Source organism: Pseudonocardia sp. OZ21 (genome assembly GCF_059359135.1).
Genome location: NZ_JCADBN010000020.1, coordinates 1 through 115,343, shown reverse-complemented (window position 1 = coordinate 115,343; position 115,343 = coordinate 1). Strand labels below are relative to the sequence as shown.

Sequence of the window (115,343 nt, the reverse complement as noted above, 5' to 3'; positions counted from 1 at the left end):
ACACATGTGGTGGTGCGGAGTGGCCCGTCGACCTCGACATGTGTCCATGTCGCAGGCCCTTCGGATCTGGAGGGGTTCGGCCTGCCTGTGGAGCGTGCGGACGCGGCCGGCGCACGGGAACGGGCGACTCGCACACGCGGAACGGGCGACTCGCGCGCAAGAACGGGCGACTCGCGCGGCGGGAATGGGCGCGGCGGGAATGGGCGACTCGCGGGAGGTTGGTGGCCGCGGGGAGGGTCAGTCCTTGCGGCCCGTGAGGGCGAGGCCGGCTCCCACCACGATCATCATGGCGCCGCCGATGCCGCCCACGTACCGCAGGCGGGTGGGGGAGGTGGCGAGCCAGGTGCGGGCGGTGCCGGCCGCCATCCCCCACACGGTGTCGAACGTGGCGGCGATGACGGCGAACATGAGGCCGAGTACGAGCATCTGGGTGGTCGGGCTGCCTGCTCCGGTGTCGACGAACTGGGGCAGGACCGCGGCGAAGAAGATCAGCACCTTGGGATTGGTGACGCCGACCACGACGGCCTGCCAGAACAGCCGCCGGTCGACGGCGCCTGCGGGAGCCGCGAGGGCGGCGGAGAGGGACCCGCGGGAGCGGATCGTCTGGACGCCGAGGTAGACGAGGTAGGCCGCCCCCATCAGCTTGAGCACGGTGAACACCTCGGCGGACTCCGCGGCGACCGCCCCGAACCCGAGCGCCACCGCGACGACGACGACTGCCGCCCCGACCGTGTTGCCCGCGACGCTGGTGACGGCGGCGCGACGGCCGTGAGCGAGTGCCCGCCCGACGATGAACAGCACGCTCGGTCCGGGGATGATCACCAGCACGATCCCGGCCAGTGCGAAGGCGAGGAGGGTCTCGACGGAGGGCATGGCCGGCACGCTAGCCCGCCCGTGAGCGGCGAAGCACGGGACTTTCGCCGCCCCTACCAGCCGTAGAACACGCGCTCGACAACGGCGCGGGTGCGGCGGCCGGTGCGCCGGTAGTCGTCGAGGAAGACGCCGGGGTCGCCGTCGGGCGGGTAGCCCATGGCGACGGCCACGGCGGCGAGCTCCCGGCCCGACCGCGGCAACTGGTCGCCGGGTTTGCCCTTCACCAGCATGACGGCGTTGCGCGCCCGCGTCGCCATCGTCCAGCCCGCGATGAGCTCCGACGCGTCCTCGGCGCTGAGCAGTCCGGCCTCGCTCGCCTCCCGCACGCCCTCCAGGGTGGAGGTGGTGCGCAGTTCCGGGATGTCGCCCGCGTGCTGCAGTTGCAGAAGCTGCACGGTCCACTCGACGTCGGCGAGACCGCCGAGGCCGAGCTTGGTGTGGGTGGTGCGGTCCGCGCCGCGCGGCAGCCGTTCGGCGTCCACGCGCGCCTTGATCCGGCGGATCTCGGTGACGGTGGCCGCGTCGATGCCGTCGGCGGGATAGCGGATCGGGTCCACCATCTCGAGGAACCGCCTGCCGAGGTCCTCGTCGCCCGCGACGGCGCTGGCGCGCAGCAGGGCCTGCGCCTCCCAGGCGTGCGACCAGCGGGAGTAGTACTCGCGGTAGGACCCGAGCGTCCGGACGAGCGCCCCGGATCGGCCTTCCGGGCGCAGGTCGGCGTCGACGACGAGCGCCGGGTCGGGGCTCGGCGAGGCCAGGCGCCTGCGGACGGTCTCCGCAACGGTGGTGGCGTAGCGCACCGCGTCGTGGTCCGAGGCGCCGTCGACGGCCTCGCAGACGAACATCACGTCGGCGTCGCTGCTGTAGCCGAGCTCCATGCCACCGAGGCGGCCCATCCCGATCACGGCGATGCGTGCGGGCGCGGGACCGTCGCTGATCGCGCGCTCCACCGAGTCCAGGGTGGCCTGCAGCACGGCGGCCCACACCGAGCTGAGCGCCGCGCACACCTCCACGGCCGGGAGCACGCCGAGCAGGTCGGCGCACGCCACGCGCAGCAGTTCGTGCCTGCGCATCGAGCGCGCGGTGGCCGCGGCGCCGTCCGGGTCCTTCTGACGGGCGACGGTGGCGCGCAGGGACGCGGCCACCTCGGACGGGTCACGGGCCAGCTCGTCGGCCTGTCCGGCGGTCGGCGCGGCGAGCAGCCGCAGCACCTCCGGGGCGCGGACCAGCAGGTCCGGGACCAGCGCCGACGTGCCGAGCAACCGCATGAGCCGCTGGGCGACCTGCCCCTCGTCACGCAGCAGCCGCAGGTACCACGGCGTGGTGGCGAGCGCCTCGGACACGCGGCGGTAGGCGAGCAGCCCGCGGTCCGGGTCGGGGCTGCGGGCGAGCTCGTCGAGCAACACCGGGAGCAGCGTCTGCTGGATGGACGCGGCCCGGGACACGCCGGAGGTCAGTGCCCGCAGGTGCCCCAGCGCTCCCTCCGGGGACGCCCAGCCGAGCGCTCCGAGCCGGGCCGCCGCCGCCGACTCCGACAACCGCGCGGTGTCGGCGGACATCCGGGACACGGCGGACAGCAGCGGCCGGTAGAACAGCTTCTCGTGCAGCCTGCGGACCCGCCGCACGTTGCGCATCCACTCCGCCACGAGGACGCCGACGACGTCGCGCCGCCCGTCCGGACGCAGCCGAGCGGCGCGGGCCAGCCACCGCTGGGCATCGGTGTCGTCAGCGGCAGGCAGGAGGTGGGTGCGCCGCATCCGTTGCAGCTGCAGCCGGTGTTCCAGCAGGCGCAGGAACCGGTAGGACGCCGCCAGGTTGGCGCCGTCCTCCCGGCCGACGTACCCGCCGTCGGCGAGCGCGGCCAGAGCGTCCAGTGTGGAGGGTGAGCGGAGCGCTTCGTCGGTGCGGCCGTGCACGAGCTGGAGCAGCTGCACGGCGAACTCGACGTCGCGCAGGCCGCCGGGGCCGAGCTTGATCTCGCGTTCGGCGTGGTCGGGCCGGATGTGCTCCTCGACGCGGCGCCGCATGGCCTGCACGTCGGCGACGAAGTCGTCGCGGGCGACGGCGTTCCACACCATCGGAGCCACCGCCTCGGCGTAGGCGGCGCCCAGCTCGGGGTCGCCCGCCACGGGCCGGGCCTTGAGCAACGCCTGGAACTCCCAGGTCTTCGCCCACCGCTTGTAGTAGGACACGTGCCCGTCGAGCGTCCTCACCAGAGCGCCCTGGCGCCCCTCGGGGCGGAGGTTCGCGTCGACCTGGAAGCACGCCTCCCCGGCGATCCGCATGACGCGGCTCGCGAGGCGGGTGGTCGCCTGGTCGGCGGGCTCGCCGACGAACACCACGTCGACGTCGCTCACGTAGTTCAGCTCGTGACCGCCGGTCTTGCCCATCGCGATGATGGCCAGCCGGCCACCCTGCTCGCCCGACGCGGAGTCCCGCGCCTCCCCGACGGCGACGGCCAGCGCCGCCTGCAGCGCCGCCGCGGCGAGGTCGGCGAGCTGCGCGGCGACGTCCTCCACGGGGAGGACCGGCAGCTCGGGCTCCCCCACGGCGGCGAGGTCGGCGGCGGCCAGCACGACCAGCTCGTCGCGGTAGGCGGTGCGCAGGGCGCTGATCGCCTCGCTGCCCGAGAGGGTCGCGGCCGAGCCGCCCGGTGATCCGGCAGGCGGCCCGGCCGGGTCGGCCCCCACGGCGCTGAGCAGCGTGGCGCACGGGTCGTCGCCATCGGGAGCGTCGCTCGTCAGCCGGTGCCACCGGTCGGGATGGGTGACCAGGTGGTCGCCCAGCGCGGTGGAGCTGCCGAGCAGCGCGAGCAACCGCCCGCGCAGACCGGCGTCGGAGCGCATCGCCGCTTCGAACGCGTCCCGGTCGGACACGGACTGGACGAGCCGCTCGACGGTGCGCAGCGCCAGGTCGGGGTCGGGGCTGCGGGCCAGCGCCCACATGATCTCCGCCGCGCCGTCGGCCGGCTTGTCCCCGACCCACCAGCCGAGCTCCCCGAGCGTCGCCTCGGCCCACGGCTCGGTGAGCCCGAGGCGGGCGAGGGAGGTACCGGTACGCGTCACGGAGAACGATCCTGCCGCAGCGGGCACCGCCTGTGGGGACCAGAGTGCGGTCCGATCGCGGGCGGCGACGCAAACCCGCGCGTCACGCGGCGAAGCGCAGCTCCACGTTGTCGTGGAGCGGGCGGTACCCGATGCGGGGGTAGAGCCGGTTGGTGATCGGGTTGGCGAGGTCGGTGAACAGGAGCACCTGCTGCGCGCCCTGGTCCAGCGCCCACCGGGACGCGGCCGCCGTGACCGCCGCGGCGTAACCGTGCCTGCGGTGCTCCGGCGGGGTGTAGACCGGCCCGATCCTCGACATGCCGACCACCACCGGACGCGCCGTGGCCTGCGCGACGGGTACGCCGTCCACCTCCCACAGCAGCTCACCCGTGCCCAGCCGGAGCGAGCGGAGCACCGTCTCCCGGGGCGTCTCCGGCGACGTCCAGCCGCCCCGGTCGTCCTCGGCGAACCCCCGACGCCACCGGGCGAGCAGATCGAGGTCGCGCTCGTCCGCCCGTCGCGGGCCGCCCGGGACCCCGATCGGCGCCACGAGCTCGTCCAGGACGAACAGCCGGGTGCGCTGCTCGGCGTGCGCGCTGGCCCCGGTACGGGTGACATACGCGGCCGCGAACGCCTCGGCCTCGATGATGGGGCCGGCCGCCCCGAGGAGGTCCGGGCCGGCCGCCGCGAGCGCCTCCTCGACGGCCGCCGCGTGCACCGGCGGGACCGCGGAGACGAGAACGGAGTGGCCAGGGGTCTGCAACGCGGCTCCCGCGACCTCCCCTGACTCGTGCACGGTCAGCATGGCGGCCGCGCGCCCGCCGCCGCGGCACAGCCCGTCGAGCACGGTGAGCTCGACCGTGTGACGGACCGGGTCGGCCGCGAGCAACGGCCGCGCCAGCCGCGCGAACGTCTCGACGTCGTCGTGCAGAACGATCTCCATGCGCGCAGACCCTGCCGCGCCGCCGCCCCCCGTCGCGACCGGTTTGCCGCGCTCGCGGGTGCGGTCAGAGGACGGGCAGGTACGTGGCGAGCTCGTACGGGGTGACCTGGCGCCGGTAGCCGTCCCACTCCGCCCGCTTGTTGCGCAGGAAGAAGTCGAACACGTGCTCGCCGAGGATCTCCGCCACGAGTTCGGAGTGCTCCATGGCCCCGAGCGCCTCCGTGAGGTTCTGGGGCAGGGACTCGTAGCCCATCGCCCGGCGCTCGGTCTCGGTGAGCGACCAGACGTCGTCCTCGGTGGGCGAGGGCAGCTCGTAGCCCTTCTGCACGCCCGTGAGCCCGGCGCCGAGGATCACGGCGAAGGCGAGGTAGGGGTTGCAGGCGCTGTCGAGGGTGCGGATCTCCACCCGCCGCGTGGACGACTTGCCCGGCGAGTACATCGGCACGCGCACGAGTGCCGAGCGGTTCGCGTGTCCCCACGACACCGCGGTGGGCGCCTCACCACCGGTGATCAGGCGCTTGTAGGAGTTGACCCACTGGTTGGTGACCGCGCTCATCTCCCGGGCGTGGCGCAGCACACCCGCCACGAACGCCTTGCCCGTCTCGGAGAGCTCGAAGGGGTTGTTGGGGTCGTGGAAGGCGTTGCGGTCGCCCTCGAACAGCGAGAAGTGCGTGTGCATGGCCGAACCGGCGTGCGCGGAGAAGGGCTTCGGCATGAACGAGGCCTTCACGCCCTGCATGATCGCGACCTCCTTCACGACGTAGCGGAACGTCATGATGTTGTCGGCCATCGTCAGCGCGTCGGCGTAGCGGAGATCGATCTCCTGCTGGCCGGGGCCACCCTCGTGGTGGCTGAACTCCACGGAGATGCCCATCGACTCGAGCGTCTCGATCGCGTTGCGCCGGAAGTGCGGGGCGACGTCGTGGCTGGCCTGGTCGAAGTAGCCACCGTTGTCGGCAGGCGTGGGCGCCGAGCCGTCGTCGGGCAGGTCGCGCAGCAGGTAGAACTCGATCTCGGGGTGGACGTAGCACGTGAAGCCGGCCTCGCCCGCCTTGCTGAGTGCGCGCCGGAGCACGTGCCGCGGGTCGGCCCACGACGGGGAACCGTCGGGCATGGCGATGTCGCAGAACATCCGGGCCGAGTAGTGCTCGCCGGTCTGGCTCTCCCACGGCAGCACCTGGAAGGTGGACGGGTCCGGCCGGGCGACCATGTCCGACTCGTAGACCCGCGCGAAGCCCTCGATCGCGGACCCGTCGAAGCCGATGCCTTCCGCGAAGGCGCCCTCCAGCTCCGCCGGGGCGACGGCCACCGACTTGAGATAACCGAGCACGTCGGTGAACCAGAGGCGGACGAAGCGGATGTCGCGTTCCTCGAGTGTGCGGAGCACGAACTCCTGCTGGCGGTCCATGGGCGCCGAGCCTAGGAAGGCCGCGTTACAGGCATGTTTCCTCGCTGGTCAGTACCTGCGACATCGGGGCCGTCATCACCCTTCGGCACGGTACGACGGGCGCGTTCCCGCACGCCGGGCCGCCGCCGGGGGCTCTTCCTCCGCCACCCTGTCGGCGAGACGTTCCTCCAGCCGGAGGTGACGGAACTGGTAGACGGCCCCCACCTGGCGCAGCACCCCGCGGCGGTGGGCGTCGTCGAGGAACCGCATGAGCCGGAGCGGGGTGTGGCCGCGGAAGGCGAGCCAGAGGCGGTTGAGCACGGAGGCCCCCCACGCCTTGGCCAAGCACACCGTGAGCCCCACGGCGAGCCCGAAGAGGGCGCCGACCGCGATGGCGGTGGCCGGGTGCGTCGCGCGGGGGAAGACCAGACCGCCGATCACCGCACCGGCGAGCCCGTAGGCGACGCTTCCCGTGGTCCGCATCAGGATATGGCCGAGCAGTGCCGCCGCCAGCCCCCCGGCGAGCACCAGTGCGAGGTCGAAGCGACCGCCCAGTACGTCGATGAACCGGACCTCGCGCGTGAAGGCGTAGGCCATCCCGTAGAACAGGCCGAGCGACACGGTCAACGACAGCGAGAACCACAGGGCCGCGACCCGGTCGTTCCTCAGCACACTGGCCGGGCTGGACACCCGCCTCGCGTCGATCGGGGTGTCGAGCCAGACGTGGACGCCCACGGCGAGCCCGAAGACCACGGCGAGCAGCAGGACGAATCCGACCGACAGCGACCAGCCGAGTCCGAGGCTCACCGCGATCACCACGCCCACCGCGAACCTGCCCAGGAACTTCACCGCGGTGCCCCGGATCCGGAACTCGACGCGCTGCGGCCCCGGTCGGCGCCCGACGGCGTGTGCCAGACACCCTGCCCCGGCGAACGCGAGACCGTAGATCAGCCCGATCATCGGGCCACCGGCGAGCCACCCGGCCAGGGCGAACAGCACAGCGGCGGGAAGGCCCAGGTAGAGGCCGCTGACCGGCCGTGGGACCGCCTTGTCGAGCCGCCACCACGCCAGGTCCCCGGCCGGCAGGCGATGCGCGTGCCGGGCGAGGAAGGTGAGCCACCGCTCGGCCCGGCCCGGGTCGTAGCTCCGCATGGACGCCGACCGGTCGTCCTGTCCGGGCGGTGCCGGCGCCTGCCGGTAGACGGCGGGCAGGTAGGCGTCCAGGAGGTGCCGTTCGACCGCGCCCCGGTCGGGGAAGCGGGCGGTGTCGCAGAGGTCGGCAGGATCCGAGGCGGGATGGGCGTACGCGGTTCTGGCCAGGTCGACCATCAACGGCGTACGGAGCGCCTGCGCCAGCACCCCGGCCGGGTTGCGGCGCAGGTGGTCCACCACGGGCTGCCAGCGCGTCTCACCGAGCCGTCTCCGTGCGGTGAGGAAGGCGACGGCGTCGTCGACCCCGACCGGTTCGATCTCGACGACGGCCGCTCTGGCCAGCATCGATCCCGCCTGGTTCACCGCGAGCTCGTAGTCGGTGCTGCGACAGGTCACCACGAGCGGACGACCGCCCGCGACCGCCCGGTCGAGTGCGTCGATCGCCGCGGCGTGCAACGCCGGTGGCGTCTCGTCGAGGCCGTCGAGCACCGGGACGACCCGGCCGTCGAGAACCAGCCGCGTCGCGGCGTCCGGACCGTAGGCGGACCTGTTGGCCAGCGCCGGGTACTCCTCGACGAGCCTGCGGGCCAGCCACGCGTGCAGGTGCTCCTCGTGGGGGTTCCACGAGGCCAAGGGCAGCAGTACCGGTATCGGGTCACCGGGCCGGAGCTCGGCGAGCAGCCCCAGGGTGAGCAGGATCGCCAGCACGGACTTGCCGGCACCGGGCTCTCCCAGCACCACCAGCTGGCGGGTGGGGAGCTTGCGGAACTGCTCGACCACGTCACCGAGACCGCCGCTCAGACCCAGGCAGTCCGGCCGGTCGCCGTCCGGTGCGGTACCCAGCACGGCGGAGGCCACCGCGGCCACCTGCCGACCGGTGCTCGACCATCGCAGCGGAACCGGCTCGGGCCGGTTCAGCGACCGCATCTCGACCTCGACCGTCCACTGCCGGGAGATCGCCGATGCCAGCTCGCGGACCGCCTTGTCGAGCCGGTCGTCGCGCACGGTGGCGACGGGCGCCGGGGCGTCGGCCGCCGTGTCGCTCGCTGGACCGTCCTCGGCCTCGTCGTCCGGTGAGGCTGGCGCCGCCGGCCGGGGTGGTGGTGGCTCACCGGCGAGGATGCGTTCGTGGAGCCGGAGCACGTCGCGCCCGGGATCGATACCGAGCTCCTCGACGAGCCGGATGCGCAGCTCGTGGAAGACCTGGAGTGCGTCGGCCTGCCGTCCGCACCGGTTCAGCGCGAGCATCAGCTGCGCGTGCAGCTTCTCCCGCAGCGGGTGCTCGGCGACCAGCTCCATCAGCTCGGCGGCGACCTCGCGGTGCTCCCCGAGCTCGAGCTGCCAGTCGACGCACTGCTCGACGGCACCGAGCCGCTGCTCGTTCAGCAGGGTGACCCGGTTGGTGAGCACGGAGATGTGGAGGCCGTCGAGCACGGAGCCGCGCCACAGCCCCAACCCCGCCCGTGCCTCCCGCACCGCGTCCGCGAGCCTGCCCTCAGCGGCGAGGCGGCGCGCGTCGGACAGACCGCGGTGGAACCGCAACAGGTCCAGCTGGTCCTCGGCGACCGCGATCCGGTAGCCGGGCCCGTCGGTGACGATGGCCCGGCTCCCGCCGCCCAGGCGCTCCCGGAGCACCGACACGCAGTTCTGCACCTGCTTGACGGCGGTCGCCGGCGGCTCGTCGTCCCAGACCGCCTCGACCAGCTTCGCGACCGGCACCACCGAGTTGGGCGCCAGCAGCAACGTCGCGACCACTCGTTGATGCCGAGTGCTCGGCAGACTCACCCTGCCCCCGTCGCTCGTGACTTCGAGCGTTCCGAGCACGCGGAACTCCAACGCCATCGTTCTCCCCCGGCACGTCCTGCGCGAGATGCTACCGCCAGTAGCCACCTGAACACTGATCGCGGCGGACTCCTGCAGAAGGACAGCGTAGGGACGACGAGAGGACGAAGGCTGTGACGTTCTGTCTGCGCCGTTCGCACGAATGGGGTATCGGTGCGGCGGATCGGTGATTGCCAGTCGTGGGGGGTTGTCAATCACCGTTCCGCCCGCGGGTGGACCCGCTCCGGTCAGCTCGCGCGGCACACCGTGTCGGGCGGGGGCAGCGTGCCGTCGATCAGGTACTTCGTGACGGCGTCGTCGACGCAGGGCACACCCTGCAGGGCCACCGTGTGCTGCGTGCCCTCGTAGGTAAGCAGGCTCCCGTTCAACGCCTTCGCCAGGTCCACGCCCGCCTGGTAGGGAGTGGCCGGGTCGCCGGTCGTGGAGATGACGAGCGTCGGCGGCAGGCCCTGCACCTGCGGGACGTGCGGCTCGCTCGTCGGCGGGACGGGCCAGAACGCGCACGGGTCGAGCGCCGCGACCACGCCACGGCCGTCGTCACGGAACGGGGCGGCCTCGTTGGCACGCCGGATCAGGTCCGCCTGCTTATCACGGTCGGTGATCCGCTCCTCGTCGACGCAGCTGATGACGACGAACGCCTCGATGTCGTTGCCGTAGTGGCCGTCGGCGCCGCGACCGTTGTAGAGATCGGCCAGCCGCAACAGGATCGTGCCGTCACCGGACGCGAGCAGGGACAGGCCGCGGGACAGCGCCGGCCACAGCTGCGACAGGTAGAGCGCCTGGATCGTGCCCGTCACCGCGTCCGGGTAGGACAAGGTGCGGGTGCCGTTCTCGGCCCGCACGGGGGCGTCTATCAGCGGCCGGGTGAGCGCCTGGAAAGCCGCCGTGGCCTTGGCGGGGTCGGTGCCGAGCGGGCAGTCCGGTCGCTTCGCGCAGTCGGCCGCGTAGGCGTCGAAGGCCTGCTGGAAGCCCGCGTTCTGCTTCACGGTGCGGTCAGCGGTGGTCTGGGTCGGGTCCAGGGCACCGTCGAGCACCAGCGCCCGGACGTTCTGCGGGAACGCCTCGGCGTACGCCGAGCCGATGCGCGTGCCGTAGGAGTACCCGAGGTAGGACAGCTTCTGGTCACCGAGCGCCGCACGCAGGATGTCGACGTCCCGGACGACGTCCCGGGTCCCCACGTTCGCCAGCACCGGGTCGCCACCGGAACGCTGGGCGCACCGCTGCGCGTACTGCCGGTTCTCCGACTCGGTCTGCTCCACCCCCGCAGGCGACGGGTCGACGTCCAGGTCGGCGCGTTCGGCCTCCCACTCGGCGTCGTCCAGGCAGTCGATCGTCGGCGTGCTCGCCCCGACGCCCCGCGGGTCGAAACCGACCAGATCGAAGCGCTGGCTCAGCTGGCCCTGCCCGATCCGCTCCGACAGCGACGCGGCGGCGCTCGCCCCCGACGAACCGGGGCCACCGGGGTTGACCAGCAACGATCCGATCCGCTCCCCGGTCGCCCGCTGGCGCAGAATCGCGAGCTGCGCGGTCGGACCGTCCGGAGCGGCGTAGTCGAGCGGCACCTCGAGACGGGCGCAGTCGAACTTCGGGTCCGAGAAGGTCGGCCGGTCGGAGGCCGACGTCGCGAAGTCGGCGCACGGCCCCCACGAGAGCTGCTGCTCGTAGAAGCGGGACAGCTGCTGTGTCGGGTCGGGGCCGTTGGGACCGGCTGCACCGGTCGTCGACTGGGTGCACGCCACCAGAAGCAGACCGGCGGAGCACAGGGCGGCGACCAATGTGGTCGATCTCATGCGGGCTGGCACCGCGACAGCATGCCAGCGTGACGCCGTCCCGCATCTCCTACCGCCCGCGACCTCACCCGACCATGCACCACACCTGTGTGAACTCCATCCCAGACGGGCTGCTGCGACGCCGAGCGGTGTCAGGCTTCTCCCGTCAGCACCTGACGACCCGGGGACCCACAACGGGCCTCGAGGGAGGACGGACAACGATGTCTCAGCATTTCGCCTCTGAGCAACCCACCACCCCGTCGGCCGAGGTTCAGCCTCCGTACCGCTCGGGACCGACCGCAGCCGGACCGGGCAGGCCCAAGCGCACCCGGATCCACCACCTGCGCGAGCTCAAGGAGCGCGGCGAGCGCTGGCCGATGCTCACCGCCTACGACATGTACTCCGCCGAGATCTTCGACGAGGCCGGCATCCCGGTACTGCTCGTCGGCGACTCGGCCGCCAACAACGTCTACGGCTACGACAACACGCTGCCCGTGACGGTCGACGAACTGCTGCCGCTGGTCCGGGCCGTGGTGCGGGGCACGACGTCCGCACTCGTCGTGGCCGACCTGCCGTTCGGCAGCTACCAGATCAGCCCGGAGCAGGCCCTGACCACCTCCTTCCGCTTCATGAAGGAAGGCGGCGCGCACGCCGTCAAGCTCGAGGGCGGGGCGCGGTTCGCCCCGCAGGTCGAGGCGCTCGTCGGGGCCGGGATCCCGGTGATGGCCCACCTCGGGTTCACGCCGCAGAGCGAGCATGCGCTGGGCGGGTTCCGGATCCAGGGGCGCGGGGACGCCGGTGAGCGGCTGGTCGAGGACGCTCTGGCACTGCAGGCGGCCGGCGCGTTCTCCGTGGTGCTGGAGATGGTGCCAGCGGACGTCGCGAAGCGCGTCACGGCCGAACTGGTGATCCCGACGATCGGCATCGGCGCCGGCCCGGACACCGACGCCCAGGTCCTCGTGTGGTCGGACATGGCCGGGATGAACCGGGGACGCAAGCCCCGGTTCGTCAAGCAGTACGCCGACCTGGGCGGAGTCCTGTTGGACGCCGCCAGGCGGTTCGGTGACGACGTGCGCGGCGGGGAGTACCCCGACGCCGCCCACTCGTACAGCTGAGACCTCCCGCACGGGCGCGGGGCCCCGCGGCCGCGCCCGTGCGGTGAGCCACCCCCCACCCCCGCGAGTCGCCCGTTCCCACCCCGCGAGTCGCCCGTTCCCGTCCCGCGAGTCGCCCCGATCAAGTGCGCGAGTCGCCCGAATCCGGTGCGCGAGTCGCCCGGCTTGTTCCCGCGTCTCCGGGTCGGTGATCTCGGCCAATGCCGCTCCGCGCTCGTCCGGATGGCCGAATTTCCCCAGGGGTTTCGCCGGAGACTTGACAGGAACAGGCGCAGTTCCGGCAATGGCGCGTGCACGGACCCGGTCAGGCACTGTTCACTGACAGGAAGGGGACGGCTATGGCTGTCGACGAGGACAAGCTGAACGAGCTGCTGGGGACCTTCGTCACCGATGTCGGCGGGAGCTACCAGGCCCTCAGCGCCGTGATCGGCGACCGGCTGGGCCTGTACCGGTCGCTTCTCGCCGTGATGCCGGCGACTCCTGCCGAGGTCGCGTCCGAGGCCGGCGTCGGTGAGCGCTACATGCGCGAGTGGCTCCAGGGACAGGCCGCAGGCGGCTACGTCACCTACGACCCCGCCACCGAACGCTTCTCGCTCACCGAGGAGCAGGCGTTCGCGCTGGCATCGCCGGACGGGATGCAGATCGCAGCGGCGTTCCTCATCCCGGTCGCGGTCGCCAAGAACATCGAACGGATCACCGATGTGGTGCGTACGAACGGCGGCTTCGCGTGGCACGAGCACGACCCGGCGCTGTTCGAGGGGACCGAGAGATTCTTCCGGCCCGGCTACGTCGCGAACCTGGTGTCCTCGTGGATTCCCGCGCTCGACGGGGTCGGCGAGAAGCTTCGGGCCGGAGCGACGGTCGCCGACGTCGGGTGTGGGCGGGGTGCGTCGACGTTGCTGCTCGCCGAGTCGTACCCCAGATCGACGATCACCGGCTTCGACTACCACAGCCCGTCGATCGAGCAGGCGCGCAACCACATGGCCGACGCCGGCCTGGCAGGCCGGGCGACGTTCGACGTGGCCACTGCCGCCGACTTTCCCGGCACCGACTACGACCTCGTCGCCATCTTCGACGCGCTGCACGACATGCCTGATCCGCTCGGCGCGGCGACGCACATCCGCGAGTCTCTCAAGCCTGACGGGACCTTCCTGCTCGTCGAGCCGTTCGCCAACGACAGGGTCGAGGACAACCTCAACCCGGTCGGCCGCCTGTACTACGGGGCGTCCGCCGTCATCTGCGTCGCCCACTCGATGACGGAGGAACCGCGCACGGCACTCGGTGCGCAGGCGGGCGAGGCGAGGCTTACCGAGATCCTTCGTGATGCCGGATTCACACGGATCCGGCGCGCTGCCGAGACACCGTTCAACCTCATCCTCGAGGCGCGGCCGTAGGTCGCCTCGATTCATGCGCGAATCGCGGACCGGGCGACTCGCGCACGCAAACCGGGCGACTCGCGGGGATGGATCGGGCGACTCGCGGACGCAGATCGGGCGACTCGCGCACACGAACCGGGCGACTCGCGGGGCGGGGGGCTGGGGTGGGGGGCGGGTCAGGCGGGGTGGGAGGCGCGGCGGTGCAGGCCCGCCACCGGTTCCCCGGCCTCGTACCGGGCGAGCATGGCCGTGGCGGGGCTCTCCCGGCGCACCCAGCGCTCCCGCAGGCGCTCGAGGCGAGCGAGGTCGTCGGCGCGGCCGGTGAGGGCGGCTGCGGCGGCGTCGAGGAGGGCGCCGGTGCCGGCGTGCACCTCGTCGTCGCCGAGCCCGGCGACCGCGACGTGCTGGTGCAGCGCGGCGTCCGGGGTGGTGCGCCGTCCGGGCAGGGTCTCGTCCAGGACGAGGCCGGTGAGCAGGCTGAGCAGCTCCCCGTAGAGGGCCGGGTCGGGGCAGGCGTCGAACGCCTTGAACTCGATCCGCCCGACCTCGGCCGGGATCCGGGCCACCTGCGTGAGCGACGGGGCGGCGTCCACCTGCTCGTCGCCGTTCCCCAGGAACACCAGCACCGCCGGACGCAGGCCGGTACGGATGGCGGTGCGGGCCGACAGACCGCCCCACGGCGCCCCGTCGCGGAACGGCGAGGAGAACGACAGCGGCACCAGCCAGGGGCTGTAGTGGGTGAGCTTGCGCCCGATGTCGACGATGGCGGCGGGGTCGAGATCGGCGCAGGAAAGGTTCAGGTCGGGCCCGTAGGTCGACATGTGCAGGTGGGCGGTGCGTTCCTCCGGAGAGTCGAGGCGATGCCGCCGCTCCCACTCGTTGAGCGGGGGCTCGATGGCGTACTCGGAGCGCAGCGGGTTGAAGCCGATCACGGCGGTGCGCAGCGCCGACGCGGCGAGGGCGTCGTCGAGCGTGGCGACGTCCGCCCTGATGGCGTCGACGGCGGCGTCCACCGAGTCGTGGATGCGCGTGCGGATCTCGATGCCCTTGGGGTCGCAGCGCACCAGCCGGCCGTCGGTGTCGAACCGCTCGTAGCCCTCGACGTACCAGCGCTTGCGCTTGATCCCCTGGTCGCCGATGCGCAGATCCGGGTAGTCCTCCGGGTCCTCGCGGAGCGCGTCGATGACGACCTGCAGCTCCTCGAACGCGGTGTCGGTGTAGTCGGCGAAGCTGCCGTCGATGTGAAGCAACGCACACTCGTGCTCGATGCCGTAGCGGAAAGCCCTGGTCGTCGGGCCTGTGGTGGGCTGCACCGATCGTCCTCCCCCGGATCGTGTGGATCCACTTCTCGCGAAGATGAGGCTAGCCTTATCTGAACGACGACGACGGAGGTGGCGGTGAGCGGTGCGGACCCGCTGGCGGTGCTGCGTGATCGACGTTCGCGAGCCGCTCTGGCCGCGCCTGCCCCGCCGCGCAGCGAGCTACAGGAGATCCTCACCGCCGCGTGCGCGGCCCCGGACCACGCTCGCCTGCGCCCCTGGCGGTTCATCGTCATCGAGGAGACGGCGCGCGAGGCGCTCGGCGACGCGTTCGCCGCGGCCCAGGCCGAGCGCGAACCGGACGCCACTCCTGCCGATCTGCGCCGCACCCGGACGAAGGCGCTGCGAGCGCCGTTGATCGTCGTGGTGGTCGGGACGCCGCGCCCGCACCCGAAGGTCCCGGTCTGGGAGCAGCGCGCCGCTGCGGCGTGTGCCGCGTACGGCGTGGTGCTCGCCGCGCACGTCCGCGGGCACGGCGCGATGTGGCGCACCGGCTGGTACGGAGAGGCGCCGAAGGTGCGCGCCCACCTCGGGCTCGTCGACGGCGAGGAGGTCACGGGCTGGGTGTACCTGGGCACCCCGGTGGGGCCCGACCCGGCTCCTCGCCCGCTCGCCGACCCACCCATCACGTGGCTCGGGTGAGACGCCGTAGGTAGAGCGCCTCAGCTCACGGCGACGAACTCGATCCGGCCGGTGGAGGGTTCGGCGGCCACCAGCCGCACCCGCACCACGGCACCCGCCGTCAGCGCCCCTGTGCAGCGGGCCAGCACGGGCGGGTCGGGCAGGTAGATCTCGCCCGGCTCCCCCTCCGCGCCACCGGGTCGCAGTGCCACGGCGTCGAACTCCTCCCCCAGGCACCCGGCGAGCAGCGCGGCCTCGGCGCGGTCGAGACAGGCCCGGTCGACCTTCGCCGCGAACGCGTCGGACTCCGCCATCACCTCCGGCAGCAGGGGCAGCGCCTCCCGCACCCACGCCTGCGGCTCCACACCCGCGGTCACCGCGAGGCAGAGCTCCGTGCAGAAGCGGTCGGCCAGCCGCCGCAGCGGCGCCGTCACGTGCGCGTAGGGGGCTCCGATCCCAGCGTGACCGGCGTCCTCGGGCGGGGGCACACCGGCCTCCCGGTCGAACGCCGCGTACCCCGCACCGCGCAGCAGCGTCGTCGCGGCCCGGCGCACCGCCAGTGCGGCCGGGTCGTCGGCGGGCAGGCCGGCCAGCACCTCGGCGGCGCTCGCGCCCGGCGCCCACGCGAACCCCAGCTCCCGGGTCGCGCGCTGGAACGTCTCGAGAGCCTGCGGCTCCGGCGCGGGCAGGGTGCGCAGCAACCCGACCCCGGCGTCCAGCATGATCCTCCCGGCCGCCATTCCCGTGAGCAGCGAGATCTCCGCGTTCCACGCCTCGACGTCCAGCCGCCGCCGGGCCCGCAGCGTCCAGCCTCCTGCGCCGTCCGGCACGACCTCCTGCTCGGGCAGCTCCAGCTCGACGGCTCCGCGCCGCACAGCGTGGGCCCGTCGCAGCCGGCCGAGCTCGGGCAGTGCGGCCACCGCCGGGTGCACCCGCCCCGCGTCGACGTCGGCCTGCACACCGGCGTAGTCCAACCGGGCCCGCGACCGGACCACGGCGCGGCGGACATCGACATTCACCGGCTCGGCCGTGTCGTCGAGGTCGATCGTCCACAGCACTGCGGCACGCGGGCCGTCCGGGAGCAGGCTTGCCGCCGCCTCGGACAGCACCGGGGGATGCAGCGGCACCGACCCGTCGGGCAGGTAGATCGTCTGCCCCCTCCGGCGCGCCTCCTCGTCGAGGGCGCCGCCCGGGACCACCACCCGGCCGAGGTCGGCGATCGCGTAGTGCACGCGGAAGCCGTGGTCCCGCCGCGCGACGCCGAGGGCCTGGTCGAGATCCTTCGAGCCGGGCGGGTCGATCGTCACCAGTTCCAGGTCGGTGGCGTCCACCCGGCCCGGCCCGTCGACGGGTGGACGGTCCGCGGCCGCAGCCGCCTCCGCGAGCACCGCGGCCGGAAACCCGACCGGCAGCGCGAACTCCGCACGGACGGCGGCGAAGAGGGGCGCGGCGCGCAGCGGTCGGGTGGAGGACACGGGCACGCCCAGGAGCGTGCCACGGGACCTGCCCGGCCGCCGTCCGTCAGAGCCAGCGCGGCAGGGTGGGCGGCTTTCCACCGCTCGAGCAGTGCAGCAGACGGCCCCTGCTACGGCCGAGCAGCCACGCGATCAACTCCGTGGCCGAGCCGGAGACGGTGAGCGCGTCGGGCCGGTCGCGGGTGGTCCAGGTGCATCCGGGAGCCACCAGGTGCAGGCCGGGGCACTCCTCCTTATCCCCCATCGCCGCCACCACCTCGGTGATCAGCTCGGCGAGCATCGGCGCCGGGAGGTCGGCGAACGATGCCCCGACGTCGAGGTCGACGGCGTGGATCCACATCTCCCGCGCCCGCAGCCACGGGATGTCCGACGCCAGGAGCTGCCGGCCCTGCACGTCCTTCACGCGAGCCGACCAGGCCTCGCGCGGCATCTTCCGCACGACCTGGGCCAACCGGTCCGACGAGGCGAGGACGTCCTCACGGATCTCCGACGGCAGGCGACGCGCGCCTGTGGCGATGTCGGCGTCGCGCTGTTCCGCGCTCGCGTAGGCCGGTGTGGGGGCGCCGGTGCGCGCCCACGTCAGCAGGTTGATCAGCCCGTCGGCGTTGCGCGCGATGTGCGTGAGCACGTGCGCCCGGCTCCAGCCCGGCAGGGTCGACGGCGCCGCGAAGGCGTCGTCGCCCATCCTGGTCATCAGCCCGCGCAGGTGCGCTGCCCCGTCACCGGCCCATGCCAAGTTGTTGGTCAGCGCCCGGTTGCCCGTGTCCGCGCTCATCACGCGACTCATGACTTTTCGAGCCGGCACGTGTTCCGGAGCTCTCCGACCCCGGCCACGGTGGTGACGAGCTCCGCGCCGTCCGTGAGGTAGCGCGGCGGCTTCCGGGCATGACCCACGCCACCCGGGGTGCCGGTGGCGATCACGTCGCCTGGGTTGAGCGTGATGATCTCCGACAGGTAGACGACGAGGTCGACCGGGGAGAACACGAGCTCGTTCGTGGTGGAGCTCTGCAACGTCTCGCCGTCGAGCACCGTGCTGACCTCGAGGCCACCGTCGGGCACCTCGTCGGAGGTGACGAGCCACGGGCCCAGCGGGGTGGTCCGGTCGAACATCTTGCCCTGCAGGAACTGCGACGTGCGGTTCTGGTAGTCGCGCACGCTCACGTCGTTGAGCACGGTGTAGCCGGCGATCGCCGCCTCCGCCTGCTCCGCGGTGGCGTGCCGCACCGACCGGCCGATCACGATGGTGAGCTCGACCTCGTAGTCGATCTTCTCCGACATCCGCGGCAGCACGATGTCGTCGTACGCACCCACCAGCGACGGGGCGTACTTCGCGAACAGCGTGGGGTACTCGGGCATGTCGTGGCCCATCTCCCGCACGTGGTCGCGGTAGTTCAGCCCGACGCAGATGATCTTCTCGGGGGACGGCACCAACGGCGCGTAGTCCAGCCCGTCGAGGGGGTGCGTCGGTCCGGCAGCGGCCGCCGCGTGGTCGGCCCAGTCCGGCCGCTCCAGCAGCGCACGCACGTCGGCGTCACCCGTCTCGACAGCTGCATTCGCATCCACCCGGACCGCACGGTTCCCGGTGGCCGTCCGGATCGTCGCCAGCCTCATCGCGTCTCCTCACCAGTCGTCACGGGTGCGAGTCTCGCCGAGCGTCGGGCCGCCCACGCGATCGGGGGCGGCCTTCACGGGCGCAAGACTCCACGAACCGGAATATCACAGCTCAGAGGCTTGCGTAGAGGGCGCGCTCGAAGTCGGCATACACGCCCAGCGCCTCCTCGGGCACGAACGGCAGGAACTGGCTGTAGATCGCACCCGTGACACCGGCCGCGGGGTCGACCCAGAAGTGGGTGTTCATCAACCCGGCCCACGCGCCGCTCCCGGCCCGGCGCATACCGGGGACGTCCGCGGTGTTGAGCAGCAGCCCGTAGCCCCACTTGTAGCCGGGACCGGCGTTGAAACCGAAGGAGGAGGCGGGGTCGGCCGTCTCGATCGCCGCCGGGAAGTCGAGATCGCCGATCTGGTTCGTGAAGGCCGCGTCGAGCGTGGACGGCTGCAGGATCGTGGTGCCCTCGAACGTGCCGCCGCGCAGGAGCGCCTGCTGGAACGTCAGGTAGTCCCGCGGTGTGGAGTGCAGGCCGTGCCCACCCGCGTAGTACTCCGGTGAGCCGGGCAGGACCTCGCCGATGTCGGTCCACCTGCCGTCATCGTCCTTGACGTGCAACGCCACGAGGTTCGCCCGCTGCTCGTCCGTGGGCGCGAAGGACGTCTCGGCCATCCCGAGCGGGCCGGTGATGCCGTCCGTGACCGCGACGTCGAGCGGCACGCCTGCGGTCGCCTCGACGACCTTGCCGAGCCAGTCGGTGTTGATCCCGTACTCGAACTTCGTGCCCGGGTCGGCCACCGCAGGCGCCGTGAAGATCACGGTGGAGCCGGAGAGCACGGTGGGAGTGCCGGTCACGGACTGCCAGCGCGCGATGTCCGCGTTCCAGAACCAGTAGCTGAGCCCCGCCGTGTGGGTGATGAGCTGCTTCACGGTGGCGCGGCTCGCCGGCGGGCGCAGCCGGGGGGTGTCGCCGTCGAATCCCTCCAGGACCTGGACGTCGGCGAACTCGGGCCGGTAGCTGTCGACGGGAGCGTCGAGGTCGAGCGTGCCCTTCTCCACCTGCTGCAGCGCGGCCACGGTGGTGACGATCTTCGTCATCGACATGATCCGGAAGTGGGTGTCGGGCGACACGGGAGCGTCGCCCCCGGCCACCGTGGACCCGGCCGCGCCCTCGTAGACCACGCCGTTGCGGTCGGCCGCGACCGCCACCACGTGGGGCACCGCCCCGCTGTCGACCGCCTTGCGCAGCACCGCGTCGATCGTCGGGCTCACCGGCGACTCCTCCCCGTCGAAGATGTGTCCACCATCACTCTCGCGCGAACCTGGGCGACGGTCACGTAGCGACGGTGTCCAACCTGACCCGACGGGGAGGAGTTGCCGGGTTCCGTCAGATCTCGCCGCCCTCCACCGCAGCCGTCGAGGCCGAGCGGACCGGCAGCGTCGCGAAGACGGCAGGCGGCTCGCGCCACGGGTCGGTGGGACTTCCGGAACGAGCGTCCTGGACGGCCCGCCACACCCGCTCGGGCGTGCACGGGATGTCGACGTGCCGGACCCCGATCGAACGCAGCGCGTCGACCACCGCGTTCTGCACCGCGGGCGTCGCGCCCACCGTCGCGGACTCACCGATCCCCTTGGCACCCAGCGGGTTCATCGGCGTGGGCGTCTCGGTGTTGGCGGTCTCGAACGTGAACAGGTCGGCCGCACTCGGCATCCGGTAGTCGGCCAGCGTGCCGGTGAGCGGCTGGCCCTCCGAGTCGTACACGACCTCCTCGTAGAGCGCCTGGGCGATGCCCTGGGCCAGGCCGCCGTGCTGCTGACCGTTCACGATCAGCGGGTTGAGGATCCGGCCGCAGTCGTCCACCGCGACGTGACGGCGCGGTGTCACCCGGCCGGTCTCGGTGTCGACCTCGACGACCGACACGTGGGCGCCGAAGGGGAACGTCGCGCCCTCCTGCTTGAAGTCGAGCGCAGCCGCCAGTTCGCCACCATCGGCCACCGCGGCCCCGGCCACCTGGGCCCAGGTCAGCGTCACCGAGGGCACACCGGCCACGCCGAACTCGCCGTTCTCGGTGAGCTCCACGTCGTCGACGCTCGCCTCGAGCATGGCCGCCGCCCGCTTCCTGGCCTGCTCGAGGACGTCCTCCGCCGCCGCGCGGACGGCGTTGCCGCCCATCTGCAGCGACCGCGAGCCGCCCGTGCCGCCGCCACGCGGCACCACCGCGGTGTCGGACTGCACGAACGTGATCTTGTCCATCGGGATGCCGAGGCGGTCGCTGGCGAGCATGGCGAACGCGGTGGGGTGGCCCTGACCGTGACCGGACGTGCCCGCGGAGATCGTGGCGGACCCGTCGGCGTGCACGGTGACCGAGCCGAACTCGGTGCCGCCACCGCCCGCGGTGATCTCGACGTAGACGCACACCCCGATGCCGACCTGCACCGGGTCGCCCGACTCCCGGCGGGTGGCCTGCTCCTCGCGGACCTTCTCGTAGTCGACGAGACGCAGCGCCTCCCGCAGCGGGAGGTCGTAGTCACCGATGTCGTAGTGCATGCCGGTGACCGTCGTGTACGGGAAGTCCGCAGGCTGGATGAAGTTGCGGCGGCGGATCTCCACCGGGTCGAGGTCCAGCTCGACCGCTGCCATGTCCATCATCCGCTCGAGGTAGGCGGCGGCCTCCGGACGGCCCGCCCCCCGGAAGGCGCCGACCGGGGTGGTGTTGGTGAGGGCCACCGCGGCGTCGAAGCCGATCTCCGGGATGCGGTAGACGCCCTGGCTCAGCATGTAGGTCGGGCCCAGTGCCAGTGCACCGCCGAACCCCGCGTAGGCGCCACTGTCGGCCACCACCCGCGCCCGCATGCCGGTGATGACCCCGTCGCGGGTGAGGCCCAGCTCGTAGTAGCCCACCTGCGCCCGGCCGTGCGGCATCGAGACGAGGTTCTCCGAACGGGTCTCCACCCAGGTGACCGGTCGGTTCAGTGCCCGCGCGGTCCAGATGGACGTCGTGTGCTCGGCCAGCGGACCTGCCTTGCCGCCGAACCCGCCACCCACGTGCGGCGTGATCACGCGGACGTGGTCCGCGTCGATACCGAGAAGGCCGGCGATCACGTTGCGGAAGGCGTGCGGCATCTGGGTGGACACCCAGATCGTCAGCTCGTCCCCGGCGCGGTCCTCGCCGTACGGGCCGGGGAGCACGGCGATGGCGTTGCCCTCCATGGGCATCACCGCGAGCCGCTGGTTGACCATGCGGGCCCGGACGACCACCTCGGCGTCCGCGAGCGGATCGGTGTCGGAGCGGATGCCGGCCGCGAGGTTGGTGCCGAGCTCGGGGAACTGAAGCTCGGAGCCGGGCTCCAGTGCGGCCTCCGCATCGACCACGGCGGGCAGCGGGTCGTAGTCGATCTCCACGAGCTCGACCGCGTCGACGGCGGCGGCCTTCGTCTCGCCGACCACCACCGCGACGGGCTCACCGACGAAGCGGACGCGGTCGGTGGCCAGCGGCGGTCGCGGGACCTGGGGGTTGACGACCATCAGGCCGTGGTGTGCCGGGAGGTCGAGGTCGGCCGCGGTGAAGACCGCGACGACGCCGGGAGCGGCCTCCGCCTCGGACTTGTCGATGCCGACGATGCGGGCATGAGCCAGTGGGGAACGGACGAAGGCGAGGTGCAGCACGCCGTCGAGGGCGAGATTCCCGACATACGTACTGGCCCCGGTGATCAGTTCGAAGTCTTCCACTCGGCGGACGGAGGTGCCGAGAATCGATCCAGCCATGGTGCTGACACTACGGAACGTTGCTTCGCAACGCTCAGCAGTTGACGTGTCGCGGCGGGCGGGAGAAGGTCATGTCGAGACCTTGCGCGGTCGGCTCGTCCGCTCGCGCGTCCTCCGGGAGGTCGGACTGGTCGGGGGCCGGTCCGGCCTCCCGATCCATGTGTGCCTCCGGCGCTGTTAGGTTCCTCGGGTGCCCGAGTTCCGCCACGTCGACGTGCTCCCTCTCGGTCCTGACGACACCGAATACCGCCGGCTCGACCTGCCACCGGGACGGGTGGTCGAGGTTCCGTCACTACCGGGCCGGACCTTCCTCGAGATCGACCCGGCCACGATCACCGCGCTGATGCGCGAGGCCGTGCACGACATCCAGCACATGCTGCGCCCGTCGCACCTCGCCCAGCTGCGCTCGATCGTCGACGACCCCGAGGCGTCGCCGAACGACCGGTTCGTGGCCACCGACCTGCTGCGCAACGCCTGCGTCTCAGCGGGCGGTGTGCTCCCGATGTGCCAGGACACCGGCACCGCCATCATCGTCGGCAAGCGCACCGAGACGGTCCTGACCGGCGGGAACGACGAGGAGGCCGTGTCGCGCGGCGTCTTCGAGGCCTACGACGAGCTCAACCTGCGCTACTCGCAGATGGCGCCCACGTCGTTCTGGGACGAGAAGAACACCGGCACCAACCTGCCCGCCCAGGTCGAGCTCTACAGCACGCCGGGGCAGGCGCCCAAGTACGAGTTCCTGGTGATGGCCAAGGGCGGCGGCTCGGCCAACAAGACCTTCCTCTACCAGGAGACCAAGGCGCTTCTGAACCCGAAGAAGCTCGCCGCGTTCCTGGACGAGAAGCTGCGCTCGCTCGGTACCTCGGCCTGCCCGCCGTACCACCTGGCGGTCGTCGTCGGCGGGATGTCGGCCGAGTACACCCTCAAGGTCGCGAAGCTCGCCTCTGCCCGCTACCTCGACGCCCTCCCCGACGCGGGCTCGGCAGCGGGGCATGCGTTCCGCGACCGCGACCTGGAACAGCAGGTACTGGAGCTCACCCGCGAGTTCGGCATCGGCGCCCAGTTCGGCGGCAAGTACTTCTGCCACGACGTGCGGGTGGTGCGGCTGCCCCGCCACGGTGCCTCCCTTCCCGTCGGCATCGCGGTGTCGTGCTCGGCCGACCGGCAGGCCAGGGCGAAGATCACCCCCGAGGGCGTGTTCCTCGAGCAGCTCGAGCGCGACCCGGCACGGTTCCTGCCCGAAGCCTCGTCCGAGGACCTCTCCGAGGAGGTCGTGCGCGTCGACCTGAACCGCCCGATGAGCGAGATCCGGGCGCAGCTCTCCTCGCTGCCGGTGAAGACGCGCGTGTCGCTCACCGGGCCGCTCGTCGTCGCCCGCGACATCGCCCACGCCAAGATCGCCGAACGGCTCGACGCCGGCGAGCCCATCCCGCAGTACCTGCGCGACCACCCCGTCTACTACGCCGGGCCCGCGAAGACGCCCGAGGGCTACGCCTCCGGCTCGTTCGGGCCCACCACCGCGGGACGCATGGACTCCTACGTGGAGCAGTTCCAGGCGGCGGGCGGGTCGCTGGTGATGCTCGCGAAGGGCAACCGGTCCAAGCAGGTGACCACGTCCTGTGCCACCTACGGCGGGTTCTACCTCGGCTCCATCGGCGGCCCGGCGGCCCGGTTGGCGCAGGACTGCATCCGCAAGGTCGACGTGCTCGAGTACCCCGAGCTCGGCATGGAAGCCGTGTGGAAGATCGAGGTGGAGGACTTCCCGGCGTTCGTCGTGGTGGACGACAAGGGCAACGACTTCTTCGCCGACGTCAGCACGCCCACCCTGCAGGTGACGTTCCGGCGCTGACCTGACGGGCCGCCCCCGGCGGCCCGTCGAGCCTCAGCGCAGGCGCCGCGGGCCGCCGTCGTGCCGGGTGGGCGGCGGCCCGAGCCGCACCCTCGCCCCGGTGACGAACACGCCGTCGGGCGAGGCGAGCACCGGGTCGAGGCTCAGCGAGCGCACCTCGGGCAGGTCCTCGGCGATCTTGCCGACCCGCAGCACCAGGTCCTCCAGCGCGTCCAACCGCACCGGCTCGGTGCCGCGGTACCCGGCCAGCAGGGGCGCGGCCCGGGGGGCGCGGACGAGCGCCGCCGCATCCTGGTCGGACACGGGCACCACCCGGAAGGCCCGGTCCCCCAGCAGCTCGGTGGCCATTCCGGACAGCCCGAACGACAGCAGGGAACCGAACGACGGGTCGTCCACCACCTCCAGCACGCACGACACCCCCTTGGGCGCCATCCGCTGCACGTAGACCTCGTCCTGACCGGTGAGCCGCGCCAGGTCGGCGTGGGCCTGCCGGACCCCGGCGCTCGTGGTGACGTCCAGCCGCACCCCCACCTGGTCGGTGCGGTGGCGCCAGCGGTCGCCGGTGGCCTTCAGCGCGACCGGGAAGCCGATCTCCTCCGCCGCGGCGACGGCGGCATCGGCCCCGGAGACCCGCTGGAAGTCGTTGACCGTGATCCCGTAACAGCCGAGGAGCTCGAGTGCGTCCGCGTCGCTGAGATCGTGCCGCCGGGTGGCCCCGAACCGCGCGACCAGCTTCCGGGCCCGCTCCGTGTCGGTGCCGGGCGGGGTGACGAACTCACCGACCGGCCGCGAGCGCCAGCGGGCATAGCGGCTGACCCGGGCCAGGGCCGCCGTCGCCCGCTCCGGACTCGGGTAGCTGGGCACCGACCCCTTGCCCGGCGAGCCGTCCGCACACGGCACGGCCAGCTCGGCCGGCACCCCCTCCGCCGCGAGGAAGACGGCGACCACAGGCTTGTCGGCACCCGCGACCGCCTCCCGCAGCGCCCGCGCGTACGCAGCGCCCGGAACGGCGATCGGGGGCACGAACACGACCACGAGCGCATCGGCCGCGCCCGGGTCGGGCCCGGCCGGGTCGGTGCCGCTCGTGTCAGCATCGCTCGCGGGGGCCGCGCCCAGGTCGGCGCAGCTTGCGTCAGCGTCGGTCCGGGTGGCGCCGTCTCGGCCGAGGGCAGCAGCCACCGCCGCGGCGAACTCCGCGGGTGGGGCGGCCGTGCCGACGTCGACGGGCGGGCCTGCGAGCTCCATCCCCTCGTCCAGCAGGGCGTCGCTGACCAGCAGCCCCAGCGCGGTGGAGTTGCCCACGACCGCCACCCGCGGCCCGGCGGGCAGCGGCTGGTAGGCCAGCAGGAGCGCCGTGTCGAACAGCTGTGACAACGTCTCGACCCGGATGACGCCGGCCTGCTCGAACAGGGCCTTCACGCTCGCGTCGTCGATCGGCACCGCGCTGGCGGCCAGTTCCGCCGCCGGCGCCGAATGCCGGCCGCTCTTCACCGCGACGATCGGCTTGGTGCGGGCCAGCCGGCGCGCGAGCCGGGCGAACTTGCGGGGGTTGCCGAAGGTCTCCAGGTACAGCAGCACCACGTCGGTGGCCGGGTCGGTCTGCCAGTACTGCAGCATGTCGTTGCCCGAGAGGTCGGCGCGGTTGCCGGCCGACACGAACGTGGACAGCCCCAGTCCGCGCTCCTTGGCCGCCGCGAGGATCGCGATGCCCAGCGCGCCGGACTGGGAGAAGAAGCCCACCTGGCCCCGGCCCGGCAGGTCGGGGGCGAGAGTGGCGTTGAGCCGCACGTCGGCGTCGGTGTTGGCCACCCCGAGCGCGTTGGGGCCGATCACCCGCATCCCGTGGACGCGCGCCTCCGTGACGAGCCGCCGCTCGGCGACGAGGCCGCCCGCCCCGGCGTCGGCGAAGCCCGCGCTGATCAGCACCAGCGCCTTGACCCCCTTCGCCAGACAGGAGTCCATGACCTCGTCGATCCCCGCGGCCGGGACGGCGACGACCGCGAGGTCGACTTCGTCGGGGATGTCGGTGACCGAGCCGTAGGCCCGCACCCCGCGAACTGAACGGGCCTCCGGGTTGACCGGGTACACCGGCCCGGTGAAGTTGCCGCGCAGCAGGTTGGCCAGGACGGCGTGCCCGATCTTCGCCGGGTCGGTGGACGCACCGATCACCGCGACCGACGTCGGGTGCAGGACGTTGTGCACGCTGCGGGCCTCGGCCCGCTGCTCCCGGGCATCGCGGACCGCCAGCGACCGCTCGGTGGGGTCGATGTCGAACTCGAGGTGGAGCACACCCTCGGCGAACTCCCGGCTGACCTGGTAGCCGGCCTCCCGGAACACGCGCACCATCTGGTGGTTCTCCATGAGCACCTCAGCCTCGAACTGCCGCAGCCCGTTCTCACGGGCGGCCGCCGCCAGGTGCTCCAGCAGGATCGAGCCGAGTCCACGCCCCTGGTGGGAGTCGCGGACGACGAACGCGACCTCCGCCGAGTCGGGGCCCGCCGTGCCGGTGGTGCCACCCGGGCCGCCGTCACCCGGCAGGCCCTCGTAGCGGCCGACGGCGATGATCTCGTCGCCCAGCACGCCGATGAACGCCACGCGCGAGTGGTGGTCGACAGTGGTGAACCGGGCGAGGTCTCGTTCCGAGATCCGCGGGTACGGGCCGAAGAACCGCAGGTAACGGGTGCGTTCGGAGAGGCTCGCGTGGAACCGCAGCAGCGCGTCGGCGTCGCTGGGCAGGATCGGACGCAGGTGCACGATGCCGCCGTCGGAGGCGACGACGTCGGCTTCCCAGTGGCGGGGGTACCCCGGCCCCGCATCGGCGGGGTCGGCCGCCGCGGGGGACGGTCCACCGCTCGCCGGCGCGGGCGCGGGATCCACGTCAGTCACGGGGATCGTCGGGGTCGAGGCCGTGCAGCGGGAACACCGCACGCCTGGTCTCCAGCACGGCGGCGTCCACGCGGTCGGAGCCCTCGCCCCAGGGTTCGTGGCCGCCGTCGTGACCGTCGGTCATCGAGGTGGGCAGTTGCTGCCCGGTGAGCCCGGCCGCGTGGGCGACCCATCCGGCCGGGAGCGGCCGGTGCGGCTCGACGTCGCGGTCGAGCACCGTGGCGACCAGGTGCGTCCACGACCGCGGCACCACGCGGAACAGCCCGTACCCTCCGCCGCCGACGGCCAGCCACTTGCCGCCTGCGGTGTGCTCGGCCAGCTCGCGCAGGGCCCGGTAGATCGTGCGGTGGCCGTCGACGGACAGCCCGAGGTTGGCGAGCGGGTCCTCGGCATGGGTGTCGACCCCGCACTGCGTGACGAGGATCTGGGGACGGAACTCGCTGACCAGCGACGGCACCACCGCGTGGAACGCGCGCAGCCAGCCGCTGTCGGACGTGCCCGGCGGCAGCGGCAGGTTGACCGCGTAGCCGGCGCCGGCGCCGTCGCCGTACTCACCGGGCCACCCGGTGCCCGGCCACAACGTCATCGGGTGCTGGTGCATCGAGACGGTGAGGACCCGCGGGTCGCGGTAGAACGCGGCCTGCACCCCGTCACCGTGGTGGACGTCGACGTCGATGTAGGCGATCCGGTCGAACCCGTGGTCGAGCAGCCAGGAGATCGCGACCGCGCAGTCGTTGTAGACGCAGAACCCGGACGCCCGGTCGGGCATCGCGTGGTGCAGGCCGCCTGCGATGTTGACGGCGCGGTCGGCCCGGCCCTCGGCGATCTCCTTCGCTCCGAGCAGCGAGCCGCCGCAGACCAGTGCGCTGGCGTCGTGCATCCCGAAGAAGACCGGGTTGTCCTCCGTGCCGAGCCCGTGCCCCACTCCGAACGGGGCCTCGGGCGCCGACTTCACCGCCGTGAGGTACGACGGCACGTGCACCCGCTGCACCTCCTCGTCCGGCGCCTGCGTGGGAACCAGCGGCTCGACGCCCTCGAGCACGCCCAGCCCCGTGGCGAGGCGCATCGTCAGGTCGAGGCGAACCGGATCGAGCGGATGGCCATCGCCCAGGTCGTAGTGGAGGAACTCGGGCGTCCACACCACCGCAGCTCGGGGACTCATGGCCGCGACCGTAAAGGATCGCGGTGGCCGCCGCGTGTCAGGGCGCGGCACCGGTGGCCACCGGCCGCTCCGGGTCGGCGGACCAGTTGGACCAGGAGCCGGAGTAGAGCGCGATCGGCTGCTCCGGCGGCCGCAGCCGGGCGTGCTCGACCGCGAGCACCAACGCCGCGGCGGTGACCCCGGAGCCGCAGTAGGCGGCGACATCCGTGCCTGCCTCCGCGGCGACCCCCAGCGCCGCCAACCGCTGCGCCACCACCTCAGGGGCGAGCCACCGCCCGTCGGTGCCGACGAGGTCGGCGGCGGGTGCGTTGAGCGCACCGGGGATGTGCCCGGCTCGCGGGTCGACCGGCTCGGTCTCCCCCCGGTAGCGGGGCGCCGCGCGGGCGTCGAGCAGCACACCGTCGCGCGCCAGCGCAGCGGCACCGTCGGCGTCCAGCACCGGCATGCCGCCCGGGCGGACGGTGACGTCGCCCGGTTCGGGTCGCGACGGCTCCGCGGTGGTGGGCAGGCCCTCGGCCACCCATGCGGCGAAACCGCCGTCGAGCACGGCCACCCGGCCGGCGGGCCGGCCCGCCCAGCGCAGCAACCACCAGGCGCGCGCCGCCACCACCCCGTCGCCGTCGTCGTGGGCGACCACGCGCGAGCCGTCGTGCACGCCGGCCCGCCGCAGCGCGTCCTGCAGCCGCTGGGGTGTGGGCAACGGGTGGCGGCCCGCCGGACCGGGCGGATCGGCCAGCTCCGTGTCGAGGTCGAGGTACACCGCACCGGGGAGGTGGCCGCGGTCGTGATCGGGCCGCCCGGGTGGTCCACCGAGCCTCCAGCGCACGTCCAGAACCACGGGTCGCTCGGCGCCGCCCGACGTGTCCAGCAGTGTTGCAAGGTCGGACGGGGTGATCAACGGAGGCAGTGGGGCGGTCACCCGGCCAATTCTGCCGGGGATGGCGGACCTGCATGAGGCCTGACACAGATAGGATGGGGCCTTGACGAAAGGGCTGAGCGCGTGAACGAGCTCATCGACACGACCGAGATGTACCTCCGCACGATCTACGAACTCGAGGAGGAGGGCGTCGTACCGCTGCGCGCTCGGATCGCGGAACGCCTCGGTCAGAGCGGGCCGACGGTGAGCCAGACCGTGGCCCGGATGGAGCGCGACGGCCTCGTGGTGGTGGCCGGTGACCGGCACCTCGAGCTCACCGACTCCGGCCGGTCCCGAGCCGTGTCGGTGATGCGCAAGCACCGCCTCGCCGAGCGCCTGCTCTCCGACGTGATCGGGCTCGAGTGGGAGTTCGTGCACGCCGAGGCGTGCCGCTGGGAGCACGTGATGAGCGACGCCGTGGAGCGCAAGCTCGTGCAACTGCTCGACAACCCGACAATCTCCCCCTACGGCAACCCGATCCCCGGCCTCGACGAGCTCTCGCAGCTCCACGACGCGGTGCAGGGTGTGTCGGCTCCGCCCACGCTCGAGGTGGGGCTGCAGCGGCTCGACGAGTTCGCCCGGCGTGGTGGTGGCCGCGTGGAGGTGCGCCGGATCGCCGAGCACGTGCAGGTGGACGCCGACCTGATGGCGGAGCTCAAGGGCGCGGGCATCGTGCCGGGACGCGACGTGCAGGTGCGACCGATCACCCGATTCGGTGATCCCGTGCCCGTGGCGGCCGACGGCGCCGACTCCAGCGTGGCCCCGCTGATCGCCCACGCCGTGCTGGTGCGGGCGCGTTAGCCGCGTTGGTCCCCCTCGTCCGGTGGCCCGGGGCAGCATGAGACGGTGGGCGCCGCCGACGCGCTCCGCTCCGCAGCGAGTGGCGCCTGCGGGCGCCCCGTCGGCTCGTCGCCCCATGAGCCACCCCGCACCAGGAGGATCTTCGTGAAGCTGCTCGTCACCGGTGGAGCCGGCTACGTCGGCAGTGTCTGCGCCGCCCACCTGGTGGACGCGGGTCATGACGTGACGGTGCTCGACGACCTGTCCACCGGCCACCAGGACGCGGTGCCCGAGGGCGCCCGCTTCGTGCAGGCCGACCTGGCCGAGGCGGCGGCCGACATCCTGGCCGAGGGCTTCGACGGGGTGCTCCACTTCGCGGCGCGCTCCCTGGTGGGCGAGTCGGTGCAGCGGCCGGAGCTGTACTGGTCGGGCAACGTGGTGACCACCTTGCGGCTGCTCGAAGCCATCCGCCTGCACGGGACGCCCCGGCTGGTGTTCTCCTCCACCGCGGCCACCTACGGCGAGCCCGAGCAGGTGCCGATCCGGGAGGACTCCCCCACCCGGCCCACCAACCCCTACGGCGCCAGCAAGCTCGCGATCGACCACGCGATCAGGTCGTACTCGATCGCCCACGGCCTGGCTGCGGTGAGCCTGCGCTACTTCAACGTGGCCGGCGCGCACGGTCGTTTCGGCGAGCGGCACACGGTGGAGACGCACCTCATCCCGCTCGTGCTGCAGGTGGCCTCCGGCACCCGCGACGTGGTGCAGGTGTTCGGCGACGACTGGCCCACCCCCGACGGCACCTGCGTGCGCGACTACATCCACGTGGACGACCTCGCCGCAGCGCACCTGCTGGCGCTCGAGCACGCGAAGCCGGGCGAGCACGCGATCTACAACCTGGGCAGCGGCACCGGCTTCTCCGTGCGCGAGGTGATCGAGGCCTGCCGCACCGTCACGGGGCACGCGATCCCCACCACCGTGGCGCCCCGCCGCAGCGGCGACCCCGCCGTGCTGATCGCCTCCAGCGAGGCCGCCGTGGCCGACCTGGGCTGGCGCCCGCAGTACACCGACATCACCAGGATCGTGGGCGACGCCTGGCGCTTCACCCAGAGCAGGCAGCCCGTCTGACCCGCTGCACGTGATCATGCGCCGGGCCGGTTTCTACGGATGGTGCGGCGCGGGGTGGGCAACGGCACGGATGACACGCCGGCCCGCTCCCCACCTCGACGCACCCAGTCCCTGATCTCCTCGGGCCGCATCCCGAGCAGCACCGAGCGCAGGATCGCGGTGAGCCGGTGCCCCGGCCATGCCTGCTCCGCCCGGTCGAGAGCGATGTTGGCGAGCGCTCCGTCGCCCCGCACCATGGCCGACACCGCCAGCAGCGCGGCGGGCTCCGCGGCCTCGGGGTCCGGCGTCTCCCGCACCAGTGCCGTCCACAGCTGTTCTGCCGCCGCCGCGGCCGGACCGACGCACCGCAGCAGGGCGGCGTCGCGGACGTCCGGGACCGCGAGCAGCGCGGCGAGCGTGACGACCCTGGTGTCGTCGAGGACCAGCCGGTCCGCCGCCGCGTCGGCGATCGCGGCATCGACGAACGCGAGTTCGGCGCCAGGGCCCTCCCGGTCGGGCGCGGCGCGGCGCGACGCTCCCGGATCGGGCCGGTGGTGCAGCGCCTCGTCCGCTGCCCCGATCAGCAGCGCCTCCCGCCTGCGGATGTGCTCGGGGTGGGCCGGGGCGAGGAGCTGCTCCAGGTCGCTGCGGTCGGACCGCACGACCCGGCCGGCAGCCACCGCAGCTGCCGCGAACGGGGTGGCGGAGCCCTCCGGCACGAGGTCGGTGCATCCGCAGGGGTCGTAACAGGCCCAGCGGGCACCCGCCGCCGTGCTCGGTGTGCTGAGCACGGTGTGGACGTCGATGCCGTGGGCCTCCAGATCGTGGACCACGAGCCCGACCAGCCGCTCGTGCGGCCTCGCGGCCTCGGCGTTCTCGGCGACCACGATCACCGCGGCGCCGGTGGGGGTGTCGAGGAGCAGGCTCTGCACGACGTCGACCGCGACGGCGGCGACGTGCTCAGGCAGGGGGAGGTCGACGCGGAGCGTGAGGCCCAGCCTGCGGCCGGAATCGCCGCCGGTGGCCACGAGCACCAGCGACGCGCGGGGATGGAAGCCGAGCAGGACGGGGACGGCCGCCACCAGCTCCCCCGGCTCGCGAACCCGGAGGGTCGACGGTTCGCCCGGCAGGGGCGGCGGTACGGAGGAGGACCGGGGGATGTCGGGAGTTGCCATGTGCTGAGCGTCGGGCGGCGCCGGTGCGGTGCGCCATCGTTGCGCCGTTCGGCTGTGGACCACCCGTGGTCACCCGCTGGAGATCGCCGTCCGGAAGGGCGTTGGGGATGGCTGCGGTACGGAGGGGCCGAAGTGTCGTCGTCGACTGTTAACCTCCCCCGCTTGCCGGAGGATGCCTCCGCCCGCGACCCTTTCTCCGGGCACGGCGGCCGCCGGCGCTGATCCGGTGGCGCCCGCCGAGCGAGCGAGGGGGAGGACATCCCGTGTACGACTACGACCTGCTGGTGATCGGCTCCGGTCCCGGTGGCCAGAAGGCCGCGATCGCGGCCGCCAAGCTGGGCAAACGCGTGTGTGTGGCGGAGCGCCGCAACATGATGGGAGGCGTCTGCGTCAACACGGGCACGATCCCGTCGAAGACGCTGCGTGAGGCCGTGCTCTACCTGACGGGCTTCGCCCAGCGGGACATGTACGGCGCCAGCTACCGGGTCAAGTCGGAGATCACGATCGCCGACCTGCTGGCGCGCACGGCACACGTCGTGGGCCGCGAGGTGGAGGTGATCCGCAACCAGCTGCTGCGCAACCACATCGACATCATCGCCGGTACCGCCCGGTTCGAGGACGCGCACACGGTCGTCGTCGAGGGCGACGCACGTGGCGACCACAACACCGTCACCGCCGAGAACATCGTCATCGCCACCGGCACGAAGCCGGCGCGACCGAACGCGGTCGAGTTCGACGAGAACCATGTGATCGACTCCGACGCCGTGCTGACGCTGCAGCGGGTGCCCGGCTCGTTGGTCGTCGTCGGCGCCGGCGTGATCGGCATCGAGTACGCGTCGATGTTCGCCGCTCTCGGCACCCGGGTCACGGTGGTGGAGAAGCGCCCGCAGATGCTCGAGTTCTGCGATCCCGAGGTGGTCGAGTCGCTCAAGTTCCACCTGCGCGACCAGGCCGTGACGTTCCGGTTCGGCGAGGAGGTCGAGAAGGTCGAGATCACCCCGAAGGGCACCGTCACGAGCCTCGCCAGCGGCAAGCGGATCGCCGCGGACATGGTGATGTACTCGGCGGGTCGCCAGGGTGTCACCGACGAGCTCGACCTGGAGAAGGCGGGCCTCTCGGCCGACAAGCGGGGCCGGATCTCGGTGGACAAGCAGTACCGCACGGAGGTCCCCCACATCTTCGCGGTGGGCGACGTGATCGGTTTCCCCGCGCTGGCCGCCACGAGCATGGACCAGGGCCGGCTCGCGGCCTACCACGCCTTCGGCGAGCCGGTGCGTGAGCTGCAGGAGCTGCAGCCGATCGGCATCTACACCGTTCCCGAGATCTCCTACTGCGGGAAGACGGAGGCGGAGCTCACGCAGTCCTCGGTGCCGTACGAGGTGGGGATGTCGCGCTACCGCGAGCTTGCGCGCGGCGCGATCGTCGGCGACTCCTACGGGATGCTGAAGCTGCTGGTGTCCACCGACGACCACAAGCTGCTCGGCGTGCACGTGTTCGGCACGAACGCCACCGACCTCGTGCACATCGGACAGGCGATCATGGGGTGCGGTGGCACGGTCGACTACCTCGTCGACACGGTGCTCAACTACCCCACGTTGTCGGAGGCGTACAAGGTGGCGGCGCTGGACGTCACCAACAAGATGCGCGCGTTGGACAGCTTCGCGAACGGCGACTAGTAGCGGATGCCGTGCTGGTCGAGCCACGGGCGCGGGTTGATCTTCGTGCCGCCCGGGGTGATCACCTCGATGTGCAGGTGGGGGCCGGTGGACTGGCCGCGGTTGCCGACCTCGGCGATCTCCTGACCTGCCGACACCTTCTGGCCCACGCGCACCAGTGACCGGTTGATGTGCCCGTAGACGGTGATCGTGCCGTCAGCGTGCTTGACGCGCACCCAGAGACCGAACCCGCTCGCGGGACCCGAGTCGATCACGGTGCCGGCGAGCGGGACGCGGATCGGGGTGCCGATCGGGGCGGCGATGTCGAGGCCCTGGTGCGACGAGCCCCAACGGGCCCCGAACCCGGACGTGACCCGTCCGATGATCATCTCGACGGATGCCGCGGCCTTCTTGGCGGCCTCGGCCACGCGGGCGGCTTCGGCCACGCGGGCGGCTTCGGCCCTGGCCTGCTCGGCGGCGCGAGCAGCGGCATCGGCAGCGGCCTGCTGGAGGTCGGCGGCCTTGACGAGCGAGGCGGCGTCGGCGACAACGGGCTCGGGCGCGACCGGTCCGACCGCCGCGGCAACCGCGGCGACCACGGGAGGATCGGCGACGAGTGGCGCGGAGAGCGCGGCGGCCTGCACATCCGGAGTGGAGCTGAGGAGCTCGTTGACTCCGATGCGCAGCACGTTGGCGCCGTCGGCTGCCGCAGGCAGGGCCTCGGCGAGCGCGTGCTGACCTGCGGCGGCTACGGCGCCGCCGGCGACAACCGTTGCGACGAAGCGGATGGGAAGCGAGGGGGTGAGCTGAGGAAGCGAGATCGACCGGTGGGCGCCGCCACCGACCCCCGCTGCCGCCATGACGGCCGGCAGCGGGGGCCCGAGGTGCGCGCGCCGGCCCTGGGGGGAGCGGTGCCGTGCCACGACCTTTCCTTCCGAATCGGACGCTCCGGCCGGACATCCCGCTCGGGGGGTGCGGGCGGACCGCCGGGGGTGCGGTCCGTGTCCGGTCTGTGACCGGGGCGTTATCGATCCGGGGGAAACGTTAATAGCGGTTGACTCGACGTTGACCCCCGCACCGGCAGAACTGAGATCGCCGGACGGAACGGCGCGGCGAGCGGCCCGACCGGCATGTCGGGCGCAACACGCCGATGAGACCCCTCCCGTTCAGCGCAGAGTTGCCCCCGGTCCCCCGTCGACAGCCGTTGCGCCGTATCCGTGAGGCAATTGCGGCGCCGGCGGTACCAGCGAACGGAGTAGTTCGCGTTGCCGGTGGCCGCAGGATCCGCGCCGAACGGAGGCGTGGCGATGATCAGGAACGCCGGACGGGGTAGCCGTCAAGCCCTCGCCGACCCGATGTCCTCGCTGCGCCGTGATCTCCACATACACGCACAGAGCACCCCTCCGGGTACGGTTTCGACCATCCCAGCGCGCGAGGGGAGCGAATTGTTCCGCAGGTCGGACCGGAGGGACGAGCCCGCAGACGAGCGTGCGCTCGCCGCACGTCACGCCGCCACACAAGGCTTCCTCGCGCTGGACGACGAGCAGCGCGCCGTCGCCGACGCCGTGCGGGCTGCCGACGAGCTCGGCGGCGGCCGCGGGCTGACCCGGGCGTGGACGGAGGTCGCGGCCGTCGGGGATGCGGCCACCGAGGCCTACCTGGCCGCCACCGGCGACCAGCCGGGAGGTGCGCGGGCAGCGGACACCCGCGCGGCCGACGAGCGGGCACTCCGGGAGATCGAGCGGGCGCGGGAGATGATCCGCCGCTTCCGAGCGTCCCACTCCCCGGCGCTCGACGAGGCGGCCTTCGCGCTGAGCAGCCTCCCCCGCACGATCCAGCAGGCGCACACGGCGCTCCGCGAGGCACGCACCGCCGTGGAGCAGGCCGACGCGGCAGGCGTCCGGTCGCGCCGGGCGGCGGAGCGCCTCGCCGAGGCCGAGCGGGCCGCCGCCCGGCTGGACTCCCCCGGCGCGCGCCTGCGCGACCAGCGCCAGTCGGCTCAGCAGACGCTCGACCTGGCCCGATCGGCCGCCGAACTCGCCGTCGAGGCACCACGCACGGCCGACGTGGTGCGCACCGCTCTGACCAGCATCGGCACCCGCCGCTCGGCCGCCGAGACCAAGGCCGACCGGATCGAGCCGTCGATGTCGGCGTTGCGCCGCGAGTTCTCCGAGCCCTGCTCCCGGGATCTGACCGGGGCCGAAACCCTCGCCCGCGAGGCCATCGCCGACGCCGACCGGGCGATCGCCCAGGCCCGGCAGCTGGCCGGGGAAGGCGACTGGGACGAGGCATCGGACCGGATCACGTCAGCCCGCTCGGCTCTCGGTCGCGCCGAGGAACGGTACGACGTGGTCACCGACCGGTTGTCCCAGCTGCGCGAGGCCCGGACCGACCCCACCCGCCAGGCCGCCGACGCCAGGTTCGTACTGCGCGACGCGCAGCGCCTCGTGGTGGACCGCGGGCTGGTCGCCGAGTTCGGCGCGATCCTCGACGCCCAGTCGGTGCGGCTCGCGAACGCCGAGGAGCGGCTCACCGGGGTGCACCCCGACTACTGGCTCTACCTGACGGAGCTGCGCGGCGTCCGCGAGCGGGTGAAGGACGTGGTCGCCAGGGCCAGGAGCACGCCGCGCCGCTGACGCAGTGCGTCAGGCCTAGGTGGTCAGCACCATCTTTCCCGTGGTGCGCCCGAGCTCGCCCGCGCGATGGGCGTGCGACGCGCGTTCCAGGGGGAAGGTCTCGGCCACCAGCACCCGCAGCCGCCGGTCGTCGACCAGCCGCGCGAGCTCGTCGAGGCCCTCGCCGTCGGGCTCCACGAGCATGCCGGTGGCACGCAGCCCCCGGTCCGCCGCGGCGGCCACGGCTTCGGCGGCGGCGCCCGACGGCAGGCAGATCAGACGACCGTCCGGGTGCAGCACGTCGAGCGAGCGCACGGCGATCTCCCCGCCGAACATGTCGATCACGAGGTCGACGGGGTCGATCACCTTCTCGAACGCCTCGGCCCGGTAGTCCACCGCCTCGTCGATGCCGAGGTCGTTGAGCAGGGGGTGCTTGCCGATCGACGCCGTGCCGATCACGTAGGCGCCCCTGGCCTTCGCGATCTGGACGGCCAGGTGCCCCACCCCGCCTGCGGCGGCGTGCACGAGCACCCGCTGCCCGGCCTGCACGCCGGCGATGTCCACCAGGCTCTGCCAGGCGGTGAGCCCGGCCAGCGGCAGCGCGGCCGCCTCCACCTCCGACAGGCCGGCGGGCCGGTGCGCGAAGTGCCGCGACGGGGCGGTGACGAACTCGGCATAGGCGCCTGCCTGGCGCGGGAACCACGGCATCCCGAACACCGAGTCGCCCACCGAGAACCGGGTGACGCCGAGGCCGACCGCATCGACGGTGCCCGCGACGTCCCATCCGACGGTGAACGGGGGCGGCCCGATCACCGCCGCCATCCCCGAGCCTGCACGGGTCTTCCAGTCGACGGGATTCACCCCGGCGGCCGCCACGCGCACACGTATCTCGGTGGGCAACGGCTCGGGCACCTCCGCCTCACCGATCTCGAGTACCTCGGGACCGCCGGTCGAGAGTTGCGTGATGACGCGCATCGTTCCCACGTCCGATACCTACCATCACGAGAGCAGAAATACCGGTCCGGGTCGGCGGACGACACTCCGGCATCGGGCAAGTGCACCCGTTACGGTGCGACCGTGATGCCCCTTCCCGAGAGTGCGCGCGCCCTCATCGAATCCGGGAGGCTCGCCCACTGCGCGACGATCAACCCGGACGGGAGCCCTCAGCTCAGTGCCGTGTGGATCGGGCTCGACGGCGACGAGATCGTCATGGCGCATCTGCCGGAGCACCGGAAGGTCCGCAACCTCCGTCGCGATCCCCGCGTCGTGCTGTCCCTGGACGCGGAGGAGCGCAACGCGGTCGGGATGCAGCACAACCTGGTGGTGTACGGCACAGCCACCGTCACCGATGGCGGGGCGCCCGAACTGCTGCAACGGCTCGTGAAGGTCTATGGCGGGCCGGACGCGGAGTTCCCGTTGCCTGCGGACGCGCCGGCCGGGTACGTGGTGCGTATCGCCGTCGACCGGGTGCGCGGGGTCGGCCCCTGGACGGAGCACTGAGCGGCTCCCGGGGCGCGCGGCGAGATCCTCAGCCCGACGTGGCGAGGCCGGCCCGCGGGTCGCCGCGACGAGCGGCGCCTCCCCGCACCCCACCGGTGGCCCAGTCCTCCGGGTGCACGGGGATGATCCGGCCGTGGACGAGCCGCCGGTCCACGCCGAGCACGTCGACGACGATGTCGGTGAAGTCGCCCAGCAACCGGCGGCGCTGCTCCACCGGTCTGCCCTCGAGCACCATCGCCGTGAAGTACGGAGCCGATCGGTTCGCAGCCGGGGAGCCCGCGGTGGCCCAGAGCTCCGGCCGGTGCAGCGTGACCCACGCCCGCACCGCGTCGAGGGGCCATCCCAGCAGCTCGGCGTAGCGGGTGCTCATCGCCGAGAGCAACTCGGAGTGCTGGGCGGGGGTGTGCATCCCCTCGACGAGATGGACTTCGAGGATCGGCATGGCGCATACCGTAAGGAGCGCTGCCGCATCGCCCGCGATCGGCCTCGGCGTGCGGACGGGCTCAGTCCTGCGGCTGCTCGACCACCCTCGGTTGGGTGCGCTCCCACTCGAGGTACCGGTCGGTCTCGACGAGGACGGCGCCCCCGAGCCACAGCCCGACGATCACGTCGTCGCCCAGCCCCAGCAGCGCCAGGAACGCCTCCGGGACGAGGTCGACCGGCGACACGAGGTAGGCCAGGGCGAGCACCAGGAGCCCGAGCCGCCCCTTGCTCAGCTCCGGGTAGCGGCCCGAGAGCGCACCGGTGAGCATCCGGGGCAACGACCGGAGCCGGTCGCCGAACCCCGGCGCACCCGGCCTGCGTCCGTCGGACATGACGCGCCACAGGGCGCGGAACGCGGCGATCCGGCGGGGTCCGATCTTGGGCACACCTCCACAACGATCTCGACAGTCGGAACGTTCCGGACGGCCCGCCCGATCGGCGAGCAGGCACCACACAAGGACCGAGCCGGACAGGCGCTATCGTCGGCAGCTCCACTGATCGCTCGCGGGGGAAGTGTCGATGGGTCTCGTTTCGCGTGGCGCAAAACTTGCCGCTGCGCTGCTCGCCGGCGCCATCACCGCGGGCTGCGGCGGCTCCGTCGCCGACTCCGACAACCGCGAGCCGACCCGTCAGCAGGCGCCCCCGCCGAGTCCGTTCTGTACGGCCGCACAGGCCAACGTCGCGGCGGTCCGGCCGTTGTCCGCCCTGATCACCCGCGGCGGAGCGTCCCCCCAGGAGCTCTCCACCTCGATCGAAGGGGTGCGGCGCGCCGGCGCCGCGATGCGCGATGCGGCACCGGACATGATCCGCTCCGACGTCGACCTGACGGTGCAGGCGGCCAACCTGCAGCTGGACGCCCTGCTGGCCAACGGGGGCGACGGCGCGGCGCTGGCCCGCGATCCAGCGCTCAACGCGCGGCTCGGGTCGGCGGAGTTCACCGGCGCACGCGAGCGCGTGCAGGCCTACGTGGACGACAACTGCGGTCCGGCGCCCGCCACTCGGTGACGCCCGCGCGCTCTCAGCGCCCGATCGACCGGCGACCCTTCACCGCGGAGTAGGCCACCACTCCCAGGGCCACCACGGCGCCGATCACCAGCGCCGTGGTGAGGAACTCGAACACCGCCCCCAGCACCGCCAGCGCGAGCCAGATGACCACCGCGATGCCCAGGATCTTGAGCAGCATCTGATCGGACCTCCTCGGGGCCTACGGCGTCGACGACGACGTCCCCTGTTCCTACCAGCCCTGATCCGAAATCGACCCGTCCGACCGGGTGGCGCTCCCGTTCCGGCCTCGCCCTCGCCCGGCGTGCCGTCCAGGAGCCGGTGCTGCTCCAACCGAGTGAAACCCGCATCGGCGCTAGCTCGCTGCACTATCGCGATATATCGTGATGGCACACGAGCTACTCGATGCCATGAGAGCAGGAGGCTCGCAACGTCCGAGGAGACATCGATGAACGCCATGAATCCCGCCTGGACCCCTGGTTGGCCAGGCTTCCGATCCAGCCCCTTCGGCCGCAGGCGCGGCCACGGCCACTCGCACCCGGCCGCCGGACCGATGACCGCGGCGATGGGTGGCCCCGTGCCTCCCATGCCGCCGTTCGACGACGCGGACGACGGGGAGCACGAGCGTCACGGCCGGCACGGCGGCCCCGGCCGGCGTGGCCGGCGGGGCGGTCCCGCGTTCCGTCCGGGCTTCGGTCCGGGTGGCCACGGCGGCTTCCCCGGGCACCGGGGCAGGCGCGGCCGGCGCACCGCACGCGGCGACATCCGTGCCGCGGTGCTGGCCCTCGTCGCGGAGCAGCCGCGGCACGGCTACGAGATCATCCAGGAGATCGCTGAACGCTCCGGTGGAGCGTGGCGGCCCAGCCCCGGCTCGGTCTACCCCACGCTCTCCCAGCTCGAGGACGAGCAGCTGGTCCGCGTGGAGCAGGCCGACGGCCGCCGGGTCGTCCACCTCACCGAGGAGGGCACCCGGTACGTCGAGGAGCACCGCGAGGAGCTGGACGCCGTCTGGGCATCGGTGGGCCGGGACGCCGACGACGACGGGGCGGGCGAGCTGTGGGAGCAGCTCGGCCAGCTGCACGCCGCCGCCCAGCAGGTGATGGCCGCAGGCAACCCCGAGCAGATCACCGCGGCCACCGCGGCTCTGACCGAGGCCCGCCGCACGCTCTACCGGCTGCTCGCGGAGTAACCGGCACCTGATTGCAGCAAAGCCACTTTCACGCCATCTGATGGCAGGAAAGTGGCTTTGCTGCAATGCGGGGCCGGGCGCCTCAGCAGTCGCGCAGCTCCGGGCTCTGGTTCAGGACCTGACCGCGGGGACTGATGAACTCGCGATAGGTCGGCCCGTCGACGTCAGCAGGAGCGAAGGCCGCCACGCGGTGGCAGTTCTGGAAGGCGAGCACCACGCCGAAGTGCCGCTCCAGCACGCCGCGGATGGCGTTGCTGGCCAGCGCGCGGAGCAGCTGGCCGCGCTCCTGCTCCGACGGCGGGGGCACCTCGTGCTCGCCGAACGGGGCGTCGGCGCGCTCGACCCTGTCGTCGGCGGCCGCTGTGACCACCTGCCACGCATAGGGCAGCGAGTCCCGGACGACGGCGAGGAACTGCGCGTCGTCGAGCTCGCCGCGCTCGGCGGCGGTGAGCACGTGGGTGGGGACGTCGAGGGACACGGAACCTCCTGGGTTGGCCGGAAACGGACGGGATCGGGGGTTACGGGCTCAGGCCGGTCACGCACGCACGGCGCGGGGCCCCGGCACGAACGCCGGGTCGACCTGGTCGGCGAGGTCAGCACCCACGGCCCGGTTGGCCCAGGCCGCGGCGTTGCGGAGGTGGAACTCGACGGTGCCGCGGTGGTAGGCGGCCCAGTCGCGCTGCCGGTCGTCCAACGCGCCCAGCACGGCGTCGAGTACCGCGAGGTTGGCGGGCTCCAGCGCGCTGATCGGGGCGACGCCACCGCGCTCGGCGGCCCGCACCCAGGCGGACTGACCGAACCAGCCGAGCAGGGCGTCGCCCACCTGCTCCCGCAGGTAGGTGACGTCGTCCGGCTCGCTCACCTTGTTGCCCAGCACCCGCAGCGCCACGCCGTGGCCCGCGGCGTGCTCGGCGTACTGCCGGTAGACACCGACACCGCGCCGGGTGGGCTCACTGACGAGAACGGTCAGGTCGAAGCGGGTGAACAGGCCGGAGGCGAAGGCGTCGGCGCCCGCCGTCATGTCCACCACCACGTACTCGCCGGGGCCGTCGACGAGGTGGTTGAGGTAGAGCTCCACCGCGCCGGTCTTGGAGTGGTAGCAGGAGACGCCGACGTCCGCCTCGTCGAACTCGCCCGTGACGAGGTAGCGCACGCCACCCGCGACGGCCGAGTACCGCATCAGCAGCTCACTGTCCGGAGCGAGGTCGAGCAGCCGGGACCCGGCGCCCGGCGGGGTGGTCTTGATCATCTGCTCGGCCGAGGGGATGCGCGGGTTGGCGGCGCGCAGGTGGTCCTTCAGCCAGGTGAGGTCGGTGCCGAGCGCGCGGGGCGGCGGGCCGTCGTGGCCCAGCGCCGCGCCGAGATGCTGGTTGATGTCGGCGTCGATCCCGAGGACCGGACGACCGAGCTCGGCGAGATAGCGGCTGAACGTCGCCGCGGACGTCGTCTTCCCACTGCCGCCCTTGCCGACGAACGCGATCCGCACCCGGGTCCTCCGATGATCGATCCTGCGAGACCCGATAATGATAAGCATTTCCACTAACGGGTGACGCCACCGGCCCGGCGTGGAACGAACGGAGTGCCGACCGAGATCAGCGCGGCCGACGACGCTCGGCGAGGAGGTCCCGCAACGGGGGCACCACCACGCCCTCGATCGCCATCTTGCGGCGCGCCCGGCGCCGGGCGACCAGCACGCCGACGAGCGCGAACCCCCAGATCACGTACTGCACGGTCCATGCCCCCCGGAACGCCTCCGGGCTGTAGCCGTCGGCAGGCCCGATGAGCCCGAGCACCACACCCACCGTGAGTGCCACGAGCAACGACGCGAAGAACCCACCGACGTTGACGATCCCGATCGCCGTGCCCTGGCGGTGCCCGGGGTTGAAGGTGCGGGCGTAGTCGAAGCCCACCATGGACGCCGGCCCGCCGAGCGCGAGCACGACCACGAGCAGCACCAGCAGCCACCGCGGGGCGGGGGGCGGCACCGCCAGTACGAGCGTCCACATGAGGGAGGTCGTGCCGATCACCGCCAGCACCAGCCACGAGCGCCGCAGCGGGTGCCGCGCGGTGAACTCGCCGAACAGCGGCCCGGCGACGATCCCCACGCCGACGAGCAGCGTGAGCATCGCGCTCGCCGCGCCGGGCGAGAGACCCTGACCCGCCACCAGGTACGGCACCCCCCAGAGCAGCGCGAACACCGTGCCGGAGAACTGGGTGCCCATGTGGGTCCAGAGACCGAGCCGGGTGCCCGGTTCCCGCCACGACGACACGAGCCCGTCCACCACCTCGCGCGGCGACGGTGCGCGCGGCGGAACGGGGGCGCCCGGCGGCCGGTCGCGCACCACCGCCAGCGCCGCGAGCGCGACCGCCACCCCGAGCGCGGCGGCGGACACGAACGCGGTGGTCCAGCCGGGTCCGTGGAGCAGAACGGCCAGCGGGACGGCGCTGAGCACCTGCCCGAGCTGCCCGATCAGCCCGGTGAGCTGCGTCATCAACGGCACGCGCCGCGGCGGGAACCACGCGGTGACCACGGACAGCACGCTGATGAACGTCAGCGCGTCGCCCGCACCCACCAGCACCCTGGCCAGGATCGCGAGCGGGAGGCCGGTGGCCAGCGCGAGCATCAGCTGGCCCGCGGCCATCGTGAGCGCACCGACCACGATCAGCCTGCGGGCACCGAAGCGGTCGAGCAGCACGCCGACGGGTATCTGCAGCGACGCGTAGACCAGCAGTTGCAGCACCACGAACCCGGACAGCACCGCCGGGCCCGCGTGGAACCGGGCGGCCGCGTCGAGGCCCGCCACCCCGAAGGAGGTGCGGTGCAGCACTCCGACGAGATAGGCAGCCAGACCGACCGCCCAGACCACCCAGGCGCGATGATGCACGTTCATATCGGATCCATGGTGCGGGCAGTGGCGCCCGAACGGGATGCTGTGCGGGGAAGTTCACGTTGCATCGGGGAGACTGACGTCGCCCGGGGAAACCCCCGACCGTGTGACGCTGCGACGGGCGGGGCGCCTGCCCCGTCGAGGAACCGGAGGTGTGCGGTGCTGGAGCCGGCTGAGCTGTACGAGGTGGCGGCGGATGCGCCGCAGCTGGACGAGCCCGTGCTGCTGGTGGCGCTCGACGGCTTCGTCGACGCCGGGAACGCTGCGCGGCTGGCAGTGGACGCGCTGCTGGCGGACCGCGAGGCACGGAGTGTGGTCCGGTTCGATGTCGACCAGCTCGTCGACTACCGCTCGCGGCGGCCACCGCTGCGGTTCGAGTCCGACCACTGGGCCGCCTACGACCCGCCCCAGCTCGATGTCGTGGCCCTCTCCGACACGGGCGACACCGACTACCTGCTGCTCGCGGGCCCCGAACCCGACACGCAGTGGGAGCGCTTCTGCGCCGCGGTCGAGCAGATCGTGCGGCGCCTCGGTGTCCGTCTGGTGATCAATCTCACCGCGATCCCGATGGCCGTGCCGCACACCCGTCCCATCGGGGTCACCGTCCACGGCACGCGTCCCGACCTCACCGAGGGGCACGAGGCGTGGTTCGCCACCGCGCAGGTCCCGGGCAGCGCGGTCGGACTCATGGAGTTCCGGCTCGGGGAGGCCGGGCTCGACGCGATGGGCTTCGCCGTGCACGTTCCGCACTACCTGGCCCGCGCCGAGTACCCGCAGGCCGCGCGGGTCCTGCTGGACCATGTGGGGCTGGCCGCCGGCCTCTACCTGCCCACCGAGGCCCTGTCGAAGGCCGCCGAGCGGGCCGAGGCGGAGATCGCCGAGCAGGTGGCTGCCTCCGACGAGGTGAGCCAGGTCGTCCAGGCGCTGGAGCGGCAGTACGACATGGTCGCCACCGGACGTGGCGAGCGCTCGAGCCTCGGCCTGTCCGGTGAGCTACCCAGCGCCGACGAGCTCGCCGCCGAGGTCGAACGGTTCCTGGCCGACCAGGACGACGAGAGCGGTACCGACACTCCCCGGAGCAGCGACGACAGCGGGGACGACAGCGGGGACGAGTGGCGCGGAGGAGCGCAGCCCAGCTGACCCACTCTGTGGACAACTCCTCGGCAGCGCACCACGCACCGTCGTGGCTGTCGGTGGTCACGGTGACCGTGGCCCGGTCGATGTCGACCGACCGAGGAGGAACCGGTGTGCCGGATGTGCGACGACCCCAACGTCGGCCCCGAGCAGTACCTGGAGCACGTGGCCCGGCAGCTCGCGGTGCGCTGCTGGGTGGTGCAGGGAGTGGCGGGCGAGCGCGATCGCCCGGGGTGGGCCTACACGGTGGGTCTCACGGCCCACCACCGGCCGGAGCTCGTGGTCACCGGCATGGCGGTGGCCCGCGCCACGACGCTGCTCGACGGCGTCGCGGCGCATCTGGTGCACGCCACGGCGCCGCCGCCCGGTGAGCAGGTGCGGCTCGTCAGCGGGGTGCTGGTCGAGTTCGTCGCGGTCGAGCACCCCGACGTCCACCTCCACGTCGCCCACGCCCTCTTCGGGCCGTCCGTGCGCGCACTGCAGGTGGTGTGGGCCGACGACCGCGACCACTGGCCGTGGGATCCCGCCTTCCGGGGCCGCCGCGGTGGCCAGCCGGTGCTGGGCCCCCGGGCGACATGACGACCCCGGGGCCGGCGGCCCGCACGATCAGGTCAGGGAGCCAGGTCCAGCCCCGCCCTCACGATGCTGTCGGCGTCCAGGCCGTGGTGGCGGTACACGTCGTCGAGGTCGCCCGACTGCCCGAACCGCGACACCCCGAGGTGGGCGGCCCGCACCTGGTTGATCCCGGCCAGGAACGCCAACGTGTGCGGGTGGCCGTCCAGCACCGTCACCAGTGGCGTCGCGCGGAAGGCCGGGAACGCGGCGTCGAGGATCCAGGTCTCCGCCTCACCACGGCCGTTGCGTGCCTGCAACGCGTCGAACAGCAGCCCCGCGCTCGTCACGCACACCACGTCGGTCGGCGTGCCGAGCGCCTCGAGCCGCTCGGCGGCGGCGAGCGCCTCGGGCACCACGGCACCCATCGCGGCGATGGTCAGCGCAGGCTCCCCGGCGCTGCCCGGCTCCCCCGGCCGTGCCGCGGCCCGGCGCAGCGGGTAGGCCCCGGCCACCACCTGCCGGCGCCGGCGCTCCCTGGCGGCCGGATCGGTCGGCACCGCGGCGAGGGTCTGGTCCACCGGCCTCGTCGACAGCCGCAGGTAGGCCGAGGTCCCGTCCGGGCGGCCGAGCCGGGCCAACGACGCCAGCAACGTCCACTCCACGTCGATCGCGAAGGCCGGGTCGTAGCTGATGCAGCCGGGTTGCTCCAGCCCCACCGACGGCGTGCTGATCGACTGGTGGGCCCCGCCCTCCGGGGCCAGCGACACCCCGGACGGCGTGCCGACGAGGATCGACTGCCCGCCCGCGTAGATCCCGAACGACCACGGCTCGAGCGCCCGCTCCACGAACGGGTCGTAGAGCACCCCGATGGGCAGCAGCGGCTCCCCCCAGCGGCTCCAGGTGGCGCCCAGCTCCCCGAGCAGGCCCACCAGGTTCGTCTCGGCGATGCCCAGCTCCAGGTGCTGGCCGGTGGGCCGCTCGCGCCAGTGCAGGATCGTCTCGGGGTCGTCGGCGAACCAGTCCACCCGCTCGCGGGCCGACCACACGCCCACCTTGTTCACCCAGCCGCCGAGGTTCGTCGACGAGCTGACGTCCGGGCACAGCGTCACCACCCGGCGGGCGGCGTCGGGCGCGGAGCGGGTGAGGTCGAGCAGCGCCCGGCCCAGTGCGGCCTGGGTGGTGGCGGTGCCGGCGGGGGTGCGGCCGATGTCTGCCGGGATCGGCGCCACCGGTTGCGCCACCACGGGTTCGCGGTGCAGCCGGGCCCCCACCGCCGCGCAGAGCTCGGCGGCGGGCGAGCCGGCGGGGAACCGCGCCCACGGCTCGTCCACGGACGCGCCGACCGCCGAGGCCAGCTCGGCCAGCTGGTCGTGGGTGAGCAGCGAAGAGTGGTTCTGCGGGTGTCCCTCGCTGGCGAGCCCGTACCCCTTCACGGTGTAGGCGAAGAGCACGGTGGGCCGGGAGTCGTCGATCGCGGCGAAGGCGTCGCCGAGCGCGGCGAGGTCGTGGCCCCCGAGGTTGCGGATCGCGGCGTGCAGCGTCTCGTCGCCGAGTTCGGCCACGAGCCCGGCGAGCTCCTGGTCGTCGCCGGGGAGCCGCTCCCGCAACTGGGCGGGAGTACAGCGCAGCAGCCGCTGGTACTCCGGGTTGGGCATCTCGTCGATCCGGCGGCGCAGGGCCGCCCCGCCCGCGCGGGTGAACAGCTTCTCCAGCAGGCGTCCGTACTTCACGGTGAGCACCTGCCAGCCCGCCGCCTCGAACATCCCCTGCAACCGGGTGGCCCCGATGTTCGGCACCACCCGGTCGAGCGACTGCCGGTTGAGGTCGACGATCCACACCACCTCGCCGAGCTCACCCACCATCGGGTCGAGGATCGCCTCCCAGCACGCGCCCTCGTCGAGTTCGGCGTCGCCCACGAGGGAGTACTGGCGGCCCGTCCCCGGGTCGGCGCCGAGGGAGCTGACGTACCGGCGGGCGAGCGCGCCCCAGATCGGGGCGGTGGCGCCGATGCCCACCGATCCGGTGGAGTAGTCCACCGGATCGGGGTCCTTGGCCCGGCTGGGATAGCTCTGCAGCCCGCCGAACTCGCGCAGCGTCGTCAGGTAGCGCTCGTCGAGCTCGCCGAGCAGGTAGTTGATCGCATGCAGCACCGGCGAGGCGTGCGGCTTCACCGACACCCGGTCCCCGCTGCGCAGGTGCTCGAACCAGAGCGCGGTCATGATCGTCGCGATCGACGCGCTCGACGCCTGGTGGCCGCCCACCTTCAGGCCGCTCGGGTTCGGGCGCACGCGGTTGGCGTGGTGGACGATCGCCGTGGCCACCCAGAGCACCCGCTGCTCGATCTCACGCAGCACCGCCGACGGATCGGCCCCGGCCGCGCCACCGGCAGCGTCCGGCCGCTCCTCGATGCTCGTCATCACGCCCTCCTGGCCCCATGTTGTCTCTCAACTGCACCACCACGACGATGAATGAACAACTGCAGGCGATGTAATTGAGCAGACTGCTGAATCGGAAGCGATCACGACCCGAACGGAGGGCGCAGAATGCCCAACCCCGCCAGCGTCGACTCCACCGACGCGCGCCTCCTTCTCGCGCTCACCGAGAGCCCACGGGCATCGGTGCTCGCGCTGGCCGAACAACTCAAGCTCTCGCGCAACACCGTCCAGGCGCGGCTGGCCGGGTTGGAGGCACGCGGCGTGGTCACGTCCTTCCAGCGCAGGATCGACCCGGCGGCCCTCGGCTACCCACTCACCGCCTTCGTCACGGTGCAGGTCGTGCAGCGCCGACTCGACGAGGTGGCCGCCGCGCTCGCCGAGGTGCCGGAGGTGGTGGACGTGCTGGGCCTGTCCGGCCCCGCCGACCTGCTGGTACAGGTCGTGGCCCGCGACGCCGACGACCTGTACCGGATCGCGGGCCAGTTGCTCGCCACCGGTGGGGTCGAGCGCACCAACACCTCACTGGTGATGCGCCGGCTGGTGGAGCACCGCCTCTCCCCCCTGCTGCAACGCCTCGCCGAACCCCGGTGACCGTGCTCCGGCGCTGCGCGCGCGGCGGTCCTGGGTGACGATCCGAGAATGAGCGATGAGTCGACGCCTGACCTGCCATCCGACATCGTCGAGATGCTGGGTCATCCCAACCCCGCCGTGATGGGCACGGTCCGCCGGAACGGGGCACCGGTCACCGTGGCCACGTGGTACCTGTACCGCCACGGACGGATCGTCGTGAACATGGACGCCGGACGGCGGCGCCTCGACCACATCCGGCATGACCCCCGGGTGTCCCTCACGGTGCTCGACCGGGACGACTGGGGCACGCACGTCAGCGTGCAGGGCCGGCTGACCCTGCTCGACGATCACGACCTGCGGGACATCGACGAGATCGCCCGGCACTACACCGGGCAGCCGTATCCGCAGCGCGACCGGCCGCGGGTCACCGGGGTGCTCGACATCGAGACGTGGCACGGCTGGGGCCGGTTCGCCTGACGCCCGCAGGGGCCACCGTCGCCGGGGCGGTCGGTGCCGCGGATCACGAGCGTGCCGATCGCTGCTGCTCGGAGCAGGTAACGAGCGCATTCCTGTCCTGGCCGTCCGATTGACGCCACCACCCCGATCGGCAGAGGGTGCACGGGCAGCCGTGACATCAGGGCCGGCCGACCGCCGGCCATGACGACGTACAAGGGGGAGGCTCCGGCCACCGGGGCCGCACAGGATGACCGTTTCAGAGACACCTTCCGAGACACCCAGCAGCGGCACGCCGCCCGCCCCGGTGGAGGCTCCGGCCGCCAGGGGGTCGGCCGACCAGCGCTACCCCGTGGACCGGTGGGTCTTCGGCATCGCCGCGGCGCTCGTCGTCGCGTTCATCGTGTGGGGTGCACTGTCCACCGACACGTTGAGCGCCGTCGCCTCCGCGGTGCTGGCCGGGATCATGAAGGCGGGCGGCTGGGCGTTCGTACTGGCAGCGAGCGGTTTCGTCGTGTTCGCACTGTGGCTGGCGTTCAGCCGGTACGGCAAGATCCCGCTCGGGCGCGACGGCGAGCAGCCGGAGTTCCGCACCGTGTCGTGGGTCGCGATGATGTTCAGCGCCGGGATGGGCATCGGGCTGATGTTCTACGGGGTCAGCGAACCGCTGGCCCACTTCACCAGCCCGCCACCGGGCACCGTCGCGGCCGGCACCCCGCAGGCGCTCGACGTGGCGATGGCCACCACGCTGTTCCACTGGACGCTGCACCCGTGGGCGATCTACGCGGTGGTCGGGCTCGCGATCGCCTACAGCACGTTCCGGAAGGGCCGCAGGCAGCTCATCAGCTCGGCGTTCGCACCGCTCCTGGGTGAGCGGCGCAGCGAGGGCGCGTTCGGCAGGGCCATCGACATCCTCGCGATCTTCGCCACGCTCTTCGGCTCGGCGGCGTCGCTCGGCCTGGGCACGCTGCAGATCGGCGGCGGCCTGCAGGCCAACGGGCTCCCGCCGCTCGGCGACCTGCTGCTGGTGGCGATCATCGCGGTGCTGACCATCGCGTTCGTCTGCTCGGCCGTCACCGGGATCGCCAAGGGCATCCAGTGGCTCTCCAACATCAACATGGTGCTCGCGGGGGTGCTGGCGCTCGCCGTGTTCGTCGGTGGTCCGACGATACTGATCCTCAACCTGATCCCCACGGCCATCGGCGACTACTTCGGCAACCTGTCGGCGATGGCGGCCCGCACCGCGGCCACCGGCGGCGACGCCACGGCCGAGTGGCTGGCGAGCTGGACGGTCTTCTACTGGGCCTGGTGGATCTCCTGGACCCCGTTCGTCGGCATGTTCATCGCCCGGATCAGCCGGGGCCGCACGGTCAAGCAGTTCGTCACGGGCGTCATCCTCATCCCGAGCCTCGTGAGCCTGATCTGGTTCGCCGTCTTCGGCGGTGCGGCGATCAACCTGCAGCGCAGTGGCACCGACCTCGCCTCGCAGGACACCGAGGCCCAGCTGTTCGGGCTGCTGCACACGCTGCCGCTCGGCGGCGTGCTGGGCATCATCGCGATGGTCCTGATCGCGATCTTCTTCGTGTCCGGTGCTGACGCCGCTGCGGTGGTGATGGGCACGCTCTCACAGCGTGGCTCGATCGCCCCGTCCCGCTGGGTGGTGGTGTTCTGGGGTGTCGTGATGGGCGCGATCGCGATCATCATGCTGCTCGTGGGCGACGAGGGCGAGGCGCTCACCGGCATCCAGAACATCACGATCATCATGGCGGCGCCGTTCGCCGTGGTGATGGTGGTGCTGTGCGTGGCGCTGGCCAAGGACCTGCGCCACGACCCGCTCATGCTGCGTGACCAGCGCTCCGTCGCCGCGGTCGAGCAGGCCGTCGTCTACGGGACGCAGGCCTACGGCGATCGGTTCGTGGTGGCGGTGAAGCCGCACCCCCGTGACCCCGGCGATGCCACCGAACCGGCAGCCGGCACCAACGGAGCGGCGGGCACGGGATCACCCCCCGGACGCACCTGACGCACCACGGCGTGGCACCGCGCCACCCGCATTGCAGCAAAGCCACTTTCCCGCAATCTCCTTGCCGGAAAGTGGCTTTGCTGCAACTCAGGACGTCTCCAGCACCACCTTGCCGGTGACCTGCCGCTCGTCGATCCGGGCCAGCGCCTCGGGCGCCCGTTCCAGCGGGAAGGTGGCGGAGATCAGTGGGTCCAGCGCGCCGGAGCGCAGGTGCGGCTCGAGCTCGGCCCACTGCACTCCGAGGTAGCCGGGCCGCGACAGCGCGAAGGCGCCCCAGCCGACGCCGACCACGTCGATGTTGTTGAGCAGCAGCCGGTTGACCCGCACGGTCGGGATCTCGCCCGCGGTGAACCCGACGACCAGCAGCCGGCCCTCCGGCGCGAGGCTGCGCAGGGAGTCGGTGAACCGGTCACCGCCCACGGGGTCGACAACGATGTCGACGCCCGCCCCGCCGGTGAGCTCCTTCACGGCGTCCCGGAACCCGTCGGCGAGCACCGTCTCGTGCGCTCCCACCGAGCGGGCCACGTCGGCCTTCTCCTCGGTGGAGACCACCGCCAGCACCGTGGCGCCCAGCGCCGCCGCGAGCTGGACGCACGCCGTGCCGACACCGCCGGCCGCTCCGTGCACCAGCACCGTCTGCCCCGCTCGCAGGTGGCCCCGGACCAGCAGCGCGAAGTGCGCGGTGAGGTAGTTCATCGGCAGGCACGCGCCGGCGGCGAAGGACACCTCGTCGGGCAACGGCAGGACCTGGTCGGCCGGTGCCGCCACCAGCTCGGCGAACGCTCCGGTGCCGGCGAACGCGGCGACCCGGTCCCCCGGCCGGAACGGGGATCCGGCAGGCGCCTCCCGCACGACGCCTGCGGCCTCGGAGCCGAGGGTGAACGGCAGGTCGGGTTTGTACTGGTAGAGGCCCTTGGTCTGCAGCACGTCGGGGAAGTTCACGCCGGCGGCGCGGACCTCCACCAGCACCTGGTCGGGCTGCCGCTCCGGCTCCGGCACGTCCCGCACCTCGACCGCCGCCGGGCCGTCCAACTGCACCACCTGCACAGCGCGCACGCCGATCCCTCTCCCTCGAGTGTCACCGGCCCCCATCCTCACGCATGCACGCGGCGCAGCCGATCCCCTGCCCCGCCGACGATCGCGTCGCCGTGCCCGAAGCAGGCAATCTGCACCTCCAGTGCGGCCAGCAGCCGCATCGACGCGGCTGCGCGCTCGCGGTCGAGGTTGAACGGGCCGAGCATCAGCTCGCCGCCGTGCTCCGCGATCACGTCCCCGGCGAAGAGCACCCCGTCGGCGGCGAGGTGCAGGCCGATGCTGCCGTCGGTGTGACCGGGCACGTGCACCACGCGGGCGCCCGCACCGATGTCGAGCTCCTCGCCGCCCTCCAGCTCGACGTCGACGCGGGCCGGCGGGGCGGGAGGCAGCCCGTGCGCGACGCGGGCGTGCAGCGCGCGCTCGGCGTCGGTGAAGTCGGGTGGCGGCCCCGGCCGGTCGCCCCGGATGATCGGCGCGTCGTCGCGGTGGGCCAGGACGGTGACGCCGGGCCACGAGCCGATCTCTGCGGCGGAACCGGTGTGGTCGTCGTGGAAGTGGGTGAGCACCACCCGCCGCACCGTCCCGAGCCGCTGCACGGCCGCGGCGATGGCCGGTGCGGAACCGGCCGGTCCGGTGTCCACCAACGTCAGGTCGTCGCCGTCGCGCCACAGGTAGGCCTGGCCCACCGGGAACCGCAGGAGGTGCAGGCGGGGCGTGAGCTCCAGGAGGTCCATTCCGCGACCGTAGGGAGCGCAGGCCGCGCAGGCCCGCGCGTTCGCGCAGGGAGGACCGTCAGGCCGGCACGCCGTCGTCGTAGTGCACGACGCGGGGCACGTGGCTCAGCTTGTCGACGAGGTCGCAGAGCCAGCCGTCCACCCGTTCCTGGACGCGTTCGAGGTTATCGAGCTCGCACGCCAGTTCGAGTGCACGCTCGGAGCCCTCGGGGCCGTCGAGGGCGCGCTCGAGCTCGTGGCGCACGCGGTCGGCTCGCGCCCGGCAGCCGTCCGAGGTCTGGACGTGGGCGAGCAGGCGGGCACGCTGCTCCGAGGTGATGCTCTCGGGAACGGACGCGACGAGCTGTTGTAGACGGTGCGGGTGCACGAACTCCCCCTCAGGTGACGGTCATCACCTCGACGGTACGGCGGAGGGCTCGGCGACGGTAGCCCCGGCCGCTACGGTGCGATCATGTCGCGGTCGAGATGGGCCGATACCGCTCTTTTCGTCCGCGAGTTCGCTCGTCATCCGCTGAACACCGCGTCGGTGACACCCAGCTCACCCGCGCTCGCCGGGGCGATGACGGCGCCGCTCCCCCGGGCAGGCGACCCCGTAGTGGTGGAGCTCGGGCCGGGCACCGGGGCGTTCACGCGCGCGATCCAGGAGCACACCGGTGGGCGGGGTAGGCACATCGCCGTGGAGCTCAACCCGGGCTGGGCGCAGCTGCTCGAACACCGCCACCCGGACGTCGACGTCGTGCTCGCCGATGCCCGTGAGCTGCCCGCACTGCTCGCCGACCGCGGCATCACCGCCGTCGACGCGGTGGTCAGCGGGCTGCCCTGGGTGGCCTACGCCCCCGGCGCCGACGGCCACGGGCTGCACTCGGTGATCGTCGACGCACTCGGCCCCGACGGTGTCTTCACCCAGTTCGGCTACACGTGGACGCGCTGGGCTCCGCCCGCCCGGCGCCAGCTCGCCGACCTCCGCGCGCATTTCGCCGACGTCGTGATCAGCCCGACGGTCTGGCGCAACCTGCCGCCCGCCGTGGTCTACGAGGCCCGCGGACCGCGGCAGCCCACCCGCTGACCCGACAGCGGGTGGGTGCCGCGGCAGCCGGTCAGAGGTGCGGCTGCACCAGCTCGACGTAGCGACGGGCGAGGGTGGCGACCACCTGCTCCCCCGGCGCCGCCCACACGTCGGCGTGGAAGATCTCCACCTCGACGTCGCCCGCGTACTCGGCGGCGGCGACCGCGCGGGTGAAGGCGGGGAAGTCGACGTGGCCGTCGCCCATCATCCCGCGGGCCAGCAGCGTGTCGGCGGGCAGCGGGGTGATCCAGTCGCAGACCTGGTAGCTGATGATCCGCTCACCCGCCCTGGCGATCTGGGCGTGCACGCCCGGCTCCCACCACAGGTGGAAGGTGTCGACGACGACGCCCACCTCGTGCGGGGCGAACGCCTCGGCGATGTCGAGCGCCTGGGCCAGCGTGGAGACGACCCCACGGTCGGCGGCGTAGATCGGGTTCATCGGTTCGATACCGAGGGTGACCCCGCGGTCGACGGCGTGCGGCACCAGCGCCGCGATCGCCTCGGCCGCCCGCGCCCTGGCCCCGGCGAGGTCCTTGTCGCCCGCCGGCAGCCCGCCGGGGACGAGGACCAGCGCGCGGGTGCCGAGCGCCGCTGCCTCGTCGATGGCGCGCCGGTTGTCGTCGTGCGCGGCGGAGCGGGCCGCCGGGTCGGACGCGGTGAAGAACCCGCCACGGCACAGCGACGAGACCCGCAGGCCGGCGTCGTCGACCCAGCGACGCGCGACGTCGACGCCGACCTCGGCCACGGGTTCGCGCCAGAGCCCGATCGCGGGAAGGCCGGCGCCGACGGCCCCGTCGACGGCCTCCCGAAGGCTCCAGTTCGCCGTGGTGCGCTGGTTGAGCGACAGGCGGGCCAACCGGGGGTCGCCCGGCCCCGGCGTGCCGACGCGGGCGGGGGCGCCGCTGGGGATGTCGAGTACCGCCGTCACCGGGCCGCCCCCGCCACCGCGAGCAGCCCCCGGAACCGCTCCGCCGCCCGCTCCGGGTCGGGCAGCAGCCGGGCCGCGTTGGCCAGCGCGAAGGCCTCGCTCAGGTGCACGACCGAGCGCGCCGACTGCAGACCACCCACCATCGTGAACCCGGGCTGGTGGCCGCTGAGCCAGGACAGGAACGCGATGCCGGTCTTGTAGTAGAACGTCGGCGCGGCGAAGACGTGACGCGACAGCGCCAGGGTGGGCGCGAACTCCGCGTCGTAACGGGCCAGGTCGCCGTCGTCGAGCGCGGCCAGCGCCGCCGACGCGGCCGGCGCGATGGCGGCGAACGCCCCCAGCAGCGCGTCCGAGTGGTGGTCGCCGTCGCCGCGGATCAGCTCCGGGTAGTTGAAGTCGTCGCCCGTGTAGAGCCGCACACCGGGCGGGAGCGCGGCGCGCAACCCGATCTCGTGCTCCGCCGACAGCAGCGACACCTTCACCCCGTCGACCTTCGCCGCGTGCGCCGAGACCAGCTGCAGGAACGTCTCGGTGGCCGCCGCGATGTCGGTGGAGCCCCAGTACCCGCGCAGCTGCGGGTCGAACGCCTCGCCGAGCCAGTGCAGGATCACCGGTTCCCGCACCTGGCGCAGCAGCTCGTCGTAGACGCGCAGGTAGTCGTCCGGCCCGGCCGCGACGACCGCCAGCTGGCGCGACGCCATGAGGATCACCTGCGCGCCCGTGCTCTCCACGAACTCGACCTGCTCGCCGTAGGCGGCGATCACGTCGTCGACCGACACCAGATCGGTGCGGTGGTCGGTGCCTGCCCCGGCCGCGATCCGGGCGTCGTGCGCCCTCGCCTGCTCGCTACTGCGCGTCACCAGTTCCTGGACGGCCACCCAGTCGAGTCCCATGTTCCGCTGCGCCGTGTCCATCGCCTCGGCGACGCCCAGGCCGTAGGAGAACAGGTGGCGGCGGAACGCGAGCGTGGCGTCCCAGTCGACCGCAGCCGGTGCGCCGGGCACGTTCTCGCCCCACGGGTCGGCAGCGACGTGTGCGGCGGCGAACGCCACCCGGCTGCGGTACGGCCCGGGGTGCTCGGCCCACTCCCGGGGCTCGGCCAGCTCCACGGTGCGCCACCCGCCGCCCGCGACGGGCAGGTCGATCCGCGCCCCGGTGAGCGGCACCTCCCGCTCGGTCAGGCTCGTCACGACGACCCGCCTGCGAGCTGCACCCGCACCCCGTCGGCCGACGACCGCAGCGCCGCGTCCACCAGACGCAGGCCGCGCACGCCGCTCATGAAGTCGTAGGGGTGCGTCCGTCCCGCGTCGACGTCGAGCAGGTACCGCTCCCACTGCGCGCGGAAGCCGTTGGTGAACTCCTGGTTGTCGGGCACCTCCTCCCACTGCCCGCGGAAGTCCTGGTCGGTGGGCACGTCGGGGTTCCACACCGGCTTCGGGGTGCGCACCCGCGGCTGGATGCGGCAGCCGAAGAGGCCGGCGACGGCCGAGCCGTGCGTGCCGTCCACCTGGAACTCGACGAGCTCCTTGCGGTCCACCCGCACCGCCCATGACGAGTTGATCTGGGCGATGACGCCGCCCGCCAGCTCGAAGATCCCGTACGCGGCGTCGTCGGCGGTGGCCTCGTAGGCGTTGCCCTGCTCGTCCCAGCGCTGCGGGATGTGGGTGACCGACCTGGTCATCACCGCCTCGACGCCCCCGAAGAGGTGCTCCAGCACGTAGTTCCAGTGGCAGTACATGTCGAGCGTGATCCCACCGCCGTCCTCGGCGCGGTAGTTCCAGCTCGGCCGCTGCGCGGGCAGCAGGTCACCCTCGAAGACCCAGTAGCCGAACTCCCCGCGCACCGACAGGATGCGGCCGAAGAACCCCGAGTCGATCAGCCGCTTCAGCTTGATCAGGCCGGGCAGGTAGATCTTGTCGTGCACCACCCCGTCGACGATCCCGGCGGCCCGGGCCGCCTCCACGAGCTCCATCCCCTCCTCGACCGACTCGGCGAGGGGCTTCTCCGTGTACACGTGCTTCCCGGCGGCGATCGCCCGCAGGATCGCCTTCTTGCGCTCGCTGGTGACCTGGGAGTCGAAGTAGACCGACGCCCCCTCCTCGGCGAGCGCGGCGTCGAGGTCGGTGTGGAACAGCTCGATGTCGTGGCGGCGGGCGATGTCGGCCAGCTTGTCGCGGCTGCGTCCCACCAGCACCGGCTCGATCTGCATGCGGGTGCCGTCGGGACGCAGGACCCCGCCGTCGTCGCGGATGGCGAGCACGGAGCGTAGGAGGTGCTGGCGGTATCCCATCCGCCCGGTCACGCCGTTCATCACGATGCGAACGGTGGGTCCTGACATGGGTCTACCTGCTCTCTCCGGGTTCGGCTGCGAACCGTCCGGCGTGGTCGACACTGGAAGTAAGCGCTTTCCGACAATAGGCCGGACGTTGACGCAGCGGCAAGGCCAACGCTGTGACCACTGCGGACGGTGTTTGTGCCGCCCCGCCTGTAGGCCGTTCAGGTGGGGCTGCCAATGTGACCCGAGTGCGTCTCGTCTTCCGCTCCGACGATCATGAGGAGTACTCCGCTGTCCGCGACCGCCTGCGACTGCACATCGTCGCCTGGGCGCGCAGGCGCGGCATCGAGGCGGAACCCTCGCTCGTCGCCGCGGCACTCGACCACAAGCACAGTGTCGACGGCCGCCTCGGCCACTGGACCCGCGAGCACGTGGCCGACGCGCTGGCCGTGTGGTTCCCCCGCACGGTCGCGCTCCTGGAGGACGACCGGGACGCCGTCCCCACCGCCCTGCACGCCCTGATCGGCTTCCTCGCCGACCACGACTGGCTCGACTCCCGCTCCGCCCCGGCCGACGAGCTGCACGCACAGGTCACCGACTCCACGCCCGCCCTGTACGACGCCCTCGACGACGAGCGCAACCACGACCTCGGCACCTTCTGGGCCGTGCAGATGCTGCGCCACGGCGTCGCGACCGCCGACCCGGCCGCCGTCGCCCGCTTCCTGTCGCAGGTGCACGCAGGCGAGCTGGCGATCGACCGGGCCGCGCTGGACGAGATCCGGCGCCGCCAGGAGAACGAGACCACCGAACCACCCCGCCCCGAGCTGCCTCCGGTGCTCCTGCCCGGTGCCGCCCAGATGCTCGCGGCCGCCGACTCCAGCGTCGCGCTCGCCCGGCTGCGCGCCTTCACCCGCTGGGTGCGGGCGGGGCGCGCGGTCACCCGTGAGGGCAGGCTCCTGCTCGCCGACGCCCGCGCGGTGGCGGACGCTCTCGACCTCGACCACTTCAGCCGGGACCGCGCCCGCACCAGCGACGACCTTCCCGAGATCACCCTGCTGCTGCACTGGGCCCGGCAGGCCCGGCTCGTCCGCGTCGTCCATGGTCGGCTGGTGCAGGTCAAGAGCGCGGCACCGCTGCTGAGCCGGCCGATCGAGCTGTGGAAGCGCGCGTTCGAGGCGGTCGGTGGCATCGGCGAGCACTTCGGGGGCAGCAACGTCTTCGGTGCGCCGTCGCTGTTCGGGATGAGCCTCGGCGAGGCCTTCCCGATCCTGCTGTTCCAGCTCTACTCCGCGGGCGGCGACCCGATCCCGGTGGAGCTGTTCCACCGCGCCGTGCGCGACACCGTGAACGAGCGGATGGGCTGCGTCGTCGACGACCTCGCAGGCGACGTCGAGCACCGGCTGTGGCGCCGCGACGTCACGGCGCTGCTGGACGCGCTGGAACTGCTCGGCGCCGTCCACCTGTCCGAGAGCCTCGACGGCGACAACCAGGAAGAGCTGATCGCCCTCGCCGGCCGCGACGACCCCGACCCCACCCTGGTCTCGCTCACGCCGCTCGGGGTCTGGGCCGTGCAGGAGATGCTCACCGACCAGGGCGTGCACGCGCCGCTGGTCGGAGAGCTCGCCGACGAGGACATCGAGTACGTCTGCGTGCGCTGCAGCGACCTGCGCCCCGAGATCGTCGAGGCCGAGCTGACCGCCTGGGTGCGGGCCCGCAGCGGGCGGGCCGCGGCCCAGGAGATCATGCGCTACCTGCAGCGGGTCGAGGATCCCGTGCACCGGGACCTGGCCCTGTTCGCCCTGTCCCGGGCGGGTGCCCCCGGACGGGAGGCGGCCCGCTGGCGCGGCCGCCCCGCCGTGGCGCTCCGCGCCCCCGCCACCGGCGCCCAACCCCGTGTCGAGTGCGATGCGCGGGCACGCCGACCCTGATCGTTGCTCCATTCGAGTGATGCGCGGTACCTGTCCGTTACGTCAGGGTCGCTCGGTGCGAGTACGGGTCGGGTGGTTCTCGCCGCCCGTCCGCACGGACGAAAGGGCAGTGGGATGACCGACCCCTACGTGAGCTGGTCCGGAGCACCCAAGCAGTGGATCGTCGTCCCGGCGCAGCGCCGGTCGTCGCCGAAGCTCGGCCCGGTCTTCCCGCCCGCCGCGCCGCGCCGCGTCCGGGGTGGCAGCCTCGCGAGCTTCGCCGTCGCCGCTGTCCTGCTCACCTTCAGCGGCCCGAACACCTCGGTGGCCGACCTGGACAGCCCCTCCCCGGCCCGCCCCGTACCGGCCCTGGCCCCCTGACCCGCCCCCCGGCGCCCCCCGCGAGTCGCCCGATTCCCGCGCGCGAGTCGCCCGAATCAGGGGCACGTCCGCCGCAGCGGGAACGCACAAACCCGCCCCGACGCGTCCTCGCAGAGCCACCGTGCTTCTCGCAGAGCCCACAGCACCTGCGACGAACCCACCCGCTCTGCGAAGACACCCCACCACCCGCGAGTCGCCCGGTTCGGGCGCGTGAGTCGCCACCCGGGACGCGGCCGCCCGCACGGTTCAGCAAGGCCACCTTCAGGGCTCGGGAGTTCCGGAAGGTGGCTTTCCTGAACCTGCCCGAACCTGCAGCGGGTCAGCCGCGCAGGGCCGCGTCCACCACCTCGCGGGCCTCGTCCTGGATGCGGGCGAGGCGCTCCGGGCCGCGGAAGCTCTCGGCGTAGACCTTGTAGACGTCCTCCGTGCCCGACGGGCGGGCGGCGAACCAGCCGCCCTCGGTGACGACCTTGAGGCCGCCGAGGGGGGCGCCGTTGCCGGGGGCGGTGGTGAGGCGCTCGGTGATGGGGTCGCCCGCCAGTTCGGTGGCCGTGACGTCGTCGGCCGACAGCTTGCCCAGCTTCGCCTTCGACTCCGGGTCGGTGGCGACGTCGATGCGGGCGTAGGCGGGCTCGCCGAACTTCTCGGTCAGCGTGCGGTAGCGCTCGCTCGGCGTCTCGCCGGTGACTGCGGCGATCTCCGAGGCGAGCAGAGCGAGGATGATCCCGTCCTTGTCGGTGGTCCACACGGAGCCGTCGGTGCGCAGGAACGACGCGCCCGCGCTCTCCTCGCCCCCGAAGCCGATGGAGCCGTCGAGCAGGCCGGGCACGAACCACTTGAACCCGACGGGCGTCTCCACCAGCTTCCGGCCGAGGTCGGCGGCCACCCGATCGATCATCGACGAGCTGACGGCCGTCTTGCCGATGCCGGCGTCGGGTGACCAGCCGGGGCGGTTCGCGTAGAGGTAGCCGATGGCGACGGCGAGGAAGTGGTTGGGGTTCATCAGCCCGTCGGCGGTGACGATGCCGTGCCGGTCGGAGTCGGCGTCGTTGCCGGTGGCGATCCGGAAGTCGCCGCGCCGCTCCACGAGTGACGCCATCGCGTACGGCGACGAGCAGTCCATCCGGATCTTGCCGTCCCAGTCCAGCGTCATGAAGCCGAACTGCGGGTCGACAGCGGGGTTGACGACGGTGAGGTCCAGCCCGTAACGCTCCGCAATCGCGCCCCAGTAGGCGACGCTGGCGCCGCCGAGGGGGTCGGCGCCGATCCGGATGCCGGCGTCCCGGATGGCGTCGAGGTTCAGCACCGACGGGAGGTCGGCGACGTACTCGCCGAGGAAGTCGTAGCGCCCGAGCCCCTGGCGGTCGATCGGCCGACGCGCCACCCCGGCCAGCTTCGCCTCGAGCAGTTCGTTGGCGCGTTCGGCGATCCAGCTCGTGGCGTCGGTGTCGGCCGGGCCACCGTTGGGGGGGTTGTACTTGAAGCCGCCGTCGGCAGGCGGGTTGTGCGACGGGGTGACGACGACGCCGTCGGCCAGTCCGCTCACGCGGGCCCGGTTGTGGGTGAGGATCGCGTGCGAGACGGCGGGCGTCGGGGTGAAGGCGTCGTCCCCATCTGCGAGAACGTGCACCCCGTTGGCCTGGAACACCTCAATGGCGGTGATCCACGCCGGCTCCGACAGCGCGTGCGTGTCGCGGCCGATGAACAGCGGCCCTTCCGTGCCGTGGGCGGCGCGGTACTCGCAGATCGCCTGGCTGGTGGCGGCGATGTGGTCGTCGTTGAAGGTGGTGCGCAGCGACGAACCGCGGTGTCCCGACGTCCCGAAGGCCACGCGCTCGCCCGGCACGCCGGGGTCGGGGTGGCGGTCGCGGTAGGCGGCCAGCAGCGCGTCGACATCGACGAGATCGCCCGCCTGGGCGGGGGTTCCGGCGCGGGGATCGGACGACATGGGTGCTCCTGCGGTACGGGGCGGCGGGGTCGGGGACACCTTGCCATTGCGGAGGGGTTCGCTGCAGGACGCGTGCGCCATGGTCACAGTGAGCGAGCAGTTACCCGATCCGGGCCTCTTGTCCGGAGCGCCCGTATCCGGCCGTGTCGGCGACGCGTTGGGCGTGACAGCGGGTACAACGACCGTCACAGTCAGTGTGGACGGCGTTCCGCTCGAATCTTGAGGGAAGGCATCATGCGCGTTCGCACGACCGCCGCCGCAGTTGTTCTCGCCGCGGCTTCCTCGTTGACCTTCGCGGGCCTCGCGCACGCTCAGCCCAGCGACAGCGACTGTGGCAGCTACTCCTCGCAGGAGGAGGCCCAGACCGCGTTCGACGACGCAGCGGACGACGACAACGTCGACGACCTCACGAACCTCGACGAGGACGACGACGGCAACGCCTGCGACGACTTCGACTTCGCCGCGAACAACGACGACGACAACGCCGCGGACAACACCACCACCGCGGCGCCGGCTCCTGCCCCGCAGGTGGCCGCTGCTCCCGCAGGCGGTGTGGACACCGGCGACGGTTCCACGGGCGACATGCTTCCCGGCCTCCTCGTCCTCAGCGGTCTGACGACCCTGGGTGCGGGCGCCGGTGCGCTTGCCCTGCGGCGTTCGGCTCGCCGGTCCGACTGATCGGGCCGCACGGACGGCGACGGCTCCCCGGGCCGTCGCTGGGCAAGGCGCTCACCTCGGCGGAGTGCGACCGCTGAAGCCCGTGCCCCGCTCGGGGCACGGGCAGCTGGGCGGAAGATCGGCAGTGGTGTCAGGCCGAGAGCGGCGAGCGCTGCTGGGGGATGCGCAGGTGCAGGGGGGCACCGGCGCGCACCGTGGTGTCGGTGGTGAGGTGGTAGTGACCGCCTCGCGACCGCCCGCAGCGGTAGGACCTCAACAGCCGGGCACCGAGTGACTCGAGCTCACGTGCCGCCGCCTCCGCGGCCTCGCGGGTGGGGTAGATGACCTTCCCGTCGGTACCGCGGCTCTGCCGGGGCAGCGCGTGGCCTTCGATCTCGGCGCGGCTGGGTGTGCAGAAGATGGGGCGCCCGCCCTTGGTCAGCCTGGCGTGACGATGCAGGACCTCGCCGCGGGCCTGATCACGGACGCAGCGCTGCTCCGGGACCTCCGGTCCGGTGGTCGCGTCGCTCATGTCAGGGGCCCTCCTGCACGTCGCCGGTCGGAAGATCGCGAGGCACAGCTTCCCGTGTACGGGGCGGTAGCGGGATACCACCATCGTGTCCTTTTCTCGGAAGAGTTCACTGTGGGTCACGCCCACCGCCCCCCGTCGGGAGTGTCCGACCGGCGTCCTACCTTTGTCCCGCACGAGGGAGGGGGGTGGGATCAGTGGTGCTGCACGTGCACCGGGCCGAGCGGGCCGACGCGCTGGCCGAGGCGCTCGGTGAGCTCCTCGCCCACCCGCCGGATGATCCGTTCACGACGGAGGTCGTCGCGGTGCCCGCCAAGGGCATCGAGCGCTGGCTGGCTCAGCAGCTGTCGCACCGGCTGGGCGCAGCCGCCGGACGCGGCGACGGCATCTGTGCGGGTGTCGCGTTCCCCTCACCGGCCGCCATGATCGCCGCGGCCGTCGGCGCTGCCACCGGGGTCGACCCCGAGGACGACCCGTGGCGCCCCGAGCGGGCGGTGTGGCCGCTGCTCGAGGTCATCGACGAGAGCGCGGGCGAGCCGTGGTGCGCCCCGCTGGGCGTCCACATCGGTGGTCGCGACGGCGACGTGCGACGCAGCCGGCGGCATGCCACCGCCCGCCATCTCGCGGAGCTGTTCGCGTCGTACGCCGCGGCCCGTCCCGACATGGTCGAGGGCTGGCGGGCGGGCGGCGGCGTTCCGGGCGACCGTGCCGCCGACCTCGCCTGGCAGCCCGAGCTGTGGCGGCGGCTGCGCGAGCGGATCGGTGTGCCGGGGCCTGCCGAGCGGCTCGGCGCCGCCTGTGCGGCTCTGCGTGCCGATCCCACAGCTGCCGACCTGCCGCCGCGGCTCTCCGTGTTCGGCCCCACCCGGCTACCGGCCGAGCACCTCGCCGTGCTCGGGGCGCTGGCGGAGCACCGCGAGGTGCACCTGTGGCTGCCGCACCCCTCCCCCACGCTCTGGGCAGGCGTCGAGCCGCCCACCCGCGTCCCGCAGCGGCGCGCCGACCCCACCGCGAGCCTGCCGCGCCATCCGCTGCTGTCCTCGCTCGGACGTGACGTCCGGGAGCTGCAGGTACGGCTGGCCGCCGCGGCCCCGTCCCTCGTCGATCACCACCACCCGCTGCCGGACCCACCTGCAACGCTGCTGGGCAGGCTGCAACACGACCTGCGCGAGGACCGGCCGCCCACGGGCGAGAGCCCGCCGCGCTCCGACGACCGCAGCGTGCAGGTCCACTCCTGCCACGGCCCCGACCGCCAGGTCGAGGTCCTGCGCGAGATCGTGCTGGGGCTGCTGGAGGCCGACGCCACGCTCGAACCCCGCGACGTGCTGGTCATGTGCCCCGACATCGAGACGTTCGCGCCGCTGATCTCCGCGAGCTTCGGGCTGGGCGACCGCGACGCGCCGGGCGCCGAGACCCACCCCGGCCAGCAGCTGCAGGTCCGGCTGGCCGACCGGGCGCTGCGGCAGGTCAACCCGCTGCTCGACACGGTCGCGCAGCTGCTCGAGCTGGCCGACGCCCGGCTCAGCGCGTCGCAGCTGCTCGACCTGCTGGGCTCCGCCCCGGTGCGCCGCCGGTTCCGGCTCGACGACAGCGACCTCGACAGGCTGCGCGAGCTCGTCGTCCGGTCCGGGGTGCGGTGGGGGCTCGACGCGGCCCACCGCGCCCCGTTCCACCTCGACGGGTTCCCGCAGAACACCTGGTCGGCAGGCCTGGACCGGCTGCTCCTGGGGGTCACCATGGCGGGCGGCTCCGGGGAGCAGGAGTGGCTCGGCACCGCGCTGCCCATGGAGGAGGTCGACTCGGGCGACGTCGAGCGGATCGGGCGGCTCGCGGAGTTCGTCGACCGGCTCGCCACCGTCCTCTCCCGGCTGGCGGGCGAGCACACCCTCGACGAGTGGGTGGCCGCGCTGGTCACCGGCCTCGACGCGCTCACCGACACCACCGCCATCGACGCGTGGCAGGCCGCGCAGGCCCGCGGCGAGCTGGCCGACGCGGCCCGCGCGGCCGGCCCGCACGCCGCGGTCGTCCGGCTCGGGCTGGCCGACGTCCGAGGGCTGCTCGGCGAGCGGTTGCGCGGGCGTCCCACCCGCGCCAACTTCCGCACCGGCACGCTCACCGTCGCCACGTTGGTGCCGATGCGGTCGGTGCCGCACCGGGTGGTCTGCCTGCTCGGGCTCGACGACGGCGTGTTCCCGCGGGCCGGGGTCCCCGACGGCGACGACGTCCTCGCCCGCGACCCGCTCGTCGGCGAGCGCGACCCCCGCAGCGAGGATCGTCAGCTGCTGCTCGACGCGATCTGCGCGGCCACCGAGCACCTCGTCGTCGTGCACTCCGGGGCCGACGAGCGCACCGGCGCGCGCCGCCCACCGGCGGTGCCGCTCGGTGAGCTGCTCGACGCGGTCGAGGCCACGGCCGGGGCCGGCGCCAGGAAGCACGTCGTGGTGCGCCATCCGCTGCAGCCGTTCGACGCCCGCAACTTCACCGCGGCCGTACTGGCCGCGCCCGGGCCCTTCAGCTTCGACCGCGCCGAGCTGGCCGGGGCGCGGGCCGCCGCCGGGCCGAAGTCGCCGGCCAGGCCGTTCGTCACGGGGCCGCTCCCGCCCGTCGAACGGCAGGTGATCACGCTGGACGAGCTGGTCACGTTCCTCGAGCATCCGGTCAAGGAGTTCCTCCGCCAGCGGGTCGGCCTGTCGCTCTTCGCAGGCGATGACGACCCGTCCGACGCGCTGCCGGTGGATCTCGACGGACTGGCCACCTGGGCGATCGGCGACCGGCTGCTCCACGACCGGCTCGCGGGCCACGACCTCGACCACTGCAGGCAGGCCGAGTGGCGACGCGGCGAGCTGCCGCCGGGCGCACTGGGCGACGCCGTGCTCAGGCGGGTGCTCGACGACGTCGAACCGCTGGTCGCGGCGGCAGCCCCGCTCCGGGTGGGCGAGGCGCAGGACCGTGACGTGGACGTCTCGCTGCCGGGCGGCATCCGCGTGGTGGGCACCCTCGGCGGCCTGTACGGCACGGTGCTGCTGCGCGTCGAGTTCTCCCGGTTGGCGCCGAAGCAGCGGATCAGGGCGTGGGTCCGGCTGCTGGCGCTCACCGCGTCCACGTCGGAGCCGTGGACGGCCGTCACGATCGGCCGGGGCACCCGCTTCGGGTTGTCCAGGGCGAGCGCGGGCCCGCTCGATCCCGCGCAGGCCACCGCCGTGCTCGCCGAACTGGTCGAGCTGCACCGGGCCGGGCTGCGGGAGCCGCTGCCCCTGCCCACCGTGGCGGGCCACACCTACGCCACGGTGCGGCGCGGCGGGGCCGACGCCGCGGCGGCGCTCGACGAGGCGCTGCGCAAGTGGACCAGCGGCGCGGGTGCCGAACAGGCCGACGACGCACACGTGCGGGTCTGGGGGCGCGCCCCGGGCCCGGACGTGCTCACCGCGCCCGGCGGGCCGGGCAGCGAGCCCACCCGGTTCGGTGCGCTCGCCATGCGGTTGTGGGCCCCCTTGCTGACGGCGGAGGACGTGGTTCGGCTGTGAGACGACCATGACAACGACCATCGGCCGCACCCCGGTGCTCGCTCCGGCCTCGTTCGAGATCTGTGGCGCGCTGCCCACCGGCACCACGGTCCTGGAGGCGAGCGCCGGCACCGGCAAGACCTTCACCATCGCCGCGCTCGCCGCCCGCTACGTCGCGGAGGGCCACGCCACGCTGCCCGAGCTGATGCTCGTGACGTTCGGCCGGGAGGCCAGCCAGGAGCTGCGGGAGCGGGTGCGGGAGCGGCTCGTGTCGGCCGAGCGCGCGCTGGCCGAGCCCGCCGCGGCGCGCAGCGGCGGCGACGAGGTGCTCCGGCTGCTCGCCGACGCGCCCGACGCCGAGGTGGCCGTGCGCCGTGGGCGGCTCGCCAGTGCACTCACCCAGTTCGACGCCGCCACGATCGCCACCACCCACCAGTTCTGCCAGCAGATGCTCGCCGGGCTCGGCGTCGCGGGCGACGGCGACCCGGACGCCGTCTTCGCCGAGTCGATCGACGATCTGGTCACCGAGGTGGTCGACGACTTCTACGTGCGCAAGTACGGCGCCCACAGTGCGGGCACCCCCGCCTTCAGCCGGTCGGAGGCGCTCGCACTGGCCCGCCGGGCCGTGCACGACGGGCAGGCCCGGCTCGAACCGGTCGACGCCGCCCCGGGGAGCACGGCGCAGGTGCGCCACCGGTTCGCGGTGGCGGTACGCACCGAGGTGGCGCGCCGCAAGCGCGCACGGCGCATCTACACCTACGACGACATGCTCACCCGGCTCGCCGACGCGCTGGCCGACCAGGCCCGCGGAGCCCCGCAGCGGTTGCGCGACCGCTACCGGGTCGTGCTGGTCGACGAGTTCCAGGACACCGACCCCGTCCAGTGGCACATCCTGCAGCGGGCCTTCCACGGCCACACCACGCTGGTGCTGATCGGCGACCCGAAGCAGGCGATCTACGCCTTCCGCGGCGCCGACGTCGTCAGCTACCTCGACGCCACCGAGAGTGCGCGCCGGCACGCCACGCTGGCGCGCAACTGGCGCAGCGACGCGCCGCTGCTCACCGCGCTCGACACCGTGTTCGCCGGTGCCGCGCTCGGCGACCGGCGGATCACGGTGCATCCGGTCGAGGCCGCCCACCCGGGGCAGCGGTTGGCAGGCGCACCGGTCGACACGCCCTTCCGGCTCCGGGTGGTGGCGCGTGCCGGGCTGCCCAAGGCACCCAAGCGCGACCTCGCCGTCGTCGGCCCGGCACGCGACCTCGTGGCGAGCGACGCGGCGGCCGACATCGCCGCGCTGCTCGCCAGCCCCGCACACGTCGAGGGCCGTCCGGTGTTGCCGGGGGACGTCGCCGTGCTGGTGCGCACCAACGACCAGGGCGCGCGGATCCGCGACACCCTCGCCGACGCCGGCGTGCCCGCGGTGCTCTCGGGCACCGCCAGCGTGTTCGGCACCCCGATCGCCGCCGAGTGGCTCACGCTCCTCGAGGCGCTGGAGCAGCCACGGGCGTTCCGGGCCCGCGCGGCGGCGCTCACCTGTTTCCTGGGGCACACGGTCGAGGAGCTGTGCGGCCCCGCCGCCGACGACCTGCTCGACGCGCTCGGCGGCACCCTCCGCGCCTGGGCCACGGTGCTGCACGACCGCGGCGTCGCGGCTCTGCTGGAGGCCGTCACCACGGCCACCGCGCTGCCCCGGCGGCTGCTGGCCACGTCCGACGGGGAACGGCGGCTCACCGACCTGCGCCACATCGCGCAGGCTCTGCACGCGGCGGCCGTGGCCGAGCACCTCGGCCCGGCGGCCCTCACCGACTGGCTGCGCCACCGGATCGCCGACGCCGCGGAGGACGTCGGCGCCGAGCGCAGCAGGCGGCTGGAGTCCGACGCGGCGGCGGTGCAGATCATCACGATCCACCGCAGCAAGGGCCTGGAGTTCCCGATCGTCTACGTGCCCTTCGGGTGGGACCGCAACGTCCGCGACCCCGACGTGCCCCTGCTGCACGACGACTCCGGCACCCGCGTGCTCGACGTCGGCGGGGAGACCGGCGACGGCTGGAAGGAGCGCTGCGCCAAGCACCGTGCCGAGGAGGCGGGCGAGGACCTGCGGCTGCTGTACGTCGCGCTCACCCGGGCGCGCTGCCAGGTGGTCACGTGGTGGGTGCCGGCCACCACCACGGCCACGTCACCGCTGCACCGGCTGCTGATCGGACGTCCCGGCCCCGGCAGCGAGCCCGCGGAGGCGTACCGGGTCCCGGCGGACGCGGCCGCGCTGGCGGCGCTGCGCGAACTGGCGTGCGCCGAGATCGCCGTCGAGGAGGTCGGGCAGCGGCCCGCTCCCGGCTTCACCGCGCCCGCGTCCGCGCCGGGCGAGCTGAAGGCCGCCGAGTTCCGGCGGCTGCTCGACACCGCGTGGCGACGCACCTCCTACAGCGCGCTCACCGCCACGGCGGGCCACGGCCCCGGCGTGGGCAGCGAGCCGGAGGAGCCGGGCACCGACGACGAGGGAGACGTCGAGGACGGCGCCGGTCTCCCGGTCGACGCGGCCGAGGACGCCGCCCCGGCCGGTGTCCTCGCGTCACCGATGGCCGATCTCCCCGTCGGCGCCGGTTTCGGCACCCTCGTGCACGCGATCTTCGAGGCGGCCGACCTCACCGCGGCCGACCTGCCTGCCGAGCTCGCCGTCAACGCCCACCAACAGCTCGCCCGGCACCCGGCCCCCGGTGTCGACGCCGACGCGCTCGCCGCCGCGCTCCTGCCCGCGGCGCGCACCCCGCTCGGCCCGCTCGCCGGCGGGCTGCGGCTGGCCGACATCGCCCCGCGCCACCAGCTCGCGGAGCTCGACTTCGAGCTGCCGCTCGCCGGTGGCGACAGTCCGGGCGCGGCCGTACCGCTCGCCGCCGTGGCACCGCTGCTGCGCCGCCACCTGGCCGCCGACGATCCGCTGGTGCGCTACCCCGACGTGCTCGCCGAGCTTCCCGAACAGCAGCTGCGCGGCTACCTCACCGGCAGCATCGACGCCGTGCTCCGGCTCCCCGGCGAGCGGTTCGCGGTGGTCGACTACAAGACCAACTGGCTGGGCCCGGTGGGGCCCGACGGACCGGCGCCGCTCACCTCGGCCCACTACACACCGGCCCGCCTCGCCGACGCGATGATCGCCGCGCAGTACCCGTTGCAGGCGCTGCTGTACTCGGTCGCCCTGCACCGGTACCTGCGCTGGCGCCTGCCGGACTACCGCCCGGAGCGCCACCTCGGCGGCGTGCTGTACCTGTTCGTGCGCGGCATGTGCGGCCCCGACACCCCCGTGGTCGACGGCGTCCCGTGCGGAGTGTTCAGCTGGCAGCCGCCTGCCGCGCTGGTCGTGGAGCTCTCCGCCCTGCTCGACGGCGCGGTGACACCGTGACCGGCACCGCGGGAGCCACCGCCCCCGGCCCGGCGGTCGATCCGGGCGACGTCCGGCTGGCCCGCACGGCCACGGGCCTGCTCGCCACGTTCAACGCCGCCGGGGTGCTCGACCCGGCCGACGTCCACGTCGCCACCCGGGTCGGCCGGCTCGGCGGCGAAGCGCGCGAGGAGGTGCTGCTCGCGGTGGCGCTGGCCGTGCGCGCGGTCCGGCTGGGGTCGGTGTGCGTCGACCTGGCCGACGTCAGCCGCACGGTGCTCGGCGAGGGCGACGAGCTCGTCGACGTCTCCGCGCTGCCCTGGCCCGAGCCGCAGGGCTGGCTCGCGGCGTGTACGGCGGGCCCGCTCGTCGCCGACGGGGCGCACGCACCGGCCGGCAGCCCGTTGCGGGTGGTGGACGGGCTGCTCTACCTCGACCGCTACTGGCGGGAGGAGGAGCAGGTGCGGTGCTCGCTGGCCGAGCGGGCAGCCACTGCTCCACCGCAGGTGGATCTGCCCCGGCTGGGCGCGGGCCTCGACCGGCTCTTCCCGGCGGCGGGCTCGGAGCGGCAGCGGCTCGCGGCGGCGGTCAGTGCGCTGCGCCGGGTCACCGTGCTGGCCGGCGGTCCCGGCACCGGCAAGACCACCACCGTCGCCCGGCTGCTGGCGCTGCTGCACGACCAGCCGGGCCCGCCACCCCGCGTCGCGCTGGCCGCGCCCACCGGCAAGGCGGCGGCCCGGCTGCAGGAGGCGGTGGCCGCTGAGCTGCCGGAACAGCTGCGGGCGCGCGTGCCGGAGGCGGCCACCCTCCACCGGCTGCTCGGGTGGCGGCCGGGCACCCGCCGCTTCCGCTACGACCGCACGCAACGCCTGCCGTTCGACGTGGTGGTCGTCGACGAGACGTCGATGGTGTCGCTCACGATGATGGCGCGGCTCCTGGAGGCCGTCCGGCCGCAGGCGCGCCTGGTGCTGGTGGGCGACCCCGACCAGCTCGCGTCCGTCGAGGCCGGTGCGGTGCTGGGCGATCTCGCCCGCGCTCCCGGCCGCGCCGAGCCCGCCCTGGACGCGGCGCTCCGTGAGCTCGGCCTGGGCGAGGGCGTGGTCAACGGGGTGGTCACGCTGGAGCACGTCTGGCGATTCGGCGGCGCCATCGCCGCGTTTGCGAGGGCGGTGCAGGCAGGCGACGCCGACACCGCGGTCGACCTGCTGCGCAGCGGGCAGCCGGACCTCGCCTTCGCCTCGGCGGCCGAGTCGGTCCGCGCCGACGTCGTGCACGCCGGGCGCGAGCTGGCCCGGGCGGCCGCCGCGGGTGAGATCGACGCCGCGCTCGCCGCGCTCGAACAGCACCGGGTGCTGTGTGCCCACCGCCAGGGGCCGTACGGCGTGGCCCGGTGGACCGGCGAGATCGAGCGGTGGCTCGGCGCGCCGCCCACCGCGCTCGGTTCGCGCGCCGGCGGGGCCCGCGGGGCCGCACCCGCCGGGCCCTGGTACCCCGGGCGGCCGGTCCTGGTCACCGCCAACGACTACGAGACCGGCCTGTTCAACGGCGACACCGGCGTCGTCGTGGCCCGTCCCGAGGGCCTGCGGGTGGCCTTCGCGCGCGGCGGTCCGCCCACACTGCACCCGCCCTCGCGGCTGTCGGAGGTGGCCACCGTGCATGCCATGACCGTCCACCGCGGTCAGGGCAGCCAGTTCCGGCGGGTCACGGTGGTACTGCCGCCCGCCGAGTCGCCGCTGCTCACCCGCGAACTGCTCTACACCGCCGTCACGAGGGCGCGGGAGTTCGTGCGGGTCGTCGGCACGGAGGAGGCCGTGCGTGCTGCCGTGCAGCGTCCGGTGGGGCGGGCGAGTGGGCTGCGCCTGCGGTTGGGGCTGGAAAGCTGAGGGTCGTCGTTTTCCGGCATGTTGTGAACTGCGCGAGAAATGCGCTCCACAGCACGCCTCTCGGGTGACGTTCTCCATATTCACTCATCGCCATTCGCGAATACACTCGCAGTGATCGCCGAGACGTAATGCCGCGTTTGTCGTATCCCATGGGAGTGTCGAGGATGGAGACCACACACCGTGACCGCGCGGCTCTCGTCGAGGCGGCCCGGGCCATCGCGCCCGTGCTGCGGGACAACGCCGAGCAGGCCGAACGGGACAGTCGCCTCACGGTCGAGGCCACGGAGGCTCTGCGCGAGGCCGGCTTCTTCCGGCTCGGTGTCCCCCGGAGCCTCGGTGGCGCCGAGGCGGACCTGTCGACGTGTCTGGAGGTCACGTCCGAGGTGGCGCGAACGTGCGCGTCGAGCGCGTGGGTCGTGGCCCTCTCCTACGGCGCACAGCGGATCGCCGGGTCGTTCGGTGAGCAGGTCCGCACCCAACTGTGGGGGAAGGACCCGGATGTCGCCCTGTGTGGCTCGTTCACCGGGATCGGCCTCGTGGTCACGCGCACCGACGGTGGACAGTTCGTGTCCGGCCGGTGGTCGTGGGCGTCCGGCTGCTACCAGGCGGGCTGGGCCACACTCGGTATGCCGATCGTGAACGACGACGACGAGGTGATCGACCAGGGTCTCGGACTCGTGTCTCTCGAGGCCCTTTCCATCGAGGACACCTGGGACATGGCCGGAATGCGGGGAACCGGCAGCAATACGGTCGTAGCCGACGAGGTATTCGTCGCGGATCACCACATTCGCCGTTTCGCCGACATCGTGGAAGGTGGCGGCGAAAGCGCCGAGCCGTTCTATCGCGTTCCCGGCGGCTCTTTGACGCTGCCCCTCGCGGGGGTCCTGCACGGGATCGGTCGATCGGCCTTCGAACAGACGATGGACGTGGTCGGCAGCGGCAAGCCCCTGGCGATGTCGATCTACCGCCGGCTCGCCGACTCCCCGGGTGTCCAGGCGAGCCTGGCGGACGCCGCCGATCTCATCGACTCGGCGTGGTTGCACATGGCCCGGTCGGCCGAGGCCCTCCGCGAAGCGGCGGAGGCCGGACGACGTCCCGACATCACCATGCGGGCCCGGGTGCGGATGGACGCCGGGCACGCGTCCCGGTGCCTGCGCGAGGCGGTGGAGCTCCTGCTGACGGTGAGTGGCGCCAGTTCCTTCTCCCGAACGAAGGTCATCGAGCGCAACTGGCGGGATCTGGAGACAGCGGCACGCCACCCCAGCCTGAACGAGGGGCTGATCCGGGAGATGTACGGCCGCGCGCTGGCCGGGGTCCAGGAGCAGGTCAGCGCCATGATCTAGGAGCCCCGGCTGCGCCCGCCACCCCGCATGATCAGTCGCGAACCGTTGCCACGATCATGTGCTGATGGCGGACGAGTCGGCGGCCCCGGCCGGAGCGGGTGCGCTCCGGAGACCGGGCCTGTCCTTCCCGCTGCTCCTGCGTGCCGGCGCAGCCGTGCTGGGGATCGCCGCTCTGGTCGCCGGCTGTGTGAGCGCCTTCGTGCTGAGGAGCGACACCGCCGCGGTGGCTGTCCTCGTCGCCGGCACGGCGCTGCTCATCGTCGTGCTGGTCCTGCCCAGGCTCTCGGAGCTGAACGTGGGCACGGACGGCGTCAGCCTCAAGCTCACGATGGAGGCCGCGGCCACCGGGGCGCCCACCGCCGCGGGGGTGATGGAGAACTCCGGTCTGGCGCGCTTCGCGATCGCCTACGAGATCGTTCATTCCGAACTCCGGGGCGAGCCCGAGTACGAGAGCGCGCGGGTGCACCTCCAGGACGTCCTGGTCGAGCGGGCCCGGTCGATGGCGTTCGGCTCCAAGATCCCTGCCTCCGAGGTGCGGGCGTTGTTCGTCGGGGGCTCGCCGGTGCTCCGGACCCTCAGCATCGGGTTCATGAAGGGCGATCCGTCGACCGCGGACACCACCCTCCTGGCGTCGGCGATCACCACCCCGGCGACCGCGAACGAGCAGTACCAGGCCCTTGAGCTGACCGAGCAGCTGTGGGTGCGGTGGAGCCAGGAGGAGCGCGAGTACCTCCGGAACCGGATCCGGGCCACCGACTTCCAGCCGGGGACGGACCGGTCCCGCCTCGCCGCGCGCATCCTCGACCTGCCTGTGGAGCCGCGGCTCCCCCAGCACTGACCCCAGCGGGGTCAGACCACCGCAGGCTCCCGCTCGGCCGCCGCGCGGCGCAGCGCCCGGTACACCAGGTTGGGATCTCCCAGCCGCCGGCGCAGCTCCCGTTCCAGGCCGGCGATCGGGTAGAGGTTCTGCGGCGCCCGGGAGTCCTTGTACTCGACCGACGCGAAGCGGCCCAACGTCACCTGGCTCCGTGACGCGAGCGTGACGGCGTCGGCCGTGGCCAGCTCGGCGCTGCACTCCACCCGCACGATCCCCGCCCACGGCGCTCCCGGACGGCACGGCAGCCGGAGGTACCAGGTGTGGCGCCGCCAGGGGGCCTCGATCCGGAAGACGGGCGTGCGCTGCCCGGCGGCGAGCGTGGCGATCATGGCGCCGAGCTGGGCGGGGAGGTAGCTGCTGTGGTGGGTCTTGACGTACCCGATGGTGCGCGGCAGGTGCTGGCGGCCGCGCAGGGAACCGTCGAGGACGAGCAGGTCGTCGACGGCGGCGTGGTCGAGGGTGGCCCCGTCGAGCGGGGCCAGGTGGGCGGCGCGCGCCACGGTGGCGGCGACGAACTCCGTGTCGGCGAGCGCCCGCTGCAGCGCCGAGCTGAGCACCTGGCCGGGCGCCACGCCGGGCCGCTCGGTCGTGTGGTGGGCCTGGTAGGCGCCGGCCCCGGTGACGATGTCGGTGGTGGCTTCCGCCGTGCTGAACACGCCACGGCGGACCTCGGGCGGCAGCAGGTGTGCGCCCTCCCGGCAACAGCAGACCGCCCCGGCCGCATACGACGCGCACAGCGCCGGTGAGGCCTGCCCGGGCTCCTCCTCCACCCACACCTGCGCGTCGACCCGCCGCACGCCGTCGACGAAGAGCACGGCGTCGGGAGGCGCGACAGCGGGGTCGGGGTCGACCGGGCACCACTGCTGCACGGGCTGCTCGACGTCGAGCACGACCTCGGCGGCCGACTCGTTGAGCTCGGACTCGACGCTGGCGCCGTAGGAGGGATCCCAGGCTTCGACGGCGAACTTCACAGGCCCTCCCGCGTGACGGACGACGTGCGCTGGTCGCGGCTCACGGCGAACCGCACCGGCACCCGCTCGGCGAGCGCCGCCACGTGCGTGACGACGCCGACCATCCGGTCGCCCCGGGTGGCGAGGTTCTCGAGCGTGCTCGCGACGACCTCGAGGTTGGCCTCGTCGAGAGTGCCGAAGCCCTCGTCGAGGAAGATCGACTCCAGGCGGGCGGCACCCTGCGCGGCGAGCCCGGACATCTGCGCCGAGAGCGCCAGTGCGAGCGCGAGGCTCGCCTGGAACGTCTCGCCGCCCGACAGCGTCTTGACCGGGCGCCGCGCGTCGGCGTCGGCGTGGTCGATCACCAGGAACTCGCCGCCTTCGTGGGTGAGCTCGAACTGGCCGCCGGAGAGCTCGGCGAGGCTGCGGGACGCGTCGGCCACGAGCGCGTCGAGCGCTGAGGCGACCAGCCAGCGCGGGAACCCGTCGGACCGCAGCAGGTTGCCGAGCAGCTTCGCGACCTGCTGTGCCGACTCGGCCTCCTCGCGGTCGGCGCGGATCTTCTCCGCCGCCGCCCGCCGCTCCGCGACGCGCTCCTGGGCCGACCGGGACCGGGCGATCACGCCGGCGACGGCGGCCAGCGCGGTGGTGCCGAGCGGCGGAGCGGCGGAGACGTGATGGGTGAGCAGGTCGTCGGCGATCCGGCGTTCCACCGCGTCGCGGGCGGCCCTGGCCGTCTGTGCGGCGCGCTCCGCCTCGGTCAGCCGCTCGGTGCGGGCGGCCGCCTCCCGACGGGCCCAGCCGACGAGTGTCTGCCATCCCGCCAGCAGCTCGTCGCCGCCGACGGCGGGCGCGCCGAGCGGGACGAGCGGGTCGCGGGCGTGGCGCAGCGCGTCCCAGGCCGCCGTGACCTCCCGGCCGACGTCGGCCGCGGCACGTTCGGCCGACCGCCACGCGGTGCGGGCGGCGCGCAGCTCCGCGTCGGTCTCCCGGACCGCGAGGTCGAGGGCGTCGAGACGCTCCAGCTCGGCAGCGGCGTCGGAGTCGGACGGCGCGCCGGCCAGCGCGGCCTCCAGCTGTGTGACGCTCCGCTCGATGGCCTCGACGGCACCGCGCGCGTCCTGTTCGGCGCGGGCGGCGGCGGTCTCGTCGCGACGGCGCTCGGCCGCGGCGCGCTCGGCCGCGGTCCACGACTCCTCGGCGGCGGCCCGGAGGTGTTCGGCCGACGCGGCCTCCTCCTGGACGGTCCGCAGCTCGGCCTGCCGGGCCGCGGTCGCCGCGCCGGCCCACTCGACCAGCGCGGTCCAGCCGCCGAGGACGTCGCCGCCGTCGACCGCCGGGGCTCCGAACGGCACCAGTGGGTCGCGGGCGGCGCGTAGTGCCGCCGCGGCGGCGCTGACCTCGGCCCGCAGGTCCTCCACGGCTGCGGCCGCCTCGGCGCGGCGCCGCCGGGCACTCCGCACCGCGACGTCGGACTCCTCAGCCGCCGCGGCGAGCCGGTCGAGCTCGGTGAGCGCGGCGTCGATCTCCGCGGCCGTCGGGACCTGGGCCGCGCCGGGAGCGGGCAGCACCCCCTGCAACGCAGAGCGCAGACGCGCGATCACGGCGTCCAGCCGATCGGTCTCGGCGGCCATCCGCTCGTGCGCCGCCTCCGCTGCCACCTCCCGGCGCCGGGCCTCGTCGTGGGCCCGCTCGGCGGCGGTGACGGCGCGCCGCGGACCGTCGGGGTCGGTGTCGGCCGGCAGCGCCGCGGGCAGGGTGGCGACCACCTGGGTGCAGACCGGGCACGCCTCGCCCGCGACGAGCGCGGGGCGCAGCGCGGCGGCGAGATCGGCCCGCTGCGCGAGCGCGTGCTGCTCCTGAGCGTGGACGAGGCGGTGGCGGGTGTCGGTCGCCAGCGCCACGGCTGCCGCGATCTCCCGCTCGGCGGCCGTAGCACGCTCGCCGGCCGAGCGGCGCTCCTCCTCTGCGTCGTTGAGCTCACGGCGGTCGCGGCGGGCCTGCTCCAGTGGCGCCCGCTCAGGTGCGGCGGCGAGCACCGAACGGGCCTGTGCGTCGGCGGTCTCCGCTTCGGCGAGCAGCGCGTCGGAGCGGTCCAGGGCGGCGGTGGCACCGGCGCGGCGCCGTTCGAGCGCGTCGAGCCCGGTAGGGACCGCCACCGACCGCAGCGCGTCGCGTTCGGCCGTGAGCCTGCGCACGGCGTCCTGCGCCGAGGTGAGCGCGGCGACCGCGCTGTCGCGGCGGGACCGCGCGTGCTCCAACCCCGCTCTGGCGTCGGCGGCGTCGCTCGCGGCGGTGGCGTAGGCGGCACTCGCCTTCTCGTGCCGCTCCCGCGCGCCCGGCAGCTCGGCCGACAGGCTCCGGAGCTCGGCGTACTGACGGCGGGCCTGCTCCAGCGGGCCCCGCGCCGGGGCGGCGGCGAGCCGCTCGCGCGCGGCGGTGTCGGCGGACTCGGCAGCGGCGCCCCGCGCCACAGCGGCCGCCTGCTCGGCGGCCGCGGCGCGACGGCGGGTGTCGAGCTCGGCGAGCCCGTGAGGCAGGGTGAGGGCGCCGAGCTGCTCCCGCTCCGCGTCCAGCCGGGTGACCAGCTCCTCGGCGGTGGCGAGGGCGGCCTCCGCGCCTGCCAGCTCGGGAACGGCGGCGCCGACGCGCTCCGACAGTGCCTCCAGCTCGCTCACCAGCGCGGCGGCGGCCTCCTCGGCCTCCGGGGTGGCGTCGGCGTAGGCCGTGAGCTGCTCGGCCAGTACCTCGGAGCGCTGCCGCTGCGCCGCCGCCTCGCTGTTGGCCTCACGGGCGATCACGTCGTAGACCCCGAGCCCGAGGATCCGCACCAGCTTCTCCTGGCGCTTGCGCGGCTCGGTGTGCAGGAACTCGGCGAAATCGCCCTGCGGCAGCACCACACAGGTGCAGAAGTCGCCGAAGGGCAGCCCGAGCAGCTCCTCCACCGCCTTGGTGACGGGCCCGGCGCCGTCGGCGAGTGGCTCGGTGTCCTCGCCCGGAGCGCCCAGACCCGACGCGTCACGCAGCCGTTCGAGCCGGGCGCTGCGCACCGACACGCTCCCGGTGGCCGAGCGCCGCAGCTCCCGCGCGGCGACGTACCGGCCGCCGGCGACGTCGAAGACCAGCCGGACCGTGCCACGGCCGACCGACGGCGCCAGCGCCAGCCCGACGGTGCGGCTGTTGTCCCACCGCGGCACCGACCCGTACAGCGCGAAGGTCATCGCGTCGATCACCGTGGACTTGCCCGACCCCGTGGGCCCGACCAGCGCGAAGTACTCCGCACCCGTGAAGTCGACCGACGTGGGCTCGCGGAACGAGGCGAAGCCCGCCATCTCCAGGAGTACCGGGCGCATCAGCCCACTCCCCCGCTGGGGCTCGAACTGTCGGTGACCCGGTCGTGCAGGCGCGCGAACAGCTGCTCGACGCGGGTGTCGGCGATGTTGCGGGTGCCCAGGTACTCGCGGAACAGCTCCGACGGGCCCTGCTCCGGCCCACCGGTGGTGGGGCGGGACGCCGCGACGGGCGCGGCGAACTCCGGGTCGATCCGCACCTCGAGGGCACCGGGCAGCATCGCGATCACCTCTTCCCGCAGGCCCGCGCGGGCGGGCTCACGCACCCACACACGCAGGAAGTCGTCGCCCACGGTGTCGGCGAGCACCGACAGTTCCGCGATCGTGCCGCGCAGCGTGCGCAGCCTGCGCCCCGCCGTGATCGGGATGTCGGTGACCTTCGCCGGTGTGCCCGGAGCGGCCTCCACGAGACAGACGACCGGCGTGTTGTCCTGCTCACCGAAGTCGACGGCGAGCGGCGCGCCGCAGTAGTGCACGGGGCAGGGCGCGTCGATGCGCTGGCGGCGGTGCAGATGGCCGAGTGCGACGTAGTGCGCCTCGATGGGGAAGATCGCGGCGGGCACCGCATACTCGAAGATCGACTGCGCGGCCCGCTCCCCTCCACCGAACGTGCCGTTGAGCACGGTGAGGTGGGCCATCACGAGGTTGACCGCGTCGTCGCGGAACCCACCGGTGAGGCTGGCCAGGATGTCGCGCAGCTGCTGGTCGTAGGCGCCGGTGTTCTCGGCGGGCGTGTTGGTGACGAGTTCGGCGGCGCGTACCGCGTAGCGCTGCGAGAGGAACGGCAGCACCGCCACCGTGGCCTGCTCTCCCGTGGACCGGGCGGTGAACTCCACCACTCCGCCCCGATCCGCGGTGCGCACCGACCCGACCAGCGTGATCCCGGCGACGCCCGCCAGCGGCCGGTACGCGTCGAGGGTGGGCGCGTGGTCGTGGTTGCCCGCGATCGCGATCACCTCGGCCCCGGTGCGGGCCAGCCCCATGAGCGTGCGGATCACCAACTGCTGCGCCTGCGCCGACGGAGCCGCCGTGTCGTAGAGGTCGCCCGCGACGAGCACGGCGTCGACCTCCTGCTCACGCGCGATGCCGACGATCTCGCGGAGCACCTGCTCCTGCTCGTCGAGGCGCGAATGGCCCTTGAGCGTCTTGCCGACGTGCCAGTCGGACGTATGAAGCAGTCGCATCAGGCCGTCATCGTAGGCACCGGGTCCGTCAGATCCCGGAGCGCCACACCCACCGGCGACGATGGTCATGACCGGCGGCCGCGTGCGGTCGCCGGGCGGCCCGCGCGCCGGGGTCGCCCCGGTCCGCCGCCGGGACCGGGTCCGGAGCGCGCGTAGCGTCGAGGCGTGGCATCCGGAGTGGTCGCGGCGCTGGCGTATGCTGGTCCGCCGCCGTTGACGCTGGCACGAACGTTCACGTCCTGGCGGTTCACGCCGGGGGTTGCGGCGACCGTGGCCGCACTCGGCGGCGGGTACGGGGTGGGGTTGCGCAGGCGCCCGGCCACGGCGGAGGCGTGGCCACGGAACCGGACCGCGTGCTTCGGCGCCGGGGTCGTGATCATCGCGCTGGTCGGGATGTCGTTCCTCGGCGTGTACGACGACACGCTGTTCTGGGTGCGGGCGGTGCAGAACATCGTGCTGCTGATGGTGGTCCCGATGTTGCTGGCGATCGGGGCCCCGCTCACGTTGCTGCGAGACGTGCTTCCCGCGCCGGCACGCGCGCGGCTCTCCCGGGTCATGCACAGCCGCGGTGCCCGGGTGGCCACGTTCCCCCTGGTCGTGACGGTGGTGCTGACACTGCCCCTGCTCGTGCTCTACCTCAGCCCGCTGTACGAGAAGACGCTGCGCAGCGCCCTGGCCAGCGCGGTTGCCGGGCTCGTGCTGGTGGTCACCGGGTTCGTCTACTTCTGGACCAGGTTCCGCATCGACCCGGCCCCTCGGGCGGATCCCTACGGCGTGACGCTCGCGATCACCATCGTGGAGATGATCGGCGACGCCGTGCTCGGCGTGGTGCTCTGGCTGGGACCGCTGGTGGCGGCCGGCTACTACACGGCCGTCGCGCGCGACTGGGGACCGAGCCTGCACGTCGACCAGTGGCTCGGCGCGGGCGCGCTCTGGATCGGCGGCGACGTGGTGGGGCTGCCCTTCATCGGGGTGGTGGTCGCGCGGATGACCCGTGAGGACCGGCAGCGCGCCGCGGTGATCGACGCCGAACTGGACGAGCGCGACGCCGCCCTGGCCGCCTCGGTGCCCGCGCCCGACGACCAGGAGGACGCGGACCGCCCGCGGCTGTGGTGGGAGGACGACCCGGAGCTGTCCCAGCGGTTCCGGCGGCACTGACGGAACGCCCGACATTCGGCGCAGTCAATCGAGTTCGGGCATATCCCGGCAATGGTCCTGATGGCCAGGAATGCCCATTCCTTCCGCGTTATTCGCTGCGCCACTGGGCGGCCGAGCAGCCGGCGGCCGTCGCGCTGCGGTTCGACGACGATGTCTCGACCTGGGCCGAGCTGCTCGACCGGGTCCGGCGCCTGGCGCGTGCGCTCACCGACGCCGGCGTGGTCGCGGGCGACCGGATCGCTTTCCTCGGCAGGAACCACCCCGCCTGCCTCGAGCTGATCCTGGCCGGCGCGTGGGTCGGAGCGGTGACCGTCACGGTGAACTACCGGCTCGCCCCGCCCGAGATCACCTATGTCCTGCAGGACTCCGGGGCGAAGCTCGTGATCACCCGTCCGGAGTTCGCGCCTGTGCTCACCGGGCCGGGCTACGGCGATCACGTGATCGTGGTCGGCCGCGAGTACGAGGAGATCGTGTGCTCCACGGCTCCGGCGGACGGGCCGCGGGACGCCGGCCCCGACGAGTGCCTCGTCCAGCTCTACACGTCGGGGACCACCGGCTTCCCGAAGGGCGCGATGCTCACGCACCGCAACCTCGCCACCCACAGCGAGGCTGCGGGGCACCGTTGATCATCATCAGCGACGTGGTGCCCGCCGAACTCGTCGCCATCGCGGCGAAGTTCCGCGTCACGCACGCCTTCGTGGTGCCGACCGTGCTCGCCGGTCTGGTCGAGCTCCCCGACCTCGCGGCGTGGGACCTGTCCTCCCTGGAGGGTCTCGCCTACGGCGGCGCACCGATCCCGCTCCCGCTGCTACGGCGCCTGCTGCAGGCGACCGATGCCGGTATCTGCCAGGTCTACGGAGCCACCGAGCTCTCCGGAGTCGTCACGGTTCTGGACGCAGCGGACCACCGCGACCCGCTCGACGAGCGGCACCTGAGATCGGCGGGACGACCGCTGGACGGCCTGGAGGTGGCGATCGTGGACCCCGAGACCGGACATCGGAACCCTCCCGGCGAGGTCGGGGAGGTCCACGTCCGCGGGGACCAGGTCATGGCGGGCTACTGGCGAGCGCCGGAGGCCACAGCGGCCGCCGTGGCGCCCGGCGGCTGGTTCCGCACGGGCGACGCCGGCTACCTCGACGACCGGGGCTACCTGTTCGTCGTCGACCGCGTGAAGGACCTCATCATCAGCGGCGGCGAGAACATCTACCCGGCGGAGCTGGAACGCGTGCTCGCCGAACACCCCGCCGTGGCCGAGGTCGCCGTGATCGCCGTGCCCGACGAGAAGTGGGGCGAGGTCCCCAAGGCGGTGATCGTCCCCGTCGCGGGGCGCACTCCCGAGACTGCCGACGTGCTGCGGTTCTGCCGGGACCATCTCGCCGCCTACAAATGCCCCAAGTCCGTCGACCTCGTCTCCGCACTGCCACGCAACGGAGCCGGAAAGGTCATGAAGCGCGATCTGCGGGAGCCCTACCGGCGCGACCGGGACACGTGAGTTCTCGCCGGATACGGACGCCGGCTCATCCAGGACCACGTTCAGCGGTGGGACCTTCGCGGACGATCTGGTGGTCGAGTGTGCTGAGGAAGTAGGAGAACGCGTTATCCGTACGGGTGCTGTCGGCAGTGGCATCGAGGTCCATGAGGAGACCGCGAATGACTGCGAGGACGAGGGTGGCGAGCTCCGGCCGATCGATACTGCGCAGGCCTTCTTCGAGCGGCCCGAGCCAGTCGGTTGTCGCCATCCGGCGAAAGTCGGGCAACAGTTGCTGCGCCGCGCTTTCCCGCAACTGCCCGAACATCCGCAGATAGGGCTGCCCTTCGGGACCGGTGATGAAAGTCCAGGCGCACATCAGCGTGAGGGTGTAGGGCTGGTCGGGTCGCACGCGCAGCAGGTCGCCGAAGGTGGCGAGCTGGCGTTGCCGCGCGTGCCCGAGGACGGCGCGCAGCAGGCCGTCGCGGGTGCCGAAGTGGTAGATCAGCATGCGGGTCGAGGTGCCGGCGGCGCGGGCCAGCGGCTCGAGCCTGTCGGGCAGGCCGTGCTCGAGCGCGTGGTCGGTGCACGCGTCGAGCAGCCGGTCCTTGATCTCGGGTTGCGGTCGCCGTCCCACCGGTGCACATTTTCACGTAACTCCGAGTACGTCTACCGTTGACCGAACGGCGGTCGAGGTCAACGTGGAGGTGCGATGAGGGTCGTGTTCGTGCACGGGGCATGTGTGCAGGACGGGTCGTGGTGGTGGCACCGCATGACCGGGCTCCTGCAGGAGCGAGGGGTGGCGAGCGTGGCCGCGGCGCTCCCGAGCTGTGGAGAGGCCGGCGTGCCGGGAGGTGCCGGCGGCCCGGGGTTGGCCGAGGACGTCGGCGCAGTGCGGCAGGTGCTGCAGGACAGCGACGAGCCGACCATCGTGGTCGCCCACAGCTACGGCGGCATCGTGACGGCGGAGGCGGCCGCGGGCGTGGCATCGGTGCGCCACCTGCTGCTGATCTCCAGTTACCTGCCTGAGGTCGGGCAGAGCCTGTCGGATTTCGGCGACGGTAGGCCCGCCCCGTTCCTCGACGTCGATCTCGACGCCGGGACGTTCGGGGTTCGCCCCGAGCTGCTGGTGGACACGTTCCTGCAGGACTGCGACGCCGACGTCCAGGCCGAGGCGGCGGACCATCTCGCCGTTCAGAACGTGCAGGTGACCGGACAGCCGGTGGGGGCGGCGGCCTGGCACCACGTCCCCTCGACCTACCTCGTGTGCGCCCGGGACGCCGGCACCCCTGCCCGGTCGCAGCGCGAGTTCGCCCGCAGGGCCGGCCGTGTCGTCGAGATCGACGCGGGCCATCACCCGTTCCTGTCTCAGCCCGGCGCGGTCCGCGACCTACTGCTGAGCCTGTAGACGCCCCGCGCCGCGCTCACAGCCGCCGCGGAACGATCCTCGTCTCGTTCACCGTGCCGTCGGCGCCGCGCTCGACCCGGTAGGCGAACACGTCCGGTCGATCCGCGACAGCCTCCACGAACTCGGTGCCCCCGTAATGGATGCCGACGCCGTTGTCGGTGGCGTATCCAGGGCCGAGCGTCCCGTTTCCGATCAGCTCGTGGAAGAGGGGCCGTCGCCTCTCCTCGGCGTCGTAGTGCACCCCGTTCGAGTACGGCAGGAAGCCCAGCCCGTCGGTGATCGCTGCCAACTGCGGCCCGAACGAGTCGGTGGTGCCGCCGTCGTGCCAGCAGATCGACCCCGCCGAGACGCCGCCGAGCACCACTCCGGCCTCCCAGCACTCGCGCAGGATCCGGTCCAGCCCGTGCACCCGCCAGACCGCGAGCAGGTTGGCGGTGCTGCCGCCGCCGACCCAGATGACGTCCTGGGCGAGCAGGTGCGCCCGGACGTCCTCGACGTTCGGCATCGCGAAGAGGGCGAGGTGCGACGCCTGCACGTCGTGCGCGGCGAACGCGCCGTAGAACGTGGTCAGGTAGGTGATCGCGTCGCCGGTGGCGGTACCGACGAAGCAGAGCCGCGGACGCGCGGACGTCCTCGCCAGCTCGAAGGCGTAGGGAAAGATCGGACCGGGCTCGCAGTCGATCTCGTTGCGGTTCCGGGGGGCGAAACCCATCGAGGTCGCCAGGATGGTGGGAGCATCAGCGGTCATGCCGTGATCGAATCACCACGCGGGACGACCGGCTCGCCGATTACACGTGCGCTCCGGCGAGGTAGGTCTCGCGCAGCCTGTGCTTGCGCAGCTTGCCGGTGGCAGCGCGCGGGAGCGTGTCCACGAAGTCGATCCTGCGCGGCACCTTGTAGTGCGCGATCCGCTCCCTCAGGTAGGCCAGCAGCTCCCGTTCCAGGTCGGGGCCTGCCGCCGCCTGCGGAGCCGGCTGCACGACCGCCATCACCTGCTCGCCCATCTCGGGGTCGGGTATGCCGAAGACCGCGAGGTCGAGCACCGCGGAGTGCAGCGCCAGTGCGTCCTCCACCTCCTGCGGGTAGATGTTCACCCCGCCGGAGATGATCGTGAAGTCGGCGCGGTCGGTGAGGAACAGGAAACCGTCGGCGTCGACGTACCCGAGGTCGCCCGCGGTGCCCCAGTTCTCGTGTTCCGGGTGCCGCGCCTGGCGGGTCTTCTCGGGGTCGTTGTGGTAGGTGAACGGGAATGCGCGCCGCTCGAAGTAGACGGTGCCGACCTGGCCGGGCGGCAGCTCGTCGCCTGCGTCGTCGCACACGTGCAGCACGCCGAGCACCGACCGCCCCACCGACCCCGGCCTGCGCAGCCAGGTGACGGAGTCGATCATCGTGAGACCCAGCCCCTCGCTGCCGGTGTAGTACTCCTCCACCAGCGGACCCCACCACTCGATCATCTTCCGCTTCACCTCGACCGCGCAGGGCGCCGCGGCGTGCACGGCCACGCGGTGCGAGGACAGGTCGTGGGCGAGGCGCTGGTCGTCGGGCAGCTTGAGCATCCGCACGAACATGGTCGGCACCCACTGGCTGTGCGTCACGCGGTACCGCTCGATCGTGCGGAGCGCGGCGACCGCGTCGAAGCGCGGCATCACGACCACGGTGCCGCCCGCCTCGTGCACCAAGCCGGTGAAGCGCAGGGGTGCGGTGTGGTAGAGCGGTGCGGGCGAGAGGTAGACGGTGTCGGCTGCGATGCCGTACCCGGCGCCGAACAGCCGCTTCAGCGGGTTGACGTACGTGTCGACGCGCTCCGCCGGCAGCGGCACGGTGATGCCCTTCGGCTGCCCCGTGGTGCCCGAGGAGTAGAGCAGCTCGGCACCGCGGCGCTCGTCGGCCGCCGGCTCGGGCGATGCGGCAGCGAGGGAGGCGACCATGTCGTCGTAGCCCTCCACCGGGCCACCGACCGCCAGGCGGAGCACCACCTGCGGCGTCCGTCCGAGCAGCTCGGCCGCGGTGGCGGCGACGCCGGACGAGACGACCAACGCCTTCGCGCCGCAGTCAGCCACGATGTGGACGACCTCCGCGGCCGTCAGGTGGTGGTTGAGCGGTGTGAAGTAGAGGCCGCTGCGCATCGCGGCCCAGTACACGACGTGGTACTCGAGCCGGTTCTCCGCGAGCAGGGCGACACCGTCACCGGGCCGCAGGCCGCCTGCGCGCCACACGTTCGCCAGCCGCGCGGAGCGTTCGTCCAACTCGGAGTAGGTCAGAACCGCACCGCTGTCCGACATGATCACGGCGGGTTTGTCGGGAGTGAGCGTGGCGAAGGTGCCGGGGAACACCTGCCTCCTCGGGGGATCGAGAACTGCGGGTCCTGCCGACGACAGGAACAGTCACTCCTGACTGTCTTGGGCCACGCTACCGGGTGCTCACAAATCGGGCACCGGGGGCCAGGCCTGAGCCCGAGCAACAGCGGGCGACTCGGCCCCCCGAAACGGGCGACTCGCGGGGGTTCGGCTCAGAAGGGGGCGTCGTCCTCGTCGTCGGGCACCGCGGGGAGCCGGGCGAACGGGTCGAGCCGCGCCGCGCCGTTGGTGCTCGCCGACCGTTCCGGATCGCCCGCCGACTCCGACAGCCGGGTCGCCCAGGCCGGAAACGGGAACTCGACGGCCAGCGGCACCGGGATCTCCGGCTGCGAGACGAACATCGTGCCGGGCTTCGCGAGCGTGGCGCGCTGCCGCTGGGACGCGGGGAGGAAGCCGTACTCCGGACGGCCGGCCTCCGCCGGGTCGAGCCTGCCGACCACCTTGATCGACGAGTTGGAGACGATCCGCCGTTCCACCTCGCTCGCCGTCTGCTGCGCGCCGATCAGGATGATCCCCAGCGAGCGGCCGCGCTCGGCGATGTCGAGCAGCACCTCCTTGATCGGGCTCGATCCCTCGCGCGGCGCGTACTTGTTCAGCTCGTCGATCATCGTGAACAGCAGCCCGCCCGGCCCGGCGGCCTCCTTGCGCGCGGTCTCGGACGCGAGCACCACGCCGACGACGAACCGCTGGGCGCGCTCGGGCAGGTTGTGCAGGTCGACGACGGTGACCTGGTGCGCGTCGGTGCTCACCCGCCGGCCCGGCGCGTCGGTGAGGTCGCCGCGGACGATCGCGCGCAACGGCTTGAGGCTGGAGCGCAGCCTCCGCAGGAACGCGTTGATCGTGCCCGTCCCGGTGACCGGGCCCGCCCAGTCGCGGCGTTCGTCCTCGTCGGTGAGCCGGTCGGAGACGAACTCCACGAGGTCGTCGTAGGTGCGCAGCACCTTGCCGCCCACCGCGATCGCACCGTCCCCGACGGGCGTGGCCTCCCGCCGCAGCCGGGCCGCGACCTGGTGGATCACCATCGTGTACTGGTTGCGCTCGTCCTCGGCGTCGGCGAAGACGTACGGGAGGAGCTCCTCGGTGCAGAACTCCGCGAGCGTCCACCAGAACGCGGTGACCCCGCTGGTCCGGCCGGTGACGTGCGGACGGCCGGAGAGGTCGTCCGGCGTGGGCGGAGCGAAGAAGCCCGCCGAGGCGAACGGCGCCGCGAGCAGACCGAGCTTGGCGTACGCGGCGCGCAGGTCGTCGTCGAGACGGTTGTTGGGCTGGTCGAGGAACAGCAGGTCCTCACCCTTGACGCTGAACACCAGCGCCTTGGCGTTGACCGACCGCCGCCCGAGCACGCCGCTGCGGAAGATCGAGTACAGCAGGAAGAGCGCGAAGCTCGTCTTCGTGGCGACGCCGGAGATGCCGCTGATCGAGACGTGGCCGCCGCGCGTGCCGTCGAGGAACTCCAGGTTGACGTAGATCGGCTCGCCGTCACGGCCGAGGCCGACGGGCACCTTCAGGGCCATCTGGTCGAAGTACAGCGCTCGTGCGCGATCCTCACCGGTGGCGCGCTGGACGAGCGAGCCCGGCGTCGGCGGGACGTAGCACTCCGGCTCCACCCGCGTGGTGGTGATCTCGGCGACCTCCTGCACCTGCGCGGGCAGCACCCCGTCGGCGATGAGGAAGACGTCGGAGCCGAAGGAGGCGCCCTCGTGCCGGGCCCGGACCTCGGTGACCACCCCGGACGTCAGCACCGGGCCGATCCCGGGTACCGGACGGACGGTGACCACGACGTCGTCGAGCTGCAGGTACTGCTCCTGGGCCAGGGCCACGCTGAACAGCAGCGGTGTGGAGTCCTCGGTGCCGACGACGCGGCCGACAGGCGCTTCCTCGGACACGACCCCTCCTCGTCACTGCTGGTGGGACCCTAACCGGCCACACCCGGCCCGCGGCCGGGGGGCCGGGACGCCACGCCGGTCGGCTTCACCCGTCGGCGGTCACCGGCGATCGGGTCGAGCCGGGCGGGTCAGCTCCATGATCCGCGCCCGGGCGCCGGGGTACCGGTCGAGGAGGGCGACGCGGTCGCCCAGCCGGAAACCGTCCCAGTCGAACGGCGGCGCAGTGGTGGTGCCGACGAGCGACCACTCCCCTTCCGGGCCGGAGCCCTGCCATGTTCCCGCCGGCACCACCACCTGCGGCCGCTGCCCGGCCTCGAGACCGGGCCCGAGCACCGGCTCCTCGACCGCCCCGCCGGGATGCAGCAGGAGCAGCCGCAGCGGTGATCCGGCGTACCAGTGGTAGGTCTCGGTGGCGTCGAGCCGGTGCAGCGCGGAGAAATCGGGCGCGAGCAGCAGGTAGTAGATCGCGGCGGAGTGGGCGTCGAGATGGGTGCGCCGGAACAGGCCTCCTTCGTCGGGCAACGGCTCGAGCCCCAGCAGCGCGGCCACGCGCTCGCCGTCGGCGCGGCTCACCACGACGGCACCGCCGACATCCCGCCGTCGACCACGAGATCGTGGCCGGTGATCCACCTGGCCATGGGCGAGGCCAGGAAGACGCACGCGTCACCCACGTCGCTGCTCTCACCGAGGCGCCCCAGCGGTGCGGCGCGCTCCCAACTCCGCACCCCCTCGGGCCAGTCGTCTTCCAGCCCGGCCCGGTGGATCAGGCCGGGGGACACGGTGTTGACCCGGATCCCCACCCGGCCGTACTCGAGCGCGGCACTGCGGGCGAGCATGATCGTCGCGGCCTTCGACGCCGCGTAGTGCGCATGCGCGCGAGCAGGCCGTGTCCCTTCGATCGAGGCCACCAGCGTGATCGACCCGCCGCTGCCGTCCAGCACGGCGGCGGCCGCCTGCACCGTGGCGAAGGCACCGGTGGCGTTGGCGTCGAGCACGTGCCGCCAGGTGTCGACGCCCATGCCCGGGAGATCGGCGACGGGCTGCACCCCGGCCGCGGCGACCACGGCGTCGAGTCGCCCGAACCGCTCCACCGCCGTGCCCATCAACGCCGCGCACTCGTCGGCGCTGGTGACGTCCGCCCGCGCGGTGACCGCCCGGCCGCCGCGGTTCGTGATCGCCTCCGCCACCGCCTCGGCCCGGTGGGCGCCGGTGCTGTGGTGCACCACCACCGCGGCCCCGGCCGCGGCCAGCCGCATCGCGACCCCGGAACCGATGCCGCCGCTCCCCCCGGTGACGAGCGCGACGGCGCCGGAGAGGTCGGGCAGGGCCGGGTCACGAGGTGGGAGCACACGAGGAGTCTGCCGGTTGGTCCGGATGAGACCGCCCCATCGGACGCCGGGTGTTCCCCTACCGTGGACGCCGCCGGTCACCGGGTGTAGTCGAAGTGGGGCCCATCTGCACGTTTGGACGAACTGCGGGGTGTCGCAGCCGCTCCAACAGCCGAATAGCCCGACCACAACTAGTCTTAATGCGCCGGATACGTCACTCGCCATTGACAGGACTCGCTGTCGCGACAAGTCCGCCGGCACTTCGCACGCACATGCGACTGCACGTGCGAGTACCATTCGTATCACTCACAAGGTAGGGGGTAGGGGAATGGCTGCTGGCGAGCTCGATCGGCTCGCAACAGGCCTCCTCGAAGGGCTGGGCAAGGAGTTCTGGGGGTTCGCGCCTCATCTCGCGGCCGCCACTGTGGAGCAGCTGGGACCGGCCAGGGCGATGTCCTGGAGCCTGAGCAGCGTCCACCGTTACGACCGCACTCTGCGCGCCTTGGGGCCGTTGCGAACGCAACTGGTCTGCACCACCATCTCCCTCTACAACCGCTGCCAGTACAACGCCTACGGCCACGCATACGCGGCCGAGCTGATCTACTTCCGGAAGCGGGGCCGACTGTTACCGGTCGACCCGGCCACCTTGTCCGGCTGGATCGACCTGTCCCCCGGTGAGCTGCGCGACCGGCTGTGCGACCTCCTGCAGCACGCTGATCTGCACGTCGAGGTCATCTGGATCGACCGCACGCTGGCCCTCGCCGCAGGCGAGCAGGAGCCCGTCGATCAGGACGAGGCCCGGATCGCCCACCTCGTCCGCCTGTTCTCCGTGCTCGACGCCGTCGCCGTCCTCGGCAAGCTCGACCCCGACGAGGCTCACGACCCCATCAACAAGGACACCACCCTGAAGGCCAAGCACGCGGCACTGCGCGGCTCCCTGGCCTGAGCAGGAGTCGGTACACATGCCGACCGCCACCGGTGTTCGCGCGGCAACACCCACCGGTGGCGCCCTTTCCCTGTGGCAGCGCGCGGGCATTGCACCTGCGCTGACGGCCACGGCGTACGTCATCGCCTCTCTCGCCGTGCACCGCCGGGTGCTGGGCGACCTCGGCGGCTCCACCACCGGGGCGACCTCGGCCGACGCCCACCTGTTCGCCTGGTGGCTGAACTGGTTCCCGTGGGCGGCCGGCCACGGCCAGGAGCTTCTGTTTACCGCCTACCAGAACTTTCCGGGCGGTGTGAACGCTATGTGGAACACCTCGGTTCCACTGCTCGCGTTCCTGCTGGCGCCGGTCACCCTCACCGCCGGACCGGTCGTCTCCTACAACATCGGAATGATTCTCGGGCCGGTGGTTTCCGGGCTGGCTCTCGTGCTCGCACTGCGCCCGTATGTCGCGCGATGGCTGCCGCGCTCAATAGCCGGGCTACTGTATGCGTTCTCGCCATTTGTCGTCGCGCACGGTTCGGTCGGCCACCTCAACCTCGTCTGGGCCGTGTTACCGCCCGTGCTCCTGTGGGCGGTGCACACGGTTGTCGTGGCTCCGACCGCCCACCCGGCACGCGCGGGAGCGCTACTCGGTGTCGCGTTCGCGGCGCAGACCGGGATCTACTCCCAGACGGCCGCCCTCGGCGCTGTGGCGCTGGTCGTCGTCGCCGTCTGCCTGGCGGTCCGCAGGCCGCAACTCGCCGTCGAGCGGCTGCCGGGTGTGGCCAGGGCCGTGGCGGCCTGCCTGGCGACGTACCTGACGCTGTGCGCGTATCCCCTCTACCAGCTCCTCGCCGGGCCGAACCGGCCACGCGCCCAGATCCGGGACCCGGCCGTGACCGGGGCGGACGCGGCCAACATCGTCGTGCCGACCCACCTGTCGGCGTTCCAGGACGGCAACGGCCCGCTCGCCGACCAGCTCCGCTCGCACCCGGGTGAGCAGGGCGGCTACCTGGGCGTGGTGCTGCTGATCGTCGTGCTCACCGCGGTGGTGAGCGTCCGACGGCCACTGACGCGGATGGTCGGGGCCATCGGGGTGGCGCTGCTCGTGCTGTCCTTCGGGGTCGGTCTCGTGGTGCTGGACCACGACACCGGGATCCCGCTGCCCTGGCACCTCGCCGAGCGCGTTCCCCTCCTGGCGGAGATCGAGCCCATCCGGTTCCAGGTCTTCGTCACGCTGTGCGTGGCCCTGCTGGTGGCGGTGTGGCTGGACCATCTGGCCGACGGGCCGCCCGGCCTGCACCGCACCGCTGCTGTCGCGGCCAGCCTGCTGGCCGCCCTCACCTGGCTCCCCTCCGGCTCCCATGCGGCCGTGCCCGCGGCGGTCCCCACGTTCTTCACACGCTCGGCCCAGCAGCACCTGGCGGCCGACGACGTCGTCGAGACGGTCCCGACGATCACCGGAACCTGGATGGGCGGGGCCGAACCGCTGCTGTGGCAGGCGGCGGGCGGCATGCCCTATCGCACGATCGGTGGCTACTTCATCGGGTCGGACGCCCAGCACGACCTGCTCCTCGAGACGCCCGCCACCCTCCACCAGCGCGTCGCCACCGAGATCGCCGCCGGCCGCACGACGTCCATGGCGGGCGCCGGTTCGGCGGCGCGTCAGCTGCGCGCCGCGGGAGTGACGGTCGTCCTCGTCGTCGACCGGCCGGGGGTCGGCGCACCGCTCCTGGAATGGACCCAGCGCGTGACGGGATCCCCCGGCCGCCGGGTCGACGACGTCTGGATGTTCCGGATGACGCCCGTCGCCGCCGGGCCGCACTAGTCCGGCCGGGACGTGCCGCCACGGTCACGCGGGTGCAGCAGCCCGGTCAGGACCACCTCGATGAGGTGCTGCAACGCCGGGGTGAACTCCAGCCGCGTGTGCCCGAGCCGGGGGTCCTCCGCGTACAGGGCCACGAGCGTGGCAGGCGGATGGGTGGCCTGCCACAGGCCGGCGGCGACGGCGCTGACCGCCCCCACCAGGTCCCGGACGTCGTCGTCGGTCAGGTCGGGCAGCACCCGCCGGATCAGCGCCTCGGCGTCGGCGAGCGCGGCCAGCGCGGCGAGCTTGAAGCTCCGCACCGCCTCCAGCGACACGTTCCGCTCCAGGGTGAGGGACGTGTGGGTCATCAGGTCGCAGAGCAGCGGCCGGTCGGCGAGGGTGCGGGCGACCACCTCGGCCACGCCGGTGACCGACCCGACCGGCAGCTGCGTCAGCTCGTCGCGCATGCCGTCCACCCAGTCCTGCCAGCCTTCGGCCGTGAGGTGGAGGTAGATCTCCTCGCGCGTCTCGAAGTACCGCAGCAGTGCCGACTTGTGCACGCCGACCTCGGCCGCGATGTCGGCGAGGCTGACGTTGTTGACGCCCTTACGTTCCCCCTGGGAGCGGGCGGCGGCGAGGATGGCCTCGTACCGCTGCTGCTTGTGCTCGGGGCGGCGGGCCCGCCGGAACGGCGCCCGGTCAGTCCCCATGAGCCCTCACAGCAGCTTGTCCAGGGTGATGGGCAGGTCGCGGACGCGCTTGCCGGTGGCGTGGTGCACCGCGTTCGCGATCGCCGCCGCGACGCCGGTGATGCTCACCTCGCCGATCCCGACCAGGCCCAGCGGCATCGTGGGGTCGGGCTCGTTCAGGTAGAACACGTCGATCGGCGGGATGTCGGCGTGCACGGGGACGTGGTAGTCGGCGAGGTTGGCGTTCATGATGCGCCCGCTGCGCGGGTCGACGAGGCTCTCCTCCTGCAACGCCATGCCGATGCCCATCACGATTCCTCCGCGAAGCTGGCTGCTCGCGGTCTTGGCGTTGATCACCGTGCCGACGTCGAACACCCCGAGCCAGCGCGACACCCGCACCTCACCGGTGTCGGGGTCGACCCGGACCTCGCAGAACTGCGCGCCGGCCGCGGCCTTGACCCAGCGCCGGTTGTCGAGCACGAACTTGGTCAGGAACCGTGCCTGCCCGACGATGCTGCCCAGGCGGGTGTCGGAGCCGACGGCGGCGTCGACCGACACCTGGGCCGCCCGCCCGAGGATCCCCGCGTAGGACTCCCCGCGGGCGTCGTCGGTGCGGTAGAGCCCACCGTCCCTGGCCCGGACGTCGGACAGGCGCTGCCCCCGCAGCGGCGACTCCGCCGAGCGCGCCGCCAGGGCCAGCACCGACCGCTTCAGCTTGTCGCACGCCTCCACGAGGCTCGCGGCCACGCTGGCGGTCTGGCCCGAGCCGCCTGCGCCCGGTCCGGTGGGGAGCGCGCTGTCCCCGTACTCCACTGTGACCGCCTCGAACGGCACGCCCAGCGCGTCGGCGGCGATCTGCGCCTGTGCGGTGGCCCCACCCATGCCCATCTCGTGGAACCCGCACCGCACGAGGACGGTGCCGTCGGCCGCCAGCCGGACGGTGACGTTGGCCAGGAACTGCCATGCCGGGTGGTACGCCGACGCCACGCCCATGCCGACCAGCCACCTCCCGTCCCGCATCGAGCCGGGCTGCGGCGTCCGGGCCGACCAGCCGAACAGCTCGGCCCCGCGAGCGTAGGCCTCGCGCAACGCGCGATGTGCGAACCGCTTGCCGTCGATCGGGTTCCGCTCCGGCTCGTTCCGCATCCGCAGCTCGATGGGGTCGATCCCCACCTCGTAGGCAAGCTCGTCGACGGCGGCCTCCAGCGCGAAGGTGCCGATGGACTCGCCGGGAGCGCGCATGAAGGTGTTGGGCAGCACGTCGAGCGTGACCTGGTTCTGCTGCACCAGGATGTTCTTTGCGTCGTAGAGGTGCCGCGTCTGGGACGTCACCTGCTCCGGACCGCCGCCCGCCCGGCCCACCTGCGTGACACTGGTGTGGATCAGGGCGGTCATGCGGCCGTCGGCCTCCGCGCCGATCGCCACCCGCTGCGTGGACGGGGTGCGGCCGCCGACGGTGCGGTAGATGCCCTCGCGGGTGAGCATCATGCGGACCGGACGGCCGGTCACCCGCGCCGCCAGCACCGTGAGGATGGTGCCCGCCCAGACCGTGGTCTTGCCGCCGAACGCGCCTCCGACGAACGGGGCGATCACGCGCACCGAGGCCGGGGGGACGTCGAACCGCCACGCCAGCTGGTCCCGCACCCACGCGACGTTCTGGGCCCCTTCGTGGACCGCGAGGGAGTCGCCGTCCCACACGGCCGTGGTCGCGTGGGGTTCGAGGGCGTTGTGGTTGTGCCCCGGCGTGGTGAACCGCAGGTCCACCGAGACGGGCGCGGTGGCGAGCGCAGCCACGGCGTCGCCCTTCTTCGCCCCGCCCGAGTCCATGGCGGTGTTCTTCTGCGGCGTCGCGTTGCCCTCCTCGGCGGCGAAGTCCACCGTCGCGGGCAGCTCCTCGTAGGTGACGGCGACCAGCCCGGCGGCCTCCTGCGCGGCGTCGAGCGTCTCGGCGACGACGACGGCCACCGGCTGCCCGTTCCAGTGCACCTCGTCGGTGTTGAGGTAGTTCACCGACGTCGCCGAGGCGAGCGTGCTCAGATTCATGTAGTTGACGGGGCGGGGCGGTTTCATCGGCGGCGCGTTGAGGTGCGTGATCACCGAGAGCACGCCGTCCACCGCCGACGCGGCGGCGGTGTCGATGTCGGTGATCCGGGCCCGGCTGACCGTGGCGTACACCAGCGCGGCGTGCGCGAGGTCGGCGTAGGGGTACTCCGCGGAGAAGCGGGCGGCGCCGGTGGTCTTGGCCGTGCCGTCCACGCGGTCGACCGGCCGTCCGACGAGGGGCCCTGGCGTCGCGGTCCGCGGGCGGTTCTCCACCTGGGTCATGCCGCACTCCCCTCGGTGAGCAGCTGGCGGAACACCGCGGCGATCGTCCGCTGCGCCAGCTCGATCTTGAACGCGTTGTGCGGCTGGGCGACGGCGGCCTCGAGCTCGGCCGCGGCGGCCCGCCGGAACGACTCCTCCGTCGGCACGGCCCCGAGCAACAGGCGCTCCGCCCCGTAGGCCCGCCACGGCTTCGCCGCCACACCACCGAGGGCCAGCCGGACCGAGGCCACCGTGCCGTCGCGCACCTCCAGCGCCGCGGCGACCGACACGAGCGCGAAGGCGTAGGACGCCCGGTCACGCACCTTGCGGTAGCGCGACGTGGCGGCCACCGGCAGGGCCGGCAGCTCGACGGCGGTGACCATCTCGTCGGCCGCGAGCTCGGTCTCGACGTGCGGGGTGTCGCCCGGCAGCCGGTGGAACTCGACGAGCGGGATCCGCCGGACGCCCCGCACGCTCTCCACCTCGACGATCGCGTCGAGCGCTGCGAGGGCGACGCACATGTCGGAGGGGTGGGTGGCAATACAGCTCTCGCTCGCGCCGAGCACGGCGTGGTTGCGGGTGAACCCGCCGAGCGCGTCGCAGCCGCTGCCCGGCTCGCGCTTGTTGCAGGCGGCCGCGAGGTCGTAGAAGTACGGGCAGCGGGTGCGCTGCAGCAGGTTGCCGCCGACCGTCGCCATGTTGCGCAGCTGCCCCGACGCGCCGGTCAGGATCGCCTGGGCCAGCACCGGGTAGCGGCTGCGGACGAGCGGGTGCGCGGCGAGGTGGCTGTTGCGGACCAGAGCGCCGATCCGGAGCCCGCCGTCGGGCAGTTCGTCCACGCCGGTCAGGGCGATACCGGTGATGTCGACGACCGTGTCGGGCTGCTCGATGTCCTCGCGCATGAGATCGACGAGGTTCGTGCCGCCCCCGATGAGCTTCGCGCGGGGCTCGGACGCGATGGCGCGGACCGCGGTGGCGACGTCGGGCGCGCTGACGTAGGCGAACGACCTCATCGGGCGGTCTCCAGCACGTCGAGGTCACCCGAGGCGGCGTCCTGGATCGACTCGACGATCCCGTTGTAGGCGCCGCAGCGGCACAGGTTCCCGCTCATCCGCTCCCGGATCTCGGCCGCCGACAGCTCGACGCCGTCGGCTGCGAGGTGCTCGGTGACCGCACTGGGCACTCCGGCCCGGTGCTCGGCCAGCATCCCGATGGCCGAGCAGATCTGGCCCGACGTGCAGTAGCCGCACTGGAAGCCGTCGTTGCGGATGAAGGCCTCCTGCAGCGGGTGGGCCTGCCCGTCGGCCGCCACCCCTTCGATGGTGACGATCTCGCGACCCGCGTACTGCACGGCGAGGGCGAGACAGGAGTTGATCCGCTCTCCGTCGACGAGCACCGTGCACGCGCCGCAGGCTCCCTGGTTGCAGCCCTTCTTCGTGCCGGTGAGGCCGAGGTGGTCGCGCAGCGCGTCGAGCAGGCTGACCCGCGGCTCCACCTCGAGCGACCGCACGGCCCCGTTGACCCGAATCCGTACCTCGACCACGTGATCCTCCGTCCGTGCCGGGACCCGACGCGGGCGAAGTTAACACTACGGCGTATCCATAACAAGAGAACGGTGGCGACTTAACTCGTACCGGGGGATCGGGCCCGCGGCAGCCGCCACCGCACCCGTGCCGACCGAGCCGTGCGTCGGCTCAGGCGGGCAAGCAGACGAACTCGACGGCGAGGTCGAGCGCGCGCCGGTGCAGCCCGTCGAGATCATGGGTGGCGACCACGGGAACCCGCGCATCGGACAGCAGGGTCCGGCACAACGACGAGTGCCGCCGCAGCGCCTGCGTGGCGCGCAACTGCTCCAGCATCTGGCCGGTGAGCGCGTCGAGCCGCGTGCGGATCGCCTGCAGGTCCGGCGGCGTGGTGGGGGCGAGATCCGGGTGAGCCTGCCATCGGGCCAGCATTCCGCGCTGCACGACCTTGCTGGCGTCGATCTGGCTCCTGAAGAACCGGATGGTCAACTCCCGGTCCAGCCCCATCTGCACCGCTCGGCGTCCGGCCTCCGCCAGCACCTGCCGCTCCCGTAACGGGTCCTCCACGGGCGTCCCCGTCCAGAACTTCGTCGCAGCGACCTCGTCGCTCACCAGAATGCGCTGGACGGCCAGATCGACCAGCGAACCGAAATCGGCGAACTCGACAGAACTGTCGACAGACATGGCGGAATCCTTACTCAATCTTGACGTTCGCTTGAGATTCGGGCCGATTGCCGCGACGGGCCGCACACGAGGCCTGGGCAGGAATCGGGCACCGTCACATGTTAGCCTCACTAAGCAGATCGGAATGATCTCGGGTTAGGGGACTCACGACATTCTGCGAGGCGCGTCCTCAGCCAATTCGGAAAGGCGCAGGCCGTGGCGGCAGCGAACATACCGCCCGGCAAAATCGCAGCACGCATCCCGTGCCGCTGGGTGGCACGGAGGCCCGGCCGGCGCTGGATGCCCTGTTCCCGCGGCCCGGGTCTCCGCGCAGCCCGAGCCACGATGCGGATGCCGGCACACCGCCGAGCCGGGAGCGCCCGGAGTTTCCGTTCTCGACCGGAAGATCCCGAAGGAGACCGTCGTCCGCGCCGTCCGGGAAATGGCGGACCACGTCACCCGGTTCGACGGTCCGTGGCGGCGGAAACCGCCGGGTCGCCCCACCGGAATGCGTGGGCACCGCAGAAACGGCGATGCCCAGCGACACCCGGAGGAGTCGCTGGGCATCCGGCCTCATCGGCCCCGGTTCACCGGCCGCCGGCGAGCCGCACACTCCGCGGAGCGCCGGCCTCGAATGCCGCGTCCTCGGCATCGAGGTCGGTCCGCGAGGTCTCCTTCGCCACCAGCACGCACACCACGGTGATGGCGAGGGCGACGGTGGTGTAGACCGACACCGCGAGCGCGCTGTCGAACTGGCTCAGCAGCGCCGTGGCGATGATCGGCGCCAGCGCGCCTCCCACCACACCGGCCAACTGGTAGCCCATGGACGCCCCGCTGTAGCGCACCTGCGTCGGGAACATCTCCGCGATGAACGAGGCCTGCGGCCCGTACATCGCGGCGTGGAACACCAACGCCACCACCGCGGCCAGCACGATCAGCAGGAAGTTGCCCGTGTCGAGCAGCGCGAAGAACGCGAACGTCCAGATGGCGGCGCCGACCGCCCCCGCCAGGTACACCGGCCGCCTCCCGATCCGATCGGACAGCGAGCCGAAGAACGGGATGAAGACCACCTGACACGCCGCCGCGATCAGCACGGCGTTGAGGGCGTAGCTCTGCGGCAGCTTCAGGTACGTCACGACGTAGGTGGTGATGAACAGGACGAAGATGTAGAACGCCACATCCACCCCGACGCGGGCACCCACCGCGAGCAGCACCTGCCGCGGGTAGCGCTGCAGCACGTCGACGATCGGTGCGCGGGCCTTGACCTGCTTGGTCTCGACCTCGCGGAACAGCGGGCTCTCGGCGACGGTCAGCCGGATCCAGAGACCGACCAGCACCAGCAGCCCACTGAGCAGGAACGGGACACGCCAGCCCCAGGACATGAAGGCGTCGTCGCCGGTGACCCCACCCATGAGCGACAGCACGCCGTTGGCGAGGAGCAGGCCGATCGGCACGCCCACCTGCGGCCAACTCGCATTGAGCCCGCGCTTGGTGGGATCACCGGACTCCAGGGTCATGAGGACGGCACCGCCCCATTCCCCACCCAGCCCGAGCCCCTGCAGGAAACGCAGCAGTACGAGCAGGATCGGTGCCCACACCCCGATCGTCTCGTAGGTGGGCATCAGTCCGATCGCGAACGTCGCGACGCCCATCAGTAGCAGCGTCGCCACGAGGACGTTCTTCCGTCCCACCTTGTCGCCGTAGTGACCGAAGACGATGCCGCCCAGCGGGCGGGCGACGAAACCGACGGCATAGGTCGTGAAGGCGAGCAGGGTGCCGACGAGCGGGTCGAAGCTCGGGAAGAACAGATGGTTGAACACCAGCGCCGCGGCGGTGCCGTAGATGAAGAAGTCGTACCACTCCAGTGATGTGCCCACGAGGCTCGCGACGACGACCCGGCGGACTGAGGACGGTTGCCGAGCGGCTCGTTCTCCGGAAGCTGCTGACATCGGATCTCCTCGGCCTTCGATGAGAGGTGAGATGCGAGAACCATACGGATCGTTGAACAATCTCACAAGAGACAAATTCACCCATCCCCGCCGCCGGACGGCGCGCGAGTACGCCGGCGGCCGACACCAGCCAGAAGGGGTGCATCCGCGCAGGTCAGTGCAGGTCTCAGTCGCCGACAGCCCAGGGTGAGGCGAGCTCGGCTACGCGGCGGAGCCGCTCAGATCGTTGCCGCTCGTCTGGTCAGGTGCGGACGAACAGGAAGACGCCGTACTGCCACACGGGGTCGATCCACTGCTCGTCGAGGGCGAACCCGAGCGCGGACACGTCGGCGACGAACTCCGAACGCCGGAACTTCGCCGAGAACCCGACGTTGATCGAGTCGCCCCGCCGCAGCTCGAGGCGCACGCCGAGGTTCTTCAGCGAGACCGTGTGGTCCTCCGTGGCGTACAGGTGCCCCTCGACGGTTGCGGTCGCCGTGTCGTAGTGGGCCCGCGGATAGTAGTGGTGAAGCACGAAGTCACCGTCGAACCGGCGGTTCAGGTGGGCCAGGTGGTTCTGCCGGAACCGCACGAACGCCGACATCCCGGCCGGGTCGTTGTAGCAGCCCTCCAGGACCTCACCGGGTTTGTCGAGGTCAGCGGACACCAGGAACAGGTCGCCCGGCCGGAGCGTCGCCGCCACCTCCTGGAGCAACGCGGCCCGCTCCGCCGGGGTGAAGTTGCCGATGTTGCTCCCGAAGAAGGCCACCGCCACCGGGCCGTCGTCGCTCTCCCGCAGGCTCGCCAGCCCCGCCTCGTACCGGCCCCACAGCCCGCGCACCCGCAGCTGCGGGAACTCCGCGGTGAGCGCGTCGCCGCTGGCGACCAGCATCTCCCGGCTCACGTCGATCGGGAGGTAGGTGGTGGCGCGGCGTTCGGTGCACGCGGCGAGCAGCACCCTGGTCTTCTTCGCGCTTCCGCTGCCGAGCTCCGCTACCGCCGCGGCGCCGAGCCGGTCGGCGATCGCCCCGGCGTGCCTGCGCAGGATCTCGTGCTCCACCCGGGTCAGGTAGTAGCTGGGGAGCTCCGTGATCTCCTCGAACAGCTCCGAGCCGAGCTCGTCGTAGCCGAACCACGGCGGGATGCGGGGCGGCGACTCGCGCAGCCCGGACAGCACGGCGTCCTGGTCCTCCCAGAACGCCGCGTCGTCGTCGACGGCGATGATCTCGAGCCTGCTCTGCGTCACGTGCCCTCCGCGCTCGATCGCCGGACCTGCACCGGGGGATCACAGTACGTCCAGGACGACGTCGGCGCCGGATCATCGCCGGGAGCTACGTCACGCGCTCTCGCGCAGGACGAGCTCGGACGGGTACCAGGTGGTGCCCTCCGCGGGCGCTCCGGCGAGCACGGCGGTGGCGGCCCCCGTGGCGATGCGGGTGACCGGATGGGTGGCGGTGGTGAGTGCCGGACCGCTCCACGCGGCCACGGGGAGGTCGTCGAAGCCGGCGACGGCCACGTCCCCCGGTACCTGCACGCCGAGCCCGCGCAACGCGGCCATCGCCCCCAGTGCCGCGGCATCGCAGATGGCGAAGATCGCGTCGGTGTCCGGCCAGCGCCGGAGCACCTCCAGTGCACCGGACCGGCCGTTCTCGAAGCCGAAGTCGCCCGGCTGGATCCGCACCGGAAGACCGGCGGCCTCCACCGTCTCGCTGTACACCTGCGCCGATCGCCACGAGCACGGCAGCCACTGCGGCCCGGTGAGCATCGCGATCCGGCGCCGCCCCGTGGCGTGCAGGTGGCGGACCACGGCGCCGGCACCTGCACGGTTGTCGACGTCGAAGGACGGCACGTCGGCCGACCCGATCCCGATCGACGCGACCCGCCCGCGCAGAGCGTCGGGAAACGCGGCGAGCAGGGCCTCGGTGGTGTTGACCAGCACCACCCCGCGGACGCTCCGGTCGGCGGCGAGCCGGTGCAGCGACGCCGGCGCGTCGAGCGGGAGCCACTGCAGCGAGACGCCGACACCCTCGCCGTCGCACGCGGCGGCCGTGGCACCCAGAACCCGCCACATGTACGGGTCGTCGAGCACGTCCGGCGCAGGCCCCGAGGCGGCGACGACGACCCGCGCACCGACCCCTTCGGCCAGCGCCCTCGCCACCGTGTTGGGCGTGTAGCCCATCCGCTCGGCGACGGCGCGCACCCGCTCGCGAGCGGGCGTGGTCGTGGTGTCGGAGGCGGTGAGCGCCCGGGACGCGGTGGCTCGCGACACCCCGGCGGCGCGCGCGACGTCCTCCAGGGTCGGTGCCCGGCGGATCTCGTCGCCCATGCTTCCCCCACGCGGCCGGCGCACCCGTTGCACGCGGACCGTCCTACCAGGATCGCAGCGCACCACGTTGCAGCAAAGCCACTTTGCGGCAACCAGCTTGCGTCAAAGTGGCTTTGCTGCAATCCGGGAGCGGGTCACTACCGGGCGCTGTCCGGGGTCCGTACGGCCACGGCCAGGATCTCGTCCACCGACCACTGGTCGTAGGCGTGGTCGCCGTACTTGTGCGCGAGGACGCGGCCGCCGTCGTCGAGGAGGAAGTCGGCGGGCAGGCCCAACCGCCCGCCGGGCTGGGTGCGGGACGGGAGCAGGTCCCGGTTGCGCAGCCCGGCGGCGATCGACCGGACGATCGCGCCCCAGGCCCGCGGGTCGAGCAGGGCACGCGCGCCGGCCTCCACACCGAACTCCCGGTACAGCCGCTTGTCCGGGTCGGCCACCACCGCGAACGGCAGGTCAGCAGTGTGGACGCGCAGCTCGTCGGCTGGTGAATGGAAGACGACGACCTCGCGCACCCCCGCCGCGACGATCTCGTCGTGCCGGGCCACCACCGACCGCAGGTGCAGGTTGCACACCGGGCAGCCGGCGAACCGCCGGAACTGCAGGTGGACCAGACGACCCGGCTCCGGCACGCGCACGTGCTCCCCCGAGACGGTCGGGAGCTCGCGCGCCTCGACAACGGCGCCGTCCGCGATGCGCTGTCTGTGATCCATGACGTCCCCCTCTGTAAGCGTTCGGCGTACGCCTACCGAAAGGTATGAGCGTTCGCTGTACGCTGTCAACTCCATGCCCCGCCCGCGCTCCCTCACCCCCACCGCCCTCGCCACCGCGGCACTCGCCGTGATCGACCGCGACGGACTCGCCGCACTCTCGATGCGCACCGTCGCCACCGAGCTCGGCATGGCCCCGATGTCGCTCTACCGCTACGTCGCCGACCGGGCCGAGCTGGAAGGGCTGGTCGTCGACCTGCTGCTCGCCCGGATCGACACCACACCCCCGGCCCGTGCCCCGTGGACCCGGAAGGTGGCCGTGCTCGTCGAACGGGCCCGCGACGCCGTCGCTGCGCATCCGCAGGCCGTGCCACTCACGCTGACCCACCGGCACGCCTCGCCGAGCCTGCTGCGCTGGACCGAGAGCGTGCTCCGGGTGCTGACCGACGCCGGCTACTCGGGTGAGCGGCGGGTGATCGCGCTGCGCAGCCTGCTGGCGTACCTGATCGGGTCGATCCAGCTGGAACACCTCGGGCCGCTCTCCGGGCCCGGGACGGTGGCGATGGCCGCGCTCCCCGACGACGAGCAACCGCTCCTGCGCGAGACGGCCGGGATGGCCCGGAACGTCCCCGCCGACGTGGAGTTCCGCCAGGGCCTCGAGGTCCTGCTCCGCGGGCTCGATCCGGCCGGCTGAGGTCGCACCGCCTCCCGGGAGGGGAGCCGTGCTGCCCTCGCGGAGCTGATGGGGCACCCTGGTGCGGTGCCGCGACAGCATCCCGAGCCGCCGCAGGCCCTCTCCCGGTACTGGAACGGCTACGTCAGCGACTGCACGGCCGCGGTCACGCGCTTCCGGCGCATCACCAACGCGCTCCCGACCGGCCCCGCCCGCACCTGGCTCACCGAGATCGCCCAACGCCTCGACGCCGAACTCGAGGCCGTCCGCCGCCTCGCCACGGTCGGGGACTCCATCGAACCGGCGTGGTTCCGGGTCGGGGAGGAACCCGCCAAGCGCATCGGCAAGCGTCTCGACGCCGCCCGGAGCGCCTTCGCCGACGCGGTGTCACAGGCAGCGGAGGTGGCCGAGAAGGTGGCTCTCGACCCGGCCCACAGCGACGTCCGGGCGCACCTGGAGGTGCTCAGCAGGCAGGCGGACCAGCTGGCGGCCGCCCCGGAGCCCGAGCCGGAACCGGAGCCGGAACCCGAACGCTGGTGGCGCAGGCGGCGCGGGAACCGCTGACTCTGCTCACGCCCGGGGGCGGTCAGTACATCATCCGCGGGTCGTCGTAGTACTTGAACTCCAGCAGGTTGTTCGACGGGTCGGCGAGCACGAACGTCTCGTGCTCCTCGGCCCGGCCCGCGAAGCGGTGGAACGGCTCGGCGAAGAACGGCAGACCCCGGGTGCGGGCCAGGCGCAGCAGCCGTTCCCAGTCCTCGCGGCGGCGGAACGTCACACCGAAATGCCGGGGGTAGAGCTCCGGGGCGTGGTCGACGACGTCCGACAGGTGGCAGACCACCTGGTCGCCGAAGAAGTCCAGGGTGATGCGGTCGGCGTAGCGGCGGGCGAGCTTGCAGCCGAGCGCTCCCACGTAGAACTCCTGCGTGGCGTCGAGGTCCGCGGCCGGGATGGCCAGGTGGAAGACGTCCTCCGAGGTGCGCATCAGACGTCCTGGGTGCGGAACGCCCGGTGCCCGGTGTCGGCCATGTCGGTTCCTCCTCTGGTGCCGATGCCGTCCGCGGCCGCGGGCGGTGTGTGACGCAGGCGGCCGGGGGCCGCCGGAGCCCGATGACCCACTGAGCGAGCCTTCCTGGTCTGCGGCTTCCCCGTCAGGGCCAGGCTGAGCGGCGTGCGCTGCACGACGTCGACGATCACGAGGGAGACGACGACCGCCACCGCGTAGACGGCGAAGCTGGACCACGGCGCGGGCAGCCGCCCGGCGGGCGACGTGGTGCCTGCCACGGTGAGCGCCCAGAGGATCGTGGGGTGCAGGAGGAACACCCCGAAGGACCGGTCCGAGGCCCCCTCGACGGCGCGCGACGCCGCTCCGCCCGCGCGCCGGTCGGCCCAGGCCGCGCCCACCGCGTAGAAGCTCGCGACGACGGCGACCGACCACAGCACCATCACCGGCTGGAACACGTCGGTGGCGAACTGGGCACCCACCCCGTGCGCCACCCCCCACTGGTACCACCCCTCGGCGAGAGCGCCGGTCAGCAGCACCGCGGCCACGACGACCGCGACGTGCCGACGGATCCAGCTGTCCACCCGGGTGGCGTGCAACGCGACGACCCCACCGAGCACCAGGAAGAACTGGTAGCTCAGCAGGAACGAGCCGGCGTAGGGCAGCAGCTGGGCCTTCATGCCGATGGGCGCCGGGTCGTGCAGGAACAGGTCGATCAGCACCTGCAGGACGGCGCTCACCGCGAGGAGCACCGCGTGCCACCCCGTGGTGGCCTGCAGCAGGCGCCGGAACAGCGGGAACACCAGGTAGAACTGCAGCGACACGAGCAGGAAGTACAGGTGGAACCACGCCATGCCGGTGAGCACGTTGTGCACCAGCATCGTGGCCGCCTGGCCCGCCGGGAGCGGGGCGGTGACCAGCCCGAGTCCGGTGTAGATCACCGACCACACCAGGTAGGGCACCCCGACCAGCAGGAACCGGCGGCGCCAGAACGCCACGGCGTGCACGGCGTCGTCGCGGTAGCGGTGGGTGAGCACGAACGCGGTGAGGACGAAGAAGGCCTCGCGGGTGAAGTGCAGCAACATCACCACGGCACCGGCGGGCACGCTGTCGAGCGGGTTGACCGTCGAGATCGTGTGCACCGCGATCACGCAGGCGAACGTCAGCACCCGCACCATGTCGGCGGGGTAGACGTGGACGGTGCGGGCCGGGCGGCGCTGGGTCTCGAGGTGGGCGCCTGCCGTCATCGGCCGGTCGCCGCGAGCTCGTCCGCGAGCTGCCTGCGCAGCTCGGTGCGCCGTACCTTGCCGGTCGGCGCGAGCGGGAACGCCCCGACCAGCCGGATCTCCGCGGGACGTTTGTACCGCGCCAGATGCGTGGCGCAGCGGGCGACGAGCCGGCCGACGAACTCCCCGCCGGCCGCGGCGTCCAGCTCGTCGGCGGTGCGGACCAGTGCCACCGGCACGGCTCCGAGTACCTCGTCGGGGCGGCCGATGACCACGGCGTCGACCACGCCCGGCTCGTCGAGCAGGGTCTCCTCGATCTCCCGGGGGTAGACCAGCTCGCCACCGCGGTTGACCACGTCGTCGGCACGCCCGACCAGGTAGAGGTAGCCGTCGTCGTCGAGCCGGCCGAGGTCGGCGGTGTCGAGCCAGTGCGCGTCGTCGATCCGCTCGTCGCCCGCACCGCCGGCGTAGCCACGGATCACGCCGGCCCCGCGGATCCGCACCCGGCCCACCACGTCCGGTGCGCACGGCACTCCGTCGCGGTCGACCACCTCGAGCTCGACGTCGACGGGGCGCCCGACCGAGCCCGGCCGGACCGGGGCGTGCAGCGGCGTCGCGGTGATCTGGCTCGCGGCCTCGGTCATGCCGTAGCTCTCCACGACCGGCACCCCGGTGCGTTCCGCGATCAACCCACGGACCCGGTCCGCCAGCGGGGCCGACGCCGAGCGCACGAAGCGCAACCGTGGGGGCAGCACCGGGATCTCCGCGCGGGACAGGATCGTCAGGACCGCCGGGACCGCGTTGAGCCATGTGACGTCGTGCGCGGCGAGCACCGGCCAGAAGCCCGTGCGGCGGAACCGGCGGTCGAGCACGAGGCTCGCCCCCGACACCAGCGTGGCCAGCAGGCCCACGACCTGCGCGTTGATGTGGAACAGCGGCAGCGGGTTGAACCCCCGGTCGGCGGGGGTGAGCTGGTTGTGGCGCGCCACCGCGGCGGCCACGTGCAGCAGCTGCGCCTCGCCCAGCACCACCGTCTTCGGAGCCCCCGTCGAGCCCGACGTCAGCAGCGCGGCGGAACCCGGCGGGCCGTCGTCGGGCACCGGAGCGTCCGGCTGGGCGATCGGGTCGATCGGGAGGCCGGTGCGGGCGTGAATCCGCAGCCCGGGCCGCGCGGCACGGTCGGTGACCACGAGGACGGGTCGCAGGACGTGCCGCGCCCGCAGCTCCTCTGCCGGGGTGGACTCCGGGTTCACCGGAGCCGAGCACCGCCCGGCGGCGATCACCGATAGGTGCACCACGGCGAACGCGAGTGGGTCGTCGACGTCGACCAGTACCCGCGCACCGGGCGGCACGTGCAGCGCGTCCAGCTCGCGGGACCAGGCACGGGCGGCCGCGGCCATGCCTGCGTTGTCGATGACACGGTCACTGCGGGCGTCCTCGAGGAACAGCCCGTGCGGATTGCTGGCAGTGCGGGAGCGCAACAGACCGCGCAAGCGGATGGCCACGAGAGTCCACGCTGGACGACCTTTCTGTGCGCGCGCTGTGCAGAACGTGTGAACCGCCGGTTGGTCGCCACCGCGGTCGGTGCCGCCCGACCGGCGGCATCAGATCACCGCGTCCAGCTCGGCCCGCATCTGTGCCGCTTCGACGTCGCGCGCGACGGCCTGGGCGAGCAGCGCCCGCAGCACGAGCACGATGAGCGCGACCCCCAGGATGGCCACGCCGACCCCGCCCATGATGACGGTGACGCCCGGGTCGTCCCGCTGGCCCGGCGCATTGAGGGCCGTGACCGCGAACCACACGAGTGCAGCCGCCACGACCGCTCCGATCACGACGTCCACGTACCGGAAGGCGGCGTGGGAGAAGACGGTTCCGCGCCGCACCATCGTCACCAGCCGCCATACGCAGACCAGGGCGACCTGAGCCGACACCATGCCCAGGATCGTGACGAGGCGCAGCGGGGTCAGCGGAAGCGACCCGTCCTCCGGGTCGGTGGCCAACGCCCACACCATCCCCACCTGTACGAGCACGGCGCCGGCGAGCATCACCACGAGCACGGCGCGCAGCGCACGCACTATCAGCGTTCCCATGGCATCCTTCCATCGAATTGCGATGGGACTCTATCGAGGTTCGATATGTTGAACAAGGGTCGAACCGGAGGGATCTCGCCGGGCCCGGCCGCACCACCGAGCCCGGACCGGGCTCCGCGCGTCCCGACCCCGCCGAGTGGTCATCCCGCCTGCGGTCGGGTCCTGTGGTAGGAGTCGCGGACATGACCGCTGCCCCACACCCGCTGGCCAGGCAGTGGGCCGGAGTCGTCCCGGCGACGCTGGCCGTGTGTGCGGGCGCGGTGGATCTCCTCGCGGTGGCCGGGCTGGGCGGCGCGTTCGCCGGCATCGTGACGGGAAACCTCGTCACCGCGGCCTACGGGGTCGGCACGGGCGACTACAGGCTGATCATGCCGGCGGGCACCGCGGTGGCCGCGTTCGCCGTGGGCGTGCTCGCCTGGGCCCGGCTGTGGCACGAGCGACCGCGGGCGGTGGCCGGCATGCTCATCGCCGAGCTGGCACTCCTGGTCGTCGTGGCCACCGGCTGGATCCTCACCGGGGCGCGGCCCGGACCGCTCGAGGCACTGCTCCTGCTCGCCGTGGCCGCGATCGCGATGGGCGGGCAGAGCGTGGCGGCCCTGCGGCTGCAGGCCTCCACCACGTACATGACCGGAACGCTGGTCGGCGGGCTGCAGGACCTCGTGACGGGGCGGCCCGGCCGCCGCCGGGCGGCGCTGCGTCAGCTGGTCGCGCTCGTGTGCGGAGCCACCGCGGCGGCGGTGCTGCTGCACTTCCTGGCCTGGGCGGTGCCGCTGCTGCCCGTCGTCCTGCTCGCGGCATGCGTCGGTGTGGTCCTCGGCGCCCGGGCCGCCGGGGTGAGCGGGCCGGACGGATGAGCGCCTTCCGTGGCGACCCCTCGACCGCCACGGAAGGCACCCACACCGGCGTACGCCGGACTCGCGAACGGAGCGTCCTCCGCCCGCTCTGTGCACCACCGGCGCGACGAGCGCGAGACCCGTGGTCGTCCAGGGGTGTGCTCAGGCGTCGGCCGGCACCGGGTGGTTGGCGACCATCAGCCCGCGCGGGTCGACGCGCCGCCGGACCGCCTGCAGCCGCTTGTAGGACTCGGCACCGTAGGCGAGCTCGGTGTCCAGGGCCTTCTCGGTGAAGTTCAGGTAGTGCCCGGTGGTCCACGGCGCCATCGCCTCGGCGAGCCGGTCAGCATGCCGGCCGCCCACTACGGCCTGCGGCCCCGCCACCAGCGCACAGCAGTACAGGCCGAACTGCCCGTCGAGCATCGGCAGGACCCCGGCCGCGGGATCCGGGCGCCCCAGCGCTCCGCCGAGCTGGCGCAGCTCCGCCACCGCCAGTATCGAGTCCGACTCCGAGCCGGCGGCCCGGACGAACGCCTCCACCGCCTCCGCAGGCACCGACCCGAGCAACGCGGCGGCGGACGCCACCGGCATGGGCTCCTCCGGGTCACCGTGCAGGCGGACCAGGTCCGGCGCCGGCATCCGGGCGAAGGTGTCGATCTCGGGCTCCAGCTCGCGCAGCGGGGCGAGGATGTCCACGGCGACCTCGTCCTCGGCCAGAACAGCCCCGTCGATCATGACGACCTGCCGCCCGCGCAGCGGGGGCGGCACCTCCTCGATCGGCGGCAGCTGCAGGATCCGGAACGACGTGGTGACCTCATCGGGCGCCTGGGTCGCCCACTGCGACCAGCGGGTGAGCACGCGGGTCGCCTCCGACCAGTCCCACACCAGCGCACCGCCGTAGACCGACGTGACCGGGTAGAGGGCGAACTCCAGAGCGGTCACCACGCCGAAGTTCCCGCCGCCTCCCCGCAGCGCCCAGAACAGCTCGGGGTCGGAACCGGCGTCGACGCGCACGAGCCCGCCGTCGGGGAGCACGACCTCGATGGCGACCACGCTGTTGCACTGCATGCCGAAGCGGCGGGCGAGCCACCCGACACCCCCACCGAGGGAGTACCCGCCGACCGCGACGCCGGGAGACGACCCGTGCAGCGCCACCAGCCCGTGCGGCGCCACCGCCGCGACGACGTCCTCCCACGGCACCCCGCTCCCGACGCGGGCCGTGCGCCGGTCCGGGTCGACCGTGATCCCGGTCAGTCCCGCCGTGCGCAGCAGCACCACGTCGTCGAGGTCGTCGAGCGGGCCGGCGTTGTGGCCCGTCGCCTGGGGCGCCACCCGCAGCCCGGCACGGGCGGCCGCACGGACCACCGCCGCCACCTCGTCCGCCGTCCGGGGGTGGACGACCGCCGCGGGCCGCTGCTCCACCGCGACGTTCCACGCCAGCCGCGCGGTGTCGTAGCCGGTGCTGCCGGGCAGATGGACGGGTCCGGCACCGGCGGCATGAAGTTCGTCGAACACGGGACCGCCCTGACCGATGGTTGAGGTGTCGCTCACGACATGGCACACGCTGGGCGCGGTGCGACGGTTCACGACACGGCGATCTGTCTCTGCGGTCCCCGTCCGCTCTGCTGTGACCTGCGCCGATGCCGCGACCGGTGACCTACATCGCACCAGTGCGCGTTTCGCAACCCCTTTCACTGCGCTGTCCGGGTCCCGCGGCCACCGAAAGGCGACAGAACGCCCCGCGCGGGTGCACTCTGGAGGGAGGCGTCGATGGAGGACCGTGATGCGGACCCTGCTCAACGTGATCTGGCTCGTACTGTGTGGCGTCTGGCTGGCGATCGGCTACGCCATCGCCGGGATCATCTGCTGCCTGCTGATCGTGACCATCCCGTTCGGCCTGGCGTCGTTCCGCATGGCCGACTTCGCGCTGTGGCCCTTCGGCCGTCAGCTCGTACGACGCGCCGACGCCGGTGCCCCGTCCACGCTCGGCAACATCATCTGGATCGTCTTCGCCGGCTGGTGGCTGGCGCTGGCCCACCTCACCACCGCCGTCGCCCTCGCGGTGACGATCATCGGGATCCCGCTGGCGTGGGCCAACCTGAAGCTGATCCCGGTCTCACTCGTCCCGCTCGGGAGGGTGATCGTCGACAGCGACGCGCCAGAGCACGCGCGCTACCCCGCCTCCTACTGACCGTCCACCGGCAGGGCCGGCGGTGCGGGGTCCGCGGTCTCGGCGAGCAGCGTGCCGCTCTCGCGCGTGATCCGCTGCAGGTGTTCCCGGCAGGCCCGACGGGCGGCGTCGGCGTCCTGCGCGGCGATGGCGTCATAGATCGCCTGGTGCTCGTCGAGCGTGTGGCCCTGCTGGGCCAGGTAGGCCATCGGCTCCCGGTAGGACTCGCGGAGGCAGGCGTTGACCGGGTCCATGAACAGCGCCAGCAGGGTGTTGCCGCTCGCGCGGGCGGTGAGGCGGTGGAAGGCCAGGTCCTGCTCGAGGCAGACGTCGAAGTCGTCGCGGTGTTCGCGGGCGATGGACAGTGCCGTGCGCATCTCCTCGAGGTCCCGCTCGCTGCGCCGGACCGCGGCGAGTGCGGCGAGCTCCACCTCCAGCACGAAACGCGCCTCCATCAGCTGGCCGAACACCGCGGGCCCGCTGCGCAGCAGCAGGCTGAAGTGCTCCGCGATGGGCCTCCCGTCCAGCAGCGCCACCACCATGCCGCGGCCCGGCCGGATGCTGACCAGGCCCCGCTGTTCGAGAATCCGCGCGGCCTCCCGGACGACGGTGCGGGACACGTCGTATGTCTGCGCCAGCTGCGCCTCGGTGGGCAGCTGGTCCCCCGGAACGAGCCGGTCGGCGAACAGCTGCGCCTGGATGCGGTTGGCAACCACCTCCGGCAGGCGCGGCGGGCGCCCGGTGGGTCCGGGAGCCACGGCGGGTCCGAGCATTTCGCTCCTCCTGTTGACGGGCTCAAAGGTATGATGATGCGATAGCTCGATGAGATACAGGTCTCCGATCCGGCATCTTCGGCCGGTGGTACGGGAGACCGTTCCTGCGCTCGTGACGTGGCCGCCGCGGCCGCCCGGGCAGGAACATCCCACTCGGACACATCCCGCTCAGGCACATCCACTGAGGAGCTGACATCGGCGTGGACAGCGTTGCTCATGGCCAGAACTACGTCGACGGTCGCTGGGAGGACGGCGACGGCGCGGTTCTGGAGGTGCGCGACCCGGCCACGGGAGACGCCGTCGCCCGGGTGCCGGAGTCCACGGAGCGGGACGTCGATCGCGCCGTGACCGCCGCGCGCCGGGCGTGGGACAGCTGGCGCTGGGTCAACCCCTCGGTGCGAGCCGGCTACCTGCACGCCACCGCCGACGCCCTCGCCGCCGCGAAGGACCGGATCGCGGCCGCCATCACCCGCGAGATGGGCAAGCCGCTGCCCGAGGCCCGCGGGGAGGTGGAGAAGCTCGCGAAGACGTTCCACTTCTACGCCGAGGAGGCCACCCGGATCACCGGCGCCACCCTCGCCAACGAGGAGGACGGCTTCACCAGCATCGTCGAGAAGGAGCCGATCGGGGTCGTCGCCGCGATCACGCCGTGGAACTACCCGGTGGAGCTCATCGGCTGGAAGCTGGCCGCGGCGCTCGCCGCGGGCTGCACCATCGTCGTGAAACCGTCGGAGTACACCCCGTCCGCGGCGATCGAGGTCTTCCGCAGCCTGGAGGTCGCCCAACTGCCCCCCGGCGTGGCCAACCTCGTCACCGGCGCCGGGCCGGCGGGACGCGCGCTCGTGGCCCACCCCGCGATCGACAAGGTGGCGTTCACCGGTTCCGGAGCCACCGGCGCCGCCATCTTCAGGACGGTCTCCGGGGTCAAGCCCGTCTCCATGGAGCTGGGCGGCAACTGCCCGCTGATCGTCACCCGGCACGCCGACCTGGACCGGGCGGTCACCGGCGCGCTGCGGCGCTCCTTCCGCAACGCCGGCCAGATCTGCATCGCGATCAACCGTGCCTACGTCCACAGCGACCTCTACGAGGAGTTCGTCGGACGGCTGGCGAAGGGTGCCGCGAACCTGGTGGTGGGCGACGGCCTGCGCGAGGAGAACGTCGACGTCGGCCCCGTCACCAACGCGGAGATCCTCGAACGGTCCGAGCGTCACGTGGAGGACGCCCGCACGAAGGGCGCGCGTGTCCTCGTCGGCGGCACCCGCTCTCCGGACCGCCCGGTGGGCAACTTCTACCAGCCGACGGTCCTCGCGGACTGCACCCAGGACATGCTCGTCATGCACGAGGAGACCTTCGGCCCGGTCATCGGCGTGAGCGCCTACACCGAACTCGATGCGGCCGTCGAACTGGCCAACAGCACCCCGGCCGGCCTCGCGGCCTACGTCTACTCCGAGGACCTGGGCGAGGTGTTCGCACTCAGCCGCCGCCTCGACTTCGGCAGCGTCGCGGTGAACAACGTCGACGCCGGCACGATCAACGCCCCCTACGGCGGTCGCAAGGGCAGCGGCTTCGGCTACGAGCACGGCAGGGAAGGGATGGAGGGATACCTCCAGATGAAGCACGTGCGGGTGCGGCACCACGCCTGACGCCCACCGGCCGTGCCGGGAGCGGCTCGACGGCGAGCCGCCGACTCAAGGAGCGACGCATGGCGACGTGTTTCATCGGCATCGATCTCGGGACGTCCGCGTGCAAGGTGCTCGCCCTCGACGCGAGCGGCGAGGTGCTCGACAGCAGCGTGCGCGAGTACCCGGTGCTCACCTCACGACCCGGCTGGGCCGAGCAGGAGCCGGCGCGCTGGTGGGAGGCCACCGACGACGCGGTCCGGGAGCTGCTCGGCCGGCTACCGGCCGGTTCCGAGGTCCGCGGTTTCGGGCTCTGCGGTCAGATGCACGGCCTCACCGCGCTGGACGAGGACCGCGAGGTGATCCGCCCGGCGATCCTGTGGAACGACCAGCGCGCCGCACCGCAGTGCACCGAGATCACCGAGCGGGCCGGCGGCCTGCCGGGGCTGATCGACCTGGTGCAGAACAGGATGCTGCCGGGCTTCACCGCCGGGAAGATCCTCTGGCTGCGCGAGCACGAGCCCGCCGCGTACGAGCGCATGCGACACCTGGTCAACCCGAAGGACTACCTGCGCCTGCGGATGACGGGTGACCTGGTGACGGAGGTGTCCGACGCGTCGGGCACCGGCCTGTTCGACGTGCGCGGGCGGCGCTGGTCCAGCGAGCTCCTCGACCTGCTGGACATCCCGGAGGACCTCCTGCCCCGGGTGGTCGAGTCGCACGAGTCGACCGGAACGCTGCGACCGGACGTTGCCGAGCGCTGGGGCCTGCGCGCGTCGACGCCGGTGTTCGGCGGCGGTGGCGACGCGGTCATCCAGACCACCTCGATGGGCATCATCGAGGACGGCGCGATCGGCATCACGCTGGGCACGGCGGGCATCGTCGCGGGGGCCAGCGGGGCCTGCCCCGACGAGATCGACGGCACCCTGCAGATCTCCTGCGGCAACGCGCCGGACCGCTGGCACGTCATGGGGGTCTCGCTGGTGGCGGGCGGCGCCTTCCAGTGGCTGCGCGACGCCCTGCGCCCGGTCGATCCCGAGCTGGACTACCGCAGCCTGGTGGACCTGGCCCGGCAGGCGCCGCCCGGGTCGGAGGGCCTGCTCTTCCTCCCCTACCTGCTGGGCGAGCGCTGCCCGCACGTCGCCCCGGAGGCCCGCGGCAGCTGGGTGGGCCTCACCCCGATGCACTCGACCGCCCACCTCTCCCGCAGCGTGATGGAGGGCGTCCTGCTCAACCTGCGCGAGATCGTGGAGGTGTGCGAGTCCACCGGCCTGGACTGCACGCAGGTGCGCGTGTCGGGTGGCGCCACCGTGGAGCCGCTGTGGCTGCAGATGCTGGCCGACGTGCTCCAGCGGGAGGTCGTGACGGTGACCGGCGCCGCCGAGGGCGGTGCCTACGGAGCCGCGTTGCTCGCCGGGGTCGGTACCGGTGACTTCGCGTCCCTCGCCGACGCCGCCGCGCTCGTGCAGGAGACCGCGCGGTTCAAGCCCGAGCCCGACAACGCCGAGCTCTACGACCGGCTGTTCGCCATCCACCGCCGCCTGTACCAGACCTTGCAGCCCACCTTCGCCGAGCTCGCCGGGGCGCAGCGGTGACCGGACGGGTGGAGGACGGTGTGCGACCCGACACGCCACAGGACCGGGCGAAGGTCGCGGCGGGGAGGCACGCCCTCGACACGTTCGTCCGTGACGGCATGCTCCTCGGACTCGGCTCCGGCACCACGTCGCACTGGTTCGTGCGCTCGCTCGCCGAGCGGGTGCGGGACGGCCTGGACGTGGTGGGGGTCCCCACCTCGACCGCCACGCGGGACCTCGCGCTGGAGCTCGGGGTCCGCCTCGCCGACCTGAACGACGTTCCCGAGCTCGACCTGACGATCGACGGCCCGGACGAGATCGACGGTGCCGGGAGCATGATCAAGGGTGGGGGCGCCTGCCTGCTGTGGGAGAAGATCGTGGCGAGGGCGTCCCGCCGGATGGTCACCGTCCTCGACGACACCAAGATCGTCCCCACCCTCGGCGCGTTCCCGTTGCCGGTGGAGGTGGTGCCGTTCGGATGGGTCTCCACCCGGCGGCACCTGAGCAGGCTGTTCGGCGATGCCGGCCTCGGAGAAGCGCGGATCACCAACCGGATGCGCGGGGACGAACTGCTGGTGACCGACAGCGGCCACTACATCCTGGACGCCCACCTGGGCGCGATCCCGGACGTCCCCGCACTCGCCGCCGTCCTCAACGACATCCCGGGGGTGGTCGAGCACGGCCTCTTCGTGGGGATCGCGGACGAGATGGTGGTCGGCCATCCCGACGGGAGCGCGGAGGTCCGCACCTTCTGAGCCTCCGGGCGTGACGTGGCGCTCTCCACAAGGTGAGACGTCCATGGGCAATGTACGGTCATTAGCGGTGATCGTCAGGCAAGGCGCCCAAGGGAGTCACCGTGTGGATGTCCGTCCTCGCCAGGGAACCCGCCCGTCCGGCCCAGGTGCGCAACTGGCCGCACGCGTGGTTGCTGGCGGTGGGGACGGTCTGCTTCGGCGCGTTCATGGGTCAGCTCGACGCCAGCATCGTCACCCTCACCTACGGTCCCCTCGGTGCCGAGTTCGGGGCATCACTGGCGGGGGTGCAGTGGGTCTCCCTCTCCTACCTCCTGACGCTCACCGCGCTGCTGGTCCCCATCGGCCGGCTGGCCGACGCCCACGGCCGCAAGCTGCTCTACCTCTACGGGTTCGTCGTGTTCACGGTGGCCTCCGCGGCCTGCGGCCTGGCGCCCAGCCTCGGCTGGCTGATCGCGTTCCGGGTGGTCCAGGGCGTCGGCGCCGCCATGCTGCAGGCCAACAGCGTCGCCCTGATCACCACGAGTGCTCCCCCTGGCAGGCGGCGCGCCGCTCTCGGCATCCAGGCGGCGGCCCAGGCCGTCGGCCTCGCGCTCGGCCCCACGGTCGGTGGGCTGCTCGTCTCCACCCTGGGCTGGCGCTGGGTCTTCGGCATCAACGTCCCGATCGGAGTGGTCGCCGTCATCGCGGGGGTGTACCTCCTCCCCCGCACCCGCGAGCGCACCACCACGACCACCTTTGACGTCACCGGTCTCCTGCTGCTGGTCACCGCCACCACGGCAGCGCTGCTCGGCCTGACGGCCCTGTCCGGGCTCGCGGCGGCGGGCTGGGTGGCGCCCGCGCTGTTCGTCCTCGCGGCAGCGGCCGTGCTCGGCATCGTCACCCACAGCCGACGGTTCGCCGCCCCGCTGCTCGATCCCGCGCTCCTGCGGTCGCGGGCGGTCGCCGCAGGGCTCGCGGGCGCACTCGGCGGCTACCTGATCCTCTTCGGCCCGCTCGTGCTCGTGCCGGTGGTGCTCGTCGCGGCCGGGGCGTCGGAGCTGCACGCCGGGCTCGTGCTGACCGCGCTCCCCGCCGGATTCGCGCTGGCCGCCACCACCGGTGAGCGGCTGCTGCCCAGGTCCTGGAGCGACCGGCTCCGCTGCCTCGTCGGCGCGCTGGCCGTCGTCTGCGTGACGGGCCTGCTGGTCGTCGTCCCGCTCACCCCGGCGTGGCTCGCGCCGATGCTCGGCCTCCTCGGGCTCGCGCTCGGGATCTTCACACCGGCGAACAACAGCCTCGTCATGGGACTCGTCCCGGCTCGTACCGCGGGGACGGGCGGCGGACTGGTCAACATGGCCCGCAGCCTGGGCACGGCACTCGGCGTGGCGCTGGTGACCCTCACGCTGCACACGGGCTCCCCCGAGAGCGCTGCGCGCACCGCGCTTGCCGCGCTCACCGCGGTGGCCGTCGGCCTCGTGGTGTCGGCCTGGCTGGTTCCTGGCGGCCGGACCCGCTAGGGAGTGTCTGGTCGATCATGGAAGCCAGCTGAGCAGGGCGGCGAGTTGTAGGGCACCGAGGTAGTTGCGGGC

The 115,343-nt window shown here is 72.8% G+C and carries 97 protein-coding genes; 39 read left to right on the top strand and 58 right to left on the bottom strand.

The window, feature by feature from the left end; all coding sequences use genetic code 11:
- Positions 1–237: 237 nt before the first annotated feature.
- The 6 genes from AC5L35_RS32560 to AC5L35_RS32535 all read right to left on the bottom strand — a co-directional run bounded on the left by AC5L35_RS32560 (position 238) and on the right by AC5L35_RS32535 (position 11,031).
- Positions 238–873: a LysE family translocator gene (locus tag AC5L35_RS32560; protein WP_495063576.1), complete on the bottom strand. Its 636-nt coding sequence runs from the start codon at positions 871–873 to the stop codon at positions 238–240.
- A 53-nt stretch (positions 874–926) separates the two neighbouring features.
- Positions 927–3,938 carry a bifunctional [glutamine synthetase] adenylyltransferase/[glutamine synthetase]-adenylyl-L-tyrosine phosphorylase gene (locus AC5L35_RS32555; RefSeq protein WP_495063575.1) on the bottom strand — a complete coding sequence of 1,004 codons (3,012 nt, stop codon included), beginning with the start codon at positions 3,936–3,938 and terminating at the stop codon, positions 927–929.
- A gap of 82 nt (positions 3,939–4,020) precedes the next feature.
- Positions 4,021–4,860 (bottom strand): GNAT family N-acetyltransferase, encoded by an 840-nt coding sequence (locus AC5L35_RS32550; protein WP_495063574.1) that lies wholly within the window; start codon positions 4,858–4,860, stop codon positions 4,021–4,023.
- 64 nt (positions 4,861–4,924) lie between these two features.
- Positions 4,925–6,268: a type I glutamate--ammonia ligase gene (gene glnA, locus AC5L35_RS32545; protein WP_169399987.1), complete on the bottom strand. Its 1,344-nt coding sequence runs from the start codon at positions 6,266–6,268 to the stop codon at positions 4,925–4,927.
- A gap of 75 nt (positions 6,269–6,343) precedes the next feature.
- Positions 6,344–9,154, bottom strand: a complete 2,811-nt coding sequence (locus AC5L35_RS32540; protein ID WP_495063573.1) for a BTAD domain-containing putative transcriptional regulator — start codon at positions 9,152–9,154, stop codon at positions 6,344–6,346.
- A 314-nt stretch (positions 9,155–9,468) separates the two neighbouring features.
- Positions 9,469–11,031 carry an alpha/beta hydrolase gene (locus tag AC5L35_RS32535; RefSeq protein WP_495063572.1) on the bottom strand — a complete coding sequence of 521 codons (1,563 nt, stop codon included), beginning with the start codon at positions 11,029–11,031 and terminating at the stop codon, positions 9,469–9,471.
- Between the two features lie 200 nt (positions 11,032–11,231).
- Between AC5L35_RS32535 and panB the strand changes: the two genes are divergently transcribed.
- Together panB and AC5L35_RS32525 are read left to right on the top strand one after the other, a co-directional pair.
- Entirely contained in the window at positions 11,232–12,125 is an 894-nt protein-coding gene (gene panB / locus AC5L35_RS32530) for a 3-methyl-2-oxobutanoate hydroxymethyltransferase (RefSeq protein ID WP_495063571.1), read from the top strand.
- A gap of 338 nt (positions 12,126–12,463) precedes the next feature.
- Complete coding sequence (locus AC5L35_RS32525; RefSeq protein WP_495063570.1) at positions 12,464–13,519, top strand: class I SAM-dependent methyltransferase; 1,056 nt, start codon at positions 12,464–12,466, stop codon at positions 13,517–13,519.
- Between the two features lie 158 nt (positions 13,520–13,677).
- On the opposite strand, the gene AC5L35_RS32520 is transcribed toward AC5L35_RS32525, so the two are convergent.
- Entirely contained in the window at positions 13,678–14,814 is a 1,137-nt protein-coding gene (locus tag AC5L35_RS32520; protein ID WP_495063569.1) for a glutamate-cysteine ligase family protein, read from the bottom strand.
- Between the two features lie 84 nt (positions 14,815–14,898).
- On the opposite strand from AC5L35_RS32520, the gene AC5L35_RS32515 reads away from it, so the two are divergent.
- Complete coding sequence (locus AC5L35_RS32515; RefSeq protein ID WP_495063568.1) at positions 14,899–15,462, top strand: nitroreductase family protein; 564 nt, start codon at positions 14,899–14,901, stop codon at positions 15,460–15,462.
- A gap of 20 nt (positions 15,463–15,482) precedes the next feature.
- Here the strand turns inward: AC5L35_RS32515 and AC5L35_RS32510 are convergent, their stop codons facing one another.
- The 6 genes from AC5L35_RS32510 to AC5L35_RS32485 all read right to left on the bottom strand — a co-directional run bounded on the left by AC5L35_RS32510 (position 15,483) and on the right by AC5L35_RS32485 (position 22,448).
- The gene (locus AC5L35_RS32510) at positions 15,483–16,922 is read right to left on the bottom strand and encodes an RNB domain-containing ribonuclease (protein ID WP_495063567.1); all 1,440 of its coding nucleotides are present in this window, start codon (positions 16,920–16,922) and stop codon (positions 15,483–15,485) included.
- A gap of 40 nt (positions 16,923–16,962) precedes the next feature.
- Positions 16,963–17,691, bottom strand: a complete 729-nt coding sequence (locus tag AC5L35_RS32505; protein WP_495063566.1) for a maleylpyruvate isomerase family mycothiol-dependent enzyme — start codon at positions 17,689–17,691, stop codon at positions 16,963–16,965.
- A gap of 8 nt (positions 17,692–17,699) precedes the next feature.
- Positions 17,700–18,527, bottom strand: a complete 828-nt coding sequence (locus AC5L35_RS32500; protein WP_495063565.1) for a fumarylacetoacetate hydrolase family protein — start codon at positions 18,525–18,527, stop codon at positions 17,700–17,702.
- A 112-nt stretch (positions 18,528–18,639) separates the two neighbouring features.
- Positions 18,640–19,794 carry a serine hydrolase domain-containing protein gene (locus AC5L35_RS32495; protein ID WP_495063564.1) on the bottom strand — a complete coding sequence of 385 codons (1,155 nt, stop codon included), beginning with the start codon at positions 19,792–19,794 and terminating at the stop codon, positions 18,640–18,642.
- 115 nt (positions 19,795–19,909) lie between these two features.
- A complete protein-coding gene (locus tag AC5L35_RS32490) occupies positions 19,910–22,288 on the bottom strand; it encodes a xanthine dehydrogenase family protein molybdopterin-binding subunit (RefSeq protein ID WP_495063563.1) in 2,379 nt (792 codons plus the stop codon).
- 34 nt (positions 22,289–22,322) lie between these two features.
- A complete protein-coding gene (locus AC5L35_RS32485) occupies positions 22,323–22,448 on the bottom strand; it encodes a hypothetical protein (RefSeq protein ID WP_495063562.1) in 126 nt (41 codons plus the stop codon).
- Between the two features lie 30 nt (positions 22,449–22,478).
- Between AC5L35_RS32485 and AC5L35_RS32480 the strand changes: the two genes are divergently transcribed.
- Positions 22,479–24,137: a fumarate hydratase gene (locus AC5L35_RS32480; protein WP_495063561.1), complete on the top strand. Its 1,659-nt coding sequence runs from the start codon at positions 22,479–22,481 to the stop codon at positions 24,135–24,137.
- A gap of 33 nt (positions 24,138–24,170) precedes the next feature.
- Here AC5L35_RS32480 and AC5L35_RS32475 read toward each other — a convergent pair whose 3' ends face one another.
- Genes AC5L35_RS32475 through AC5L35_RS32465 form a run of 3 tightly spaced genes read right to left on the bottom strand, consistent with a single transcriptional unit; the run spans position 24,171 to position 29,092 of the window.
- Positions 24,171–27,014, bottom strand: coding sequence for a bifunctional acetate--CoA ligase family protein/GNAT family N-acetyltransferase (locus AC5L35_RS32475; protein WP_495063583.1), 2,844 nt, complete (start codon positions 27,012–27,014; stop codon positions 24,171–24,173).
- A 1-nt stretch (position 27,015) separates the two neighbouring features.
- The gene (locus AC5L35_RS32470; RefSeq protein ID WP_495063560.1) at positions 27,016–28,185 is read right to left on the bottom strand and encodes an acetoin utilization protein AcuC; all 1,170 of its coding nucleotides are present in this window, start codon (positions 28,183–28,185) and stop codon (positions 27,016–27,018) included.
- A 37-nt stretch (positions 28,186–28,222) separates the two neighbouring features.
- A complete protein-coding gene (locus tag AC5L35_RS32465) occupies positions 28,223–29,092 on the bottom strand; it encodes a sulfurtransferase (RefSeq protein WP_495063582.1) in 870 nt (289 codons plus the stop codon).
- A 93-nt stretch (positions 29,093–29,185) separates the two neighbouring features.
- Between AC5L35_RS32465 and AC5L35_RS32460 the strand changes: the two genes are divergently transcribed.
- Together AC5L35_RS32460 and galE are read left to right on the top strand one after the other, a co-directional pair.
- Positions 29,186–29,902: an iron-dependent transcriptional repressor DtxR gene (locus AC5L35_RS32460; protein WP_495063559.1), complete on the top strand. Its 717-nt coding sequence runs from the start codon at positions 29,186–29,188 to the stop codon at positions 29,900–29,902.
- Between the two features lie 144 nt (positions 29,903–30,046).
- The gene (gene galE, locus AC5L35_RS32455) at positions 30,047–31,009 is read left to right on the top strand and encodes a UDP-glucose 4-epimerase GalE (protein ID WP_495063558.1); all 963 of its coding nucleotides are present in this window, start codon (positions 30,047–30,049) and stop codon (positions 31,007–31,009) included.
- Between the two features lie 14 nt (positions 31,010–31,023).
- Here the strand turns inward: galE and AC5L35_RS32450 are convergent, their stop codons facing one another.
- On the bottom strand, positions 31,024–32,163 hold the full coding sequence (locus AC5L35_RS32450) for a DUF4192 domain-containing protein (RefSeq protein ID WP_495063557.1): 1,140 nt from the start codon (positions 32,161–32,163) through the stop codon (positions 31,024–31,026).
- Between the two features lie 263 nt (positions 32,164–32,426).
- Between AC5L35_RS32450 and sthA the strand changes: the two genes are divergently transcribed.
- Positions 32,427–33,839, top strand: coding sequence for a Si-specific NAD(P)(+) transhydrogenase (gene sthA, locus AC5L35_RS32445; RefSeq protein ID WP_495063556.1), 1,413 nt, complete (start codon positions 32,427–32,429; stop codon positions 33,837–33,839).
- Here sthA and AC5L35_RS32440 read toward each other — a convergent pair.
- Positions 33,836–34,741, bottom strand: a complete 906-nt coding sequence (locus tag AC5L35_RS32440) for a M23 family metallopeptidase (RefSeq protein WP_495063555.1) — start codon at positions 34,739–34,741, stop codon at positions 33,836–33,838. The genes sthA and AC5L35_RS32440 overlap by 4 nt on opposite strands.
- A 522-nt stretch (positions 34,742–35,263) precedes the next feature.
- Here AC5L35_RS32440 and AC5L35_RS32435 point away from each other — a divergent pair.
- The gene (locus tag AC5L35_RS32435; RefSeq protein ID WP_495063554.1) at positions 35,264–36,454 is read left to right on the top strand and encodes a hypothetical protein; all 1,191 of its coding nucleotides are present in this window, start codon (positions 35,264–35,266) and stop codon (positions 36,452–36,454) included.
- A gap of 15 nt (positions 36,455–36,469) precedes the next feature.
- Here AC5L35_RS32435 and AC5L35_RS32430 read toward each other — a convergent pair whose 3' ends face one another.
- Positions 36,470–37,408 (bottom strand): NADP-dependent oxidoreductase, encoded by a 939-nt coding sequence (locus AC5L35_RS32430; RefSeq protein ID WP_495063581.1) that lies wholly within the window; start codon positions 37,406–37,408, stop codon positions 36,470–36,472.
- 105 nt (positions 37,409–37,513) lie between these two features.
- Here AC5L35_RS32430 and AC5L35_RS32425 point away from each other — a divergent pair, with 105 nt between their 5' ends.
- Entirely contained in the window at positions 37,514–37,933 is a 420-nt protein-coding gene (locus AC5L35_RS32425) for a PPOX class F420-dependent oxidoreductase (protein ID WP_495063580.1), read from the top strand.
- Positions 37,934–37,961: 28 nt separating this feature from the next.
- On the opposite strand, the gene AC5L35_RS32420 is transcribed toward AC5L35_RS32425, so the two are convergent.
- Both AC5L35_RS32420 and AC5L35_RS32415 read right to left on the bottom strand, forming a co-directional pair.
- The gene (locus AC5L35_RS32420) at positions 37,962–38,375 is read right to left on the bottom strand and encodes a tautomerase family protein (RefSeq protein ID WP_495063553.1); all 414 of its coding nucleotides are present in this window, start codon (positions 38,373–38,375) and stop codon (positions 37,962–37,964) included.
- Between the two features lie 61 nt (positions 38,376–38,436).
- Positions 38,437–38,802, bottom strand: a complete 366-nt coding sequence (locus tag AC5L35_RS32415; protein WP_495063552.1) for a YkvA family protein — start codon at positions 38,800–38,802, stop codon at positions 38,437–38,439.
- Between the two features lie 133 nt (positions 38,803–38,935).
- Between AC5L35_RS32415 and AC5L35_RS32410 the strand changes: the two genes are divergently transcribed.
- Positions 38,936–39,421 (top strand): hypothetical protein, encoded by a 486-nt coding sequence (locus tag AC5L35_RS32410; RefSeq protein WP_495063551.1) that lies wholly within the window; start codon positions 38,936–38,938, stop codon positions 39,419–39,421.
- Positions 39,422–39,434: 13 nt separating this feature from the next.
- On the opposite strand, the gene AC5L35_RS32405 is transcribed toward AC5L35_RS32410, so the two are convergent.
- Positions 39,435–39,599 (bottom strand): hypothetical protein, encoded by a 165-nt coding sequence (locus tag AC5L35_RS32405; protein WP_495063550.1) that lies wholly within the window; start codon positions 39,597–39,599, stop codon positions 39,435–39,437.
- Between the two features lie 267 nt (positions 39,600–39,866).
- Between AC5L35_RS32405 and AC5L35_RS32400 the strand changes: the two genes are divergently transcribed.
- Positions 39,867–40,607 (top strand): PadR family transcriptional regulator, encoded by a 741-nt coding sequence (locus AC5L35_RS32400; RefSeq protein ID WP_495063549.1) that lies wholly within the window; start codon positions 39,867–39,869, stop codon positions 40,605–40,607.
- A gap of 82 nt (positions 40,608–40,689) precedes the next feature.
- Here the strand turns inward: AC5L35_RS32400 and AC5L35_RS32395 are convergent, their stop codons facing one another.
- From AC5L35_RS32395 to AC5L35_RS32385, 3 genes are all read right to left on the bottom strand, one after another.
- Positions 40,690–41,085, bottom strand: a complete 396-nt coding sequence (locus AC5L35_RS32395; protein WP_495063548.1) for an SCO5389 family protein — start codon at positions 41,083–41,085, stop codon at positions 40,690–40,692.
- A 57-nt stretch (positions 41,086–41,142) separates the two neighbouring features.
- Complete coding sequence (locus AC5L35_RS32390; RefSeq protein ID WP_495063547.1) at positions 41,143–42,093, bottom strand: ATP-binding protein; 951 nt, start codon at positions 42,091–42,093, stop codon at positions 41,143–41,145.
- A 106-nt stretch (positions 42,094–42,199) separates the two neighbouring features.
- Positions 42,200–43,498, bottom strand: coding sequence for an MFS transporter (locus AC5L35_RS32385; protein ID WP_495063546.1), 1,299 nt, complete (start codon positions 43,496–43,498; stop codon positions 42,200–42,202).
- Positions 43,499–43,654: 156 nt separating this feature from the next.
- On the opposite strand from AC5L35_RS32385, the gene AC5L35_RS32380 reads away from it, so the two are divergent.
- Entirely contained in the window at positions 43,655–44,635 is a 981-nt protein-coding gene (locus tag AC5L35_RS32380; RefSeq protein WP_495063545.1) for a PAC2 family protein, read from the top strand.
- A gap of 114 nt (positions 44,636–44,749) precedes the next feature.
- Complete coding sequence (locus tag AC5L35_RS32375; RefSeq protein ID WP_495063579.1) at positions 44,750–45,208, top strand: DUF4262 domain-containing protein; 459 nt, start codon at positions 44,750–44,752, stop codon at positions 45,206–45,208.
- A 32-nt stretch (positions 45,209–45,240) separates the two neighbouring features.
- On the opposite strand, the gene AC5L35_RS32370 is transcribed toward AC5L35_RS32375, so the two are convergent.
- On the bottom strand, positions 45,241–47,601 hold the full coding sequence (locus AC5L35_RS32370) for a thiamine pyrophosphate-binding protein (protein ID WP_495063544.1): 2,361 nt from the start codon (positions 47,599–47,601) through the stop codon (positions 45,241–45,243).
- Positions 47,602–47,727: 126 nt separating this feature from the next.
- Here AC5L35_RS32370 and AC5L35_RS32365 point away from each other — a divergent pair, with 126 nt between their 5' ends.
- The 3 genes from AC5L35_RS32365 to AC5L35_RS32355 all read left to right on the top strand — a co-directional run bounded on the left by AC5L35_RS32365 (position 47,728) and on the right by AC5L35_RS32355 (position 50,662).
- Positions 47,728–48,210, top strand: coding sequence for an Lrp/AsnC family transcriptional regulator (locus AC5L35_RS32365; protein ID WP_495063543.1), 483 nt, complete (start codon positions 47,728–47,730; stop codon positions 48,208–48,210).
- 48 nt (positions 48,211–48,258) lie between these two features.
- Entirely contained in the window at positions 48,259–48,666 is a 408-nt protein-coding gene (locus AC5L35_RS32360; protein ID WP_495063542.1) for a TIGR03618 family F420-dependent PPOX class oxidoreductase, read from the top strand.
- Between the two features lie 226 nt (positions 48,667–48,892).
- Positions 48,893–50,662 (top strand): BCCT family transporter, encoded by a 1,770-nt coding sequence (locus AC5L35_RS32355; protein WP_495063541.1) that lies wholly within the window; start codon positions 48,893–48,895, stop codon positions 50,660–50,662.
- An 87-nt stretch (positions 50,663–50,749) separates the two neighbouring features.
- Here AC5L35_RS32355 and AC5L35_RS32350 read toward each other — a convergent pair whose 3' ends face one another.
- The 3 genes from AC5L35_RS32350 to AC5L35_RS32340 are packed head-to-tail and all read right to left on the bottom strand — an operon-like array spanning position 50,750 to position 52,798.
- Positions 50,750–51,718 (bottom strand): NADPH:quinone oxidoreductase family protein, encoded by a 969-nt coding sequence (locus AC5L35_RS32350; protein ID WP_495063540.1) that lies wholly within the window; start codon positions 51,716–51,718, stop codon positions 50,750–50,752.
- Between the two features lie 38 nt (positions 51,719–51,756).
- Positions 51,757–52,431 carry an MBL fold metallo-hydrolase gene (locus tag AC5L35_RS32345; RefSeq protein ID WP_495063539.1) on the bottom strand — a complete coding sequence of 225 codons (675 nt, stop codon included), beginning with the start codon at positions 52,429–52,431 and terminating at the stop codon, positions 51,757–51,759.
- Between the two features lie 58 nt (positions 52,432–52,489).
- A complete protein-coding gene (locus AC5L35_RS32340; RefSeq protein WP_495063538.1) occupies positions 52,490–52,798 on the bottom strand; it encodes a hypothetical protein in 309 nt (102 codons plus the stop codon).
- 84 nt (positions 52,799–52,882) lie between these two features.
- Here AC5L35_RS32340 and AC5L35_RS32335 point away from each other — a divergent pair, with 84 nt between their 5' ends.
- Complete coding sequence (locus AC5L35_RS32335; protein ID WP_495063537.1) at positions 52,883–53,497, top strand: class I SAM-dependent methyltransferase; 615 nt, start codon at positions 52,883–52,885, stop codon at positions 53,495–53,497.
- A 31-nt stretch (positions 53,498–53,528) separates the two neighbouring features.
- On the opposite strand, the gene AC5L35_RS32330 is transcribed toward AC5L35_RS32335, so the two are convergent.
- The 3 genes from AC5L35_RS32330 to AC5L35_RS32320 form a co-directional block, all read right to left on the bottom strand.
- The gene (locus AC5L35_RS32330; protein WP_495063578.1) at positions 53,529–54,353 is read right to left on the bottom strand and encodes a sugar phosphate isomerase/epimerase family protein; all 825 of its coding nucleotides are present in this window, start codon (positions 54,351–54,353) and stop codon (positions 53,529–53,531) included.
- A 68-nt stretch (positions 54,354–54,421) separates the two neighbouring features.
- Positions 54,422–55,615: a dihydrodipicolinate synthase family protein gene (locus AC5L35_RS32325; RefSeq protein WP_495063536.1), complete on the bottom strand. Its 1,194-nt coding sequence runs from the start codon at positions 55,613–55,615 to the stop codon at positions 54,422–54,424.
- Positions 55,612–56,763 (bottom strand): Gfo/Idh/MocA family protein, encoded by a 1,152-nt coding sequence (locus AC5L35_RS32320; RefSeq protein WP_495063535.1) that lies wholly within the window; start codon positions 56,761–56,763, stop codon positions 55,612–55,614. The genes AC5L35_RS32325 and AC5L35_RS32320 overlap by 4 nt, the downstream gene beginning before the upstream one ends.
- A gap of 176 nt (positions 56,764–56,939) precedes the next feature.
- Here AC5L35_RS32320 and AC5L35_RS32315 point away from each other — a divergent pair, with 176 nt between their 5' ends.
- Positions 56,940–58,628, top strand: coding sequence for a hypothetical protein (locus tag AC5L35_RS32315; RefSeq protein WP_495063534.1), 1,689 nt, complete (start codon positions 56,940–56,942; stop codon positions 58,626–58,628).
- Between the two features lie 114 nt (positions 58,629–58,742).
- Positions 58,743–58,988 (top strand): hypothetical protein, encoded by a 246-nt coding sequence (locus AC5L35_RS32310; protein WP_495063533.1) that lies wholly within the window; start codon positions 58,743–58,745, stop codon positions 58,986–58,988.
- A gap of 319 nt (positions 58,989–59,307) precedes the next feature.
- Here the strand turns inward: AC5L35_RS32310 and pgm are convergent, their stop codons facing one another.
- Positions 59,308–60,936 carry a phosphoglucomutase (alpha-D-glucose-1,6-bisphosphate-dependent) gene (pgm, locus tag AC5L35_RS32305; protein ID WP_495063532.1) on the bottom strand — a complete coding sequence of 543 codons (1,629 nt, stop codon included), beginning with the start codon at positions 60,934–60,936 and terminating at the stop codon, positions 59,308–59,310.
- A 234-nt stretch (positions 60,937–61,170) separates the two neighbouring features.
- On the opposite strand from pgm, the gene AC5L35_RS32300 reads away from it, so the two are divergent.
- Positions 61,171–61,614 (top strand): excalibur calcium-binding domain-containing protein, encoded by a 444-nt coding sequence (locus AC5L35_RS32300; RefSeq protein WP_495063531.1) that lies wholly within the window; start codon positions 61,171–61,173, stop codon positions 61,612–61,614.
- A 130-nt stretch (positions 61,615–61,744) separates the two neighbouring features.
- On the opposite strand, the gene AC5L35_RS32295 is transcribed toward AC5L35_RS32300, so the two are convergent.
- Positions 61,745–62,125 carry a hypothetical protein gene (locus AC5L35_RS32295; protein ID WP_495063530.1) on the bottom strand — a complete coding sequence of 127 codons (381 nt, stop codon included), beginning with the start codon at positions 62,123–62,125 and terminating at the stop codon, positions 61,745–61,747.
- Positions 62,126–62,310: 185 nt separating this feature from the next.
- Here AC5L35_RS32295 and recC point away from each other — a divergent pair, with 185 nt between their 5' ends.
- From recC to AC5L35_RS32270, 5 genes are all read left to right on the top strand, one after another.
- Positions 62,311–65,646, top strand: coding sequence for an exodeoxyribonuclease V subunit gamma (gene recC, locus AC5L35_RS32290; RefSeq protein WP_495063529.1), 3,336 nt, complete (start codon positions 62,311–62,313; stop codon positions 65,644–65,646).
- 7 nt (positions 65,647–65,653) lie between these two features.
- Entirely contained in the window at positions 65,654–69,019 is a 3,366-nt protein-coding gene (locus tag AC5L35_RS32285; protein ID WP_495063528.1) for a UvrD-helicase domain-containing protein, read from the top strand.
- Positions 69,016–70,881 (top strand): exodeoxyribonuclease V subunit alpha, encoded by a 1,866-nt coding sequence (recD, locus tag AC5L35_RS32280; protein ID WP_495063527.1) that lies wholly within the window; start codon positions 69,016–69,018, stop codon positions 70,879–70,881. Before AC5L35_RS32285 ends, recD begins: the two co-directional genes overlap by 4 nt.
- A gap of 164 nt (positions 70,882–71,045) precedes the next feature.
- A complete protein-coding gene (locus AC5L35_RS32275; RefSeq protein WP_495063526.1) occupies positions 71,046–72,224 on the top strand; it encodes an acyl-CoA dehydrogenase family protein in 1,179 nt (392 codons plus the stop codon).
- Positions 72,225–72,288: 64 nt separating this feature from the next.
- Complete coding sequence (locus AC5L35_RS32270; protein WP_495063525.1) at positions 72,289–73,062, top strand: hypothetical protein; 774 nt, start codon at positions 72,289–72,291, stop codon at positions 73,060–73,062.
- Positions 73,063–73,073: 11 nt separating this feature from the next.
- Here AC5L35_RS32270 and AC5L35_RS32265 read toward each other — a convergent pair whose 3' ends face one another.
- From AC5L35_RS32265 to AC5L35_RS32255, 3 genes are read right to left on the bottom strand one after another with little or no spacing between them, the layout of a single operon-like run.
- Positions 73,074–74,072 carry a hypothetical protein gene (locus AC5L35_RS32265; RefSeq protein ID WP_495063524.1) on the bottom strand — a complete coding sequence of 333 codons (999 nt, stop codon included), beginning with the start codon at positions 74,070–74,072 and terminating at the stop codon, positions 73,074–73,076.
- Positions 74,069–77,404, bottom strand: coding sequence for an AAA family ATPase (locus AC5L35_RS32260; protein ID WP_495063523.1), 3,336 nt, complete (start codon positions 77,402–77,404; stop codon positions 74,069–74,071). Before AC5L35_RS32260 ends, AC5L35_RS32265 begins: the two co-directional genes overlap by 4 nt.
- The gene (locus AC5L35_RS32255; RefSeq protein ID WP_495063522.1) at positions 77,404–78,585 is read right to left on the bottom strand and encodes a metallophosphoesterase family protein; all 1,182 of its coding nucleotides are present in this window, start codon (positions 78,583–78,585) and stop codon (positions 77,404–77,406) included. The genes AC5L35_RS32260 and AC5L35_RS32255 overlap by 1 nt, the downstream gene beginning before the upstream one ends.
- Before the next feature lie 165 nt (positions 78,586–78,750).
- Between AC5L35_RS32255 and AC5L35_RS32250 the strand changes: the two genes are divergently transcribed.
- The 3 genes from AC5L35_RS32250 to AC5L35_RS32240 are packed head-to-tail and all read left to right on the top strand — an operon-like array spanning position 78,751 to position 81,235.
- A complete protein-coding gene (locus AC5L35_RS32250) occupies positions 78,751–79,743 on the top strand; it encodes a cytochrome c oxidase assembly protein (protein WP_495063521.1) in 993 nt (330 codons plus the stop codon).
- Positions 79,695–80,369 (top strand): AMP-binding protein, encoded by a 675-nt coding sequence (locus tag AC5L35_RS32245; protein WP_495063520.1) that lies wholly within the window; start codon positions 79,695–79,697, stop codon positions 80,367–80,369. Before AC5L35_RS32250 ends, AC5L35_RS32245 begins: the two co-directional genes overlap by 49 nt.
- A 14-nt stretch (positions 80,370–80,383) precedes the next feature.
- A complete protein-coding gene (locus tag AC5L35_RS32240; protein ID WP_495063519.1) occupies positions 80,384–81,235 on the top strand; it encodes a class I adenylate-forming enzyme family protein in 852 nt (283 codons plus the stop codon).
- Between the two features lie 25 nt (positions 81,236–81,260).
- On the opposite strand, the gene AC5L35_RS32235 is transcribed toward AC5L35_RS32240, so the two are convergent.
- A complete protein-coding gene (locus AC5L35_RS32235) occupies positions 81,261–81,848 on the bottom strand; it encodes a TetR/AcrR family transcriptional regulator (protein ID WP_495063518.1) in 588 nt (195 codons plus the stop codon).
- A gap of 75 nt (positions 81,849–81,923) precedes the next feature.
- Here AC5L35_RS32235 and AC5L35_RS32230 point away from each other — a divergent pair, with 75 nt between their 5' ends.
- Positions 81,924–82,619 carry an alpha/beta fold hydrolase gene (locus tag AC5L35_RS32230; protein ID WP_495063517.1) on the top strand — a complete coding sequence of 232 codons (696 nt, stop codon included), beginning with the start codon at positions 81,924–81,926 and terminating at the stop codon, positions 82,617–82,619.
- A 16-nt stretch (positions 82,620–82,635) separates the two neighbouring features.
- Here AC5L35_RS32230 and AC5L35_RS32225 read toward each other — a convergent pair whose 3' ends face one another.
- The 5 genes from AC5L35_RS32225 to AC5L35_RS32205 all read right to left on the bottom strand — a co-directional run bounded on the left by AC5L35_RS32225 (position 82,636) and on the right by AC5L35_RS32205 (position 88,211).
- Complete coding sequence (locus AC5L35_RS32225) at positions 82,636–83,367, bottom strand: Type 1 glutamine amidotransferase-like domain-containing protein (RefSeq protein ID WP_495063516.1); 732 nt, start codon at positions 83,365–83,367, stop codon at positions 82,636–82,638.
- Between the two features lie 40 nt (positions 83,368–83,407).
- Entirely contained in the window at positions 83,408–84,952 is a 1,545-nt protein-coding gene (locus tag AC5L35_RS32220) for an acyl-CoA synthetase (RefSeq protein WP_495063515.1), read from the bottom strand.
- A gap of 176 nt (positions 84,953–85,128) precedes the next feature.
- Positions 85,129–86,862: an ATP-binding protein gene (locus AC5L35_RS32215; RefSeq protein WP_495063514.1), complete on the bottom strand. Its 1,734-nt coding sequence runs from the start codon at positions 86,860–86,862 to the stop codon at positions 85,129–85,131.
- 99 nt (positions 86,863–86,961) lie between these two features.
- Entirely contained in the window at positions 86,962–87,435 is a 474-nt protein-coding gene (locus tag AC5L35_RS32210; protein WP_495063513.1) for a cupin domain-containing protein, read from the bottom strand.
- Positions 87,432–88,211, bottom strand: a complete 780-nt coding sequence (locus AC5L35_RS32205; protein WP_495063512.1) for an SDR family NAD(P)-dependent oxidoreductase — start codon at positions 88,209–88,211, stop codon at positions 87,432–87,434. The genes AC5L35_RS32210 and AC5L35_RS32205 overlap by 4 nt, the downstream gene beginning before the upstream one ends.
- A gap of 307 nt (positions 88,212–88,518) precedes the next feature.
- Here AC5L35_RS32205 and AC5L35_RS32200 point away from each other — a divergent pair, with 307 nt between their 5' ends.
- Positions 88,519–89,136, top strand: a complete 618-nt coding sequence (locus tag AC5L35_RS32200) for a hypothetical protein (protein WP_495063511.1) — start codon at positions 88,519–88,521, stop codon at positions 89,134–89,136.
- A gap of 16 nt (positions 89,137–89,152) precedes the next feature.
- Positions 89,153–90,943 carry a hypothetical protein gene (locus AC5L35_RS32195; protein WP_495063510.1) on the top strand — a complete coding sequence of 597 codons (1,791 nt, stop codon included), beginning with the start codon at positions 89,153–89,155 and terminating at the stop codon, positions 90,941–90,943.
- Here AC5L35_RS32195 and AC5L35_RS32190 read toward each other — a convergent pair.
- From AC5L35_RS32190 to AC5L35_RS32150, 9 genes are all read right to left on the bottom strand, one after another.
- A complete protein-coding gene (locus AC5L35_RS32190) occupies positions 90,940–91,632 on the bottom strand; it encodes a TetR/AcrR family transcriptional regulator (RefSeq protein ID WP_495063509.1) in 693 nt (230 codons plus the stop codon). The two genes, AC5L35_RS32195 and AC5L35_RS32190, sit on opposite strands and share 4 nt — an antisense overlap.
- Before the next feature lie 6 nt (positions 91,633–91,638).
- Positions 91,639–93,936 carry a xanthine dehydrogenase family protein molybdopterin-binding subunit gene (locus tag AC5L35_RS32185; protein ID WP_495063508.1) on the bottom strand — a complete coding sequence of 766 codons (2,298 nt, stop codon included), beginning with the start codon at positions 93,934–93,936 and terminating at the stop codon, positions 91,639–91,641.
- On the bottom strand, positions 93,933–94,928 hold the full coding sequence (locus AC5L35_RS32180; protein WP_495063507.1) for an FAD binding domain-containing protein: 996 nt from the start codon (positions 94,926–94,928) through the stop codon (positions 93,933–93,935). The genes AC5L35_RS32185 and AC5L35_RS32180 overlap by 4 nt, the downstream gene beginning before the upstream one ends.
- A complete protein-coding gene (locus tag AC5L35_RS32175; RefSeq protein WP_495063506.1) occupies positions 94,925–95,458 on the bottom strand; it encodes a (2Fe-2S)-binding protein in 534 nt (177 codons plus the stop codon). Before AC5L35_RS32175 ends, AC5L35_RS32180 begins: the two co-directional genes overlap by 4 nt.
- Before the next feature lie 151 nt (positions 95,459–95,609).
- Positions 95,610–96,122: a gamma subclass chorismate mutase AroQ gene (gene aroQ, locus AC5L35_RS32170; RefSeq protein WP_495063505.1), complete on the bottom strand. Its 513-nt coding sequence runs from the start codon at positions 96,120–96,122 to the stop codon at positions 95,610–95,612.
- Positions 96,123–96,688: 566 nt separating this feature from the next.
- Positions 96,689–98,050, bottom strand: coding sequence for an MFS transporter (locus AC5L35_RS32165; RefSeq protein WP_495063504.1), 1,362 nt, complete (start codon positions 98,048–98,050; stop codon positions 96,689–96,691).
- A 241-nt stretch (positions 98,051–98,291) separates the two neighbouring features.
- A complete protein-coding gene (locus AC5L35_RS32160; RefSeq protein WP_495063503.1) occupies positions 98,292–99,275 on the bottom strand; it encodes an L-histidine N(alpha)-methyltransferase in 984 nt (327 codons plus the stop codon).
- A gap of 90 nt (positions 99,276–99,365) precedes the next feature.
- Positions 99,366–100,355, bottom strand: coding sequence for a LacI family DNA-binding transcriptional regulator (locus AC5L35_RS32155; protein WP_495063502.1), 990 nt, complete (start codon positions 100,353–100,355; stop codon positions 99,366–99,368).
- Between the two features lie 137 nt (positions 100,356–100,492).
- On the bottom strand, positions 100,493–101,062 hold the full coding sequence (locus AC5L35_RS32150) for a peroxiredoxin-like family protein (protein WP_495063501.1): 570 nt from the start codon (positions 101,060–101,062) through the stop codon (positions 100,493–100,495).
- A gap of 73 nt (positions 101,063–101,135) precedes the next feature.
- Here AC5L35_RS32150 and AC5L35_RS32145 point away from each other — a divergent pair, with 73 nt between their 5' ends.
- Both AC5L35_RS32145 and AC5L35_RS32140 read left to right on the top strand, forming a co-directional pair.
- The gene (locus AC5L35_RS32145) at positions 101,136–101,753 is read left to right on the top strand and encodes a TetR/AcrR family transcriptional regulator C-terminal domain-containing protein (protein ID WP_495063500.1); all 618 of its coding nucleotides are present in this window, start codon (positions 101,136–101,138) and stop codon (positions 101,751–101,753) included.
- Positions 101,754–101,819: 66 nt separating this feature from the next.
- Complete coding sequence (locus AC5L35_RS32140) at positions 101,820–102,296, top strand: hypothetical protein (protein WP_495063499.1); 477 nt, start codon at positions 101,820–101,822, stop codon at positions 102,294–102,296.
- Positions 102,297–102,318: 22 nt separating this feature from the next.
- On the opposite strand, the gene AC5L35_RS32135 is transcribed toward AC5L35_RS32140, so the two are convergent.
- From AC5L35_RS32135 to AC5L35_RS32120, 4 genes are all read right to left on the bottom strand, one after another.
- Positions 102,319–102,717, bottom strand: coding sequence for a VOC family protein (locus AC5L35_RS32135; protein WP_495063498.1), 399 nt, complete (start codon positions 102,715–102,717; stop codon positions 102,319–102,321).
- Positions 102,717–103,982 carry an acyltransferase gene (locus AC5L35_RS32130; protein WP_495063497.1) on the bottom strand — a complete coding sequence of 422 codons (1,266 nt, stop codon included), beginning with the start codon at positions 103,980–103,982 and terminating at the stop codon, positions 102,717–102,719. Before AC5L35_RS32130 ends, AC5L35_RS32135 begins: the two co-directional genes overlap by 1 nt.
- Positions 103,979–105,466, bottom strand: coding sequence for an AMP-binding protein (locus AC5L35_RS32125; RefSeq protein WP_495063496.1), 1,488 nt, complete (start codon positions 105,464–105,466; stop codon positions 103,979–103,981). The genes AC5L35_RS32130 and AC5L35_RS32125 overlap by 4 nt, the downstream gene beginning before the upstream one ends.
- 99 nt (positions 105,467–105,565) lie before the next feature.
- Positions 105,566–106,051, bottom strand: coding sequence for a DUF2975 domain-containing protein (locus AC5L35_RS32120; protein ID WP_495063495.1), 486 nt, complete (start codon positions 106,049–106,051; stop codon positions 105,566–105,568).
- A gap of 182 nt (positions 106,052–106,233) precedes the next feature.
- Between AC5L35_RS32120 and AC5L35_RS32115 the strand changes: the two genes are divergently transcribed.
- Positions 106,234–106,905: a YoaK family protein gene (locus AC5L35_RS32115; protein ID WP_495063494.1), complete on the top strand. Its 672-nt coding sequence runs from the start codon at positions 106,234–106,236 to the stop codon at positions 106,903–106,905.
- A 141-nt stretch (positions 106,906–107,046) separates the two neighbouring features.
- On the opposite strand, the gene AC5L35_RS32110 is transcribed toward AC5L35_RS32115, so the two are convergent.
- Positions 107,047–108,435 (bottom strand): FAD-binding oxidoreductase, encoded by a 1,389-nt coding sequence (locus tag AC5L35_RS32110; protein WP_495063493.1) that lies wholly within the window; start codon positions 108,433–108,435, stop codon positions 107,047–107,049.
- A gap of 232 nt (positions 108,436–108,667) precedes the next feature.
- Between AC5L35_RS32110 and AC5L35_RS32105 the strand changes: the two genes are divergently transcribed.
- Complete coding sequence (locus tag AC5L35_RS32105) at positions 108,668–109,075, top strand: YccF domain-containing protein (RefSeq protein WP_495063492.1); 408 nt, start codon at positions 108,668–108,670, stop codon at positions 109,073–109,075.
- On the opposite strand, the gene AC5L35_RS32100 is transcribed toward AC5L35_RS32105, so the two are convergent.
- Complete coding sequence (locus tag AC5L35_RS32100) at positions 109,069–109,827, bottom strand: FadR/GntR family transcriptional regulator (protein WP_495063491.1); 759 nt, start codon at positions 109,825–109,827, stop codon at positions 109,069–109,071. The two genes, AC5L35_RS32105 and AC5L35_RS32100, sit on opposite strands and share 7 nt — an antisense overlap.
- A gap of 200 nt (positions 109,828–110,027) precedes the next feature.
- Here AC5L35_RS32100 and AC5L35_RS32095 point away from each other — a divergent pair, with 200 nt between their 5' ends.
- The 4 genes from AC5L35_RS32095 to AC5L35_RS32080 all read left to right on the top strand — a co-directional run bounded on the left by AC5L35_RS32095 (position 110,028) and on the right by AC5L35_RS32080 (position 115,271).
- Positions 110,028–111,470, top strand: coding sequence for an aldehyde dehydrogenase family protein (locus AC5L35_RS32095; RefSeq protein WP_495063490.1), 1,443 nt, complete (start codon positions 110,028–110,030; stop codon positions 111,468–111,470).
- A 59-nt stretch (positions 111,471–111,529) separates the two neighbouring features.
- Positions 111,530–113,041: a xylulokinase gene (gene xylB, locus AC5L35_RS32090; RefSeq protein ID WP_495063489.1), complete on the top strand. Its 1,512-nt coding sequence runs from the start codon at positions 111,530–111,532 to the stop codon at positions 113,039–113,041.
- 20 nt (positions 113,042–113,061) lie between these two features.
- Entirely contained in the window at positions 113,062–113,775 is a 714-nt protein-coding gene (gene rpiA / locus AC5L35_RS32085) for a ribose-5-phosphate isomerase RpiA (protein ID WP_495063488.1), read from the top strand.
- 107 nt (positions 113,776–113,882) lie between these two features.
- On the top strand, positions 113,883–115,271 hold the full coding sequence (locus AC5L35_RS32080) for an MFS transporter (RefSeq protein WP_495063577.1): 1,389 nt from the start codon (positions 113,883–113,885) through the stop codon (positions 115,269–115,271).
- Positions 115,272–115,343 lie beyond the last annotated feature (72 nt).

What these genes read in the sequence shown, in the direction of transcription:
- AC5L35_RS32560 (WP_495063576.1), bottom strand. Translation starts at nt 873, where the DNA reads ATGCCCTCCGTCGAGACCCTCCTCGCCTTCGCACTGGCCGGGATCGTG.
- AC5L35_RS32550 (WP_495063574.1), bottom strand. Translation starts at nt 4,860, where the DNA reads ATGGAGATCGTTCTGCACGACGACGTCGAGACGTTCGCGCGGCTGGCG.
- glnA (WP_169399987.1), bottom strand. Translation starts at nt 6,268, where the DNA reads ATGGACCGCCAGCAGGAGTTCGTGCTCCGCACACTCGAGGAACGCGAC.
- AC5L35_RS32535 (WP_495063572.1), bottom strand. Translation starts at nt 11,031, where the DNA reads ATGAGATCGACCACATTGGTCGCCGCCCTGTGCTCCGCCGGTCTGCTT.
- panB (WP_495063571.1), top strand. Translation starts at nt 11,232, where the DNA reads ATGTCTCAGCATTTCGCCTCTGAGCAACCCACCACCCCGTCGGCCGAG.
- AC5L35_RS32525 (WP_495063570.1), top strand. Translation starts at nt 12,464, where the DNA reads ATGGCTGTCGACGAGGACAAGCTGAACGAGCTGCTGGGGACCTTCGTC.
- AC5L35_RS32505 (WP_495063566.1), bottom strand. Translation starts at nt 17,691, where the DNA reads ATGAGCGCGGACACGGGCAACCGGGCGCTGACCAACAACTTGGCATGG.
- AC5L35_RS32500 (WP_495063565.1), bottom strand. Translation starts at nt 18,527, where the DNA reads ATGAGGCTGGCGACGATCCGGACGGCCACCGGGAACCGTGCGGTCCGG.
- AC5L35_RS32490 (WP_495063563.1), bottom strand. Translation starts at nt 22,288, where the DNA reads ATGGCTGGATCGATTCTCGGCACCTCCGTCCGCCGAGTGGAAGACTTC.
- AC5L35_RS32485 (WP_495063562.1), bottom strand. Translation starts at nt 22,448, where the DNA reads ATGGATCGGGAGGCCGGACCGGCCCCCGACCAGTCCGACCTCCCGGAG.
- AC5L35_RS32470 (WP_495063560.1), bottom strand. Translation starts at nt 28,185, where the DNA reads ATGAGTCCCCGAGCTGCGGTGGTGTGGACGCCCGAGTTCCTCCACTAC.
- AC5L35_RS32450 (WP_495063557.1), bottom strand. Translation starts at nt 32,163, where the DNA reads ATGGCAACTCCCGACATCCCCCGGTCCTCCTCCGTACCGCCGCCCCTG.
- AC5L35_RS32430 (WP_495063581.1), bottom strand. Translation starts at nt 37,408, where the DNA reads ATGCGCGTCATCACGCAACTCTCGACCGGCGGTCCCGAGGTACTCGAG.
- AC5L35_RS32425 (WP_495063580.1), top strand. Translation starts at nt 37,514, where the DNA reads ATGCCCCTTCCCGAGAGTGCGCGCGCCCTCATCGAATCCGGGAGGCTC.
- AC5L35_RS32420 (WP_495063553.1), bottom strand. Translation starts at nt 38,375, where the DNA reads ATGCCGATCCTCGAAGTCCATCTCGTCGAGGGGATGCACACCCCCGCC.
- AC5L35_RS32410 (WP_495063551.1), top strand. Translation starts at nt 38,936, where the DNA reads ATGGGTCTCGTTTCGCGTGGCGCAAAACTTGCCGCTGCGCTGCTCGCC.
- AC5L35_RS32405 (WP_495063550.1), bottom strand. Translation starts at nt 39,599, where the DNA reads ATGCTGCTCAAGATCCTGGGCATCGCGGTGGTCATCTGGCTCGCGCTG.
- AC5L35_RS32400 (WP_495063549.1), top strand. Translation starts at nt 39,867, where the DNA reads ATGAACGCCATGAATCCCGCCTGGACCCCTGGTTGGCCAGGCTTCCGA.
- AC5L35_RS32385 (WP_495063546.1), bottom strand. Translation starts at nt 43,498, where the DNA reads ATGAACGTGCATCATCGCGCCTGGGTGGTCTGGGCGGTCGGTCTGGCT.
- AC5L35_RS32375 (WP_495063579.1), top strand. Translation starts at nt 44,750, where the DNA reads ATGTGCGACGACCCCAACGTCGGCCCCGAGCAGTACCTGGAGCACGTG.
- AC5L35_RS32370 (WP_495063544.1), bottom strand. Translation starts at nt 47,601, where the DNA reads ATGACGAGCATCGAGGAGCGGCCGGACGCTGCCGGTGGCGCGGCCGGG.
- AC5L35_RS32365 (WP_495063543.1), top strand. Translation starts at nt 47,728, where the DNA reads ATGCCCAACCCCGCCAGCGTCGACTCCACCGACGCGCGCCTCCTTCTC.
- AC5L35_RS32360 (WP_495063542.1), top strand. Translation starts at nt 48,259, where the DNA reads ATGAGCGATGAGTCGACGCCTGACCTGCCATCCGACATCGTCGAGATG.
- AC5L35_RS32355 (WP_495063541.1), top strand. Translation starts at nt 48,893, where the DNA reads ATGACCGTTTCAGAGACACCTTCCGAGACACCCAGCAGCGGCACGCCG.
- AC5L35_RS32345 (WP_495063539.1), bottom strand. Translation starts at nt 52,431, where the DNA reads ATGGACCTCCTGGAGCTCACGCCCCGCCTGCACCTCCTGCGGTTCCCG.
- AC5L35_RS32335 (WP_495063537.1), top strand. Translation starts at nt 52,883, where the DNA reads ATGTCGCGGTCGAGATGGGCCGATACCGCTCTTTTCGTCCGCGAGTTC.
- AC5L35_RS32320 (WP_495063535.1), bottom strand. Translation starts at nt 56,763, where the DNA reads ATGTCAGGACCCACCGTTCGCATCGTGATGAACGGCGTGACCGGGCGG.
- AC5L35_RS32310 (WP_495063533.1), top strand. Translation starts at nt 58,743, where the DNA reads ATGACCGACCCCTACGTGAGCTGGTCCGGAGCACCCAAGCAGTGGATC.
- pgm (WP_495063532.1), bottom strand. Translation starts at nt 60,936, where the DNA reads ATGTCGTCCGATCCCCGCGCCGGAACCCCCGCCCAGGCGGGCGATCTC.
- AC5L35_RS32300 (WP_495063531.1), top strand. Translation starts at nt 61,171, where the DNA reads ATGCGCGTTCGCACGACCGCCGCCGCAGTTGTTCTCGCCGCGGCTTCC.
- AC5L35_RS32295 (WP_495063530.1), bottom strand. Translation starts at nt 62,125, where the DNA reads ATGAGCGACGCGACCACCGGACCGGAGGTCCCGGAGCAGCGCTGCGTC.
- AC5L35_RS32285 (WP_495063528.1), top strand. Translation starts at nt 65,654, where the DNA reads ATGACAACGACCATCGGCCGCACCCCGGTGCTCGCTCCGGCCTCGTTC.
- AC5L35_RS32275 (WP_495063526.1), top strand. Translation starts at nt 71,046, where the DNA reads ATGGAGACCACACACCGTGACCGCGCGGCTCTCGTCGAGGCGGCCCGG.
- AC5L35_RS32270 (WP_495063525.1), top strand. Translation starts at nt 72,289, where the DNA reads ATGGCGGACGAGTCGGCGGCCCCGGCCGGAGCGGGTGCGCTCCGGAGA.
- AC5L35_RS32260 (WP_495063523.1), bottom strand. Translation starts at nt 77,404, where the DNA reads ATGCGCCCGGTACTCCTGGAGATGGCGGGCTTCGCCTCGTTCCGCGAG.
- AC5L35_RS32255 (WP_495063522.1), bottom strand. Translation starts at nt 78,585, where the DNA reads ATGCGACTGCTTCATACGTCCGACTGGCACGTCGGCAAGACGCTCAAG.
- AC5L35_RS32230 (WP_495063517.1), top strand. Translation starts at nt 81,924, where the DNA reads ATGAGGGTCGTGTTCGTGCACGGGGCATGTGTGCAGGACGGGTCGTGG.
- AC5L35_RS32225 (WP_495063516.1), bottom strand. Translation starts at nt 83,367, where the DNA reads ATGACCGCTGATGCTCCCACCATCCTGGCGACCTCGATGGGTTTCGCC.
- AC5L35_RS32200 (WP_495063511.1), top strand. Translation starts at nt 88,519, where the DNA reads ATGGCTGCTGGCGAGCTCGATCGGCTCGCAACAGGCCTCCTCGAAGGG.
- AC5L35_RS32195 (WP_495063510.1), top strand. Translation starts at nt 89,153, where the DNA reads ATGCCGACCGCCACCGGTGTTCGCGCGGCAACACCCACCGGTGGCGCC.
- AC5L35_RS32190 (WP_495063509.1), bottom strand. Translation starts at nt 91,632, where the DNA reads ATGGGGACTGACCGGGCGCCGTTCCGGCGGGCCCGCCGCCCCGAGCAC.
- AC5L35_RS32185 (WP_495063508.1), bottom strand. Translation starts at nt 93,936, where the DNA reads ATGACCCAGGTGGAGAACCGCCCGCGGACCGCGACGCCAGGGCCCCTC.
- AC5L35_RS32180 (WP_495063507.1), bottom strand. Translation starts at nt 94,928, where the DNA reads ATGAGGTCGTTCGCCTACGTCAGCGCGCCCGACGTCGCCACCGCGGTC.
- aroQ (WP_495063505.1), bottom strand. Translation starts at nt 96,122, where the DNA reads ATGTCTGTCGACAGTTCTGTCGAGTTCGCCGATTTCGGTTCGCTGGTC.
- AC5L35_RS32165 (WP_495063504.1), bottom strand. Translation starts at nt 98,050, where the DNA reads ATGTCAGCAGCTTCCGGAGAACGAGCCGCTCGGCAACCGTCCTCAGTC.
- AC5L35_RS32155 (WP_495063502.1), bottom strand. Translation starts at nt 100,355, where the DNA reads ATGGGCGACGAGATCCGCCGGGCACCGACCCTGGAGGACGTCGCGCGC.
- AC5L35_RS32150 (WP_495063501.1), bottom strand. Translation starts at nt 101,062, where the DNA reads ATGGATCACAGACAGCGCATCGCGGACGGCGCCGTTGTCGAGGCGCGC.
- AC5L35_RS32145 (WP_495063500.1), top strand. Translation starts at nt 101,136, where the DNA reads ATGCCCCGCCCGCGCTCCCTCACCCCCACCGCCCTCGCCACCGCGGCA.
- AC5L35_RS32135 (WP_495063498.1), bottom strand. Translation starts at nt 102,717, where the DNA reads ATGCGCACCTCGGAGGACGTCTTCCACCTGGCCATCCCGGCCGCGGAC.
- AC5L35_RS32130 (WP_495063497.1), bottom strand. Translation starts at nt 103,982, where the DNA reads ATGACGGCAGGCGCCCACCTCGAGACCCAGCGCCGCCCGGCCCGCACC.
- AC5L35_RS32120 (WP_495063495.1), bottom strand. Translation starts at nt 106,051, where the DNA reads ATGGGAACGCTGATAGTGCGTGCGCTGCGCGCCGTGCTCGTGGTGATG.
- AC5L35_RS32115 (WP_495063494.1), top strand. Translation starts at nt 106,234, where the DNA reads ATGACCGCTGCCCCACACCCGCTGGCCAGGCAGTGGGCCGGAGTCGTC.
- AC5L35_RS32105 (WP_495063492.1), top strand. Translation starts at nt 108,668, where the DNA reads ATGCGGACCCTGCTCAACGTGATCTGGCTCGTACTGTGTGGCGTCTGG.
- AC5L35_RS32100 (WP_495063491.1), bottom strand. Translation starts at nt 109,827, where the DNA reads ATGCTCGGACCCGCCGTGGCTCCCGGACCCACCGGGCGCCCGCCGCGC.
- xylB (WP_495063489.1), top strand. Translation starts at nt 111,530, where the DNA reads ATGGCGACGTGTTTCATCGGCATCGATCTCGGGACGTCCGCGTGCAAG.
- AC5L35_RS32080 (WP_495063577.1), top strand. Translation starts at nt 113,883, where the DNA reads ATGTCCGTCCTCGCCAGGGAACCCGCCCGTCCGGCCCAGGTGCGCAAC.